Genomic DNA, 115343 nt, shown 5'->3' with positions numbered 1-115343 from the left:
GGATAGGCGGCACCACAGTATGGGCATTGATAATCTTCATATTCTACAATTACCAGTTTGGCTTTGTGGTTGCCCTGTAAATGGTCGGTATTGCTGACGGTTGGTTATAGTGACATGTTTAGGTGTTTAAATGTTTCTAATGCTAAACCTACAGCAGAATGAGGTCTTTAGGCGGTATAATTCGGTAAACGGCACAATATATGGTTAAGCTAATGAAAAGGATAGTTAAGGATAAATAGATCCCTTAGTAATTGCTATTGTTTATAAAGCCACGTTTTTATCAATTTGGTGTAACTGGGCATCACCACGTATACCATTAACAAAACTATACAGCCCGAACTGATTAAGGCATCTAAATAATGATAAAGCGGGATGTGCAGCCACCTTAAAATTGGAAAAACCAATAGCGGAATGAACAACGATAACGGATAAATTGCCGACCAGGTTACTAGATACTGTTTCCAGCGGACCGGCACCTTACCACTTTCATTTTGTGGGCTAAAAAGAAAATCCAATCCAGAGTTGATTTGGTACCGGTCATTTTTCCTCAAAAAGGAACTTGCCTGATCAATAAACCTTTTTCTGTGTGGAGATTCCATCCAGTTTTTTAGATTGTTGATCGTATCAAACCGGATAATAACGGTATAAACAAATGTTAGTTTAGGAATTGGCTTTACCATCTGCAGATCAATAAAGCCTTGCGCCTGTTTAGTTACCGGCACGATTTCATCGAGCCACTTTTCATATTCTTTTTGTTTACCCTCCTGTATATGATGTGTTATCACAACCGATGCTCCTTCATTTTCCATATGGCTTAAGTTTAAATGGGTTAAAAAACTGTTTGTATTGAGCTAAATGTCTGTAAGTATTTTCTATAAATCGCAATAATTTCGGTAAAATGGCAAAACTGGTCGTTGAATCGATTTTGATGCTTAGTGCTCCATCCCGGACCTATTTACAAATGATACGATAATAAATGTCTTGTTTGCTGAAGCAATATAAAAATACCACAAAACTTTAAGTAGAAAGCTGGACCATACATTTTACTGCAAACTGCACCATTATTCAATTATTTTATGTTTATATCTTTGCAGCGCAAAAACCATTAAAAGAAAGCGATACATGTTCATATCCGATCTCATTATTTCCGATAAACAACATATTTTATTGGATGATATCATTCTTGAGCCAGCTAACCGGTCAAAACTGGATCAGCTTATCCGTGAACACAGATTCGCGGAAGAACTGCTGCAGTATGGTCTTCCTTTAGATAATAAAATACTGCTACATGGAAGTTCGGGATGTGGAAAAACCACGGCAGCCAAAGCAATTGCCGCTGCACTGGGAAAAAAACTGCTGATCCTTAATTTAAGCAATGTAATTAGCGCACGTGTAGGAGAAACAGCACAAAATATTAAAACGGTGTTCGATAAGGCAGCCAAAGATAAATCAGTCCTTTTTTTGGATGAGTTTGATCAGATCGGAAAGGTGAGAAGCATTGATGACCGCGATGTTGGAGAGTTGCGCAGGCTCATCAACAGCATGATCCAGCTTATTGATTACTTCCCTCAAGATGCGTTGTTGATCTGTGCTACCAATCACCAGTCTTTCATTGATCCGGCATTGTTGCGCCGTTTCCAGCTTTCGCTTGGATTTTCATTGCCCTCAAACGAAATATTGGATGGGTATTATGACAAATTGCTCTCCGCTTTCCCGACAGAACTGACCTCGATTACACGCAGGTATGGAATTTCTTTTGCCGAGGCGCGCGATTATACTTTTACATCAGTGAAGGCAATATTGCTTGCGAAATTGGAGAAAGCGGAAAGCGCCCTAGTTTAATGCGGGTAGTTTAATTGGTTTGTGGATTTTTAAATAAGTATTCAAGTTGTTGATGACTAGTTATTTATTTTTTATGAGATTGGCGATCTGATTCTAGTGGAGTTCTGATTTTAGTGAAACCAGACCTAATATTACACTTTTAGTTGAGATAATTTGGCTGTATTTTGGACATATTAGCAATCTAATAATGAGGTAGTCCTTTCAAAAACATTACGTATTCTTTTGCGATCTTATTTTTTGTAGACGTAAATTTTACCATACTCATTAGAGCTGAAATTTTCTCCTGTAAAACCACGTTTGATAAGTTCTTTCCGGATCACCCTCATTACAAACCAATGGCTGATAACCAATATATCGCTTTCGCCGCTATTGATTAGCTTATCAATAAAACTAATGATCTCCCTTTGGAAATGTTCCGTATCCTTATTTAATGCAAACGACTTGAGGTGTAAAATAATCCCCCAAATGATAAAAGGAAGTTGAAGGTGAGAAGATAATCGATGCAATATATTCAATTCTTTTAAGGCATCTATTTCTGTGATTTTCCCTTTATGAATATATCTGGCAGTATTTATTGCTCTAATTGCATATTCCGGCAAAAGTAGCGTAGCGATTTCGGACCAAACTGGTCGCTATTATGGCTGCCGGAAATTTTATATTTCATTCCTTTCCCTCTGAAGAAATACACCTCCGAAACCAAATTCTATCCCCTCAATTTTATCCCTTTTAAAACACTCGATTTAAGTCCACTCAAAGAATGGCTCAAGCTAAAGAAACCCTATCCACAAAGATTAGGGAATAAAGCGCTAAATCAAGCTGTAAGGAAGTATGATGTCCCAAGTTTTAAGCAAGGCTAATCACACACTGAATTATCAGCAAACGAATAGTTGAAATTGGATATTGAAAAGATATTTGATCAAAGGATCAAAACGACCAGCTTGCTCCGAAATACTCCATCACTTTGAAGCGAAACAGCTTAACAGGTTAAATGCAGAATGGCCGCACACTTTTGCCGAAATACGCAACCTTACAACGCAGAGTAAATATAGTATAATGACATATAAAAGAAAAATTATTATTATTTGATTACTTATAGATGACCGTTATTATTTTAATTCTATTCGGACGTTTTTAAAGTTAATTCTATTTATTAGGTTTGATAATAAAATTAACATTCTATGCTTAAAATTTCACCAGCTGATTTTTATTTGAATACTCCGCTTTATACCAAATTGTTCTATGAAAAAAAGGGGGAGCTTAATGACTACATATATGCCTATAGAATTCCTGATATTGAAGGATACAATCCTGTAAACAAAATTGAAACAACATTTGAAACTACTTCAAACTATAAAGATGTAATAGTAGATAGTTATAAATATAGTGTGAATCCGGAAATATTATTAACCTGTAAAAGGACTCGTTCTGAATTCAACTTCTATTTATTTTGGAATCAAGAAGAAAGGTTTATAATGAAAATTGGGCAATATCCTTCTGTAGCAGATTTTCATATCTCTGATGTTAAGCAGTATAATAAACTATTAAATAAGGAAAGTTTAAAGGAATTTACGAAGGCAATAGGATTAGCTGCAAATGGTGTTGGGATTGGGAGTTTTGTTTATTTAAGAAGGATATTTGAGAACCTTATCTATGAAGCATTTTTGGAGTTTAAAAAAGAATTTTCGATAGAAGAAGGTGACTTCAATAAAAAACGGATGGCTGAAAAAATAGTCTTTTTAAAGGATTTTTTACCAGAATTTTTAGTTGAACATATTGAGTTATATGGCATTTTAAGTAAAGGAATTCATGAGCTTGAAGAAGAAGAATGTTTAGCTTACTTTGATACAGTTAAGGTTGGTATAGAGCTAATTTTGGATGAAAAACTTGAAAAATACAATAAAGAAAAAAAGAGGGCTGAAGCAAAAGCAAAAATTTTACTAGCCTCTAAGTCAATTAACACCAAAGGGGAATGATAAACATTTAAATTAATGCTCATGACAATAAATGAATTTAGGAAAGCAATAGCAGAAACTAAAAATCCAGAGTGGTTTAACAATAAAGCAATTGAATTATCATTTCCAAACGCGGGATTCACCAATACATTCGTCGGTTTACCAAGCTTTATTTTTTATCTGCATGACCAATTAAAAAAATATACTGACCTAAAATTGGAGAGTACTAGTAATTTAAAAAATTCACAACGCTTTTTTAAATCTGCTATAGATGTAACGGAGAAGTTTTTACAAGATAGGGCTAATATTGAAGATTCTGTATCGTTAGATTCATATTGGTCGTACATTGTCAGCAATACTATTGATAAAAATAGCTGTAAAATGATCTTTCCAGCAGATAGCTCCGAAGCAAAATTAATTTTTGATTTAGAGAAATATAATATAAACATTGCAATCGGTGCGTTTAGATATTTGATAAATGCAAGCGATAGTAATTTTACTTCCTTTGATGTTTTAAACGGTTATTTGCTTGCTTATGAATTAAGAATGCGAGATCATCGGACAATAAAAGATTTAGTTGCAAATGAGCGAAGAAGCATCAATACACTTAAGAATGATTTTGCAAAGGCAATACCGCAATCAGAGCATGATTTAAATGAGCATCTTATCAAAACAGAAACATCTGTTAAAGAGTACTTTGATGAAGTTGAACAATATAAAACCGATAAAGAAAAACTCTATTCTGATTGGTTTATAAGCACAAAAGGTGAATTTGAAGTATTTAATAACGAATCTGTAAGCAAAATCAAGGATTTAGAAGAAACTTATAATCAGAAGCTAAAACTGGAAGAACCAGCATTATACTGGAAAGAACGGGGAGATAATCTTAAAATACAGGGTCATTGGATGTTAGGAATCACATTGTTTTTAGTTGCGATAACAATATGGTCATTAGCTACTATTTTATTTAAAACTCCAACCGATATATACGCTAGTTTTTTTAGTAACGATAAGAGTGCAGCAATTAGATGGTCAATTATATATATAACAATATTATCGTTTATCGCTTTTCTAATAAAACAATTGTCAAAAGTAATGTTTAGCTCTTACCATCTCGCAAGAGATTGCCAAGAACGGTATACACTAACTTATTTCTACCTGTCGCTACTTAAAAATAGTGCAGTTGCACCAGAGCAGCAGCAGCTTATAATTCAATCTTTATTTAGTAGAGCTGAGTCAGGGTTATTAAAAGATGATGGTTCTCCGACAATGCCTACAGATATAGTGCAAAATCTTTATAAAGGGAAGTGATTTTTTAATTATGATAGAAAAAATATTTAAAGATATTATAGAAAACAAGGTTTTTAGCACTTTAATAGTTGCTGTTGTGACGTGGGTAGTAAAAACTCAGTATGACAGGTACATTAAAATTAGACCTAGATTATATTTAACAAGTGGAATCGTGTTATATAGTCAAATGGTTAGGGGGATGATGTTTTTTGATTTTACATGGAATATGGATATCTCAATTAAAAATAATTCTCAGCATACTGCGGAACAATTAAATTTTATCCAGATAGAAGGATATGAGTTTTCAGATAATCCAGATAAATTGTTAGATAAAAATAACCATTTGGAAAAGTATAATTTTTCAAATATCTCTTCTACTATGAAAAAAGAAATCCCCTATGAAGAATTAGCAAATGTGGTATATGAAGGAGATCAAAGGGTTATATATCCTGGGCTAAAGCAAAATGAACCAAGTGAGTTCTACAAGCCAAAAGGCCTCAAAGAATTGAGATTAATTTTGAAATATAAAAATGAAAAAGGTAAATCATTCTATACATATTACACTAAAATTAATGGAGAGGAAAGAAATATATTATTTAGTTTTAATCCATTAGTGTTAGGTAGGTTTCTAACTCTTTTTTACAGATAAATGGATATTAATAATTTCGGGGTTTTTAATTCAAATACTTGGGGAACTGTATCTGATTGGGCAATGGTAATAGTTACTATGCTTACTGCATTCTACTTGATTAGAACGTTTAATGCACAATATGAAATAAAGAAAATTGAACTTTGGAAATATCTAGAGACAATCAAGCCTATTTATACCGTTGAATTAATACATACTAATGTTATTAACTCAAAATCAAATTATGATTTGGATTTGTCATTTGTGATTAGCAATACTAATGGCGTAGCTAAGAATGTTACTTTGGATATTTTTTCAACTTTCGAAGGCTGGAAATTCTATATAGATAGTAAAATTCCTTTGGAATTGCCTATACGTGAATATAGCATTGTATCTACGATGATATCTGCAACGTATTCTAGTGAAAAATCAGGGGCAGCTTGTACTTTTAAATTTGAGTTTTCAGATAATGTTGGGAATCTTTATCGACAAATGTGCGTATTCTCGGCGATGAATTCTAATTTAGATGTAAAAACAAGTATACCGATAATGCAAAACAAACCTATCTTTAAGGTGTAAAAAAACACCCAACTACACTTTTGTGGGTGTAAAATTGGGTGTTAATTGTGTAACTATTTGATTTTTAAGTTACTTTGTGGAGCCGAAGGGAGTCGAACCCTTGTCCAGTTGTGAGATAAATTATACCCTCTACATGCTTATTTTTCAATTGATTTTAGGGAAATAAACGGGCTGAAAACCGACCTTATTTAAATCCTTAGATACTTTATCTCACTTTAAGTCGTATCTCCTTAAAGCCAGCTTTGTTGTTTCGATGCCCCAGGTTCTAACCCAACAATGCAGCAGTTAGAGGGACAAAAGCTAGTTAGTTCTAAACTAAGCAGCTAAGGCGTAAGTATTTTCGCCAACTAAAATGTGATCGTTCACTTTAAGTGCTCTCCGAACAACGCACTGCATGCTAACATAACCTTCGCCACCCTGTCAAATCCAAGAACGGCCCCGGGTTTTCAGTTTGCAATTATCAATTATCAATTATCAATTATCAATTATCAATTATCAATTGCAAAGTAGAAGTACAAATATACAAATTTATTGGTTAACTGGCTAATTGTTTAAATCGGTTAACTGGTGGGCTATTCTAACAATTAACCAATTTAAACAGTTTCAACAATTAACCTTGTTTACCAGGATATTGTTGCAAAGCGATTTCTAAACAGTCCATAGCTGCATTTAAATCGTCAGTATTTAATACATAGGCCATACGTACTTCATTTTTTCCTGATCCCGGTGTAGAATAAAAGCCTGTTGCAGGGGCCATCATTACCGTTTGGTTATCATGGCTAAATTCTTCTAAAATCCACTGACAGAATTTATCCGCATCATCGATCGGGAATTTTGCCACCACATAAAATGCACCACCCGGGTTAGGGCAAAAAACACCATCAATATTGTTTAAACGGCCAACTAAAGTATCGCGGCGCAAAGTATATTCGGTATTTACCTTTTCAAAATAGCTGTCTGGTGTATCCACTGCAGCTGCACCGGCAATCTGTTCAACCATACCCGGACTTAACCTGGCCTGAGCAAATTTTAATCCGGATGAGATAACTTCTTTATTTTTGGTGATTAAACAGCCCAAACGTGCACCACAGGCACTGTAACGTTTAGAAACCGTATCCATAATCACTACATTTTCATCTAAGCCGTCTAAATGCATCGGCGAAATAAATTCCCTGCCATCATAGCAGAACTCGCGGTAAGCCTCGTCCGAGAATAAAAACAGGTCGTATTTAACACATAGGGTTTTTAAAGCTTCAAGTTCTTCTCTCGAGTATAAATAACCTGTCGGGTTATTAGGGTTACAGATAATAATAGCCTTGGTTTTTTCCGTAATCAGCTTTTCAAATTCAGCAATTGGAGGTAAAGCGAAACCATTTTCGATATACGATAAAATAGGTTTAACCACCACGTTGCTCATACAGGCAAAGCCGTTGTAATTGGCATAAAAGGGCTCAGGAATGATAATTTCATCGCCTTCATTTACACAGGTTTGCATGGCAATGGTAATGGCTTCAGAGCCACCAACAGTTACCAATATATTTTCTGGCGTAATGTTATAACCCAGTTTATTGTAGTATTCAGTAAGTTTTAAGCGGTAGGCAAGGGTACCTTCTGACGGTGTGTAGGCCCAAACATCAAAATCAATGTTTTTAATGGCGTTCAGCATTCCTTCAGGCGTTTCAATATCAGGTTGGCCAATGTTTAAGTGGTAAACCTTTTTACCATCTTTTTTAGCTTGATCTGCAAATGGAGTTAATTTTCTGATTGGCGATGCAGGCATCTGCACACCTTTTTGTGAAATTTTTGGCATGGCACAAAAATAAAAAAGTCCCGATGAAAATCGGGACTTTTTAAAATAATATCGTTTAAAAATTACTTTGATGTTGCGGCAACAGTTTCACCTTTGATATAAAGTACTTTAATAGGCGTTTTAGCATTTGAAGTAATGGTTACTGCTTTAGAGAATGCAGATGGACCAGCAGCTGCGTTAAAAGTTACCGAAATTACACCTGTTTCGCCTTTTTTCAATGGAGTAGAAGTGTATTTTGGTACAGTACATCCACAGCTTGCTTCAGCTTTAGTGATAATTAGGGGCTCTTCGCCAATATTGGTGTATTTAAAATCGAAAGTTACTGGTTTGTTTAAAACAATTTTACCAAAATCGTGGGTTTCTGTTTCAAATTTAAATTCAGCAGGTTTAGTTTGTGCATTTGCAGCAATACCAAAACCTAAAACAAAAGCGAATAATACTAAGATCTTTTTCATGTTATGTGGTTGTAATTTACTTTTTAAATTTCTAAAACAAATTTAATGTTTTCAATTTAAAACAAAAACTATTCCAATTATATTTTCCAATTCCATATATAATTTTACAATAGAGGATAAAGGCAAACTTTTAATTTTGTATATATTTGCCGCAACCAATCTTTGATTACTATGCAGAATGAAAAATTGATTACCAATGCTATTGATGCTTCTGAATTAAGTTTTAATGATTTTAAATCGATTGTTATAAACGACTACAAAATAGCCTTTGAAAGCAGACAGGCCAGTGTTTTGGGTCGGAGGGAAGTATTAACGGGCAAGGCGAAATTTGGCATTTTTGGCGATGGTAAGGAAGTACCACAGGTGGCTATGGCGAAAGCTTTTAAGAACGGAGATTGGCGTTCTGGCTACTACCGCGATCAAACTTTTGCCTTCGCAACCGGTATTTCAACAATTAAAGAATTTTTTGCACAGTTGTATGCAAATCCCTCTGATGGAGCCGACCCATTTTCGGGCGGTAGGCAAATGAACTGCCATTTTGCAACCAAATCAGTTAATGAAGATGGCAGCTGGAACGATTTAACGCAGATTAAAAACTGCTCATCCGATATTTCTCCAACTGGTGGTCAAATGGCACGTTTGGTGGGTTTGGCTTATGCTTCTAAACTGTTTAGGCAAAATAGTGAACTCGATTATTTAAAGCATTTTTCTGTTAATGGAGATGAGGTGGCTTTTGGTACCATAGGCAACGCATCCACCTCAGAAGGAGTGTTTTTTGAAGCGATTAATGCTGCTGGTGTACTGCAGGTGCCCATGGCCATTTCTATTTGGGATGATGCCTATGGTATCTCCGTTCCTGCTAAATATCAAACCACTAAAGAAGATATCTCTGAAGTTTTAAAAGGCTTTCAGCGCGAACCGGAGAAACCCGGATATGAAATTTATAAAGTAAAAGGCTGGGATTATCCGGCTTTGTGCGAAGTATACGAAAAGGCAATTAATGTATGCCGTGAAGAGCATGTTCCAGTTCTGATCCATGTGATCGAACTTACGCAGCCACAGGGACATTCTACTTCTGGATCGCACGAAAGGTACAAAACCAAAGACCGCTTAACCTGGGAAACAGAACACGATTGTATCCTTAAAATGCGTACCTGGATGCTCGATTCGGCCATTGCTACCGAAGAAGAAATTCAGGAGATTGAAAAAGAAGCTAAAATTTTTGTCCGTGATGCCCAGAAGGAAGCGTGGAACGAGTTTTTAGATAGTATCAGACCAGAACAAAAACAGGTAGTTGATTTAATCGGTGGCTTGGCTAAACACCAGCCAGAACTTGCTAAAATTGCTGCGGTGCTGGCTTCTACGGCTGATGCACAAAGAAAAGATGTTTTTACGGCCGCACGTAAAGCTATCCGCCTTTCTGCAAATTATCATTCGGCCGAACGTGATGAACTGCTGGCATGGTATAAAAAACAGGATGCGCTTAACTACGATAGGTACAATTCCAAACTACATACCGACGGTAAGGAAAGTCCGGATATGATTCCTGTTGTAGATGCCACTTTTGATGACCTTTCGAAAATGGTTGATGGCAGGGAAGTATTAAATGCCTGTTTTAACGAAAACTTTGCCCGCGACCAACGCTTGGTAGCATTTGGGGAAGATTTAGGCAATATTGGCGATGTAAATCAAGGTTTTGCAGGTTTACAGGCCAAATATGGAGAGTTAAGGATTACCGATACCGGAATTAGGGAAATGACCATTATGGGACAGGGGATAGGCCTTGCCATGCGCGGTTTAAAACCTATTGCCGAAATACAATATTTAGATTATTTTATCTTCGCGCTTAACGTATTGAGCGATGACCTGGCATCACTTGCCTACCGCACCAAAGGCATCCAAAAAGCACCGGTTATTGTGCGCACACGCGGACACCGTTTGGAAGGAATTTGGCACTCAGGCTCCCCAATAAGCATGTTATTGGGCTCACTAAGAGGCATGCACCTTTGTGTACCCCGTAATATGACCCAGGCCGCCGGTATGTACAATACACTTTTTAGGGCCGATGAACCTGCAGTGGTAATTGAATGCCTTAACGGTTACCGTTTAAAAGAAAAACTGCCTAGTAACGTTGGTGAATTTACCATTCCCTTGGGAAAAGCAGAAATATTGGAAGAAGGAACCGATATTACCGTGGTATCTTACGGCTCATCATTGAGGATTGTGCAGGAAGCTGCTGAAGAACTAGCGCTTTTGGGCATTTCTGTTGAAATTATAGATCCACAAACCCTATTACCTTTCGATACCAATCATGTTTGTGTGGCTTCTCTTTCAAAAACCAGTAAATTATTGGTGGTAGATGAAGATGTTCCGGGCGGTGCTTCTGCTTACATCCTCCAAAAAGTACTGGAAGAGCAAAAAGGTTATTTCTATTTAGATGGACAGCCAAAAACCTTAACGGCTAAAGCACACCGTCCGCCATTTGGCTCGGATGGGGATTATTTTAGTAAACCTTCTGTAGATGATGTAATTGAAACCATTTATCAGATGATGCACGATGCAAATCCAGGTAAATATCCTGCAATCTTTTAAGGCCTAGGTACTTATCAATATTTCTGTTTAATTAAGCCATCTTATAATTAGATTGTTTTTGACTTAGGCTAATCCGCGGAAATATTTTTTAAAATAGGGTAAAAAATCGGTTACTTAATAATCGATTTTTTATATACTTTTATAAACCAAACCCTATTTTAGTATTTCTTATGTCTCATCCCAATTTAATTGTGCAGCATAGTGGCTCACAAAGTCTTTCGTGTATCTTTTTTAATAAAACCTGTAACTAGTTTTTATTAATATGATGCAGTACCTTGTTTATAATCAGCCATTAATTAAGCGTTTTTTCTTGATAAGGAGCGCTTTTTGCTTGCTGTTTATTTTGCTCTGTACAGTTGGTTTTGCGCAGGTTAGCACACCACAGAAAAAACTGGATAGCCTTTTAACCTTAAATCAAAAGAATTTAAAATCCGATTCTACCAAGATTAAAATATTGACGGAGGTATACCGACAGTACATGAGGATGAAAAATATTGATAAGGCTGAAGAATTTACGGATAAAGCCATTCAGCTTTCTCATGAGAAAAACCTGAAAAAATTCTCGGCCATGGCTTATTACCGGAGAGGGTTAATGTACCACGGAAAGTCAGAGTATCAAAAAGCCGAAGAAAACTATCTTACTGCCCTTTCAGAATTCGCTTCTGTGGGCAATTTAGATATGGTTGCAGGTACTTACCTTAACCTCGGTGCCCTCTACAACAGTATTCCCGATTACGTAAAATCTTTGGATGTAAACCAGAAAGCCATCACCATTTATGAAAAAATGGGCAACGAATCGGATATGGCCAGTTGCTATACCAATATTTCAAGCATTTATCAGAGCTTGGGCAACCAGAGCCAGGCATTGGTTTACCTAAATATGGCCCTTAAAGTTTTTGCTAAAGAAGGCGAAAATTCGCGGGGTGTTGCGGTTGTTTATAACCTAATCGGGTCGAATTATTTCGAAGCTTCTGATCTTGAGCTGAAACAGATGAATGTGTTGCCCGGGCAAAAAATAAAATTGGCTTTAGAGTTCTATAATAAATCGCTCAGGGTGGCCGAGGTTATTGAAGATACCGGACTGGTTGCCAGCGGTAAGCGCGATCTGGCTGAACTTTACAGCTCCATCGGACAAAAAGATGCCGCGCTAAAATCTTATCAAAAATCGGTAGAGCTGAGCAGGGATAAGGATAGTAAAGAAAATTATGCTTCGAGTTTATATGCGCTCGGTAATTTTTACCAAAAGGAAAACGATTTTGGAAATGCCATTGTACTCCTTAACCACAGTTTAAAAATAGCTGAAGAAAACAGGCTTCTGGATATAGAAAAACAGGCCAGTTTAGGTTTAAGTGCGGTTTATGAGAAACAAAAAGATTATAACAAATCATTGATTTACTACCGGCAGTATATTGCGGTAAGGGATAAGATCTTTAACGAGGAAAAGGAGAAAGAAATTACCAGAAGGCAGATGCAGCTCGATTTTGGGGTTAAGGAACGCGATTATTTGCTGAAGCAAAAAATTACGGAAGGCGAGCTAAAAAGGCAGCAACAGGAACTTGTTTTAAGAAAGCAGCAATTGGCCCTGAGCGATAAAGAAAAAGCATTAGACCTGTTGACTTTCCAAAAAGCAAAAGCCGATCTGGATATCCAGCGTTTGGCCCAGGAGAGCAAGTTTGCCAAAGCTAAATTTAACGCTCAAATTGCCGCAGAGATAAAGGATAAGCAGATCAGCAGGCAGGATCAGCAGATCAAATTTGATAAGCGCGTAAAATTATTTTTGACCATTGCCGCTACATTGATTTTAATTATCGCTGTAGTTATCTTTTTTAATCAGCGCAAAACCACCCGGCTGAATAAAATCATCAACAACCAAAAGCGCGAACTGGAGCAGTTAAGTAAGGTTAAAGACCGTATTTTTAGTGTAGTAAGTCATGATATGCGCACCCCGGTTAATTCGTTGATTTCTTTTATGCAGCTACTGGAGGGCGGTAATATAGAGCAGGAGAAACTAAACCGTTATGCGGCATCGTTAAAGAACAACCTTACCTACACCTCTACCATGATGGAGAACCTGTTGAACTGGGCCGCCAGCCAGATGCAGGGATTTAATCCGTATTTAGAATCTTTGGATATTCATGGGTTGGCCAACGAGGTGATCAATTCGCTGCAGGATCAGGCCGATCAAAAGAACCTAACCATTAGAAACCTGGTGGCCTTAGATGCCAACTGTAAAGCTGATGCAAATATGCTCAGCCTGGTGATCCGAAACTTAATCAGCAACGCCATTAAATTTACACCAAACAGCGGTGCAGTTGAAATTAGTTCTGCCAGTGTAGCCAGCTATTTAGAGATTAAAATTTCAGATACCGGTATTGGTTTAACCCCCGTTCAAATTGCCCATTTTAATAAACCAGGCTATCTGGGGGCAGGTGTAAGCACATTGGGTACCAATAAAGAAAAGGGAACAGGTTTAGGCTTATTGCTTTGCAGAACCTTTATCGGCTTAATGGATGGTAGAATAAGTGCCGATGTAAATGCTACAAGCGGTAGTTATTTTAAAATTATACTGAAGAAATAGTTATTTTAAAAAGCGGGATAGGATTTTCTTATCGATAGATTTCTCTAATAATTCCTGCCGGTTCGATGCACTTATGGGTACCACGAAATTATGGTCGAGGTGTACTTCGTGATTGGTTAAGGTGGCAATATGGCTCGTGTTGATGATATACTGTTTATGCACCCTGGCAAAAAATTTAGAAGGCAGTTGTTTTTCCAGGTTTTTTAAACTTACCAGGATAATGTGCTTATCCGTACTGGTAAACAGTTTCGAAAAATCGCCCATACTTTCAATGTAAATTACATCATCGTATCTCAATTTGGATATGCCCTTGGTTTCCCTGAAAAAGAAATGATCGGCACCCCCATCGCTCGTAGATTCTTCCTGCTGCTGTACATCTTTGCCCACCAGTTTCTTCAGTTCGAGGTATTCGATGGCTTTATTGGTTGCTTTTAAAATGCGTTCAAAGGTAGCTGGCTTTACAATAAAATCTAAAGCATCCAGGTTAAAACTTTCTGCAGCGTACTCACTAAATGAGGTGATGAAGATGAATAAAGGCTGTTTTTTTAAGCTTTTTAGCAGATCCATTCCTGAAAGTTCAGGCATGTCTATATCCGAATATACAATGTCAACAGGGGTGGTAGATAAGATCTGTGAAGCTTCTATACCATTGCTGCAAACCGCTAATATATTTAATGATGGAATTTTTCTAAGATGCATTTCAATAGCATCTCTCTCAATTTCGTTATCATCAACGATTAAGCAGTTGTATGTCATTTATTAGGATAGTTAAACTTTAGTTAGAACAAGGATTTGCACTTTTAGTTTCAAATTTAATCTAAAATGTGGATTATCATACAAATGGAATGCATTTTTTTAGACTAACGCATGTGCAACATTTATTTTTGATGCTTCTTCTCGCCGGTATATAATTTTTCTCCTACGGCGATACGCAGCTGTAAATCATTCTCTTCTGGAGGTACAGGACACCGATAACCATCACTGTATGCGCAGTAAGGATTGTACGCTTTATTGAAATCTATTGTGAGCTGGTTACTGTTGATTTCTTTTGTATTTAAATCGATATATCTACCACCGCCATAAGTTTCCTTTCCATTGGTTTCATCTGTAAAAGGAAGGAAAAGATGGTCTTTATAAAGTGGATTGGCCGATAATGCAACACTTTTGTACAGCGTCATTTGAATTTTTTTTCCCTGCAACGTAAAATTCAAATGTGCATACCGAAAATAATCGCTGCTGCTTCCATTATATGTAGGCATTTTAAAAACCTTTTCATTCTTTAATATTTCTACCTCTGCTAAAACTTTATAGGTGCTATCGGCCCCGTAGAAGTGCAGGTTCTGTAAATCATCTTTTTTTAAAGGAGAGCGGCTGTCTTTAACAAAATCTTGTTTATACTCCTCGCGGTGCTTTGCAAGCTGTTCAGAATAACTTTGTGCAAAGGCACTTGTGCTGATCAATAAAAATAAGAATGAAAGGATTTTCATGGTTTAATTAAATGGTACTTACTTTATTCCTTAAAAACTGATCGGCTAAAACCAGTGCGGCCATTGCCTCAACAATCACAACTGCCCTTGGTACCACACATGGATCGTGCCTGCCTTTTCCTTTAATTTCTGCCGCTTCACCTGCTGCATTAATGGTTTGTTGGTTGTGCATAATGGTGGCCACAGGTTTAAACGCAACTTTAAAAGTAATGTCCATTCCGTTCGAAATACCGCCTAAAATACCACCTGCATAGTTTGTTGTGGTTTTAAAAACTTTGTCGGTTGCAGCTTTAGGCTGGGGGATATCGTTGTGCTGCGAACCTCTTAATTCACTTCCAGCAAAACCAGATCCATATTCAAAACCATGTACCGCATTGATACTCAGCATGGCTTTGCCTAAATCGGCGTGTAGCTTATCAAAAACAGGTTCCCCCAAACCAGCTGGACAACCTTTAATTACGCAGCCAATTTTTCCGCCTACGGTATCGCCATCTTTGCGGATAGCATCGATAAACTCAACCATTTCATGTGCCGTTGCCGGGTCAGCACAACGCACAATATTTTCTTCCCGAATCTGAAGCAGTGCATTTAAATCATTACTTTCTAAATTGGGTGCTTCAATTGTACCTACTGAAGTTACATGGGCAAAGATTTCGATGCCCTGTTGTTTTAAAAATAATTTGGCAATAGCTCCGGCGGCTACACGTGCGGCAGTTTCGCGGGCCGATGAACGTCCACCGCCACGGTGATCGCGGATGCCGTATTTTGCATCGTAAACATAATCGGCATGGCTTGGACGGTACACGTCAACATTGTGGCCATAATCTTTAGATCGCTGATCTTCGTTTGGAATAAGTAACGCAATAGGGGTTCCGGTACTTTTTCCCTCAAAAATACCCGATAATACTTGAACAGTATCACTTTCCTTTCTTTGAGTCGTAATTTTCGATTGACCCGGTTTGCGTTTATCCAGTTCTGATTGGATAAAATCCATATCGATATCCAATTGCGCCGGACAGCCATCAATAATTACCCCAATGGCTACGCCATGAGATTCGCCAAAGGTGGTTATGCGAAAAAGTTGTCCAAATGAGTTACCTGCCATATTTTAATGTGTGAATGGTTTAATTTTGAATGAGTGAATGTTGCTATCCAATCTTGATACTATTATCTCGATACGCCTGTTCCAATACTTATCGCTCTTACTTGATACCGATCTCAAATCCAGCTTTCTTCAAATCCTCCCAATAAAAAGGATAAGATTTTTCTACTACCTGCATTTCTTCGATCTCCACTTCGTTAATCAGTAGTGCAAGAGGCGCAAAAGCCATGGCCATGCGGTGATCTTCGTAAGTAGCAATGGTAATTTTATCAGGGAAATGAAGGTTATCGGTATTTAAGGTATAAACCAGGTTATCTTCTGTTAAAGTAACACCAATTTTGGCCAGTTCATTTTGTAAAGCAGCAATACGGTCGGTTTCTTTGATTTTTAAAGTTTCTAAACCCGTAAAAGCCATGTTTTTACCCAAAGCAGCGGCAATAACCACAATAGTCTGTGCCAAATCAGGACAGGTTTTTAAGTCTAAAACTTCTTTTGTATCCAAAGAAAGGCCTAAATTGCTGATCGCGATCCCTTTTTCCGTTTTACTGGTGGCAATACCAAAAATTTTCATGATTTTCTGGATCTGACTATCGCCTTGTAAGCTTTTATCTTTTAACGCTGGTAAGCTGATTTCAGCCTCTTCAGCCAAAGCCGCAATGCTATACCAGTAAGAGGCAGCGCTCCAATCCGGTTCAACAACAAGTGTTCCCGGTTTAAAAGCCTGTGGTTTTATCGAAATGGAATTGCCGGTCCAAACATGTGTTATGCCAACTTCTGCCAACATATCCAAAGTCATATCTACATATGGTTTAGAGGTTAGCTCGCCTTCAATTTCTAAAGTTAAACCCTGGGGTAGGATAGGAGCAATCATCAACAATGCAGAAATATACTGACTACTGATATCACCTTTGATCTTTACTTCAGCTGTTTTTTGGTTTAACGGACCAATGATATTCAATGGAGGGAAACCTTCAGCTTCTGCATAAGAAATATCAGCGCCAATTGTTTTTAATGCTTCAGCCAAAATCCCGATCGGGCGTTGTTTCATACGCTCGGTTCCGGTTAGCAGGAAATTACCGTTTTTAGCCGAAAGATAGGCTGAAAGAAAACGCATTGCAGTTCCTGCAGGTCCCACATCTACTGTTTTCGATTCTTTAATTTCTACTTCTAATTCTTCTTCAAGATTATTCAGGATGCCATTTAAGGTTACCGTATCGGCTGCATTAGAAAGATTTTCGACTTTAACCAGTTTCTTGCTTAAAGCACTGATAATTAAAGCCCTGTTGCATTCGCTTTTTGAGCCTGTTAATTGGATTTCCGTGTTAATATTCTTGGTTCCTTTAAAAGAAACTAAGGCGTTCTTTGACATTTTATTCGGTTTTTATTCTCAAATGTAAGTGTCAGGTGTTTCCACCTGACACCACATCAATAATTTAATATTGTCATTTTGAATACCGAGCTATCGTTATAAGATTGCTTCGTACCTCACAATGACTTTGTGCGAGAGGGGTTCTATTTAAGATAGAAATTTTACCCTCAACCTTAAACCTTCCAACCCTCTACCTTTTTTAGGCTTTAACTTCGCTATGTTGCTCAGCAGCAATGCCTTGTTCAGCTTTGCCAGCATTCATAATTTCAGTTTGTTTACGGATAGATTCGCCGTGTACCAATTCTAAGAATTTCTCTGTAAAGTTGATGTCTAATTTTAAAGCTTTTGCAAAAGCATGACCTTTTTGGATAATGGCATCCCAACGGTTAACCTGTAAAATAGTTACCTGGTTATCGCGTTTAAACTCACCGATTTTTGCTACGATAGCCATACGCTCACCTAATTTTTGCAATAAGATATCATCAATTTTATCGATTGATTTACGCAGTTCAGCTAATTTATCGGCAGAAGCTTCGTTTGCTACTTCTGGTTCGCGAACAGTTAAGCGGTCAACCAATTCGGCTAAAGCCGCTGGCGTTACCTGTTGCTTAGCATCTGTCCAGGCAACTGATGGATCTACGTGCGATTCGATCATTAAGCCTTGCATATCTAAATCCAAAGCTTTTTGCGAGATGTAAGGGATTAACTCACGGTTACCGCAAATGTGGCTTGGATCGTTAATGATCGGTAAATCTGGGCAAAGTGTTTTCAATTGGATAGCCAGTTCCCACATTGGTTCGTTACGGAAAGAACTTTTCTCGAAAGAAGAGAAACCGCGGTGGATAGCACCGATTTTGGTAATTCCTGCACCGTTAATACGCTCAATGGCACCAATCCATAACTGTAAATCAGGGTTAACCGGGTTTTTAATCAATACAGGAACATCATGACCTTTTAAAGCATCAGCAATTTCCTGAACGGTGAAAGGGTTTACAGTAGAGCGGGCACCAATCCAAAGGATATCTACACCTGCAGCCAATGCTTCTTCAACGTGTTTTGCATTTGCAACCTCAACAGCTGTTGGTAAGCCTGTTTCTGCTTTAGCGCGTTTTAACCACTCTAAACCAATGCTGCCGATACCTTCAAATTCTCCCGGACGGGTACGTGGTTTCCAGATACCAGCTCTTAAAACCGATACTTTACCGGTAGCGGCCAATAAATGCGCTGTTGTTAATAATTGCTCTTCAGTTTCTGCACTACAAGGGCCCGAAATGATTAATGGCTCGTTGTTAACGTTTAACCAAGTGTTTAAAGGTTGGATGTTTAAATTAAGTTTCATGATGATGGGGTGTATAATAATATTTTGTAATTCGATTGTTTAATTGTTGTATTGTTTTTTGGTTAATCGGTTAATTGTTTAAATTGGTTAATCGACAATTAACCAGTTAATCAATTTATGCAGTTAACCTTGTTATACTTTATCGTTCTTCTGATATTCGCCAAGGATATTGAAGTTCGAAGTATATTTTAATGCTTTCCTAACTGCTTTATCATATTTATCGGTGCTTGGCCATTCTAAATCAACATAAAAGTAGTATTCGTTTCTTTTTCCCAGTACCGGCATAGATTGTATTTTTGTTAAGCTTACCTCTTGTTCGGCAAAGATGTTTAGTACGGTTGCCAGAGAGCCAGCTTTATGGCCAACCTGAAAACAGATAGAGGCCTTGTTTATTTTCTTTCCTTCATCTGTTTTATCTTTTTTCAGGATCAGGAAACGGGTATAATTTTTTTTGTTCGATTCTACGCGGCGTTCTAAAATGTTTAATCCGTAAAGCTCTGCTGCCAGGTTATTTGCAATGGCCATGGTATCCGTTAGTTTTTCTTCCTGGATACGTTTGGCGCAGGCAGCCGTATCGTTGCTTTCTACAATTTTAATGTGTGGATAATCGTAAAAGAAATCGATGCACTGACGGATAGCAATAGGGTGCGAGGTTACAATTTTGATGTCTTCGAATTTCACACCTGGCAATGCCATTAAGTGCAGTTGAATTGGTAAATAAACTTCGCCAACTACCGAAAAGCCGTAATCGCGGATGAGGGTATAATTTGGCAATAAACTGCCGGCGATAGAGTTTTCTATGGCCATCACCACGAAATCTGCATCGTTTTTCTCCAGTTTGTCGCAGGTTTCTTTAAATGAATTACATTCTACCGTTTCAATGTCTTTACCAAAGAATTTGTAGGCTGCCTCTTCATGAAAAGATGCTTTAATACCCTGAATTGCTACTCGTTTTGTCGTTTCCATTTTTGTGTTAAACAAAAAAGTCCCGGCTGTTGGCCGGGACTTTCTTATACATTTTAATATTGTTATATATCTTTTTGCATATTAGCCCCGGCTCTCACTAAAATAGTAAAAGTAACCAAAGTAATATGTGCTAAAATTTTTCATCTCTTTTTTGTTGAGCCAAATGTAGCAACAAAATTTAATTTGTCAATAGGAAAATGAAAATATTTTTAATAAAATTTAATTTTGTTTAGAGCGGAACCATTTTGCGATTGGTCTTTTTGCGGTTTAAAATTGTTTAAAAACAGATTTTTATGTGGTTGCTCAAACTAATAGTCTATTCTTGATCTGATACGATATTAATTTATTTACCAAGTTTTTTTGAGGCTTAAAACGCAAGATCTTTATAGAACTCGCCGAAATAACTGATGTAATCGCCTGTTTTTGAAATAACACTAAAGCTTCCACACTTCATCTCGGCTGTAGGATAGTCCCGACGGAATGGAGTAAATTACTTTGTCGTCACCCTGATCCGATAGCTATCGGATTCATTTCAGGGTCTATTTTGCGTGAAAGATGCTGAAATAAATTCAGCATGACGATCGGGTCGAAAAACCTGTCTTGAAATAGATCTCTCCACTCCGCGATGCTCCGGTCGAGATGATGGTAGCTTGTGAGCAGGTGTATCATTTGAACTATTTTTCTGAAATAATGAACCAAAGAATATTCGTTTTATCAAATAAAAAACATCATCCGTGTTAATCCGTGCATCCGTGGCTAAAAATTAAGCTGTGGCTAAAAAATAACTGACCAATAAAAATGGCCTGTGTTTGCACAAGCCATTCTTAATGTAAACGATTAATTTTTTATCCTGTTGAGCTTAATTCTCCACGATCATTAAGTCCTTTTACTTTATCCTGTTGTAAGGCATTAAATTTCTGCTGTTCTTCCTCACGTAGTTCCTGTTGCATAATTTTGGCAATTTTGGTGCTTCCATCATGGCTCCATCCCGGTGGGTTGAAAATATATTTTATTTTATCGATAAAGGTAGGTGCTTTTTTAACATCGGCCCTTAAAGCTACAAACTCATGGAAAATAATATTTACAGGTCCAGTATCTTTTGGCTGTGTAGTTAAACCGTATTTTACAACATCTTCTGGCAGTTCGGCCTGGAAAGTTCCAAACCACCTGTCCCAAAGGATTAAAACCATACCCATGTTTTTATCCAGGTAGCGTACATTGCTGGCGTGGTGTACCCGGTGGTGAGATGGAGTTACAAAGATATATTCATACCATTTCGGGAACTTAATGTTGTACTGGGTATGTACCAGGTTGCCATAAATTTGGGTAACCAGGTACGCAAAAAGAATATCGAGCGCTGTAAAGCCCATAAATGCCAAGGGCAGATAAAAGAAAACCCTGTACAAAGGCTCGAAAACTGTTGAGCGGAAACCAGTTGTTAAGTTAAAATGTTCTGATGAGTGGTGGGTAACATGCATGGCCCAGAAAAAGCGTACATAGTGGCCTACTGTGTGTAAAAACCAGTAAAGAAAATCCTGCGCTAAAATCAGTACGAGCCAGTACACCCAAACATTGGAGATTTGAAATAACCTGAACTGGTAACAGTAACTTAACAGGAAGAAGGTGCCGGTTTTGGTGGCCAGATTAATGACAACGGCTGCAAGCATCAGGTAAATATTGGTCCAGGTATCGCGTTTGGTATATAATTTTCTGTCGTGCGCATAGCTAAAATACATTTCAACCAAGGTTAAAACGATTACAAAGCTAAACAGCCCGATTACAGAAATATCACTTCCGGTAAAATTCATTTTATAAACTATTGTAATAATCCAAACTGCTTAAAATATCGCTTGAGCTTACACGGCAGTTAAACGTGCATTTGCCTACAGTTTCTAATAAAGAGAACAAAATATTGCCATCTTCATTCTTTTTGTCGCTTTGCATCAACGTTAAAAGTGTATCAAAGCTTTCTTTTTTAATGTGGTATTTAGGATATAACGAAAGGATGTATCCGCTAATATCGTTGAGTTCTTCTTTGGTAAGGGTGCTGTTTTTGATAGAAAGTGCAGCCTCGCATACAAAACCGATGGCAATGGCTTCACCGTGCGTTAAGGGGTTTTCATCATTTGCCAACGAGTAGCTTTCTACGGCATGCCCAATGGTGTGACCGAAATTTAAGATCTTGCGCAGGTTTTTCTCATGCGGATCGATGGTGACCACGTCATTCTTTATTTCTACCGAACGGTAAATATCTTCAGCCGTTGGGGTTAGATAATCGGTGGTTTTTAATTTATCGTAGTAAGCCTTGTCGTAAATTAAGCCATGTTTGATCATTTCTGCAAAGCCGGATAAAAGCTCGCGCTGAGGCAGGGTTTTTAAAAATCCGGTTTCGATAAAAACCATTTGTGGTAAGGTAAAAGTACCAACCATATTTTTAACGGTATCTACATCTATACCTGTTTTGCCACCCACCGAGGCATCAACCTGCGAAAGTAGGGTAGTAGGTACATTGATAAAATCGATTCCACGTTTATAAGTAGAAGCGATAAAACCGCCCATATCGGTAATTACACCACCGCCAAGATTAATCATTAAGCTTTTGCGGTCGGCTTCAAAATCCAATAGGGTTTTCCAGATGCCGATACAAAAATCGATGTTTTTGTTTTCTTCTCCTGCCGAAGTTTCGATGAGGTCGAATTCAGAAAAATCATCCAAGAGCGACTGAAAAAGAGGTAAACAGATTTCGCTGGTATGCTCATCTGCAAGAACAAAAACTTTGCTGTACGTATTGCTTGCTAAAAGCGTTTTTAGTGCTTCTAAATTACTTTCGAAATAAAGGGAATGGCCTGCGCTGGTTAAGGTTTTCATTAAATCACTTCTATTTTATTTTCCCCAAAAGTAATAATATCGCCAACTCTAACCTTATAACGTTTGCGATAATCTACTTCGCCGTTACATTTTACTAAGCCATCTTCTACAACGGTTTGGGCATCGCCGCCGCTTCCAACCAATCCGGTAGCTTTTAAAAGCTGGATGAGTGGAATAAATTCGCCCTCTAATTTGAATTGTATCATTTTGTGCAAAAATACGATTATTTCAAGGTTTTTAGTTTTAACAATCAATGCTTTTTATAATTTTGCACCAATCTGACTTAATTATAAACAAAAATGGATTTATCCCCCAACAAACAACCCAATTTCGATAACACTGAAGTAGCTTTCCGTCAAAAAAGCAATACAGAACTAAAAAAGGCCTACTGGCTTTTCAAAATAATTGCCAATAATTTTCTTACAAAAGTTGGCCCCGCCATTACCAATTTCTTTTTAAACATTGGCCTGCCTATCCAGGGCGCAATTAAGGCAACCATTTTTCAGCAATTTTGCGGTGGCGAAACCATTGCAGAATGTAACAAGGCGATAGATCAGTTAGATAAAGGTGGTGTGGGTACCATTTTGGATTATTCGGTTGAAGGTGAAGAAGAGGAACAGGTTTTTGATGAAACCTGCGCTGAAATTATACGTACCATTGTTCGTGCAGATGGAGATCATAAAATTCCCATCACAGTTTTTAAGATTACCGGTATAGGGCGTTTTGCTTTATTGCAAAAGTTAGATGCGAAAGAAACCCTATCTGAAGCAGAACAGGCTGAGTATGCAAAAGTAAAATTACGTTGCGAAATGATCTGTAAAACGGCTTACGAAAAAGGTGTGCCGATTATGATCGATGCAGAGGAAACCTGGATACAGGATACGATTGATGAGCTGGCTTTGGACATGATGCGCAAATTTAACCGCGAACGCATTATTGTTTATAACACTTACCAGATGTACCGCCACGATAAGCTGGCCGATATGAAAGCCGATCATTTAATTGCCAAGGCAGATGGTTTTATTTTGGGCGTTAAAATGGTTAGGGGTGCGTATATGGAGAAAGAACGCAAACGTGCTGCCGAAATGGGCTATCCTTCTCCAATCCAGCCAGATAAGGAAGCTTCGGACCGTGACTACAACGAATCGTTACGCTATTGTGTAGATCATATTGAAGAAATTGCGATAGTTGCCGGTACACACAATGAAGATAGCAGCCGCTTATTAACTTACCTGCTTGAAGAAAAAAATATCGCACATAACCACCCGCATGTATATTTTGCCCAATTGCTGGGGATGAGCGATAACTTAAGTTTTAACCTGGCCGATTCGAACTATAATGTAGCCAAATATGTGCCTTATGGACCAATTAAAGCGGTAATGCCTTATTTGTTTAGAAGAGCGCAGGAAAATACTTCGGTAGCTGGCCAAACAGGCAGAGAGCTTGGTTTAATTGAAAGAGAATTAAAAAGAAGAAAACTGTAGTTCGGTTAGCAGTCTTCAGTAAGCAGTTGGTAGTTTTCAGTTTTAGAGACTGCCAACTGAAAATTGCCAACTGAAATTATTTCTTTACCACAAAAGATTGCTTCTCGGTTAATAAATCGTAAAACAGGATAAAATCGCTCGCTAAGCTATAGCCAGGATACTGGAAAGTGGCAGGTTTGTTCTTTTCGAAAAAGAAGTGCCCCATCCAGGCAAACCCATAACCCACAACGGGCATGAGCAAAAAGAAGCGCCAGTTGTGAAAGAGAAAGCCGGTAAAAAAAGCCAGCACAACCAGTCCGGTGCCGATAAAATGGAGCACCCTCGAGGTCGTATTAACATGTTCTGAAAGGTAAAACGGATAAAACTCTTTGAGCAATTTAAACTTTTTTTCTGCCATACCCCAATTTACAGAATTCCATTCGCTTTTAAAAACGCTTCTAGCTGCGCTGGCTTTTCTGTCATCAGTAAAGTATTTAAGCCCACTTTTTTAGCCCCTTCAATATGTTGTGGACTATCATCAATAAATAATGTTTCTGCAGGATTTAAATTGTTCTCTTTTAGTACCTGTTCAAAAATATTGGTGTTGGGTTTACGTAATTTCATGTGCTGCGAGAAATAAGCTTTCTCGAAAAAATCGTCGTAATTATTGATTTTGAATGTGGTTTTAAGGTAATCGATAATCCAATTGTAATGGATTTCGTTGTTGTTGCTCAATAAAAAAGTGCGGTATTTTTCTTTAACCTGCAGCAATAAATCGTGGTTTTGCTGTATCGTTCCAATCAATAAGCTGTTCCAGGCATCATCAATCTGTTTATCGGTAAGCTCGGGTTTGTTGGCTGCTTTTCTAATGCCGGCTCTAAATTCGGCAGGAGAAATTGCACCCGTTTCAAAATCGTCAAACAATTGGTTATGGGCCTTGTGTGCAAAAAAGGTTTCAACATTGTTGATGCCCAGTTTTTGGAAAGAAGCCTGAGCTATTCTAAAATCTATATCGAATATTACGTTTCCGTAATCAAAAATAACGTTCTTTATGTGCTGCATATCTTTTTATGGATGAGCTGCAAAGATATTATTGCAGATGTAAAGAAATGGTATTAAAGGATATTTTTTATAATCAAAAGCCTGTAGTGCCTAATTGCCAAGTGATATTTTGTAGATGCGTCATTCCCAACTTGATTGGGAATCTTAATGCTTTAGTGGTATTTTTTATTTGCATTAAGATTCCCGCCTGCGCGGGAATGACGACAACACTACAATTACGTAAATTATTTAGGCTCTACAGTGATCGACTGAAGAATTGGTCGATTCTTTTTGTCACCAGTTTTTAGTTCTTTGAATACAAAATAAATGTTATGGGATTTTCCATCCGAAATCATATTGATTGGAATACTTTTTCTAAATGTTGATTTTCCGATCATGATACCTTTACTGTCATCTAATCTGATTTCGATTTCTCCATCTGATCCGGGATCAAGGTTTAAAAATGCATAAGAAAAGCCTGAAATGCCTGTTAAATCAATATTTTTAATGCCTATCCAGCCATTATCCTTAGTTAAAACCAATTTTTCTCCACCATAAATATCCTTGCGTTCAAAACCTTCAAAATTTTTAATGTCATCAGCATCAATTACATTGCTTTTTAGGTTAACCAGATTGGTTGTTGTTAAAGGTTTTAAGCCTTTTGCACCTGCATCCGTATAGCTGGCCTTCAAGGTCATTACGGATTTCTTTTTATCTACGGCGGCAGGCGGAATAATTTTACCTGCAGTAGGCAATGAGGCTACCGCTGCTTCTTTATTGCCAAGGGTCATAATCCACTCGGTTATTTTTTTCACATCAGACTCTTTCATTGCGCTATGGGCCGGCATAGGCACTTCTCCCCAAACCCCATGGCTGCCACCAATTACTTTCGAAGCAAGATAATCAACCGCCTTGCTGTCGTTCTTGTATTTTGCGGCAATTTTATCAAATGCAGGACCAATAGAAACAGCGGCTTCTTTGTGGCAGGTACTACAGTCTGATTTTAGCATTAAAGCCTTACCGATAACCGTTTGTGCGGCCTGCTGGTGACCCAACTGAGCGCCGGCCATGTCTGTTCCTTCAGTATAGGTATTAGAGATGTAAATGCGGTTATTATTTACTTTTGCCCCTCTATCGCTCACCAAAACCTTATAATCAACCACTTTATTCGGGAAATAGAAACTTTTATTTCCACTTAAAAGAATAGATACATTAGGATGCTCGTTACCTGCAAAAACAGGTACAACCTGGCTTTTGGCTGTGGCTTTGCTTTTATCCATGGCTGTAACACTTACCGGATATTCTCCTGCTTTGGTAAAAGTATATTGCAGGGTAGGCGAGGTGGTTGTTTTGGTAATGCCCTTGCCCAAATTCCAAACATAGGTTAAAGCACCTCCATCAGGATCTTTAGCTTTCACACTAGCGGTCATTTTATAAGGTAAAAGGCCGCTTGTTCTTGCAATCGTTAAGCTTTCTACTGTTGGTGGGCGGTTTCCTTTCAAATAATCGATACGGGTAATTGCAGCATCGGGGTTTTTACTGAACCAACCTTTACCATATTCAAGGATGTACAATTTGCCATCAGGACCCAGCTCCATATCAATTGGTGCAGCCAAAGGAACTTTAGATAAGAAAGGTTCCATGCTGATGTAATCGCCAGCAGCATTCATGGTTACAGCTTTTACCCATCCACGTACCCATTCGTAAATAATCAGTTTCCCGTTGTAATAAGCAGGATAAGGCGAGTTTGCTGTGGCATAATACACCGGACCGGCCATTGCTGTACGGCCACCGGCACCAACCTGCGGAAATTCTTTCGATTCGCCATATGGATACCATATATAAGCTGGCTGAGCGGGCGGCAGTTGACTAAGGCCGGTATTATTTGGCGAATTGTTAATTGGCACAGCGGGATCAAAAGCATTGCCGTTTTCACCGTTAGTAAAATCGTAAGCCCTGTAAGGATAGTTATTGCCGATAAATAATGGCCAGCCAAAATTTCCCGCTTTTCTGGCCTGGTTTACCTCATCATAACCCCTTGGCCCACGTAAAGCATCATCATTACTGGCATCGGGGCCAACTTCACCCCAGTATAAAAAATTGTTCTTCTGATCAACCGAGATACGGTAAGGGTTTCTGTTACCCATTACATAAATTTCGGGCCTTCCCTTTGGGTTGTTTTTGCCGAAAAGATTACCGTCAGGAATGCTGTAGGTTCCATCTTCGTTAACCTTTATCCTTAAAATTTTACCCCTTAAATCATTGGTATTTCCGGCCGATCTTCTGGCATCGTACTGCTCAAAACCCTTTCTGTTATCAAGCGGTGCATAACCTTTATTTACAAATTGCTGTTTTGGCGCATCAAATGGAGTAGAGTTATCGCCGGTAGAAACATACAATAAGTTATCCGATCCGAAAGCTATAGATCCGCCCGTGTGGCAGCAGATTTCGCGCTGCGAGTAAAACTCCAGGATTATTTTTTCGGATTCTTTTACCAGCTCATCGTTAACCAGCTTAAACCTGGATAAACGATTTACCGATTTATCAAAAGGACTATAAAAAAGATAAATATATTTGTTGACGGCAAATTTTGGGTCGGCTGCCATTCCCAACAAGCCTTCTTCGGCATTTACGTCCGGCGTGTTTGTTTTAAAATATACATCGAGTTTGCCGGCCTCTTTAATTTTTTTGGTCTGGTTTTTATAAATCAACAGTTCGCCGCGGCGCTGTGTAACGAGAATATCCAGATTAGGTAAAACGGCCATCTCGGTTGGTTCGGTAAACTCGCCCTGGGCCAGGGTAACTTTTACAAATCTATCTTGGTCTGGCGTGTCGATTTTATTGTAAGGAAACAGTTTTTTGTTGTTTTGCTGATAGTTGTTTTTTAATGTGGTTGCCGAAATCAATAGTAATGCAGCGGCAGATAGCATTAGCGTAAAGGTTGTTTTCATCTACTTGGTTAAATTGTGTATCCAATAAATATAGGACATAGTTTTGATGCAATGGGGATTGTATCAAAATTTATGCGAAAAAAGACAACAGGCTGTAGCTGTAATTATATTTATAATGATATTCTGATTTAAGCTTTTAGTTTAGTCTACTTCAATTGTCTGGCAACTCCTTATGCGTAAAGAAAACTGCTTTTTATAGTGAACATTGCTTTATAACCAAAATAGTACCATCGTTTTTGAGCTTGTAGTAATATTGTTTTTCACGCTTGCGGCGCAAAATTTCAATCCGCGAAACTTCTCCCTGTTTGCCTGTGTCATCTTGTATGTTATCGCCTTCTTTAACATTATCTAATTCTTTTTCCGAACTGTTTTTGGTTAGCTTTTTCATATTTGGAAGATATTGGTGTATATTAATGAACAGGTGGTAGCGATATAAGTTTTAATTTTAGGTAAATGCCTTAAAAACAGGTGCAATATGCTTAACATATGCACTGCATTCTGCCGCAAAATAAATTCATCAACCAATCTCAGCCGCTCATCTATTAATTTCTTGATCAGCTCTACTGTTGTGGTGGTATTGTATTGATAATGTTAGCTTTAAATCCGTTAAAATCGCTAAAATAAATTTTATGATTGGTGTAATTACAGCATATAATAAACAGAGGGGTTTTGGATTAATCTCTCAATATCTGGTAACCGAAAGCATCTATTTCGACATTGTAGATTGTAAGGCGAAGGGTTTGTATATTGGAAGTTCGGTTGAGTTTGATACTATAATTACCAAAAGGGGAGTAGTGGCGAAAAATATTATGATGGCACCTAAGCTTAAAATTAAAACCAGATCCTTGGTTTAAAATTCCGTACAGCAATTCTCACAATTTTTAGTTCCAAATGCCAGTTTTAATTAAATTTATCAAGGCCAACGATTTTTTTCTATCGGTTTTCAACTGATTTTAGCAGCTGTGCCAAATCAAATTGTGGCTTAAAATTGATCCAAAAACTGCAAACCTTAACACTTTTAAGAATATTTTAAAAATATTTTCTGTCAGACTATTGTCATTACAAAATTAATTTGTAGCTTACAGAATGGGCGATAAATTAAATTTGATTCTTGGAATAGTTTTCCTTTTGGGTGGTTTTAGTGTTTTCTTGGTAATTTTTAGTGGTAAAAATAGCTAGTTCGATAATCAGATTGATTTAAAGAGTTTACTCTTTTGTTTTTTGATGGGGTATTATTGTCCCAAATTCGATTGAAAAGAATTCATTTTTTCTTGTGCAGGCAACAATGATCATGCTTGTCTACATTATGTCGCCGTTTCTTCTTAGAGAGGGGTGCGTGGCTAATGGAGCTATAGAAGTTTAATAAGCATGTTGCTGCAAAATATAGTAACTTCTGTGTGGAGGCGGATGGTTTTTGCCTTCAGCTATCATTGCGTGCTCCAACCTCTGCAGGTTTATTGATTTTTTTTCTCTATCAAACCTGATGCACATATAGCGGTTTAATGCTGATGAAAATCTCCCTATCTCCATGCTTTTTTAATCTAAAGGCTTAGTGTTAAAAACGAATTGATGTTACTTCGCCCGTTGTTCGATATTTTTTTACTTTTCTAAACTTTTTCCCAACTGCGATGTTTTAATACCCACAGAAATATCGCTTTATCTATTAATTTTATATATAAATCGATTAGGTATTTTAAATTTTGCATTGTTATTGTATGTTTATACTCAAAATTCTAAATTAAATGCAGGGAAAGGTAAAATTTTATAATGACTCAAAAGGTTTTGGGTTTATTGTACTCGAAAGCGGAGAAGAGGTCTTCGTTCACGCATCAGGTTTAACAGATAAGATAAATCAGCACGATCTGGTTGAATTTGATATTGCGGAAGGTAAAAAAGGTGCCAATGCCATTAATGTAAAGTTAATTTAATACATGATGAGATTAGGTACTGTAAAATTTTACAATGATGAAGAGGGATTTGGCGCTATAACCCCTTCAAACGGTGGTAACGAAGTTAATGTTTTTGCGCATGGGTTAAGTAGCCAGATTAAACCCGAAAATATTGTTCAATTTAATATCGAATTTACTCCCAAAGGGGTAGAAGCAGTACAGGTAACTGTTTTATCTGCATAATAATAGCCGATTATGCTCAATGTTGGCCAATGTGTTACCCTTAGCTGTGCGGCTCATTTTATTTTGGCACAGTTTTAGAATTAAACCCACAAAGCATATGGAGTTAAGGCCAGGATGATAAAACAGATGGGAACAATAGGATATTATAATGAAGCAGAAGGTTTTGGTAAGATAGAAACTGATTTCGGAGAAGAAGTTTTGGTCTATCAAAAAGGCGCATTGAACGGAATTAATTTAAAAGCAGGTTTGAAAGTTTCTTTTGACATGCATCAAGCTTTATCAATAGCTGTAAATGTTCAAGTGATTGATTAATTAAATATATTTTTGCTTAACAATACCTTTTGAAATTCTTCAGAAGGTTTTTTTTGTGGCACATACCATGGTTTCTGATAAATAATTTTAACACTTTGTAACCAAATACTGTAATTTTGGTCTTACAAATGTTAATCCTTTTGATTTTATTATGATACAGCTAGAGCCAATTAGCGGAATTTTTAAAAGAGAGCGTGCGCTACAGGCCATATATCCTATGCGCATGTTGATTGTTAAAGAAGGCAAGGGCTTTCTGTGCATGAACTCTGGCGATTATAAGCTGTTGGATCATAGGATTTTCTTTATTCCAGAGGAAGGGCTGGTGAGGCTCGAGGGGCAAATTGTTTCTGGTTATTGGCTTAACTTCAGCAGTATGTTATATGCTGAGTTTTTACTCCAGCACTTAGATCCGCTCGCCAAAAATCTTTTCCTAAACCTGTCTTTCCGCGACCTGGAAGGGACAGAGTTTACCAAAACCTATAGTTTGCTGCACCAGCTGCAGAAAGAAATCAAGGCCAAAAAGGATATGCCTTTTTTGGCGCAATATTTATCACTTTTTTTAGGCTTTACCGCCGGCTTGGATGGCTATTTGGCCGCCTTAACTTTGGATGAACTCCAGTACGTGCTTCGCTTCAGGGCTATTTTAGAGCAGTTTTACAGGCAGGAACGCGCCATACAGTTTTACGCAGAGGGCATGGGCATGAGCCCAAGTAAACTGAACCGTTTCTTAGACCGTGTTTTAGGTAAAAGCCTTGCTGTACTTATTAAAGACCGGATTATGCGCGAAGCAGAAGAATTACTGAGAAACAGCGATTATACGGTTGATGAAATAGCGGGGATACTGGGATTCGAGCAAACGGTTAATTTTAGTACCACCTTTAGGCGCTATAAAGGCATGTCGGTTTCGCAGTTTAGCCGTTTAAGCCTGTAAAATTGAAAATTGGTGCGTCCGTATCAAAGAAGTGCGCATCAATTTGATTTCACCTCTTCCAGAAACAGGTATTCCATACCCTCACCACATTACTTGCCTGAGCGCCTAACGCGTAAGGCTTTGCTTACTGCCTCTATTTTATCAGCCGCACCAATTTTACAGGACTAAATTATAAAATCTTATCCTAAAGCAGAAAAAAATATTCCGTTTAGGGGTACAAAATATTAATCTTTCTTGTTTAGGATATTTGAGCAAAACAAAATGATATTAAACAAAATAAAAGTCTAGTAAATTTGTAGTCTATTTAAAAAAAATTATATTTGCCAAAAATATAATCATTATGAAACAAGCCTTTACCAAATCTATTGCCGCTCCAAAAGCGCTATCAGAAAGCAAAACTAGGATGAATTGTTGTTGATCTAATCTAAATATTTGACCCGGCCCATGAGAAGGTAGGGCAAAAAAAAAGGAAAATACAAGCTGTATTTTCCCTAGGCAAAATTAACAAAACAGGAATTCAATTGGCGTTGCGCCTGTTTTAAATCAATTCAAATCACCTATTTCAAAGTTATGCAAAATTTTGAGAAAGTCAATCCTGTGCAGCAGGCTTTGGCTTTACGAAGTATTACGTCCAGTTTTAAATTGGATTTCGGGCCAGCAGGCCGTTTTTTAACCTCAATTTTAGTTTTTTGTTTACCGCTGTTCGCTCTGGCACAAAATCCTACAGAGCCTACCATCAATGCCACTTTATCGGGTACGGTTATCGATTCTAGAACGAAGGAAACATTAATTGGGGCCTCCGTTAAAATCCAGGGCACAACCAATGGCGCTTCAACCGACCGCGAAGGTAAGTTCCGCTTAATTACCGGACAGAAGTACCCATTTACCTTATTGGTTAATTTTGTGGGCTACAAACAAACCGAATTGGTGGTTACCCAAAACCAGGTTACCGTTGAGCTGGTGGAAGATAACAACCCGCTTGATGATGTAGTGGTTGTGGGCTATGGCACGCAGAAAAAGATAAACCTTACCGGTTCTTTGGCTACTGTTGATGCCAAAACGCTGGCCAACCGGCCGATAACCAATTCGACACAGGCCCTTCAAAATGTGCCGGGTGTTTTTACCAACCAGACCAAGGGTAGGCCGGGGGCCGATGGAGCTACAATCCGTATCCGCGGTGCAGGGACTTTGAACAATAACAATCCGCTAGTTTTGGTAGATGGTATCGAATATCCATTGGGCGATGTTAACCCCAATGATATTGAAAGTGTAACGGTTTTAAAAGATGCGGCTTCGGCGGCCATTTATGGTAACCGTGCAGCCAATGGTGTAATTTTGGTTAAAACCAAAACAGGTAAAAAAGGAACCTTTTCTATCGATTACAGTTTTTATGCCGGCTCGCAAAAGGCTACCCAATTTCCGGATGTGGTAACCAATACGGTAGATTACATGATCGGCAAAAACAGGGCGCTTGCCAATGAGGGCAAACCGGCTGAAAGCAGCGATGCACTGATCAACGAATTCAGGACGGGTACCGATCCATTTATTTACCCTAACACCAATTGGTTTGATGTGATGTTCCGTAATGCGGCTATCCAGGAACATAATCTCCGCATTTCCGGGGGAACAGAAAAAACAGCTTTTTCCATCTCGCTGGGCTATTTGGATCAGGATGGAATTTTAATTGCCTCATCGGGCAAAAGATATTCTTTAAATACCAACATCAGTTCTGATGTAACCAAAAACCTAAAGGTTGGTGCCAGTTTAACGGCTAATTTTTGGAACAGCAGAGAAAGTGCATACAGCGCCGATGATGGAAATGGCGAGGGTGGTTTAATGGGTTTAACTTATCGTGGTTTGCCTTTTCAAACACCTTATGCACAGGATGGGACCTATGCCGATCAATGGATACGCGTGCCGGGGCATAACTTTTTCCGAAATACGGTAGCCTTGGCCAACGAAGGTTTTAACAAAAATAACCAGTACCGTACTTTGGCCAATGTGTTTTTAGAATATCAGTTGCCTTTTAATATCAAGTATAAAACTACTCTGGGCGCCAATCTACTTTACGGCATCAATAAATACTCGTATCCGGCTATTAATTTAACCAATCCCAAAACAGGGGTGGTAACACCTATCGGTAATACGCCCGCACGTGGGGTTAGGCAGATCAGCCAGAACAATATCAACATTACTAATTTCCATACATTGAATTGGGAAGGATCGTTAGATAAGCACCATTTTGGCGTGTTAGGAGGTTTTAGTTTGGAGCGTTTTGATGATGGGAATTTTTCGGCCTATAACGAAGGTTATCTGGGCAACGATTTAACCGAGCTGAATGCCGGAAGTACATCGCCACAGGTTAGCGGTACATCAGGTGCTTCGCGTTTGCAATCTTATTTTGGCCGTTTTAATTACAACTATAACGAAAAGTACCTGTTGGAGGCCAACTTTAGGTATGATGGTTCATCGCGCTTTGCGAAAGCCAACAGGTGGGGCTTTTTTCCTTCCTTTTCTGCCGGGTGGCGGGCCAGCGAAGAAGATTTTATCAAGGATTTAAATGTGTTCAGCAATTTAAAGCTGCGGGCTTCTTACGGTAAACTGGGCAACCAGAATGTTTCGCTGTTTAGTTATGTAGATGCGATAGCCCTCGGACAGAATTACAACTTTAACGGTTCGGTTGTAAGCGGTGCAGCCATTACACAGTTAAGCGACCCGAATATAACCTGGGAAACCACAACCATGAGCGATATTGGTTTAGAAGGCAGCTTCTTTAAAGGTAAACTCAGCTTTGAGGTCGATTTTTTTGATAAACAGACTTCAAAAATTTTAAGGCAGATCAGTGTTCCGGCACAGGTAGGCAACCTAACCGGTCCGGTTAAAAACATCGGTGCTGTAAACAACCGTGGATTCGAAGTTACCCTGGGCTTTAAAGATTCGGTAAAAGATTTTAGGTATAATATTGATGCCAACCTTACATATGTAAAAAACAAGGTAACCAATGTAAACGGCCAGAAATATTATAGCGGCAACACCATTATCCAGGAAGGATCGGCCATTGATAGCTTTTTTGGCTTACAGGCCGAAGGGATTTTCCAGACCGCAGATGAGGTTAAGGCACATGCCTTTCAAAATGCAGGCACAGTGCCGGGCGATCTGAAATACAAAGACGTGGATGGTAACGGCGTAATTGATAACAATGACCGTGTGGTGATCGGTAATAGTATTCCGAAATTTGTATTTGGGTTTTCGGGCGGCTTTGGTTATAAAAGATGGGATTTCAGCTTCATTTTTCAAGGCCTGCAGGATGTTGATACTTATTTAACGGGCAATTTGGCGCAACCTTTCAAAAACGGTGCGGGCGTAACCAAAGATTGGCTTACCGATTCGTGGACGCCTACCAATACCGGTGCCACTTTACCAAGATTAACCACTTCCAACGGGTATCCGCAAAACTTCCAAACTTCTAGTTTTTGGATTAGGGATGCTTCCTATTTAAGACTGAAAAATGTGCAGATCAGTTATTCTTTCCCCAACAGGTGGTTAAACAAAGCTGGGATAGATGTGCTGAAGGTATTTGTGAATGCACAGAACTACCTCACTTTTTCGAAGTTCAAATTTAGCGATCCGGAGCGGAATTTAACCCGCGCAGATCTGATCGAGTATCCCAATGCCAAAACGATCAGTGCCGGAATTAATGTATCATTTAAATAACAGGTCATGAAAAAATATATTTTATTAGTATTGATTCCGGTGTTCTTGTTCGGTTGTAAAGATTATCTGGATGTTACGCCAACCGACCGTTTTACGCAAGACACCTACTGGAATACCAAAGTGCAGGCAGAAGCTGCCCTAAACGGAACATATGCGGCAATTTACTATAATGTTTACGCGGCCAATTCGATTTACCTTGATGCTTTAAGCCCGAACACTTACCAGTATAACAACGATTATAATATTATTTCGCGGGGACTGCACAACGCAGCCACGGGTTATTTTAACGAAACCTGGAACGGTAGCTACAAGGGCATTGGCAGGGCAAACAATGTGCTGGCCAATATTGACAAGGTAAGCATGGATGCTACTTTAAAGGAAAGATATAAAGCCGAAGCAAAGTACCTGCGTGCGCTTTATTACCTGCCGCTGTGGAATTTATTTGGTGGCGCACCTTTAATTACTGAGGCTACCAACTATGAAACACAGGCAGCGCTGCCAAGGAATTCGGCAGATGAGCTGTTGGCCCAGATTTTAAAAGACTTAACTGAAGCATCAACTGGTACGTCATTACCGTTGAGCTATTCGGGAGCGGATAAAGGAAGGGTAACGCGTGGTGCCGCCCTGGCTTTAAAAGCGCGGGTGTTGCTTTACGCAAAACGTTGGAAAGAAGCTGCCGAAGCCGCAAAAGCGGTTATCGATTTGAAAGTATACAGCTTATTTCCAGATTACCGTGGTTTATTTTACCTGGAGAATGAAGGGAACGCCGAAGTAATTTTTGATGTACAGTACAAATACCCTGAGTTTACCCATTCGTTGGATATCAGCTTGGATCAGCAATTGGGATCAGCACCATTGCCCGACCTGGTAAACAGCTACTATGCTACTGATGGTAAACCCATTGCCAGCTCATCGGTTTACAATGCGGCTAAACCTTTCGAAAACCGCGACAGCAGGTTGCAGGCAACGGTAATTTTACCTGGAACCCAGTTTAAAGGTGCAACAGTAACAGCAATTCAGTACCCAAGTACAGGCTATGGATTAAAAAAATACACTATTTTTAAGGATAATGAAAAGCCTGTTGCAGCACCAACCAGCGGAACATCCGAATTAAATTTAATTTTACTGCGTTATGCCGATGTCCTTTTAATGTACGCAGAAGCTAAAAACGAAGATTCAGGACCTGATCAATCGGTTTTTGATGCCTTAAATTTAGTAAGGGCAAGGGCCAAGATGCCAAATATTCCTGCTACCTTGGGTAGGGATGAGCTCCGTGCCGAAATTAGGCACGAGCGCAGGATAGAGCTGGCAGGTGAAGGCCTGTACTATTACGATGTACGCCGATGGAGAATTGCAGAGCAGGTATTGAATGGAAATATAACAAACAGTGCAGGAGCCAGAATTGATAGCCGACTTTTTGATGCCAATAAAGATTATTTATGGCCGGTTCCTTCTATTGCCATTCAAAACAATCCATCATTAAAACAAAACCCTAACTACAATAAATAAATATGAAACTTATATTGAAATGTATAGCACTAGGCCTGCTGTTGAGCAGTTATACTGAAGTCCAGGCGCAGAGCAAACGCAAGCCGAATATTATTTTTATCCTGGCCGATGATTTGGGCTACGGCAATGTACAAAGCTTTAACCCTAATAGTAAGATACCAACCCCCAATTTAGATAAACTGGCTGGAGAAGGTATAAAATTTACCCGGTTTTATTCTGGAAATACCGTTTGCGCACCATCCAGATGTGCTTTAATGACGGGCTACAACATGGGGCATGCCTGGGTTAGGGGCAATGCAAAGGCTAAAGATGGCCTTGGTGCATTGCGTACGCAGGATATAACCTTGGCTGAACGTTTAAAAGGCAACGGGTATAAAACAGGTATGTTTGGCAAGTGGGGGCTGGGTGATGAAGACAGTAAAGGTGCACCGCACTTAAAAGGTTTCGATAGTTTTTATGGCTATCTCGATCAATCGCATGCACACGATTATTATACCAACCGCTTATACGAAATTGTTGGCGGTAAAACTGTTGAAGTTCCGGTTGATACTACGCAGTACACAGAAGATCTGATTGTAAATAAGGCTGTTGATTTTATCAATGCAAATAAAGATCAGCCTTTCTTTTTGTACCTGCCTTTAACCGTTCCGCATGCCGAACTAAAGGTACCGGCCGCATTGTTAAAGAAATTCCAAAATGAAGATGGCTCGAGCAAGTTCCCGCCAGAAACACCCTTTGAGAAAAAAGGAAATTACGATAGTCAGGCACAGCCGCATGCCACTTTTGCTGCAATGGTAAATAAACTGGATGCTGATGTGGGTACCATTGTAGAGCTGATTAAAAAACTTGGTTTGGATAATGATACCTATATTTTCTTTACCAGCGATAATGGTCCGCACAAAGAAGGTGGGGCCGATCCTGTGTATTTTAACAGTGGTGGCGAGTTTAGGGGTGTAAAAAGAGATTTATATGAGGGTGGAATCCGCGTACCTTTAATTGTAAGGGCTACGGGTAAAATAGCCGGTGGACAAGTAAATCCAAGTCCATGGGCATTTTGGGATATTTTGCCTACCCTAGGCGAATTAACCGGAACTCCTTCGCCTAAAAATATTGATGGTCTATCTTTTTCTCCACTATTGAGCGGTAAAAAAGCTGTTAAGGAGCACGATTATTTTTACTGGCAGTTTAACGAAGGCGGTTTAAAAGAAGCTTTAACCAAAGGTGATTGGAAACTGATCCGTTTTAAGGATAAAGGCACTGCCGAGAAACTGGAGTTATATAATTTAAAGGCCGATATTGGTGAGAAAAATGATATTGCTGCTAAAAATCCTGAAACGGTAAAGGCGCTATATGCTTTGATGAAACAGGCTAAAACACCGGCCGAAAACCCACGTTTTGATTGGTCAGAAATTGAAAAATAATGAAAGCTAAATTGAATCAAGCTGTTTTTATTTTATCCTGCGCTTTACTTGTAGCCTGCAAAAACGATAGGGCGAAAGAAACTGCAGAGGCTAAGGTAAAAAAGAAACCAGCAGCCTGTTGTTCGTCTAACTTGCCATCGAGGTTTGGTTTTAAAAAACTGACCGCAAATGTGCCTGTTTTGGGCAGCAAGCAGAGTGGGAGGTAATTGGGATTATAATCGTTAATATCACTCAGAGGCCGTCATTTCGAGCGGACCCGATAGCTATCGGGTGCAGCGTAGTCGAGAAATCTTTCTTAATAGATCTCTCCGTTACGCTGCGCTTCATCCGATAGCTATCGGATCGAGATGACGGATTTTTTCTATAGGTGTCTGTCAATGGCAGCGCAGTCGAAGGATCTCTCTTTACTGGCCTTAGCGTTTGGCTAAGACTTTTTTGTATTGTTTTTTGCCACGGAAGCACGGAAGACACGGAGCGAGGGTGCTTATTTAATCACAGATATGTACAGATCAACTCAGATAGCTTAGTGCAGATTACAAGTCGTTGTAATATTTTGCCATAACCTGTCATCCTGAGCACAGCGAAGGATCTTCTTGAAAGGGTTAAATTGAACCATTCCATTACACCAACCCGTCATTCTCGCGTAGGCGGGAATCTTAAAGCGTTCGCGCTGTTTTGCCCCTTGCTCGGGCTTGCCTCGGTTAGCCACCGAAGGGCTCTTACCTTTTTCTTGATAAAAAGGTAACCAAAAATCAAGGCTTGCATCTTTTCTTGTAAAAACCTACGGAAATCTTTATAGCGGCAGTTTCTAGGCACTTCCTTTCACTCATCCCTGCGCACGCACTTGATCCTGCCTTGGACAGTGCGGGATGAAAGGGAGAGTAAGGATTTCCGTGCTTTTTCCGGCGAAAATCTGCTAGGCCGGTAGCAGGGTGCAGATAGCAGGGTGCAGAAACTAACCTACCGTTATCTGTCATCCTGAGCGAAGTCGAAGGATCTTCTTCCATTATCTCATAAACCAGCAGTGGGCAGATTACGTGCCGCTGAAATACTTGGTAAAATCTGCACAAATCTGCGTTATTTATCCCTTTAAATCTGCGGGAAGATTGGCATTCTTTTCCCCGCAGATTTTCGCAGAAAAGGAACGCAGATTTTCGCTGATATGCTTTCCCTGCGAAACATCTTAGATAGACAAATTAGTTAAAATTAGCTACGGAAACACAGAAGACACAGCGCTTAGGCACCGTTTTAAAGATTCAGAATGACAGATGATTTTAGGTTCTGATTTGATGCTCTGATCAACCAAGGTGTATTAATGATCAACCACAATGCTTTAATTATAAACCATAACGCATTAATGATAAACCATAATGCAATAATGATAAACCATAGTGCGATAATGATCAACCATAATGCAATAATGATAAACCAAGGTGCATTAATGATAAACCGAGGTGCGTTAATGATCAACCATAATGCTACAATGATTAAATAATGTTCTACTTCTAGCCCTATAAGCCGGAATAAACTTACCTACCTGATATGGTTTTTAAGGCGCCACTAACAAAGATGCCTCGATAACCGAAACCTCCATGTTTAGTTGTAACGAACTTAATCTTCAAACAGATAGCCGCTATAAGCCAATCCCTTAGCTACACTTTTAAAGTTATCGCCAGAGTTTAGCGGGATATGTGGAAATTTGTTTTTAAATAGCTTTTGTACTGCCGCAACCATCGATGTTCCGCCTGTTAAAAACAAGCAATCAATATCCTGTGGCTTAATTTTATGGGTTTCCATAAACTGATCCAGGTAGGTATCAATTTTATTGATGTCTTTTTCGATGATGGCATTGTACTGTTCGAGCGAAATGTTTTCATCAATCACAATTTCCATATTGTTATAGGCAAATGTAGAAACAGGCTCGTCTGAAAGCTCGATTTTGGTTTTTTCGATCGATCGGAACAGCGAATAACCCAGGTTGTTTTCGATCAGGGTAATCAGGTTTTTAAACTTAGGGTCATTTCCAGAGTAATAATAGTACTCTTCTATTTCCTTTTGAATTTTTAAGCCGTTAAAGAAATTCATTTTATCCCAGGTACAGATGTTGGCAAAAAGCGATTTAGGCACGTTCAATACTTTGCCCGGTGTAGCCTCATACATGGTGTTTTTACCAAAATAAGGTGTGCCTTTCTCCCACATAAAAGCCGAATCCAAACTATCTCCACCGATATAAATACCGCCCGAAGCAATCATGTCGTTCTTCCTGTCTTTGCTGCCCACTTTATCCGGATCGAGGATGAGATAGGTAAAATCAGTTGTACCTCCACCCAAATCGGCAACCAAAACGCGCTCTTTTTGGGTAATTGTTTTTTCATAGGCAAAGGCTGCACCAATGGGTTCGAACTGAAAGCGTACTTCGTTAAAACCAGCACTTTCTGCCGCTTTTTTTAACCTGGTTTGCGCCAGCGTATCTTTCATGGTATTATCATCATCAAAAAAAACCGGACGGCCAATAACGGCTTTATCGCAATCTTCGCCGATAATTTTATCTGCTTTCTCCTTTAAATCCTTTAAGATCAACGTTACCAGATCGGCAGCAGTATACCTTTTATTATGGATGCGGGTTTCGGTAAAGGTAGTGCGCGATAGGATCTGCTTTATCGATTTGATAAACCTGCCTTTCATGCCATCGTTCAGGTAAGCCTCAATCGCGTTTTCGCCTACAATGTGACTTTCGCCATCTACCATGCTTTTGGTTTCGGTAAAATAGATTAATGAAGGGATCGAAATGGTATCGATGATTTCTCTTTTTTCTTCATCATAAATAGAAAGCGCCGAATTGGTTGTTCCAAAATCGATTCCGTATAAAAACTTACTCATGGCCGGGTGTTTATGGGCATTGCTGCCAAAATGGGGTTGCGAAAGTATTAAAAAAAAGCGAAGCCCGGAAAATTTTATTGGCTAAAATACATCAGCCAAAATATCTGCAGATTAGGCCCGGTTTTAAAAAAGCTCGCTCGTGCCTAAATGCGCATTGATAATTCTGGTAATCTGTTGCCCAAGTTCTTTGGCATTCCCAATACCCACACTTTTTAATGCCGCCAGCTGATCGGTAGTGCGTGGCAAGCGCTCGGCAATGGCGAGTAAGGCCAGGTCAGAAAGTACAGCATGATCTGCCGTGCCTCTTTGTACTGCAATTGTTTTGCGCCATTCTACCAGGTTTTTATACACCTGCGGATTTGAAATCTCTTTAGGTTTGATGCTCGATTTTACCTGCTTTTTTTCGGCGGGCTGCTTATTGCTGGCTGCATGCAAAGTATCGATATAACTTTTGACAGAAAATTGATCCCATGCAATTCCGAATAGTGCCAGTTTAATTTTTAAGGCGTCTTTTGCCTCTTTTAGCAGGCCTAACAGTTTATCGGAATGGCTGTCGTTGTAAAAGTTGATCGCCACAATCCTTTCCATAAGCGAAATAACCTGTTGCAGCCTGGGTACAAAATAATCGGCTGCTTTTTGTAGGCGCTCCATAAAGGCCTGTTCGCTGGCTGGAGGGGCAGCAGGCGATATTTTTGAAAATTCTTTGGCAATAAAACTCCTTGCTACTTTAAATACCTCCTGTTGCAGCAGCTGGTTGCCCTGTTCGTACAAGGCTAAAAATGCATTTTTCTCGTCTTTATCTATCAGTTTGGCGCGGCCAAGTTTTTCCCAATCTTTGGCCATCAAAGAGAAATCCAAAAGCTCATGGATGAGTCCCCAGGCATATTGCTGGCTATACTGTTCCAATTGCGCACGATCGGGCTGTTGCTGGTGACTGGTTTTGGTAAAAGCGATTACTTTGGCGTCGGTAATGATATTTTCGGCCACTACAGGCGATTTCAGGATCAATCCTTCCAGGCTTCGGCAACGGCTCAGCGCTACATAGGCCTGTCCGTGCGTAAATGCCGTACTTACATCCAGTATGGCTTTATCGAAAGTTAAGCCCTGGCTTTTATGAACGGTTATGGCCCAGGCCAGTTTAAAGGGGTATTGCGAAAAGGAACCTGTGCTGTTTTCGTTTATCTTGTTATCGTCTTCGCTTAGGCTATACTTAACATTTTGCCATATTTCTCTTTCTACCTCAATTTCGCGGCCATCGGCAGTAAAGCTAACCTTAATGCTGTTTGCATTAATTGCCGTTATTTTGGCCGCTTTTCCGTTGTAAAACTGTTTTTTGCCTGATGAGTCGTTTTTGATAAAGATTACCTGTGCACCTAATTTTAACTGTAGTTTCTCGTCGGTAGGGTAGGCATCTTTCGGGAAATCGCCACTTATTTCTGCATCAAAATCGAAAGTTTCGCCATCCAGTTTTTCTAAACAGCCTTTATTTATTTCGTTTACGAGCTGGTTGTGCGTAGTTAGGGTGATGTAATCGTCTTTCCATTCCTGGTTTAAAGAGGGATCGTAACGTTCGTTGAGCTTTTCGAGCAGCGCTGCATCAATATTGTTTTCCCTGATCCCGTTCAGGATATTTAAGAATACCGGGTCTGATTGGCGGTAAACCTTTTTTAAAGCAAAGGTGAGCATTGGGGTAGACCTAAAAATCAGGCTGTCAAAAAAATACGGACTCTGATAATAAGCACCCAGAATGTGCCAGGCATCATGGAAAATTGGCGAAAGCTGGTAAAGATCGCCGATCATTAAAAGCTGTACGCCACCAAAGGGACGGTTTGAGCCTTTAACGGTTTTTAAGGTGCGGTCGATAAAATCGATGATATCCACCCGCACCATACTGATCTCGTCGATAATTAAAAGATCGAGGCAACGGAGCAATCTTGTTTTCTCGTCAGAATACTTTAGCTGCGGCTCGGCGTTTTCGTCCACTACGGGAACCAGGGGCCCAAAAGGGATCTGGAAAAAGGAGTGGAGCGTAACACCGCCGGCATTGATGGCCGCAACCGCTGTAGGCGCAACAACAGCATAGTTTTTCTTGGTGCTTTCTCTAATTTTGCGTAGCAGCGTGGTTTTTCCAGTACCGGCCTTTCCTGTTAAAAATACAGGTTGGTTGGTTGTAGCTAAAAAATCTAAAAGGAGTTGGTTGTCCGGATCGGGCGTATTCATATCAATTACAAAAATAACCTATTCGTTAATAATCAGGAGGAGTTTTAAAGGTCTTTTATCCACAATCTAAGCAGTCCGCTTTCTTCGTTAACCAAATTGTTATAAAATTATCCGATATAAAAAATTACTTTTAAAGCTTTATATTGGATTCCTAAATCGTTTAATGAATACACAAATGATCAAAAGAAATAGCTTTAAGTTTTGCTTATCGTTGATAATTAGCTTCAGTACTTTTCAGCTTTCGGCCCAAGATTATGCCGGCGCCGGTAACCTGAAATATGTTGATCCCAAAATTGGTAACGTAGGGCAGTTGTTAGAACCTACCAGGCCAACTGTTCAGCTTCCAAACCAGATGATCAGGATGTTCCCGATGCGGAACGATTACATGGACGATCAGGTTTCAAATTTCCCATTAAATGTGGTTTCGCACCGTTTGGGCGAAGTTTTCTCTATTATGCCAGTAAACCAGTTGGATATCAGCAGTTGGAAAAAACGGGCCACATACGATCATGAACTGGAAATTACCCGCCCTTGGTATTATGAAACTTTTTTAATTGATGAGGGTATTAATGTGGCCTTTGTACCGGGTAAAAAAGTTGGTTACTATCAGTTCGGTTTTGAAAATGATCAGCCAAAATCAATTTTATTGGGTGTTTATAATGGAGGCGATAGCGAATATCGATTTATTTCTGATACCGAAATTACGGGCATGGAAACTTACCACGATAAGGTAAAGGTTTACCTGTATGGTGTTTTTAATGCGGCTGCAAGTGTGGGTGTGGTTAAGGATAACCAATTGGTAAATGAGCGCGCCGTAACAGGTAAAGGGGTAAAAGCCTATATTACCTTTGCGAAAAACACCAAGCACGTTGATTTTAAATATGCCATTTCTTATGTAAGTGCGGCACAGGCCAAAAAGAATTTCGAAAATGAATTTAAAGCCCAAACTTTTGCTACACTGCTTAAAAGTGGGGAAGAAGCCTGGAGCAAGGTAATTAACCAGATTAAAACCGTTGGTGGAACGGAAGCGCAGAAAAGATCGTTTTACACCGCACTTTACCGCACTTACGAGCGCATGGTTGATATTACCGAAGATGGGCAATATTACAGCGGTTACGATAACCAGATCCATAAAACCGTCCGCCCTTTTTATGTGGATGATTGGACCTGGGATACTTACCTGGCGCACCATCCTTTACGCACCATTTTAAACCCGAAGCAGGAAGAAGATATGCTGAATGCTTATGTGGCCATGTACCAACAGAGCGGCTGGGTGCCTACATTCCCGGTTCTGTTTGGCGATAACCCCTGCATGAACGGTTTCCATTCGACCATTGTTTTCTTAGATGCCTATAACAAGGGCTTGAAGAATTATGATGTGCAAAAGGCCTACGAAGGCATGAAAAAGAATGCCGACGAAGCCACCATGATGCCTTGGAAAAATGGCAAGAAAGGTGCGTTAGAGGATTTTTATTATGCGAAAGGTTACATTCCAGCCTTAAAGCCCGGCGAAAAGGAAACTGATACCGCTGTGCATGGTTGGGAGAAAAGACAGGCCGTGGCCGTTACCTTGGGCAACAGTTTTGATGATTGGGCCTTGGGAGCGTTTGCCCAAAAACTGGGTAAAACCGACGATTATAAGCGCTTTAATGCCCGAGGACAGAATTACCGCAACCTGTGGGATGCAAAAACTGGAATGTTTATGCCGAAAGATAAGGATGGAAACTGGATTAACATTGATCCGGTTTTTGACGGTGGAATGGGCGCGCGCGACTATTACGACGAAAATAACGGTTGGACCTATCTGTGGCAGGTACAGCACGATGTTAAGGGGTTACAGGGTTTAATGGGCGGCAAACAGAACTTTGAAAATAAGCTCGACCAGCTTTTCCGCGAACCTTTAGGAAGATCGAGATATGCTTTCTGGGCCAAAATGCCCGATGCAACCGGTTTGGTAGGGCAGTACTCGATGGGTAACGAACCGAGTTTCCATATCCCTTACCTGTATAATTTCACCGCTTCACCCTGGAAAACACAAAAACGCATTCGTTTCTTGCTCGATACCTGGTTTAAAGATAATGTATTCGGCATTCCGGGCGATGAAGATGGTGGCGGTATGACGGCTTTTGTGGTATTCTCTGCCATGGGTTTTTATCCGGTTACGCCTGGGGTTCCGATGTATACCATTGGTAGTCCGGTTTTCGAAAATACCACCATCGATCTGCCCAATGGCAAGAAATTCCAGGTGATTGCCAACAAATGTTCGGTGCTGAATAAATATATCCAAAGTGCCAAATTAGACGGAAAAGTATTGAATACCCCATGGTTTTCGCACCAACAGTTAATGGATGGTGGCAAACTGGAGCTGGAAATGGGACCAAAGCCAAATAAAATGTGGGGTTTAAGTAATTGAAAATGAGTTTATCTAAAAAATAATTAAATTTTTAATGAAAAACATTTTCGAAAATTGAATGCAAATTTGTAACATTGCACTCGCAAAAAAGGCAATAGCTTTTTTTCCGGGCCTATAGCTCAGCTGGTTAGAGTAGAAGACTCATAATCTTTTGGTCCCTGGTTCGAGCCCAGGTGGGCCCACTGCTTTAAACCCCTTTAAGATAATCTTGAAGGGGTTTTTTGTTGGATTTTTTTAAAAAAAATGCTTGTTTAATATTTGTCTAATTTTCTAATAGGTTAGATGATCTTTCATCCATACAATATAAACGGCTTAGATGTATTAATACGTATTTAAGATGTAAACATAGCAGGGTGGCAAAATACAGCATATACAGTTTGTAACGAAAAACGATCCACACTTTTTAGCGAAATTTCCTCTGCCCATTACTAAAAACTGTAAGTTTAAAAGTAAACGCAGTGCCTTATCAAAAAATTAAGCAGAATCAAGCCTCACAGAATAAAGGCTGTATCTTACCTAAACAGTTAAGAGGAAAGGGTAAGATTAAGGGATGCTAATTTCAAACCTGTAGCTATCAACTCATCAATAGTATCCTTGCCGACACGTGTTTTCTGTAAATGCTTAACGCATGATGGGATTCCTGTAAACTTTCGTTGTATTGGATTCAATCCAAGCCTCGAATTGCTCTTCCCTTTGAGGGTTATCCGAATAAGGTCTTTGGTTTGTAAGTTAAAATTAAAACTGGTAAATAGTTTGTACAATTCAACATCAACATGCTTATCGATTTCTAGAATTTGCTTTTCGATATCAATGAAGTAATATGCAGCAATCCAACCATCAAGTAGGTTTTTGATCTTTACTAAGCATTGTAATAAATATAATTCTGCCTTGGGGTCTCCCTTTCGTTCTTCCATAGAAGACAAGCGCTTTATCTTACTAATTAGGCTTTCAACCTTTGATTCGTTTACCCAGCACCTGACTCCATCGAAACGAACTGACAGAAAACTAAAAGATACTCCTCTAGGATCTAGTATTCTACTTACTTTTTCAAGTTCATGCGTCTTTTCTTTGATGGGATATAGGTGTAAGCCTAGTTTTGTTGTGAGTTCTTCTTGTGCAATGTTGTATGCTCGCTGTGCTTCCCCCTTGTTTTTGCACATTACAATGAAGTCATCGGCGTAGCGAACCATTTTTACGTCCTCCTGAATCATACGCTCGTCGAAATCAGAAAGACAGATGTTTGCAAATAACGGAGAAAGCGAGTTGCCTTGTGGTATACCGGACTCTGAATTTTTAAAATGCTCCTCGTAAACCTTCTTGTTTTCTAGTTCTTTAATGTTTCCTAATTCTTGTAAAACTGCTTTTCTGAAGAGTGTGTTTACAGAATTGTCAGGCAGAGCATCTTCGATTTTTAGAAATAGCTTATCAGAGTTTACGGAAGGAAAGAACTTTTTAATATCGGCTTCAAGAATAACAGTGTATCCTTGTTGATAATAGATATTCATTTGGACAATTGCCTGCACAATACCTTTTCCCTTTTGATAAGCAAAACTACATTGGTTCTTTAAATTAAACTTTGACGTTAGTAGTTCTTCAAACTCTAATGCTAAGACTTTATGGACTAGCCTATCCTTAATTTCCGGAACTCTAAGTGGCCTAGGGCTTCCATCTTTCTTATCAATGGTAACGCCTTTCACCTTTCCGAACTCGTATAGACCTGCTTTTAGTTGTTCAGAAATTTCACTTATGTGTTTGTGTAGATTGCTTTCAAACTCCTTGACAGAAACATTAGATAAGCCGCGAGATGTTTTGTTGGTTTTGTTCAGTTTCTTCCAAGCGGAATAAAGAGATTCTTTGCTAGAAATCCTTTCGAGTATCGTTGTTTTTTTAGACATCATGTATTGACTGTGGGTTCCAAGTTCGAATAACTTGTGCAGATCACACTCCTAAAGCTGTGGCTTAGATAATCAACCAAACTAATAGGATTGTTCGTCCTACCATCCGCTTGAAACACTCTATTGCGTTTGCCATCTGCTTGTACATTGCACATGCTCTGGCGAACCTATCTGTGAATGCAGCTATCGCTGATTCCAGATGCCTTGTTTTTTAGCTTTCATACTCATTTTCATTGTATTACAGTCGTTTGTTAAAGTTACCTTTTTTCGCGACATATGCAAGTTTTTTGAAATTAGTTTCAGCCCGCCCGACCCCTCTCCTTGAAAATACCAATTCCACTGAAACGGTTACCTTAAATCTGCAAGTAACTGTGGTATTGGTAGAGATGTGAGGTGAGATAATCAACCAAACTAATAGGATTGTTCGTCCTACCATCCGCTTGAAACACTCTATTGCGTTTGCCATCTGCTTGTACATTGCACATGCTCTGGCATAATTCAAAGATATACATTGAGATCAATTCAAAAGTCAATAGTTTTCAACATTTATTCTGAACTAAACTAAACAATCAATATAAAACGTGGACAAAAAGTACTGATGTTCATTTCCCCCTCCAAACATTTGATACCTAATTTTGGCAGTAAGGATCGCCGGTGGTGCAGTTTTCACGGGTGGCATAAATTTCTAAGTTATCGGCTTTGCCATCCCCATCATAATCCATAGTCACTAGCACATCGAAGTTGTTTTGCGTAAGCCTGAGTATTTTGTAGGTGAACTGCTGCGCGCCAAAATTCAGGATCAGGTTTTCTCCTTTGAGTTTCCAGTCCATATTGGTTGTAGATAGGGCGCAGTTGGCGTTGAGGTGTGTTAGCTCTACATAGTCGTGATCTTGACTGGGCCTGTTCATAAAATAAAAACAATCTTTTCCGCAACCGCTTCTGTGGGGGTAAGGGTAGGCTGTGCCGTTTACTTTCAGGCTTTGGTACACCCATTTCCCAATTACCTGTTGGTCGGTGTAGCGGTCTACTTCAGGTGGCTGTGTTTCGCTGGAGTTTTGTTTTTTACAGCTCAGATAAAGTAAAGGGCATAAGAGGAGGAGCGTTAAGTATTTTTTCATGTTTCTTTAAGCTTGGTAGCCATTACACAAATATAAAGATCGAGTTTAAAAATCTTTAAGCTTATTTTTCCGGTTCGAGCGGGTAATTCAGGTTCCGTTTTACTTCATTTACCACAAAGCTGCTGTGCGATTTTAGCACGTTTTCCAGTGTCATCAGGTCTTTGGTAATGAAGCTTGTGTATTCCTGCATGCTCCTTACCACAATTTTCAACAGGAAATCGTAATCTCCGGTGGTGTGGTAACATTCCAGTACCTGTGGAAGCAGGGCAACCTGTTGCTGAAAATTCTGTAGGGCAGAACTGCTGTGGTCTCTAAGGGTAACGTGCGAGTAGGAAACCATCAGTTCCTTAAATTTATCCCGGTTAATGATGGCAATAGTCGCTTCGATGAAACCGCGCTCCCGCATGCGCGTAATCCGCTCAAATATGGTACTGGGCGATTTGCGGAGCTTGTAAGCCAGCTCCTTATAATGTAAATCTCCTTGGATCTGAAGCAGGGCTAATATTTCATAGTCGAGCTTATCCAAAATATCGTCTTGCATTGTGCAGGTCTTTTAGATAATGGGATATTGCAATAAATGATAGGTAAATGATTACCGGCTGCGTGTTTCAGCGGATGGTGCAAACATAATAAGTTTATCACCAACTCGCAATTAACTGAACATTATTTGGAGTGCCTATCGGAAATAAGTGCAGTTCAGAATTAAGTTTGGTCTTTTGGATTATTTCTCGGATAATTTTCGCTGAAGGCACAAGAGTGAGGATTTCTCTACAATTCGCTGCAGATTTGCCTTTCTTAAAGAACCATTAAAATACATTCGGCAGATTGGTACCAGTTGATCAGCCTGCCATCAAAAATACTTATGAACAACACAAAAATATTGGTTATTGGCGCTTGTGGGCAGATCGGCACCGAACTGCTTGTTGCATTGAGAAAGAAAAACGGACAGGAAAATGTAATTGCGGCTGATATTCGCCCCCAGGAAAGTGTCGCAGCGGATGTTGCGCCTTATTTCACCCTTGATGTGATGGATACGGATGCGCTTGAGTCGTTAATCGTTGACCTCAAAATCACACAGATTTATCACCTTGCTGCAGTTTTATCGGCTAAAGGGGAAAACAATCCTACTTTAGCCTGGGACTTGAACATGAACAGCTTGCTCAGCGTATTGGAACTATCGGTAAAACATAAAATCGAAAAGGTATTCTGGCCGAGCAGTATTGCGGTGTTTGGGCCTGATTCACAGAAAAACAATTGCCCTCAGCAGGGTGTAATGGAGCCCTCTACGGTTTATGGGATCAGTAAAGCGGCTGGCGAGCAGTGGTGTAAATATTATTTCGAAAAATACGGTCTGGATGTACGCAGCTTGCGTTATCCTGGATTGATCAGCTATACCGGAGCACCAGGCGGTGGCACTACAGATTATGCGGTGGATATTTTCCATCACGCGGTAAAAGATGAGCCTTATACCTGTTTTTTAAGCGAAAAAACTGCTTTGCCAATGATGTTTATGCCCGATGCCATTGATGCTACCTTACAGCTGATGGATGCGCCGCAAGAAAGTATCAAGGTGAGAACCGCTTATAACCTGAATGCGCTCAGCTTTACACCCGAAGAACTGGAAGAGGAAATTAAAAATCTTATCCCACAATTTTCGGTGTCCTATGCGCCCGATTTCCGTCAGGCTATTGCCGATAGCTGGCCTGCAAGTATAGATGACCAAGCAGCGCGGACAGATTGGGGCTGGAAACCTGGCTACGATTTAAAGACCATGGTTAAAGAAATGCTGGATAACCTTAGGGTTTTACAGGCAGAACCTGAGGCGCAATAATAATCAGCCTAAAGGTTTGAAATAGGGGATTGATGCCCAAAGATTTTTTGTAGAAGCCGGATTTTTTACGGCACTATTTTAGGTTTTAGTTAATGAGCGGTTCCTTCTGGATGGAGGGAACCGCCTTTTTTTTGTTTTATTTTAGAGAACACCCTATAAGTTAAACTTTAGGTGAAAGGCCCTGAAATCTTTCTGAACCTTATTTTTGAAGGATAAAAGTGGCCTTATTGGTAGCTTTCAGTCCACTGATACCACTTGAATTATAAACTATCGTGTATTTTTTTCCGGCTTCAAGCTGGTAAGCTTTTAGCAGATCTACATCAGCCAATAGGGTATCCTTTGGCTTCACGGCCAGATAACTATCAGCAGGAGGCGGCATAATCCTTTTTGCCATTGGTCCTTTGTAAGACACCTCATTTCCATTTTCATCCGTAATATCAAGGTATTTACTCATGAGCGGTTCAAACGGTGTATGCCATTTACAAAAAGACTTGCTGGTTGATTGATCATTGTGCACCACAAATTGTAAGTTGATCTTTTCGCCAGCTTTGATCACATTTTTTATCTTCAGCACAACATAAAGGGAATCACCTTGATTTTTGGTGGTGCTACCTGTGTCCGGGTTGCGTACTTGTTGGCTACAGCCCGCAAGTACGATAAGCACCATTGGGATCATAATTTTTAGTTTCAGCATGTATTTGTTTTTTAATAGAAACGTTGGGCAGGAGGTTAATGCTACACTAGATCGTTAACCTGTAGATTTACAGCGTGATATTTTTATTTTATGCGAATAATATGGGCTTATCGTTATTTTTCTATGTTGTTAATAAACCGAATGATAGAAATTATCTTCCCATAGCGAAATATACCAAAAAAGTAGATCGTATTTTTTATAATAGCAGTTAATTGTTTCCCTACTGAAAATGTTAATCATTAATTTTTATTAAATCTTGCCTGCAATGATTAATTTAGTAAACCCTATCAATTTGTATTAACCATAAAACAAACCATGAGAGCAATTAATCCCTGGATCAACTTTAATGGCAATGCTGAGGAAGCATTCACTTTTTACCAATCAGTTTTTGGCGGCGAGTTTACGAAAATTATCCGTTTTAAAGATTTAGCTAGCGATGAGTTTCAGGTGCCGGATGAGGAGGCCAATAAAATCATGTATATCGCCTTGCCGCTTGGCAAAAACAATCTGTTAATTGCTAACGATGTTCCTGCATTTATGGGGCGGGTAAGCGAAAATGAAAACCGCTCTAAAATATACGTGGGTGCCGAAAGCCGTGAAGAAGCCGATCAATTATTTAATGGATTATCAGCAGGTGGGGAAGTAGAAGGACCAATTGGCGACAGCCCTTGGGGCACCTATGCCGCCATGTTCAGGGATAAATATGGTATTGAATGGATTGTAGAGTTCGACCCAAATTACACTGGCTAGCTTTACTAGGCAAAAGGAGCGCAATTTTTTTCATGTCTGGAAGGATTGAAGATATAGGAGATTTTTACTGTGAACTCAAATCGCTGGTGGCGAAGCCTAACTAAACCATAGCATAAAATCAACTATCTAGCAGTAAGTATATAAAAAAAAAATCGATCATTAAATCTGAAAAAGCTATCCTGAAAAAGTTAAGTTATAAATAGTTCAGTAACTAAACTGCTATTTAGAATGTTTTGAATTTAATAAATCGATTTAGTTTTTGGAAAATACTATCTTAGTGCTAAGAACCAGAATATACTAACCTTATCCTGATATGAGAAACAAAGTTGTACAGATGATCTGCTTAACAGGCTTTTTACTGGCTGGCTATTTAGGAAATACTGCTGCACAGACACCAAAATTACCCACCAAATGGACAGCAGAGGCAAGCGCTTCTTTAAATCCATTTCCAGAATATCCACGCCCGCAGCTTGTGCGCGAAGAATGGAAATCGCTTAATGGCAAATGGGATTATTTAGGTGGAAAAGAAAGAACAAGTGCTTTAAATCCTCAAAAACCCATCACTTTTTCTGCAAAACCTGAAAAAATCCTGGTGCCGTACTGTCCTGAATCGGTGATTTCCGGGATCGAACGCAAACAGGAAATCAACATGTGGTACCGCAGGTATTTCGAAATCCCCAAAAACTGGAACGGCAAAAATGTCCGCATCAATTTTGAAGCGGTCGACCATGATGCAACGGTATTTGTAAATGGTAAAAAAGCAGGATCTCATGCTGGCGGATACGATGCTTTTTCTCTTGATATTACCACACTTTTAAAAGCTGGAAGCAATGAAATCATCGTTGCGGCATACGATCTTAACGACGGAAGGATGCCCTCAGGCAAGAACGGTCCCCGCGGAGATTACACTTTCAGTTCGGGTATATGGCAGAGCGTATGGCTAGAGCCGGTAAACCCTAACCACATCAAAAATATCAGACTTCTACCTGATCTGGAAAATAACAGGCTTAAAGTAACTGTAGATGCAAACGCACTTAGTGTATCCGCAATAGCGCTGGATGGCAAAAAGATAGTTTCGCAGGCAGAAGGAAGCGCAGGAAAGATTTTTTATCTGCCCATCAGCAATCCAAAACTGTGGTCGCCTGAAGAACCTTTTCTTTACGACCTGAAGATTAGCCTTAAAGATGGCAGCGGAAAAATTACCGACGAGGTAACCAGTTATTTCGGAATGAGGGATGTTAAACTGGGCAAAGTGGCCGGTGTTGTGCGCCCTTTGCTAAACGGTAAATTTATTATGCAGGTGGGGTTGTTGGATCAGGGTTATTGGCCTGATGGTATTTTGACTGCCCCAACAGACGAAGCCCTGAAATCTGATATCGATTTTAGTAAAAAAGCAGGCTTTAACCTGATCAGGAAGCACATGAAAACTGAACCAAAACGTTTTTACTATTGGGCTGATAAGATGGGGATGCTGCTTTGGCAGGATATGCCGGCAATCTGGTACCAGAACGAGGATACAGCTAAGGTACGTCCGGTTTTCCGTAAAGAGCTTAAAGCAGTTATGGATGAACATTATAATTCTCCATCTATTATTGCCTGGGTGCCATTTAACGAAAATTGGGGCGCTTTTGATGTGCCTGAGATTACGGATTGGGTTAAAAAGTACGATCCCTCAAGGTTGGTTAACGGCAATTCGGGCTTTAACAATAATCCTGGTTATCAAAAGGCTGCCGGCGATCCGGGTAATGGAGATTTTGTAGATACCCATATTTACATCGGTCCGTATGATGCTTCTAAGCCCGATAATAAACGGGCGGCTTCGCTGGGCGAGTTTGGAGGGGTGGGCCTGTTTGTAAGAGACCACATGTGGCCGGTAGAAAACAATGCTTATGCCTACGAACCCACTGTTGCAGCGCTTACCGATAGATATGTGTTATTGATGAGCCAAGTAGAACAGCTGATGAAATACCAGGGACTTAGTGTAGCGGTGTATACCCAAACCACCGATGTGGAGCACGAGGTTAACGGGCTGCTCACTTACGACCGCGCTGTTGAAAAAATGGATATTAAACGCGTTAGTGAAATTAACCGCATACTAATTGCAGAGGGAAAAAAAATGAACGAGAAATAGTTAGATCTAAAAAGATTTTTGATTTTAGTTGTAAAGGGTGAATGTTCTGTATCATAGGTAGATAATTGTCGCTTTCACAGGCGGAATTTCGACTGATGATACAGGCTTATTTTACGGCTAGTTTTAGCATTACTTTCTAGGCTTCAGCTTAAGCCCCAATTTCAAGCTTATATCCTTTTCCGCGGATAACCACAATTTTCAGATTGGGATCAAATTCCAATTTTTTTCTGAGTTTGGAGATAAACATATCCAAACTGCGGCCCACAATCACACCTTCATCTTCCCATATTTCTTTTTGCAGCCGGCTTCTGGCTATGGTTTCGTTGGGTGAAAGTGCGAAGATGAGCAATACGCGGGTTTCTGTTGCGGTCAGGTCTATTGTATTTTCGTTTAGACTGAGTTTGCGGTTCTTCGCATCAAATAGTACCGAACCTAAATTGAATATATTGGCAGCTTGATTATTGGTCGAAACTTTGTGTGGCTTAACGGATTTTAGAAAAATAAAACCAACAAATGCTAAAAATGGTAAGCTGGCCAGCAAATATCCTTTATTGGTGGCAATTCCTGTTGTTTTAAATTTAATATTGATCATGTAACAGGCTTTGGGCTGTATTCTTCCTTTACAGGTTACAATATCATCCTTTTTATTTTTGGATATCGCGAAACCATAAACAACACCAGCCTTGCCACAGTTGATCACATTAACCACATAATCGGGCGTAAGCGGGTCTTTGGCCAACAAGCGCTGGGTGGTATTTACCAGTAAACCCGGACGAAAGGCGAAATTGTTGGCAAACATGATCCGGTATTCATTTTCAGCTATCTTTTTTACTGGAAGCACTAGTGACGTACTATCGCCCGATTGCAAAAGTATTTCATGCCCAATCTGCCGGAGCAGAACTTCTCTTCTGGCGATATCAAAATCGTTATTGCCTGTGGCATTAAAAGCCGCACAGATAATGAGCGTAACCGAGAGTGCCATCAAGCCGAACAGGTACTTGCGTTTTCCGGAGAGCAGATTTTGCCTAAAGTCCATAGTGCCAGGTTTTTATTTGCAAAGGTTACATTTTTATTTAATATCCAGGTTTCCTGTTTTAAAAGAGATCAAAATAATTCCGTTGAAATCAATTTTAATGAAATATAAAAAACATTTTTCTTACTATGAGCTGATTGTGTGTGGCTGATCTTTATCGATTAAAAATTTGTATAACGGGTTTATAAAGCTATCTGCTCTGATTGTTATAGCGCTGTAATGTGAAAAAGGCTGTCATTTTTGACAGCCTTTTTCTACTACAACTTATGGTATCGATCCGAAACAGTATTTTGGGCCTTACTTTCTTTATTAAAAAAAGTAATTTTCAGTTTCTTGTTTTAACTGTTGTGATCAATGGTTTTCTACACCCACATCAATCGTTCCAGATAAAGTTGTTCCAAAGAAATCTAAACCGCCATTATTGGCTATTGTTAATCCCTTATCAATACATGGTGAAGAATTGGAAAGCTTGAAAGCGGATGCAGTACTTCTGCCTATTCCATATCCCGATGGATTGCTTAAAAACGGATTACTGAAAATGTTTCCACTGTGCGTAGAACCATCCCAAAGGGTGCCAGGTGCAGGAGAGAAACAGTTGTTTTTAAATACAGCACTTGCCGTAAGGGGCACTTCCGAAAATTTGGTATATGTACCTTTGCTGTAAAAAATGTTATTGCTGAATTCACCTACAAATGCTTTATTTTTAAAGATTTGAGTTATGTTATTGGTTAGGTAAAAAACATTATTATACAGTTTATTGGTGTTGTTGGAAGGTTTCCATTCAATTAACCTTAAGCCACCGATGACATCATTGGCACTTACATTGTACCTAACGATGATATTTTTAGCGCTCGGCATAAATAACATAAAGCCTCTACTGTTGTCGTGCGAATAATTGTATTCAAAAATATCGCCATCGGTTGATTCATCCGCATCAAATGCCTCCCCATCACCACCTCCTCCTGTGAGGCCGTAAACTTCATTATAGGATACCACTGTGCCCTTGCTTAAATAGGTCCAAATACCAGCATAAACAACACTTGGGCTCTTGCAAACATTGTGTACCAAATTATTGGAAATCTGACCATTTAATACTCCATGAAACACAATGCCATCGCCATAAACATCTTCTACCTCATTGTTATCAAATATAACCCCCGTAGCCATGGTATTAGCGTTGGTGCGAATGCCTTCAATATCGCATTTGGCCACATGGTTGTTCTGTACCAGTACGTCATTTATCAATCCATTATAAATGATGCCTCCAGATCCTTTAGAATAGTTCGTAGTGCCAGGTAAAGTAGAGTTCACGTCGTGCACATAACACGACTTTACATAAATATGTGTCATGGCGCTGGACGATGTATTGTTGGCATAGATACCAATAAGGGCGTATTTATTGATAGATGTATTGGTGATTTCAAGATTATTGACCTCCCAATAAGAAACGTTTTGCAATAAAATAGTTGCCGAACCGTTTGCCGGACCGCCACCATTGATAACCGGTTTGTTACCTGTATCATATTTATCGATAACAATAGGCGATGCGGCTGTACCCGAGCCAAGCAAGGTTAAGGTTCCATTCCAGATACCGCCCGATTTAAAATAAAGGTGGTCGCCTTCTGCAAAAGTTTGCCCGTTTACTTTGGCAAGTGTTTTCCAGGGCGATGATGTACTGGTTCCGTTGTTGTTATCATCACCGTTCGGATCAACATAATAATTCGTTCCGGTGGTGGTTGTTAGAAGTTGTGCTTCTTTCGCCATTTGTAGCTTGATGGATGCAGTTTGAAGGGTTGTGTCTTTTCTACATGCTGTTAAACAGGCAAGTAGCATTAAAGGCATGGCGTTAAAAAATCTTTTCATTTGATTAAAGATTAATAGTTAATATTTGGTTAATAATAAGGTTATTGATTGCCTTTAAAATTAACGTAGCCTTTAATAAGGATAGGGGGGGAATCTTAAAAGAAAAGGGTGGTTTCCTTAAAAATTTACCCTTTCTTGGGGGGGTATAACTGCTTGATATTGCAGTTGAAGCCAGATAAGATGCTAAGCAAACTGTGGTTGTCAATTCATAAACTATGACATAATGTGAACCGCTGGCATCATTAAATCTGATGATAGCGTTTGATGATAATATCCTTTAAAACATTTATACTAGGTATGTGGTCAGATAATTTTAATCAGATTAATGTCAACGATCAGCAAAATATTAAATAGCAGTATATAATTTACATATTTTAGCAAAGAAAACTATAGAGTTTAAATAACTTTGTTATTCAATAAAAAGAATCGGGAAATCGATTTAGTTTGTTTTAAAACCAAATAATTTAAAATGCCTTTAATTATTCTTAACATTATTTTTTGCATCTCGTTTTTAGGCTTTGCTTATGTAAATTTAAATGATAACGATGCTTTTCTCTGGGTATCTATCTATTTGAGCGCAGCCATTTCGTGTGGATTGGCAGCTGCAGGCAAGTATTATCCTTTTGCTTACCTCTTTTTAATTGTCTTTTATCTAATTTATGCTGCTATCCTTTTCTTTGCAAAAGATGGCGTGCGCGACTGGATTACGAAGTATAGACGGGAGAGTTTGGTGCAGAGTATGCAGGCCACTAAGCCTTATATTGAGCAAACTAGAGAATTCTTTGGCTTATTAATTATTGCAGGTGCCCTTTTGATCAATTATTTTGTTTCGGCAGGCATGACCAGCTAAAATAGCCGTTTATTTAGCAGATATTTTTTGATAATGACAGATTATGATATTTCAGCTTATGGCGCAGCCTTATCAAACGTTGTAAAAAGCAATGTAAATGCCGATTGCCTGAGCTGGCTGGAAGGGGTGCTGCAATCAGCCGAACCAACCGCTAAAATTAGTCAGGCTTTTGTGATGGTGCCACGTAAAACTGGTAAATTGCCTATTCAGCTTAACGATGAACAAAAAGATCTACTGGCTGAAGCGGGCATTGCTTACATCGGCAATTGGACGGTGGATAGGTTTTGCCGGGTTTGGTTGTTAAGCAGCTTAAACGCTGTAGCGCAGGATAAATTATATGCAGTTATCGATAATTTGTTCCTATCAGCAGAAATGAACGAAGCTGTAGCCTTATATTCGGCACTGCCATTTTTAAGCCATCCCGAAATTTGGGTGAAACGCTGTGCCGAAGGAATCAGGAGTAACATTGGTTCTGTATTGGAGGCGATTATGGAAAACAATCCTTATCCTGCACAATATCTGGATGAAGCCGCATGGAACCAATTGGTGCTAAAAGCTTTTTTTACCGAAAAAAATATCAAGCTGATTGTTGGATTGGACGAGCGGGCCAATCTTCAACTGGCCTTAACGCTTACCGATTATGCCAAAGAACGTTGGGCAGCTGGGCGACAGGTAAATCCACAGCTTTGGCGTTTGGTGGGCAGATTTATCAATGCAGAAATTTTTGAAGCCTTAAAAACCGGTCTGCAGCATTACGATCAGACCGAACAGCGGGCCATTGCACTGGCGGTTTCACAATCTGCTTATCAGCCCGCAAAAGATTATATTCATACCTTTCCAGAACTTAAATCGGCCTTGGCCGATGGAAGCCTAAACTGGAATTTATTTTAACCATTAAACATTCAAAAGAAACGATATATGTGTTGCAGCAGTTCAATTGAAAGAGATAAAGCATTGATGGGTGAACCTGAAGCTTTTGATATCAGTGCGGTAAAGGGAATGAAATTCTTCGATCCACATGTGCATATGACTTCCAGAACCACAGACGATTACCAGGCCATGGCCGATGCAGGCGTTGTTGCGCTGATAGAACCAGCATTTTGGTTAGGACAGCCACGTACCGGACTGGACAGTTTCCGGGATTATTACAGTAGCTTAATCGGTTGGGAGCGCTTCCGTTCTTCGCAGTTTGGTATTAAACATTACTGCACCATTGGCCTTAACTCCAGAGAAGCCAATAACGAAAGTTTAGCCGAGCAGGTAATGGAAATCCTTCCACTATTTATCTATAAAGAAGGTGTGGTGGGCATAGGTGAGATCGGCTTCGATGACCAAACGGCCGCCGAAGAGAAATATTACAGGTTACAGCTCGAACTGGCCAAAGAAGCGGGTTTACCCGTGCAGGTGCATACGCCACACCGCGATAAGAAAAAAGGTACACAGCGGAGCATGGATATTGCTTTGGAGCATGGCCTTGATCCTTACCAGATCATTATAGACCACAACAACGAAGAAACCGTAAAAGAAGTGCTGGATAGAGGCTTTTGGGCAGCTTTTACCATTTATCCGTTTACCAAAATGGGTAATGAGCGCATGGTTGATATCGTAAAACAATATGGTTCTGAGCGTATTATGATCAATTCTGCAGCCGATTGGGGAATAAGTGATCCATTGGCGGTGCCTAAAACTGCTGCTTTAATGAAAATGCGTGGTTTGAGCGATCAGGATATCGAGCTTGTTACTTACCGAAATGCAATTACTGCATTTGCCCAGAGTGGGCAGATTGATGAAGCCGATTTTAACGCGCAGGTAGATCTTACCCAAAAGTTTGAGGGAAATACCATTTTAAGGGGCGGGCAACAGCCTCGACCAGATAAATCTTCTATCATTATTAGCTAAAAAATATTGAAAAGAATAATTGTGTATCTGCGCATGATGCGCCCGGCCAATATCGTTACTTCAATAGCCGATATTTTAGCCGGTATTGCCATTTCTGGTGTTTTAAGCAATGGATTTTCCACGCCATGGCTTTCTATTGTATTGCTGGCAGCCTCTACAGCTTGTTTATATGGCGGAGGCATTGTTTTTAATGATGTTTTTGACGCCGAACTGGATAAAGTTGAACGTCCTGAACGGGCTATTCCAAGTGGACAGATCAGTTTACAAAACGCGGCCACTTTAGGTACGCTTTTGCTCTCTGGCGGAATTATACTGGCAGCCTTAAATAGTTTCACTTCGGGCATATTCGCCCTTTTGGTTACCGTTTTTGCTTTGCTCTATAATAAATTTGGCAAACACCATGCTTTTTTTGGTCCGTTGAATATGGGCTTATGCCGTGGTTTTAATTTATTATTGGGCTTAAGTATTGTACCCGAAATGCTTTACAGTCACTATTATCTGGCGGTAATTCCAGTAGTTTATATTTTTTCTATTACCATGACGAGCAGGGGTGAAGTGCATGGCGGCCATGCTAAAAACCTGTATATTGCTGCGTTTTTGTATGCCCTCGTAATCTGTGCTATTGCCGGCTTTGCGCTGGTTAACGATAGACTGCTTTGGTCGCTGCTGTTTTTGGTTCCTTTTACCTTTATGATTTTTAGACCGCTGTTAAAGGCAATAAAACAGCCTATCGGCAAAAATATTGGTGCTGCGGTTAAAGCAGGCGTAATATCGTTAATTTTAATGGATGCCGCTTGGGCAGTAACTTTCGATGCGCTGATCCTTGCTTTTGTAATTGCCGCATTATTGCCTTTGTCGTTAGGCCTCTCTAAATTATTCGCCGTTACCTAAACAACACACACATTATCCAATCATATGGAACATTTACATCAATCTTTCACCGTACAATATAACTATAACGTTTTCTTCACCTCAGCGCTGTTTTCACCTCAAAACGAATTGCTGAATAATTTTTTGATCAACTTAAACCCGGCCGTTACTGTAAAGAAAATTTTATTTGTAATTGATGAAGGTGTAGCCAGTGCACACCAAGGGCTTATTGATGAAATTAAGGCATATTTCTCCAAATATGATAAAACTCAACTGGTTCAGGAGGTTCTGATTATTCCGGGCGGAGAACAAGTGAAGAACGATACCCGTTATTTTGATCAGGTTTTGGAAGCCATCAATGTTCATGGTATTGATAGGCACTCTTTTGTTGCGGCAATTGGCGGTGGTGCCGTACTGGATATGGTAGGCTATGCCGCTACTGTGGCGCACAGGGGCATTAAGCACATCAGGATACCAAGTACCGTACTTTCGCAGAACGACTCGGGTGTTGGGGTAAAAAATGGCATCAATTACTTCAATAAAAAGAATTTTTTGGGCACTTTTTCGCCACCGGTTGCGGTATTTAATGATGAACTGTTTTTAAAAACCTTATCCGACCGCGATTGGCGTTCGGGTATTGCTGAAGCCATTAAAGTAGCATTGATTAAAGATGCTGAATTTTTTGAGTGGCTCGAAGCCAATGCAAGGGCACTTGCGGCGCGCAATACCGAAGCCATGAATTACCAGATCTGGAAATGTGCCAAACTGCACATGGAGCATATCCGCAGTGCCGATCCTTTCGAAAATGGTTCGGCCAGGCCGCTTGATTTCGGACACTGGAGCGCCCACAAACTCGAATACCTAACCAATTTCGAAATCAGGCATGGCGAAGCAGTGGCCATGGGGATTGCCCTGGATGCCGTATATTCAAATTTATCGGGCAGGATCAGTACAGCTGATGCACAACGGGTAATTGCCATCATCCAGGAACTTGGTTTCGAATTAACGCATCCTTTGTTGCAGGTTAAAGCAGGCAACAGCCCCATTTTAGATGGTTTAGAAGAGTTTAGGGAACACCTTGGCGGCCAGTTGACCATTACTTTGCTAACCGGCATTGGCAGTGGCGAAGAAGTTCATGAAATAGATGCTGAAATTTTGAAACAGGCGGCCGAAATGTTAAATAACCAAACCGCTATTATTCAACATTAACCCTATGAAATTAAATTCAGGACATTTAACTTTCTGTACCAATATTTATGCTGGCGAAAGCTGGGATGCTCATTTTGCAGTGTTAAAAGAGAGTTTTCCGGTTTTAAAGGCACAATTATCGCCAAATTCGGCAATGGGTATCGGTTTGCGCCTTTCCAACCTGGCCAGTATCGAACTATTGGAACACAATCATTCAACCGTTTTTAAACAATGGCTTGAAAATGAAGGTGGCTATGTTTTTACCATGAATGGATTTCCTTATGGCGGTTTTCACAATACGAGGGTTAAAGATCAGGTACATGCACCCGATTGGACAACTAAAGATAGGGTAGATTACACCTTGCGTTTGGCCGAAATCCTTTCGCAATTACTTCCTGACGGTATGGATGGTGGTATTTCTACTTCTCCATTAAGTTACAAACCTTGGTTCAGCGATGCTGTGGCAAGAGAAAAGGCCACCACTAGCGCAACTGCCAATATTATAAAAGTGGCCGAAGGTTTAGATCAGATTTATAACCAAACCAGCAAAATTATCCATCTGGATATTGAACCTGAACCTGATGGTTTTTTGGAATCAGGGCCTGAATTCATAAACTGGTATGAAAATAATCTCTTGCCTGCCGCAAATGCAGAAAAACTGATCAAAACACATATCCGCCTATGTTACGATGTTTGTCATTTTGCCATTGGTTATGAGCCACATATAGCCATTATCCATGAGCTGCGGCAAAAAGGCATCCTGATCGGGAAAATACAGATCAGCGCTGCGCTAAAAGCCAAGTTACCGGCCTCAGTATCCGAAAGGACAGCAGTATTGGCTGAACTGGGCCGTTTTGATGAGCCTACCTACCTGCACCAGGTAATTGCCAGAAAGAAGGATGGAAGCTTGCTACGCTATCCTGATCTTTCAGCAGCATTGGTAGAAGGCCAAGAGCCCGCAGTAGAGGAGTGGAGGGCACATTTTCACGTACCGATTTTTGTTGAAGATATGGGACTGATCCAATCTACCCAAAGCGATATAACCGAAGTATTGAACCTGCAAAAACAGCAGGCTTTTACCACCCACCTAGAAGTAGAAACCTATACCTGGGAAGTGTTACCAACAGCTTTAAAGGCTCCATTAAACGATTCGATTGTAAGGGAACTGGCTTGGGTAAAAACATTATTAGAACAGTAAGATTATGCATAAAACCGTTGTTATTGATATAGTGGGTTTATCTGCATCCGTAATTGGAGTGCATACACCCTTTATCCAAAAATATATTTCAGCAAACCATTTAACCACAATTGAACCCTTACTGCCTGCGGTTACTACGTCTGTACAGTCGAGTTACCTCACGGGCAAATTCCCTAACGAAACCGGGATTGTGGGCAATGGATGGTATGATCATGCCGATTCGGAAATCAAATTCTGGAAACAATCAAATAAACTGGTTAATGCCGATAAAATATGGGATCAGGCCAAAAAAGAAGATCCAAATTTTACCTGTGCCAATATGTTCTGGTGGTACAACATGTATTCAACGGCTGATTATTCGGTAACACCTCGTCCTAATTATTTGGCCGATGGCCGTAAATTGCCCGATTGTTATTCGCAACCAGCCGAACTGCGCGATTATTTACAGGATAAATTAGGACAGTTTCCGTTGTTCCAGTTTTGGGGGCCAGGGGCCAATATTAAATCAACCCGTTGGATTGCCGATGCAGCTATGGAAACCGAGCAGCTGCACAACCCAACGCTTACCCTTATTTATCTGCCCCACCTGGATTATTGCTTGCAAAAGTTTGGCCCAGATCTAGATAAAATCAGTCCAGAATTGAAAGAAATCGATCAGGTGGTTGAAGATCTTGTCCGTTTTTATGAGGCTAAAGGCGCGCGCATTATTTTACTTTCCGAATATGGCATTGCACCTGTAAATAACCCAATCCACCTTAACCGTTTGTTCAGGGAAAATGGCTTGATCCAGATCCGTGAAGAAAGAGGGTTGGAGCTTTTGGATCCGGGAGCATCTAAAGCCTTTGTAGTAGCCGATCATCAGGTTGCACATGTGTACATCAACGATAAAAGTGTGACCGAACAGGTGAAAGCATTATTGAAAAATGCTGCCGGTATTGAATTGGTGCTTGATAAGGAAGAACAGAAAGCGCATCACATCAACCACGAACGCTCTGGCGATCTGGTTTTGGTGGCAAAAGAAAATAGCTGGTTTACCTATTATTTTTGGCTGGACGATGCCAAAGCCCCTGATTATGCACGGGTAGTTGATATCCACAAAAAACCAGGTTACGATCCTGTAGAAATGTTTATGACTTCTAAACTGCGTGCAGCCTATAAATTGTTGAGAAAAAAAGCAGGGTTCCGTTATGTCATGGATGTTATTCCGCTTGATGCCACGCTGGTAAAAGGATCGCATGGGCGCGTAAATGTTGCCGATGCATTTAAACCTGTTTTGGTTACCCCGGAAGCAATTGATAAGACTTTACACGCGCCAGATGTTTACCAGGTTATTTGGGATAGTTTAACCGCAGGATAGTTTGATCTGCAAGAGGGCATACGATCTTTTAAGCATAACAGACAGGATCAGTTCCATTTCGGTACTGATCCTGTTTCCGTTTTATAGCATATTAGCAGGTTAATTTAATGAGCCGTGCCTTTACCTGAACTGGCAAGGATGAAGTCTGCAATTTCACTGATATCTGCATCGTTTATAGCGCCGTTCCAAGCGGGCATTCCCTTTTCAATAATGCCAAATTTGATGCTCTTGATGATCGATTTTTGATCTGATCCATAAAGGAAACTGCCTTTAAGAAAACCTTTAGCTGTTGCGGTTCCCTGCAGCTTATCTCCATGGCAGGAGGCGCAAAGTGAACCGAATATTTCCTTCGCTGTTTTTTTACTGCTGTTTAAAGGCACTTTTGTGGCAAACACCTGTTGATCGGCCATTCCAGTAGTAGCAGAAGGGCTGATGCAGAGGATCATATCGTCATGCTTATCACGTGGATGCCCTTCTCCCGGATCGTGCATGGAGGTAGAGAAATAAATTAAGCCATCTGGCCCTTCTACCAACGACCTGATTCTGCCGTACCGGTTTTTAAACATCACCATTTGATCGGTAATCTGATTATTTTTCAGGCTAATGTTCATGATGGATTCTCCGCGCAAACAGGCCATTAATAACCTGCCTTTTAACTGGGGCAAGCGATTCCCCTTGTAAAACATAATCTCAGCAGGGCCGATAGATGGCGAATATTGTTGAAGCGGCGGCTCCATTCCCTCGTGCCTATCATCGTGATGGATTAAGGGCCAGCCATAATTGGCTCCCTTTTTTATCAGGTTAATTTCATCGCCGCCGGTTGGTCCATGCTCAGAGGCGAACATTTGCCCTGTGCCAGGCTCAAAAGCAATGCCCTGGGGGTTGCGGTGGCCATACGACCAGATTTCTTTAAGGGCGGTATCATTTTTTACAAAGGGGTTATCCGATGGGATACTGCCATCGCTGTTAAGCCTAAGTATTTTACCGTTGTAGGCCTTTAAATCCTGCGCCAGCATGGGTTGGTCGGCGTCGCCAGTGGTAATATAGAGCTTTTTATCCGGACCAAATATCAGCCTGCAACCGGTATGGTTCTGATTGGCCGGGAGGTTTTGGAGTATAACCTTTGCATTTATCAGGGTATCGCCAATTAAATGATACCTTACTATCCTGAGTTTCATGCGTCCATCCAATAAATAATTACTGGCCAGATATACCTGTTGGTTCTTTTCAAAATCAGGATGCAGGCAAATCCCCAGTGCCCCAGATTTGTTTCTCAGCACAATATCATCCAGATTGAGTAGGCTTTTAGGAAGCAGTTTATGCTTTCTGATAATCCTTACCCGGCCTTCGCGTTCGGTAAACAGGATACTTTTATCGGGCAGGAATACTATTTGCCACGGAACCCTCAGGTTATCGGCTATAGTATCTATCCTGAACCCTTCGGCTGCTGGTGTGTATGTTTTTCGATAAGTGTTGAAAGCTGTAGCAAATAAGCCAAAAAGGATAAAAGACAGGATGATAATGCTTTTTTTATTCATCAGGATTTTGAATAGTTGGATGTTCTAATCTACTGATTTTTAACTTATTCTGAAAACGTGTTCGATAGTAAAGAACTGTAACTTAACGAAACAAAAAAGCGTAAAACAAATTAGCCGGATCATTTTTTGACGCCGGCTAATTTGTTGATATGGGTAAGCAGAAGCTGATTGATCTATGATTTTATAAATGCTAAAATATCCCTGTTAATTGTATCGGCTTCTGTTGTTGGCATGCCGTGCGGAAAGCCTGGATAAGAAATCAATTTTCCATTCGGTAATAATTTTGCTGCCCTTGGTGCCTGGTTAAAAGGAACAATCTGGTCGTCTTCGCCATGCAGTACCAATACCGGAATCTCAACACTTTTTAAATCTTCGGTAAAATCCGATTCTGAAAATGCTTTAATGCCATCATGATGTGCCAATACAGAGCCCATCATGCCCTGGCGCCACCAGTTGTGTTTAATGCCTTCGGCAATTTCTTTACCCTCACGGTTCCAGCCATAAAAGGCCACCGGAAAATCGTAAAAATATTGTGCCCTTGTAAAAGCGGTACCTTGACGGATTTCGTCAAATATAGCTAAAGGTACACCCTCAGGGTTACTTTCATTTTGAATCATAATCGGTGTTACAGCGCTAATTAATACTGCTTTTGCAACACGGCCTTTACCATATTTGGCAACGTAACGGATCGCTTCACCACCACCGGTTGAGTGGCCAATGTGAATGGCATCCTTCAAATCAAGTGCAGCTGTAAGTTCTGCAATGTCGGCTACGTAAGTATCCATATCATTACCGGTACCACTTTGACCTGAACGGCCATGTCCGCGGCGGTCGTGCGCAATTACACGGTATCCCTGTTTTAAGAAAAACATCATTTGGTTATCCCAGTCATCTCCAGATAGTGGCCATCCATGATGAAATACGATCGGTTGACCTGTTCCCCAATCTTTGTAGTAAATTTCAGTTCCGTCTTTTACTTTAATAGTACTCATAGCTTTTTTATTAGATTAAAATTTTAATGAATTAATCGGTTTTTTATGATTTAACAAATTAGTATAATGATGAACACTAAACTGTTGGTCATTGTTATGCTTTTTAGTTTACAATTTGCGATCCATTGGGTTAATCAATTGATTATAAGTTATTTGTAATTTATTTTGAGATAACTTCTTCGCGTTATTTCGTTAATTTACGTTGGTTTATCAACAAAAAACTAGAGGAGAGCTGCTTAGCCTTTATGTTTTTTATCATTAGAGGATGATGAAGCGTATTGCCGGGATTTTTGTTTCATCATCCAGTGAGTCTGATCACTACAGATTGATTTTATCCATCCACCGATTAATCTGCCCATCTCAACGATTGAAAAAGCCAAAATTTAAAGTGCTGCGCTAGATTTATATCAAATCTAAAAATCAGATATCATGCATTTGATAAGCTGCCTAAACACAAGTTATTTATCAGGCCAGCCTCAAGGCAATAGTGCCTTTAAATGCGTAAGGATAGTAAAATTACGTTATATCGTGAATTTGTAGGGATGAAATTGGTGTGATTTTACGCTCAAATAACTGACTATTTGTTGATTATATTTGTGGTTTATTCTTTGCCGGAAAAACGCTATGCATTACACCCTTCTTCAGTTTTTAATTTTACTTTCTGTGGCTTTCCTTTTGGTTATGCTGGCGCAAAAAGTTAAAATTTCCTATCCTATATTTTTAGTGGTTGCAGGTTTAGGGATCAGTTATATTCCGGGTATTCCGGCCATGTCTATCGATCCCGAAGTGATATTCCTGATTTTTCTGCCACCCTTGCTTTACGAAGCGGCCTGGTATACCTCATGGAACGATTTTTGGCGCTGGCGCAGGCCCATTAGTCTGCTCGCTTTTGGCCTGGTAATTATCACTTCTTTGGCTGTAGCCTTTTTAACTTCTTCTATGATTCCAGGCTTTACCCTGGCCATGGGCTTTTTACTGGGCGGAATAGTTTCTCCTCCCGATGCCATTGCGGCAACATCGGTATTAAAGAATATCAAGGTTCCGAAGCGGATTACCACCATTTTGGAAGGCGAAAGTTTGGTTAATGATGCTTCCAGTTTAATTGTGCTCCGTTTTGCTTTGGCTGCAGTAATCACAGGGCAATTTTCACTTTCGGATGCAACAGGCGATTTTTTACTGAGCACAGGCATGGGGATAGTAATCGGTTTGGCAGTGGCGCATGTATTGTACCTTATCCACCGGTTTTTACCTACTACACCGAGCATCGATGCGGCCATTACCTTAATTTCTCCTTATTTTATGTATCTGGCGGCAGAACAATTCCATTTTTCGGGCGTAATGGCCGTGGTAAGTGGAGGCTTGTTTTTATCTTACCGCTCGCACGAAATTTTTGTAGATGGACAAAGCCGTTTACAGGCCGTTAACGTGTGGGCAACCTTAACCATCATACTTAACGCACTGGTTTTTATTTTAATCGGATTGGAGCTGCCTATCATTATGGCCGGTTTAGAAGGCTATTCGCTTTGGGAAGCCTGTAGCTACGGGCTGATCATCAGTGCGCTTGTTATTGTGCTGCGTATTGCCTGGATTTATCCTGTAGCTTTCATCCCGCGATGGCTTTCGGCCAAGGTAAGAAAAAGCGAAGCCCACCCCGGCTGGAAAGGACCTTTAATTATCGGCTGGGCTGGGATGAGGGGAGTGGTTTCGTTGGCGGCTGCACTTTCCTTGCCCATTACTACGGCTGCAAACATTAATTTCCCGCACCGCAACTTAATCATCTTTATCACTTTTGTGGTTATTTTGGTTACGCTGGTTTTTCAGGGGCTTACTTTGCCGTACATCATCAAGGCCATTAACATTTATGAAATCGATCCGCTGGTACCCGATGAGCAGCAGGAGGCGAACATTAAGCTCAGATTGTTAAATGTTTCGTTAACTACGCTGAAAGAAAAATATGCTGATGAGATGGAGGGAATAGAATTGGTAAACGGGCTTAAAAATGAGTTGGAAAACAGTTTAAACCATGCCTCCAGAAGATTGGAATCGATGGAGTGCGAAGCCATAGAAAATGCGGAGATGGAAGTTTATAACCACATTTTGAAAGATATTTACCAGGTTCAGCGGCAAGAACTGCATAAAATCCGCAAGGAAAAGCAGTTTAGCGATGAGGTAATCCGGAAACAGGAAATGCAGATTGATTTATCGGATACCAAAATTCCGCACAAAAAGGCTTAATCAATTGGAGCATTAAGCCTGCCGGATAACCTTAAACGTTTATCCGGCTATAATTAAGAAATGACTGGGCAAGCTAAACTATTTTACAAATTCGAATTTTATACCTAGTTTTTTAATTTTTGAGTTTAACGTGGTGGATGGAATATTCAGGATTTCGGCTGCGCCACCTGGTCCGAATATTTTGCCTTTGCATAGGGTTAAGATGCTCAATATGTGCTCGCGTTCCATTTCTTCCATGGTTTTAACTTTGAAGTGTTCGCTACCGGCAAAATCGCTAGCAGCAACTGCGTTCGGAAGATCAATCTGCGTAATGGTTTCCCCTTCGGTTAACAACATGGTTCTTTCAACCAGGTGCTCCAGTTCTCTGATATTTCCGGGCCAATCGTAATCCTGTAACACATTCAGCGCTTCATTGCTGATTGAATTAACGGTAGATGATCCTTTTTTGCCGTATTTGTCCAAAAAATAATCAACCAATAGCGGTATATCTTCTTTCCGGTTTCTTAAGGCAGGCAGCGCTATCGGGAAAACATTTAAGCGGTAATATAAATCTAAACGGAAGCGGCCTTCGGCTACTTCTTTTTCCAGATTTCTGTTTGTAGCGGTAATAATCCTAACGTTTATCTTTTTGGTATGGTTTCCGCCTAGGCGCTCAATTTCTTTTTCTTGAAGCACCCTTAACAGTTTTACCTGCGCTTCTAAAGGAAGTTCGCCAATCTCATCCAAAAAGATAGAGCCTCCATCAGCCTGCTCAAATTTACCGATGCGTTTATCGTTTGCGCCTGTAAAAGAGCCTTTCTCATGGCCAAAAAGTTCCGATTCAATCAGCGTTAGCGGTAAAGCAGCACAATTTACGGTAACCAAGGGCTTGTTTTTACGGGGAGAGAGTTGATGGATGGTTTGGGCAATTTTCTCTTTCCCGGTACCACTTTCGCCCAGTATCAGTACCGAAGTATCGTCTGGCGCCACCAGCTCTAGCTTTTTAAAAGCGGCATGCAATAAAGGGCTGTTACCAACAATACCGTTAAAATCTTTGGGTATTTCGGTAGGTTGTTCCCGCTTAACAATCGGTTTTTCGGCAATGCTTAAAGCAGGAGCGGGGCTTTGGGCAGCAACATCTTTGCTGTAAATTACTTTGTCTAAAATCAGCTCCAGGCTTTTTTTAAACTGATTGATAATCCCTGTATGAACTTTGGTGTATAAATCTGAAGCCTGGTTAAAAAAAACAAACTGGAGCAGCTCGCCAGCTCTTTCCACTTCAACAATTAATGCCGATTCGAGTTTGTAATGATTGGAAAGTGCTTGTATCCATAAACTTTCCATTCTTAGTTTCCTGAAATCGTAGCCGTTAAAAACCGATTTTCCATTAAGCGCAATAGCACTGGTATTCCAGGCTTTAAAATCGCGGCTGGAAACGTTAATCTCTTTTAATAGGGTTTCGTTACTGAGCGTGTCGAATTTTCCGTTGGTTAAATGGATCAGGTTAACATCTTTTATGCTTGTTCGTGGCTGCATTTTGGTAATCCATAAAAAATCAAAAGGTATTACGGGGTGTAACACAGCGCTGATCTGTTTCAGCCGCTCGGCAATCGGTTCTTGCTTATCTGCAAGGTGTTCAATCTGTTTTTGTAGCGAGGGTTCAGTATGGTGGTTGTATTTTAAGTTCTGCTCGTGCCTGTAACGGGCAATATCCAGCATTACCATCAGGTCTTTTTCGCGGAATGGCTTTACTAAAAAACCATAGGGCAGGGTGGCTTTTGCGGCTTCTAAAATACCCTGATTGGTATTTGCCGAAATGTAAATAAACGGAATTCCCATTTCAGTGAGCTGTCCAGCCAGGTCAATACCCGTTTTATCGCCCTGTAAAAAAATATCCAGTAATATCCATTCGGGTTGCTTTGTAGCAATCAACTCCAAAGCTTTTACCACCGATGGCGCAATTCCACACACTTTATAGCCAGCTTTTTCGAGCATGATCCGCAGATCGTTGGCTACAATAAATTCATCTTCTACAATTAAGATTTTCTGTTTCATTTTTCAATTTCGGGCGAGCGTAACATACAAACCGGCAACAGCCTGATTTTGGATTTTGAATAGGAATTCCCTTTGAGGAAAGCATTTTTAAAATTTCGGTCAAAAACTGTCTGCGCAAATTAACACAGTGCTAATAAGTCAAGAAAAATACCAATGTATAAGTTTTTGTTTATCAGTGTTTTGTTTGGTTTTTGCGTTTTGAAAATTTATGATATATCGTCGATTTACTAAATGTCATTAGCGCTGAATATCCAGTTTTTTTATTTTCGAATTCAATGTGGTTGCCGGTATGCCCAACAATTCGGCTGCACCGCCACTGCCCGCTACTTTACCTTTGCATAGCTCCAAAACCCTGATAATGTGGTCTCTTTCGTTGTCTGTAATAGATTTTATGCCATTCTGCGGGATAGGTTCATCGTTTTTAGCTCCCAATTCTAAACAATTTATATCGAGTGTACCATTAGATGATAAAAGAATTGCCCTTAATATAATGTGTTCTAGCTCCCTGATGTTGCCCGGCCAATCGTACTGCAGTAAACGGTCTATAAATTCTTTAGGTATTTCTGGAATGTGTTTGCCAATTGATTTTGCATGCTTTTGAACAAAATATTCGGTCAATACCGGTATATCGGTTTTGCGTTGGCGGAGCGGCGGAATGTGGATTGGAAAAACATTGAGTCGGTAAAACAGATCGAGCCTAAACCTGCCTTTTGCAATCTCTTTTTCTAAATGGAGATTGGTGGCTGCAATGATTCTTAAATCAACAGCAATGGGCTTTGTGCCGCCAATGCGTTCAATTTCCTTTTCCTGAAGTACCCGAAGCAGTTTAGCCTGAAGATCGAAAGGCATTTCGCCAATCTCATCCAAAAAAATGGTGCCCCCGTTGGCTTCTTCAAATTTTCCGACCCTGGTATTGATGGCTCCTGTAAAGGCACCTTTTTCATGACCGAATAAAATAGATTCAATTAAGTCGGCAGGCAGGGCAGCACAATTTACCGCTACAATGGATTTGCTATTGCGGTGCGATAAACGGTGAAGGCTCTTGGCAATTTCCTCTTTTCCAGTTCCGCTTTCTCCGGTAATCAGTACCGAGGTATCGGTTGGTGCCACAATTTTGAGTTTATCTAAAACAGCCAGTAGTGCCGTGCTCTTGCCAATAATATTTTCGAAATTGTTTTTGGCCAAGGCATAGGTGTCTTTTTGCAGACTGGATTCTTTTCCTGCTTTTTCGAGTTCGATAATATGGACCAGTTTTTTCTCTAAAGTGCCCGCTAAGAAATTAAGCAGTTCCATATGGGCCGGCTGATAAATATTTTCGGTTCTGCTGTAAAACGAAATACTGATCTGGTCGCCATTTTCCAAATAGAATGTTTTTACCAGATTGGAATGGAGATGATAGGTATTGGCAATTAAATTTTTCATTGGTGCAGCCTTTTTTACCTTTTCAAAATCATCGCCAATGTAAATGGCATCGGCCGTAGTTTCGGGCACCAATTGGTTAATGGTATTGTATTCGTTGCGGCTTAAGCCTGTATATTTCAAGAATTCGCTAACGGTAAATAAATCGTACTGATCGAAGTTTTTTCGGGTGATACCAATTTCGCTGTATCTTTTTTTATCCTTTCCGATGCCCGAAAGCGCAATAAAATCAAAAGGCACATAAGGTTGGAATGCACTTGCAATAGAGAGGATTTTTTTTTGCCAGGTTAACGATTTCATTGAAATATCGACAATAAAATCGCGCATAAAACGCTCGCTGCTCATTTTCATGTTATGGTTGTTGTTCTTACGGTACCGGGCAATATCAATGCTGAGCAGAACATCGCGGTCGCGGTAAGGTTTAACAATAAAACCATAGGGGAAGGTAGATTTTGCGGCCTCGAGCACCTTTTCGTTCGAGTTTGCCGAGATGTAAATGAATGGGATCTGGTTTTTCATCAACTGGTGCGCCAGATCAATTCCGGTGTGCCTGCCTTTAAGGTAAATATCCAGCAGTACCAGATCAACGGCCTGTTTTTCGAGTATGGCCAGTGCACTTTTAACCGAATCGGCAATGCCGGCAACCTGATAGCCTGCACGCTGCAAAATCATCTGCAGATCGTGGGCTACAATAAACTCATCTTCAACAATTAGGATCTTTTCGGTCATCATTTTAATTTAATCATTCAGCAGCAATAAATCATCATGTGTATTGGCAAATAGGAGGCTAATCAAAACCCCATCCCTGTTTTCCATGGTAAAAACACCGTCTATCTGTGCGCTTAGCCCTTTCATCAGGGTTAGGCCCAAGGTGCGGCTTTGTTCGAAATCAAAATCAGCAGGTAGGCCAATGCCGTTATCTTTAATCATTAACTTGTAGCGGTTGGGTTCCTGCTCCTTTAAACTGATGTCGATTTTTCCTGTGGTTACCTGTGGAAAAGCATATTTGAATATATTGGTAATGGCCTCGTTAATAATTAATCCCAGGGGAACTGCTTTCGCAATATCGAGTTCGAGGTTTAAAATATCCAGTTCGAATTTTATCCGTTTACCGTCGGTTAGGCTCTCATTTAAATAGGCCACCAGTTCTATAATGTAGGGTTGGATATTGATGGTAGCCACATGATCGGTTTGGTAAAGCTTTTGATGGATCAGGGCAATGCTTTTTAACCGGTGCTGACTTTCCCTTATCGCCTCAATTGCCGATAAATCTTCGAGGTAATAACTCTGGCTGTTCAATAAGCTCATGGTAAGCTGCAGGTTGTTCTTAACCCGGTGGTGTACTTCTTTAATTAAGCTTTCTTTTTCTTCAATCAGTTTGTTTTTTTGCTGCACGTTCACTTCTAGTTTAGCGTAAGCAAGGTCTATATCTGCTTTCTTTTTTACCAGTGTATCATGAAGTTTCTTTTTCAGCCGGAACCTGCCGTAAATTAAAACAAGAACGATGGTTAAAAAAGCGGAACCGGTTATGGTTGCATTTTTGATCAGTTGAATGCGGTTTAGCTCCTGGCTCTGCAGCTGCGATTTCTTTCTGAGGATTTCATTTTCATTCTCCTTTTGCGAAGCCTGAAATTCGATTTTCAGCCGCTCAATCGTATTCAGATTTTCTTGACTCAGCATCGAATCCCTTAGCTTATGGAAATTTTGAAGGTGGAGAATGGCTTCTGCAGGGCGTTGTGTGGATTGATCTATTTTGTAAAGGATTTCGTTTAGCCGGATCTGCCTGGGCAGGGTCATGCTGATCTGGTTTTCTTTCGCCTTTTCTGCAAATTGTAAGGCCATCCCGTATTTGTTCTGGGCAAAATAAAATTCGCTTACCGAGAAAAAAACAGAGGTTTGAAAAGGATTTGAAAGTGTTTTTAGGGTAGTCTCTTCCAGCAGAAGATTGAAGTATTTTTTAGCCAGATCGTACTTTTTTAAAGCAGAATAGCATTCGCCAAAAGCTAGAAAAATAAAATACTCATGCCCGCTCGATGGATTGTTTACTTCGCTCCATGTTTTTTTAAGTATGGCCAGCGCCTTTTCCTGTTCGCCCAATTTAATCATCTGGCTGGTAATGGCATATGCCGTAATGAAACGGTACGGGTCTTTCTTGTCTTCACTATTAAGGGTTTTGCTGTACCATGATATACTTTCTCTGGCTTTGCCCATAGCCTCGTAGGCAGAGCCAACCCGGTTTAAAAAAGTATTTAGTACTTCCTCCTTATTGTTTTGAGCGGTTTTTACGCTCAGTAATGCACAATTTAATGCCTTGCTCAATTCTCCTTTCCTTTCGTAAACTGCCGAGAGTAAATCGTATGCCATTGGAAGATTGGGGAGCTTAAATTTTTTGTCCAGTGCAATCACCTCAAAAAGCTCGCTGATGGCCAGATCAAACTTTTCTTCTTCCAAATGGAAATCGGCCATGGCTTTTAGAAGCCTTGCTTCCCTATATTTTTCGTCGAAAGAAGTGCCAATTTCTTTGTAAAGTGCATGCGCATTGGCAGCCCTGTTGTAGAAGGTTTTGTTCCTGTAATCCGAAACCGTATCAGGGATATTAACATAATAGGCATGCCAGGCACTGGCTTCCAAGCGCTTATTGCCCATTTTTTTTGCGATTGAAATTGCGCTTTCATAGGTAGATGCCTGCTGTACCTTTAATTTTTTACGGTGCAAGAGGCGCGCATACATCATCAGTGATCGGAACTCCCAATATGGCGATTGAAGCTGATGGCTCAGGTTGCGTGCTTTGACCAGATAGGGCAGTGCTTTGGCCAAATGTTCCTGCTGCTTTTCCTCCTGGTTAATGTAGTGGTTGGCAATTTTTATCAGGTATTTAATGCGGCTGGTATCAGGCTTTGATTGAGCAAGGAGGATGGTTAATTGCTGTAGCGAATCGGCATGGTTTAAGTTGCTTAGCTGTTTTTGGACCGAACTGCCGCTTACTTTGATGAAAATGAGGTTAAAAACCCAAAGAATGGCAATAACAGCTACCATTTTACAGATAGGTTTGAATATTGTAACGCTTTTAAACAACCTGTTTAATTGTACCATTAAATTTTACTTGTTGAGGATGTGCTCCCGTTTAATTTTGAATTTTTTAATTTTTGAGTTAAGCGTTGTTGCTGGGATGTTTAATATTTCGGCTGCCCCGCCTACACCAGATATTTTGCCATTACAGCGTTTTAATATGGATAAAATATGGTCGCGCTCATTTTCATAAATGCTCTTTATTTTTTGTTCTTCTCCATTGCTGATCGCCTCATTCCTATCTATTTTAGGCAGGTGGATTTCTTTAATGATGCTGCTGGGAGCCAATAAAATGCTTCTTTCAATCAAGTGCTCGAGTTCCCTAACATTTCCGGGCCAGGGGTAGAGCATTAATTTATTCAGTGCGCTTTTGGAAATGGCGTTTACCTGCCTGCCGGTTTTTTTTGCTATATGCCCAATAAAGTACGCAACCAGATAAGGGATATCTTCGAGCCTATCTCTCAACGGTGGAAGCGCAATCGGAAATACATTTAACCTGTAATAGAGGTCGTTCCTAAAGTTTCCTTTTTCTACCTCCTTTAATAAATTCCTGTTGGTGGCCGCAACAATCCTAACATTTGTTTTAATTACGTCCTTTCCGCCAATGCGTTCAATTTCTTTTTCCTGCAATGCCCTGAGTAGCTTAACCTGAAGTTCGAGGGAGAGTTCGCCAATTTCATCTAAAAACAACGTGCCATTGTGGGCCAGTTCAAACTTGCCTATGCGCCTTTCCGTAGCCCCGGTAAAGCTTCCCTTTTCATGACCAAAAAGTTCGCTTTCGGCCAGGCTGGCGGGTATTGCAGCGCAGTTAATTTTTACCATCAGCTCGTTTCGGCGCAGAGAAGCGTTATGTATAGCTCGGGCAATAAGCTCTTTTCCTGTTCCGGTTTCGCCAACAATAAGCACGGTGCTGTCTGTGGTGGCTACATGGTCAATTAAATGGAAAATACCGTTTAACGATTTGCTTTGGCCAATAATTTCAGCGTGATTGTATTTGTGCAGGATCTCTTCTTGAAGGTAACTTTTTTCGTCTTCTAACTTTTGTTTATACTCATTAATCTCTAAAAGCTGCTGTTCTATTTTGCTGTTTGCCAATATGTTCGATATGGCAATCGAAATCTGCAGCGAAATACCCTGGAGTAGATCAAAATAAATGTTCGATAATGAATTTGCGTTTTTAGCGTAAAGGTAAAAGAAACCGATACAGGCCGATCGGTCGACCATTTTCAGGCCTATCATTTCTTTAATGCCTTTGTTGTGCCAAAACTCCAGCCATGCAGGCGCATCAGGCCATGTGAGCACTTCTTCAACATTAAAAACGATAGGTTTTTCAGCGGCAATCATGGCGTTGCACATGCCATCATCAAGTGTATATTTTTCTGATGATTTAGGCGGAATACCAGCTGTTTTAAGGAAATCTTCTTTTTGATTGTAGATAAAGGCACTGTGTGTTAACCCATCATCATTTATCAAACAGATAACGAAATCATCAAAGTCGAACAGTTTTTTCAGCTTTTGATCAATCACATCAAACAGATCGAGCTTGTTGCGTATGGAGGCTATGGCATTACTTAAAGATAATAGTACTGCGTTTTCTTTTTCTTTCTGTTCCAGCTTTTTAAGCAGTAGGGCATTTTCTTTTTCAATGGCAAAGGCTCCGCTTGCGTTTGGGGGATTGTGCTGTTTGTTTTTAATTCCAGTTCGATTACCCTTGCTTTCCATAATGCTAAAGTAGGGTTTATTAATTTAAATAACGTTTTTTATTCATGTAAATATGTAACGAAATTTCGTTATTTAGTTTTGTAACTTATTGAATATTAATTTATTAAAATGTATTTTTAATGTGTATATTTTTTGTATTATTTCGCTATACACACCGGCTTTATTTTTCATTTCTGTATGCTGATTTGAGCTTATATGTCTTAAATGGTAAAAAAATATGAGCTGCACCAATAAAAAATTTGCGTTTCTTTTCTGCGCAATCGCTGAGATCAGCGGGAAATCACTTCAGCTATTTATTCCCCGCGGATAAAAAGGATAAAAGCCGCAGATTTAGGGAAACCATATAAGAGGCATAAGACATTTGCTTATATGTTCATTAAAATGCTTATATGGTAAAAAAAGGGTGTAGGTACCATATTTTGCCTCCGGTTTTAACCGCAGGCATTTTGTTCTGTGCCTCTGTGGCAAAAACTGCAAAAAGCTTTTCATGGGGGCACTACGACCAGTATGCTACAGGTAAACCATATAAGGAATGTAAGGTTATTTAAGCTTATAGGTGTACTTACTTGCCTTATGGTAAAAAAATGGATATGTTAAATTCGCGAAATTCGTAAATCAACGATATATGGTTAATCTTAAATTAATGAATTATGTGTAATTAACTGATTATTAGTTTTTTGCGTGGTGGTATGTTTCTTGGAACAGTGAGGGAAACAAAAAATACTTAATTATGAAACCATCACCAGATTTATTATCCCCAGAAAATCACGCATTAGTATTAATCGATTTTGAAGGACAAATGGCTTTTGCCACAAAAAGTATCTCTATTACAGAACTTCGCACCAATGTGGCTATTGTTTGTGGTGCATCTAAAATCTTCAATATCCCAACTATTGTAACAACAGTTGCAGAAGAATCGTTTTCTGGACCTGTTTTCCCTGAGCTGGAAGAGTTTTATCCACAGGCAACATCAAACTACATCGATAGAACTTCGATGAATACCTGGGAAGACGGACCAGCCTACAATGCAATTGTAGCACTTGGAAAAAAGAAAATTGTTTTGGCAGGCCTTTGGACCGGTGTATGTATTGTTGGTCCGGCTTTATCGGCCTTAACCGAAGGTTTTGATGTTTTTGTAATTACCGATGCCTGTGGTGATGTAAGCGATGAGGCACACGAGCGTGCAGTGCAGAGAATGGTACATGCCGGTGTAAAACCAATAACTTCTGTACAGTATCTGCTCGAACTACAGAGAGATTGGGCCAGAACAGCAACTTACGAGCCTGTAACCACCTTAATGAAAAAATATGGCGCGGGTTATGGCCTTGGTATCCAATATGCACACAAAATGATAAAACACTAATTGCTGTTTAGCATCAAAATGAGCATTCATTATCCCCATTTGGCAATTAAATTGGCTATTTGCATTTGCTGCTTTTCAATAGCAACTGCCTTTGGTCAGGGCATTAAATTAATGCGCTACGATGAGGATTATAGTAATTTGAAAGATTCGGTCAGGAACTTTTACAACACCTTAAAGTTCCTGCCACTTTCTGCCGATAAAAAAGTATACCTCAGTTTTGGTGGCGAAATTAGGGAAGAGTTTGGCGGGAAAATAAATGAGGATTGGATCAAAGATCAGGGTTTCAATTCTTCTTTTTTACAGCGCTACTCAATTTATGCTGATTTAAATGTTGGCGAGCGGTTAAGGTTTTTTGCTCAGGTAAACAGCGCCCTCGAAAACGGAAGTAAGTATGGGCCATCTCCGGTTGATGAAGACCAGCTTGCCGTTGAAAATCTTTTTGCCGAATACCGGATACTGAAAAGTTCCTCGGATAAAATGGCTTTGCGTATAGGCAGGCAGGAAATCAATTACGGATCGGGCAGGTTAATTTCCGTGAGGGAAGGTACCACTGTGCGGCAGTATTTTACTGGCGCCAAATTGATGTATGCGAGTAAACGGTTTTCGCTCGATGCATTTGTTTTAGAGGCAGATGAAGTTAATTTCGGGGTATTCGACAACCGTCCAAGCCATCAGGCCAACCTTTGGGGCGCTTATTCAAACCTCAATATCCAACAAGGTGGAAACTTCGATTTCTATTATTTAGGGATTAGGCGCGATCATGCAGAATTTGAGGAGGGCATAGCCAAAGAAATGAGGCATACCCTGGCTACCCGCTATTGGAAAAGCGGCGGTGGTTTTATCTACAACTTAGAAGCCGCCTATCAGTTTGGTAAATTCGGAAATGGCCATATCGATGCCTGGACAATGGCCATCGAATTTGGATATACTTTTGAGCAAAGCAGATTTAAACCATCAATAAACCTGCGCAACGATTACATTTCGGGCGATCAGAAAGCAGGAGATGGAAAACTGCAGACTTTTAACCCATTATATCCAAAAGGAGGTTATTTTGGGTTTAACCCACTCATCGGACCAGCCAATTTTATCGATCTACATCCATACCTAACACTAAACTTAACAGATAAATTAAGTGCCCAGGCTGATGTTGTTTTCAACTGGAGATACGCTACCCAAGATGGGATTTATCGCCCGAGCGGAAATTTTAACACCGCAGGCTCACTTTCCAGTCACCGTTTTATCGGTACAACTTATCTGCTCAGTGCAGATTATAAATTCAATAATAACCTTTCATTCAGTTGTGGAGGGCAGTATTTCAAGGTTGGCGGTTTCATAAAAGATATTGTAGCCCTTTCTGATAATTCAAAGTTTTTTAATGCCCAGGTATCATACAAATTTTAAACAATAAAAAAATGAAAAAAAACTTCACTAAACGGTCAGCACCCGCAAGCCTAATCATTAGGACAGCGATAATTATATTTTCTGTATGCTTTGCAGGAACAGCATTTGCCCAAACAACCACAGCATTAGGAACGGCTAAAGTTTGGGGTACGGTTGATGGAATTGCCATTGAAGGCATTGTTCAAGGTCCGTCGGCGCAGCTTAGCGATTTGCAGATTGCCTGTGTTTTCGAATATACCGAGGGCGATATTTATAATTCACCGCCTGCACTTCCACCGGCCTTAAATGGATTGGTACACTTGGATCAGGATATGAAAGGCCTGATAACCGAAATCCGCAAAAGCGGTAAATTTATTGGCCATGCTTACGAAACCCTTTTAATTTCTCCACCAAAAGGTACAATAGGGGGCAAGCAGCTGCTTTTAATCGGCCTTGGCGACCGGAACAAGTTTACCCCCGAACTGATGACCAATGTAGGCACCATAGCCATGAGAGAAGCACTCAAACTAGGTGTAAGCAATTTTTCTTTCGCAAGCGACCTTAAAGATGCGGGCATCGATTCGCCAACAGCCCTGGTTGCTGGCAATGTTGTAAAGGGCATTTTCGGTGCTTACAGAACCCAAAGCTGGTTGAAAGAAAAAAACATGGCCACATTTAAACCCGTGTCAAAAGTTATCTTTTTGGCTGGTCCGGCATTTTTTACCACCGCTGGGCAGGGAATCCAGGAAGCCATTACAGCCATTAAAAATTAATATCAACAACAGATCGATACCTAAAAAGAAAATACAATGACTGCAGATATCATTTTATTCAATGGTAAAATACATACCATTGCCAAACACAAACAGGAAATAACAGCCGTGGCCATTAAAGATGGGAAATTCATCGCTGTGGGTAGTGATCAGGAGGTGATGAACTTCTCTGGCTCAACCACCCGGTTGGTAGATTTAGGCAAAAAAAGGGTAGTTCCGGGAATTAACGATTCGCATATCCATCTCATCCGTGGTGGATTAAATTATAACCTCGAGCTACGTTGGGATGGAGTGCCATCACTTGCCGATGCCCTGCGGATGCTTAAAGAGCAGGTAGCTATTACCCCTTCGCCGCAATGGGTACGCGTTGTAGGTGGCTGGTCGGAATTTCAGTTTGCGGAAAGAAGAATGCCCACACTCGAAGAAATAAATGCCATTGCACCCGAAACGCCTGTTTTTATCCTGCACCTGTACGACCGCGCTTTTATGAACCGGGCGGCACTTAAAGCGGTTGGTTATACCAAAGACACACCAGCGCCTCCAGGTGGCGAAATTCAGCGGGATGCAAAGGGAGAACCTACCGGATTGATCATTGCCAGTCCGAATGCCATGATTTTATATTCCACTTTGGCTAAGGGACCAAAACTTTCTTATGAACACCAGGTAAATTCTACCCGCCATTTTATGACAGAACTTAACCGTTTCGGTATTACCAGTGTAATCGATGCCGGTGGAGGTTTTCAGAATTTCCCTGATGATTATAAAGTGGTAAACGAACTGAACGAGCAAAAACAGCTCACTGTGCGTATTGCCTATAACCTGTTTACCCAGCGCCCAAAGCAGGAGTTTGAAGATTTTGACAATTGGACAAACACCGTAAAACTTTATCAGGGAGATGATATGTACCGCCACAATGGTGCAGGCGAAATGCTGGTTTTTTCGGCTGCAGATTTTGAGGATTTTCTTCAACCAAGGCCTGATCTTAATGAAAACATGGAACCGGAATTGGAACGCGTGGTGCGCTTACTGGTCGAAAAAAGATGGCCCTTCAGGCTGCATGCCACCTATAACGAAAGCATTGGCCGGTTTTTAAATGTTTTCGAAAAGGTAAACCAGGATATTCCCTTTGCAGGCCTGCCCTGGATATTCGACCATGCCGAAACCATTGATGAAAGAAATATAGAACGCGTAAAAGCTTTGGGCGGTGGTATTGCGGTACAGAGCAGAATGGCCTACCAAGGCGAATACTTTACCGAACGTTACGGCGCAAAAGCTGCGCTACAAACTCCACCGGTAAAAAAGATGCTCGAAATCGGAGTTCCTGTTGGCGGTGGTTCTGATGCCACGCGTGTAAGCAGTTATAATCCATGGGTTTCTATGTTCTGGTTAACCGCCGGTAAAACAGTTGGTGGCTTAAAAATATACAGTGAAGAAACCGTACTATCCAGAGAAACTGCTTTAGAGCTGTATACCAGGGGCAGTGCCTGGTTTTCTAACGAACAGCAGAAGAAGGGCGATATTGCCGTAGGCATGCTGGCCGATTTGGCGGTTTTAAATCACGATTACTTCGAAGTTGCTGATGAGCAGATTAAAAGTATCGAAGCCGATTTAACCCTCGTTGATGGTAAAATTGTGTATGCCAAAGGCGATTTTTCTTCCTTTTCGCCACCAAAAATCCCAATCCTGCCCGATTGGTCGCCTACCAATAGCTATAACGGATACTATTCGCCAGCTACACATAAAACCAATCAGCAGGGAAAAACAAAAGGAGCTACCGGAACCGGCTCTGTACTGGCTGCGGTGCATGCCTGTACGGGCAGTTGCAATGTACACCAGCACAATCACGATGCGGTAAGGACCAGTAACCTGCCGGTAAACAATTACACCGCATTTTGGGGCGCATTGGGCTGCTCATGCTTTGCATTTTAATTATGGAAAATATCATCAAATACCTGCTTTATTCTGATTTAGGATCAGAGATAAATAACTGGGCAGTACTCATTTTCAGGGTGCTGCTCATGCTCGAACTCTTTAGGGTTCATGGAATGAAAAAGTTCAGGGTTCAGAATGGAGAAAGAGAGCATGTGCCCAATCCCCTTGGTTTGCCCGATAAACTAAATGGTTTGGTGGCTACATTTTCTGATACCGTTGTACCCCTGCTCGTAACTATAGGATTTGGCACAAGGCTTTTTCTGCTGCCATCAATTGGCGTAACAGCCATTGGCTACTTCGTGGTGCACAGAAAAGATTCGGTCGAGGTTAGGGATGTACCCTACATGTACACCTTGGCCATGCTATTTCTATGTGTAATCGGCTCAGGAACTTATTCAATAGATCATTATCTACTCAATACATTTTTTAACTAATACATAAACAACAACATCATGGAAGCTAAAATTGGAATCAGCGCAGATCACCTTGCCGAGGTGGCACATTCACTAAGTAAAATTCTTGCCGATGAATATGTGTTATACACCAAAACACGTAAGGCCCACTGGAATGTAGAAGGACCGGATTTTTACAACAAACACAAGTTTTTTGAAGAGCAGTATACCCAGTTGGAAGATATTGTGGATGAAGTAGCAGAACGGATCCGCAAACTGGGTCATTTTGCACCCGCATCACTTAAACAGTTTTTAGAATTAACCCACTTAACCGAAGATGATCGCGGTAAAAATGATGCCTTAAGCTATATCAAGGTACTGCTGGCAGATCACGAAAGCATTTTAATCCATTTAAGGGAAAACATTGATAACTACGCCAGTGCGCTAAAAGATGCTGGAACCAGCGATTACATTACTGGCTTAATGGAAACACACGAAACCATGGCCTGGATGTTAAGGGCACACTTATCCTAAAATTTAATCACAATGGAAGAAAAACAGAGCAATATCTGGTTTGTTACCCTGGTATTAACCATCATAGCGGGTTATTGCGATACAATTACCTTCGTTGCAGCCGATAAAATTTTCTCGGCGCATGTTACCGGAAACTTTATTGTATTCGCGTATCAGATGATCAAAGGTTCTGATGGCGATGCATGGATCAAGCTGTTAACCTTCCCGGTATTTATGCTCTCGGTTATGGCCGGAGGCTGGATAACAGCAAGGTTTTCGAACAGGCATTTTCTGCTTTTATGCGAAGGCATTGTCCTGCTGGCTGGTGGCGCAATTGCCTATTCGCTTGGTTATATCGATCATAGCGAAATTACCTGGCCGATGTATCTGGTTACCATGATCGTGGTTTTTGCCATGGGTTTGCAAAATGCCTTCGGGAAACTGTACGCAAAAGAAACCTACGGACCAACAACCATGATGACCGGTAATGTAACCCAGTTTGCGCTCGATATCAGGGCTTTCTGCAATTCAGGTTTTAAAAATGCCGATTTCCTTTCGGGCGTAAACAAGGGCTTAATTACCCTTGGTGGCTTTTTAATAGGCTGCATTTTAGGTGCCTGGGTTGGGCAGCTTTTTGGCCTGGCAGGTATTGTGCTACCTGGTATTGGAATGATTGTTTGCTATTACAGCACAAAATCAGAGAAAACGGTTTAAGCTTTAAATATGCCGATCAGAAATAATACCACCGGTTTGTGCAGTATCAAAATCAGAATTTTGAGCCTCATTTTCTTGCTAATTATCCCTGTCTTTGCAAAAGGACAGGGCATTAGAACCCAAGCTGAGGCAGAAGCAGGAAGCAAAAACCTGCGCAGACTGGGACAAACAGAAAAGAAAGTCGATTTGCTGATTGATATGGGAACCTATTACCTCAACCTGCCCGGAGAAATTAAAGCCGATTTATCACTTGCCTCTAATCTCGAGCAACAGGCTTATGGTTTAGCAAGCAAAATCGAATATCCCAAAGGAATGGCCAGGAGCATGGTACTCAAAGGAAATATCCTTCGCGAATCCGGGAATAAAGCTGCTGCTACCAGCACGTACCAGCAGGCCATTGCATATGCCGGCAAACTGAATTTAAAAGATGAACTGGCAGAGGCTTATGCCGCTACGGGCAACCTATTTGGTAATGAAGGAAAAGATCTCGAAAAAAAGATCAGCTACAATGAAAAATCGTTGGCTTTGTACCGCCAAACCGGTAATAAGCTCGAAGAAGGTAATTCGCTCAAAAATCTGGGCGATTATTACAACATAAAGGGTCAGCCCGCCTATGCCATTAAACTGATGGATTCATCACTCGCGGTTTACAAAGCTATTGGTTTTAAAGAACTGCAAGGCGTTTACAATAATATGTGTATTACCAATACCAGTCTCGGTAATTTTTCTGAAGCTTTGAAATACGGTCTGTTGGCTGAAAAAACTGCAGATCAACTGGCCGATACCAGCTTGCAGCGAAGTTCGATCAACAACCATTTAGGGCTTACCTATTACTATCTGCGCAATGATCAGAAAGCGCTCGGTTACTGGTTAAAGGCCAGGAAAATTGCTGAGCGGTATAAAGATGCCGGTTATATGCAAACCATCATCGCCAATATAGCCACCATACTCGTTAGAATGAAAAAGTTTGAAGAGGGGATAGCCGCACTGAAAGAGCTGATCAGGAAATATCCACCTACCGATACACAGATGAAACTGCGCATCCCCTATATTTTGTTCAATACCTATTATGATATAGAGCAATATGCAAAGGCCGAACCTTACTTTAAAGTGCTGCTCCAGTTTCATCACGATTTACCCAAAGATGATCCGAACCAGATTTATTTATACCGGAGCATTATCCGGAACCTGATCCATAACAAACAATTTTTAGCGGCCGATGGCTATTTAAAAGAACACGAAAAGCAGAGTATACAGCAAAAAAACTTACTGGCGCTTTCCCAGCTGCACCGGCTTTGGTTCGATGTAGATTCTGCGCTGAACAAACCCTGGTCGGCAGTTGCGCATTATAAAACCTATAAAAGATTAACAGATTCCATTTGGAACAACGAAAAGAACAAACAGATTTCGGGCTTGGAAATTGAGTTTCAAACAGAACAAAAGGATAAGGATATTGCCCTGCTCAGCCAGAAAAACCAGTTGCAGCAGGTGCGCATCGGAAATGAAGAACGCGTACGCTACATCTTTATTGCCGGTTTATTGGTGGCAGTACTGTTTGTTGGGTTGATTTATAACCGCTACCGCTTAAAAAAGCGCAGCAACCACATCCTCGAACAAAAGCAGGGCGAAATCAATATGCAGAATGCACTGCTCAGAAAAATACTCGATGAAAAAGAATGGCTGCTCCGCGAGATACACCACCGGGTAAAAAACAACCTGCAGATTGTAATCAGCCTGCTCAATACGCAGTCGGCTTACTTAGATAACGAAGATGCACTCGTAGCTATCCGGAACAGCCAGAACCGGATGCATGCCATGTCGCTCATCCACCAAAAGCTTTATCAATCCGATAACCTGGCCGAAATTGACATGAAATGGTACATCAAAGAGCTGGTCGATTATATGATCGAATGTTTTGGTACCGATAAGAAAATCCAGTTTACGCTGGAAACAGAAGCCATTAAACTGGATGTTGCCCAGGCAGTTCCGCTGGGTTTAATCCTGAACGAGGCCATTAGCAATGTAATCAAATATGCTTTTCCAAACAATGAAAAAGGCAAGGTGCACATCTCTTTCCTGTTTATCGGAGAAGAGCTTTGCGAACTGAAAATTGCCGATAACGGAGTTGGTCTGCCGAAGGGGTTTGATCCCGAAAATACCGAATCGCTAGGCATGAGCTTAATGACCGGCCTTACCGAACAGCTTAACGGCGATATTAAAATGTGGAACGATAAAGGCCTGGTGCTCGATGTTATTTTCAAAAGGCACAATGAATTAATTACAGAAAACGCAGAAATATTAATAAATAAAAATTAAACGATATGAACAATATTTTAGGTTTGCACCACATTACCGCTATTGCAGGTAATGCGCAACAGAATTTCAACTTTTATACCAGGACATTGGGTTTAAGGTTGGTTAAAAAAACGGTCAACTTTGACGATCCAGGTACCTATCACCTGTATTATGGGGATGAAACAGGATCAGCAGGCACCATTCTTACCTTTTTTCCATGGGATGGAATAGGTCAGGGTACCGAAGGTGTAGGTATGGCCACAGAAATTGGTTATTCCGTACCCGAAGGCAGCCATGCGTTCTGGTTAGAAAGGTTTGGAGCCGCAAATGTTAAAACAAAAGAAATTACAGAACGGTTTGGCGAGCAGGTACTTGATTTTAAAGATCCTGATGGCCTCTCGCTAAGCTTAATTGTGCCAAAAACTACCGATATAAGAACAGCATGGGAAACCAGCGACATTAAAAAAGATACTGCAACCAAGGGCTTTCACAGTACCACCTTAACCTTGCAAAGTATTGATGAAACCGCAAAGGTACTTACCGATCTGTTTGGTTACCGTTTATTGGCCCAAGAAGAAAACCGCTACCGTTTTATCACCGATACCGTAGATAATGCAGCAATTGTCGATCTGTTGGAAGTTCCATCAGGGCATAGGGGCCGTAATGCTGCCGGTACAAACCATCATGTTGCCTTCCGCGTTAAAAACGAAGACATTCAGATGGAGCTGAGAGAAAAGATTTTAAGTAAAAACCTGCAGATCACCCCAAAAATAGACCGCGATTATTTCTACTCATTATATTTCCGCGAACCGGGAGGCGTACTGTTCGAAATTGCTACCGAAAACCCAGGTTTTACTGTTGATGAACCTTTAAACGAGCTGGGCACACACTTAAAGCTACCGCACCAGCACGAGCATTTACGCGAAGATTTAGAAAAATTACTTCCAGAATTAAAATAGAAAAAATGGCTCAGGTAAAATTAAATATACAGCAGGGCGAACCAAGTTCGTTCGATGTTTACGATGAAGACGGAAAAGTTGGCGAAATGATTTTCGATATCAGCGGTTCCGATTTAACCGTTTATCATACCGAAGTAGACCCCGATAAAGAAGGTTTGGGATATGCAAAAATGTTGCTCGAAGCAATGGTTGCCTATGTGCGCGAGAATAAACTGATGGTGATTCCGATGTGTCCTTACGTGCATATGCAGTTTGCAAGGCACGAAGAACTTTACAAAGACATCTGGAACAAAGTAAAAGAGGAGTAAAAACATGAAAGAAATAATCAAATCAGGGAAAAGTTTTGATCAGGCAGAAAAAGTACTGATCATGATCCATGGCCGTGGCGGAACGGCAGAGGATATTTTATCCATATCAGCACATTTAAATGTGGCCAATTTTGCACTTGTTGCACCCCAGGCGGTAGGAAATACATGGTATCCGCAATCATTTTTAGCGCCCCGTACAGCCAACGAACCCTCGCTTTCAAACGCCTTAAAAACGATAAAAGACACTGTTCTTTATTTGGAAGAATCAGGTTTTTCAAAAGAACAGATCTACTTTTTAGGCTTTTCGCAGGGAGCCTGCCTAACATTGGATTTTGTTGCTGCAAATGCTGCCCGTTATGGTGGTGTTGTGGCTTTTACCGGTGGCCTTATTGGCGAACAGGTAGACCACCGCAACTATCATGGCAATTTTGATGGCACGCCGATCTTCATTGGCAGCAGCGATCCTGATATGCATGTTCCGGTATCCAGGGTGAAAGAATCGACCGTTTTACTCGAAGAAATGGGCGCACTGGTAACCGAAATTATTTACGAAAACATGGGGCATACCATTAGTCATGCAGAAATTGCACAGGTTAACAAGTTGATTTTTAACGATTAATTTAAAATGGAAAAAGAAACGGGTAGGATAGAAGCTTTTAGCGATGGTGTTTTTGCCATCGCTGTTACGCTTTTGGTGCTCGAACTGCATATTCCTGATGCCAGCGAGGGCGCTAACCCCACACGTTTGCTCGAAGCACTGAAAATTCAGTGGCCGGGTTATATTGCTTTTATCATTTCATTTTTCAGCATTTTTGTGATCTGGGTTAACCACCACAAAATTTTTAAGCAGATTTACAGGCGAAACACAGGGCTCATGTTTGCCAACGGACTTATTTTGTTTCTGGTTTCGCTTGTTTCCTATCCAAGTGCCCTGTTGGCTAAGTTTTTCCTTACCGAATCCAAGCAGCTTTCCGTAACCATTTACACCGGCCTGTTTGTTTTGATTAACCTTGCCTTCAATTTACTTTGGCAACAGGCCACCAGGGATAAAAAATTGTTACGCCCAGGAATAAGCGATGCCGCCATCAGCCAGCTCAGGTACAATTATCTTTACGGTTTTCCAACTTACCTGGCTGCCTTTGCTGTTTCGTTTTTCTACCCGGATTTAGCCTTGGTGATCTGTATTTTGCTCTGGATTTTCTGGGCAGCTTCATCAAAGAAAATTAACTTTACCGAAACACCTGCTTCGTAATCCAAAGAACCTAAAACCAAAAAAAAATGTCAAAATATAAAATTGCCATACTCGATGATTATCAGGATGTAGCTAAATCATTTGTCGATTGGACAGCAGTTACACCTTATGCAGCTATTGAAGTGTTTACCGATCACCTGCATGGAGAAGATGAAATTGTAGCACGCTTAAAGCATTTTGATATCATTTGCGTGATGCGCGAACGCACGCCTTTAACGCCAGGTTTACTGATGCGCTTGCCCAACCTAAAATTAATCGTTTCTACAGGTGCCCGAAACCGTTCAATAGATGTAGCTGCTGCAGAAAAGCTAGGTATTGAAGTGCAGAATACCGGTTACTTAGGTCATGGCGCATTAGAACTAACCTGGGCTTTATTAATGGCTATCGCAAAGCATATTCCGCAAGAAAATGCTAATCTCCGCAGGGGTGGCTGGCAACATTTGGTAGGCAACGATTTAAAAGGGAAAACGCTCGGTATTTTGGGACTTGGAAATTTGGGTGCACAGGTGGCGGCAGTAGCAAATGTTTTTGATATGGATGTAATTGCCTGGAGCGAAAATTTAACGCCCGAAAAAGCCACTGCAGGCGGCGCCAGGTATGTTGATAAGCAAACACTTTTTCAGGAATCTGATTATTTAACCGTTCATATGGTGTTGAGTGAAAGGAGCAGGGGGATTGTTGGTGCAACAGATTTGGCTTTAATGAAACCCACAGCTTACCTCATCAATACCTCAAGAGGCCCATTGGTTGATGAAAACGCATTGATTAAAAGCATTGAAGAAAATAAAATTGCCGGTGCAGCTTTAGATGTGTTTGATCAAGAACCACTTGATACCGATCATCCTTTCAGAAAATTGAAGAATGTGCTGGCTACTCCGCATATAGGCTTTGTTACACAAGATACCTACCAGCTTTTTTATAATGATATTGTTAAAGTTTTACTGGCTTGGTTTGCCAAGAAACCCTAAAGACTAGGTAGAAAGCCGTTGTGGTAAAATCGCAATTGCGAGAAGGCTTTTTCAGCCGATAGCCTGCCCCGATTTTCGGGGAAGCAATCTAACCTGTAAAGATTGCTAGCATAAAAGAATGCTTCCTCGCAATGACGAACATTCTACTGGATATTTATATTCAAGAACTGACAATTGAAATGGTAGAACCATTATTGTTGTTTTAATTTTTTCGATTGTAGATTGTATTTCTTTCAATTGTAACTGTATAACTGTAGCCCTTATTTTAATTTCTGCCTACCCTAAGGTTAAGCACTTCGCATCATTCACTCCCACATTATTTCTATCAATCAATCATTCCCTCATTCAATCCTTCACTAACCTTACTACATTTCGTCTTCAAAATCGCCTTTTGGCGAAATATCGTGAAGCATTTATGCCTACAACAGCTAGCCCGCAACAATGGGGCAATATTATGGTGTTTGGCATGTTCTTTGACTTCGCGGCTTTGAACAAAAGCACAGTCACATCCCTACTCAATCAATGCTCAACCGATTCGAAATGATTAATAATCAGTTTAGGCTTGATCGTTTTGGCGATTGCTGTAAAGTTCAGTCACCTTAATATCCGAATTAATGTTTTGGGAGAAGATCAATTTTAGAAAGCATGAGAAACCAGGAAACAGATTATAGCGCAACTATTGTTGATGGCAGCAACACCAATGCCTATTTCGAAAGTCGGGCAGAAACAATAGCCGAACAAGAAAGGAATTTTAGCTTAAAAGAACTGTTTCAAGGTGTATTTGCTAAACTTTATCCCTTGTTTGCTATCGATTGTGGCGCATTGATCCTGTACAACCAACAACGGAACCACATTACCAGGGCCTATCTTGCCGAAGCTCCATCAGGCAATATATCCTGTATCGAAACCATTTCAGATCCCGTTAGCCTTTCGCTCATCACCAAAGAAATATCCGGTTTTGATTTTCCTGTACTAAAATCGAGAAAGGAGTGGATTGCCGATTTTGGCGAAAACCATTGCCTAGCCAATCATCCCACTGAATATCATTTTCATTGCTATATCCCTTTGGAGCATAACGGGCAGATTTTAGGTACTTTCGAACTGCATAACCAAAGCCGCGAATTGAGCGCAGAAGGCATAACTTTTTGTTGCAACATTGCCGATTTTATGGCAGGATTGCTGGCCGTAATCAACGAAAGAAATGTAGAAGCACCAGCAGCTACTGCAAGGCTAACCGAAACCAAATCAATAATTACTGATCAAAAAATTGTGCAGTTAAAAAATGAGATCGATCAATTGAATGCGAAATTGGCCGAGTACCTTATTTTTAAACCTGAAGCACCTACAGAATTGCTTACACACCCGCAAATTGTGGGCAGTAGTTCGGAGATGCAGGAAGTTTATAAACTGCTAAACCGCATTTCCACTTCAGAAACTACCGTGTTAATTTTGGGCGAAACCGGCACTGGAAAAGAGTTAATCGCTAAAGCCATTCATGATGCATCGCCAAGGAGCCAACAAACAATGGTTAAAGTAAATTGTGCCGCCATTCCACCTAATTTAATTGAATCTGAGCTATTTGGCCATGAAAGAGGGAGTTTTACAGGGGCCACCGAGCGGCGCATAGGCAAGTTTGAACAAGCGCACAAAGGCACAATTTTTTTAGATGAGATAGGCGAGTTACCGCTCGATTTACAGGTTAAATTACTGCGCGTTTTACAGGAAAGGGAAATAGAACGTGTTGGTGGGAAAACAACTATCGCAACCGATGTGCGCATTATTTCGGCAACCAATAGAAACCTGTTGGAAGAAGTGGAGGCGGGGCGGTTTAGGCGCGATTTATTTTACAGATTGAACGTATTTCCGGTTTCATTGCCACCGCTGCGGAACCGAAAATCGGATATTGGCTTGCTGGCCACTTTTTTTCTGGAGAAATTTGCCAAAAAATCCAACAGAACTTTAACGGGCTTTTCAAAAAAAGCCATCTCTACAATGATGGCCTATAGTTGGCCCGGAAATGTGAGGGAACTGGAGCATCTTATCGAAAGGCAGGTGGTAATGGCTGTGGGTAAAATCATTAAAGATGTGGAAATTCCGGGCGGCACTGCGTCGCCGTCATTGGCAGTAGCGCCCGTTAAAACCATTTTCGAAAACGAACGCGATCATATTTTCTCGGTTTTAGCACTATGCAACGGAAGGATTTCGGGTAAAAACGGAGCTGCTAAACTCTTGGGCGTTCCGGCAACCACACTGAATTCGAAAATTAAAAAACTGGGCTTAGCTAAAAAACATGTTTTTTAATTCAAGTCCCATCAAAGGTGCTTAAACACGAGCATTTTTAAACGGTAACTCACCAGCAATAAAATGGAGAAAGCATTATAAAAGCTTTCTCCATTTTAATTTCAATAATCAATTATTTAAGCATCTAACTCGAAAGAGGAGCGTGAAGCTTTATCCGCCTGATCTAGCAGGTCAGCATCATGCTCAGCGGCGGTTTCGCCGCTAACAACTGTACTTTGGTTTAAGGCATCTTCCTCACTGGTTAATGCATCTTCCTTATCATCAGAAAGTTCTTCTTTATTTGGGTCTATCACCATAGTCTTTTTGTTTAAAGATAACCAATATAATACACTTAATGCCTGTTTTTTGGCCAAAAAAATGTAGCAGAAGAATAATTTTATGCTCAATTTTTAGCACATCAAAAAAGCGTAACGAAATATCATCACCGGTTCACTTTATATCGTCAGTTTTATATCGAACTGCTATAGTTAACATTATTGCTGTTGGGCTTTTTTCAGTTTTTCCTTCAGTAATTCAATATCTTTTTCCAACTTATCGATATACTGTTTTTGCGGTTCCAAAAGTTCCTTAACCTCTTCAATATTGTATTTGGGATTAATATGCTGCGTGCAGTTCCAGTCGTAAGCCTTGATATGAAAAATTATCAGCCTTTCAGGTTTAAACTTATAATCTTTCGGGCGCAAAAAATCATACAGTCCGGGATCTTCAGTGAGATCTACTATTTCTGCCTCGGCGTAAATTTTTAACCTGGTACGAAGGGGGTATGAAAGCAAAATGAGCGAAACCTTGGCGTTTTTAGAAATATTGCCAGCAGAAATATACTGCCGGTTTCCAATAAAATCTACTATCCCAATTGTTGATGGATCAATTACCCGTATGAAACCTTTTGGGCCGCCCCGGTGCTGAATGTAAGGATAGCCGTTCTCGCCAAAAGAAGCCAGATAAAAACTATCGATCTGCGCAATAAACGCTGTTTCATAATCAGTTAATCCATCAACGTAGCTCCCTCGCTCCATTCTTTCATAGCTGAGCCGGCTCCCCAGCCGTTCCTGCAGTTTTTTTACGGCATCAGTAAATGCCAGTTCAGCATAATTCATCTTCTTAAATATTAGTTGTATGCAGTAGTTAGCCGTTTAAAATAGAGGCAATATTTGCACTTAAACTTACAGCATTGGCATACGGATGGCTACCCAATCAAATATAACGGTGTTTAAATTGATAAACAATAATTTGCATCATCCCTATATCAAGTATTACATTTTGTGAAAAATATTTTTCCTCATTCTCAGCTCCTTATATTTCTTGACTTGATAATGTGCTTTATCCGTATATTTTTGCCATATGACCGTAACCGTACTGGCGATTTTAGAGACAGATTTCAAGCCTGAAAAGGCCTTAGCCAAAGTAATGAACGACCGATTGTTGCGCACTGCCAAAGAACTGCAGGATGTGCATTTTAAGCCACTATCTGGCAAAGGGTTTTCTTCTGATGATCTTGTGGTGTACATCAGCTACAATCCAAAGTATAAAATCAGATTCCGTATTGTTAATGATGTACCTGCCGATATCGAATATTTTGTTGCAGAATGCTGTGGTAGGCTCGGTTTTATCCTCTGGAGAGCAAATGCGATTGGGGTATCGAGCGATATCGGAGGTTAAATAATCTATCCGTTGTGGTGTCAGAAGTTATCATCCGATATGTTTACAGCGTTAATTTTAACAAAAATAATATACCCATTTTTGGGATAGCAGCCATTGAACTTCTTCAGTGGCTTTTTTATTTGCCGCTTTGCCTAGGGCGTAATAATTTCAGAGTTGCCAACTTTCCAGCAAACGGGCTATTAAAGTTGGCAACTCTTATAAATTAAGATTTTTTAGCTATCCCAACAGAGGCATAATTCCCTTATCTTGTAACCAAAATTGATTATCGGAAAACGTGCTGGTTGATCGTCCAAAATGTTATTAAAGCTTATTGTAAACCTATGATGATTAAAAGATTACTACAGTTAGTATTGCTACTGGTTTCTGGCCATGCGTTTTCGCAGGGAACCGTTATAACCTACTTATCCGGTACAGATAAAGACCACACCAAACAATGGGATTTTTATTGTACAGCAGGGCGTAAAAGCGGCGTGTGGACTAAAATCCCTGTACCCTCCAATTGGGAACTGCAAGGTTTTGGGAGCTATAATTACGGGCACGATAAAGTTAAGGCAAACGAACAGGGCATTTACAGGCACGAATTTTTATCGGGGAACATAGCTGGTAAAAAAGTGTTTTTGGTGTTTGAAGGAGCCATGACCGATACCAAGGTAACTGTTAACGGACAACTGGCAGGCGATGTGCATCAAGGAGGTTTTTACCGCTTTAAGTACGACATTACCAAGCTCTTAAAGCCCACGGGAAAGAACCTTTTAGAAGTTACTGTAGATAAAACATCCGCCAATGCGTCCATCAACAATGCCGAAAGGAAAAGTGATTTCTGGATTTTCGGCGGAATCTTTAGGCCCGTTTATCTGGAAACGGTTCCAGGTAAATTTATCGAAAGGCTTGCTGTAGATGCCAAAGCCAATGGTGCTTTTCAGCTCGATGTGTACAGCCAGAATTTAACGGCTGGCGACGTTATTGAAGCACAGGTTAAAAAAATAAACGGAGAAAACGTAGGTAAACCATTTTCCGTTAAAGCCGATCCCACAAATGGCTTTCAGGTGTTAAAGGCCAACTTTAAGCAGCCTTTATTGTGGAGTTCAGAATTTCCAAATCTGTATCAGGTTGTGGTACGGGTAATGAACAGGCAAAAAATCATTCATCAGGTTAAGCAGAAATTTGGTTTCCGTACCCTCGAACTACGTACCGCTGACGGTTTTTATGTGAACGGAGCTAAAATGATACTGAAAGGTGTTAACCGACATAGTTTTTGGCCGGAAACCGGGCGTACGCTGAGCCGAGATGTACATTTAATGGATGTAAAGCTGATGAAAGAGATGAACATGAATGCTGTTCGGATGTCGCATTATCCACCCGATGCCGAGTTTTTGGATGTGTGCGATTCTTTAGGCTTATATGTAATTAACGAGCTTACGGGCTGGCAGGCAAAATACGATAACGAAATGGGGCACAGGCTGGTGAAAGAGCTTGTAATAAGAGATGTGAACCATCCCTCCATCATTTTTTGGGCCAATGGCAACGAAGGTGGCTTTAACACCGATCTGGATAATGATTATGCCCTGTACGATCCTCAAAAACGGACTGTAATCCATCCATGGGAAAAGTTTAACGGTACCGATACCAAACATTATCCTGATTACAATTACATGGTTAAGGCCGCTGCCAATGGCAAAGAAGTTTTTTTTCCGACTGAATTTATGCACGCCCTTTATGATGGCGGAGCCGGCGCTGCTTTAGATGATTTCTGGAACCAGATGCTTATCCACCCACATGGGGCAGGTGGTTTTATTTGGGCCTTGGTGGATGAAAATGTAATCAGAACGGATAAAAATGGTATATATGATGGTGATGGAAACCACGCCCCAGATGGAATTGTTGGGCCACACCGCGAAAAAGAAGGCAGTTTTTACACCATAAAAGAAATATGGTCGCCGGTATTTGTTGATTTGCAAAAAATAGCGCCCAATTTTAATGGCAAAATACCTGTTGAAAATAGATTTGCTTTTACAGGCTTTAATCAATGTACCTTTAAGTGGCAACTGGTTAATTTCCCTGATGCCAATGCCAGCAAAACACAAGCCGTAATAGCTGCAAGTGGTGTAACGGGTTCAAATCTTAAACCCGGCGCCAAAGGTAATCTTGATCTGGCCCTTCCGATATCTTGGGCACAGCACGATGCGTTGTATTTAACCGCTTACGGCCCCGATAAAAAAGAAATATTTACCTGGAGCTGGCCGATAAAAGCTGCCCAAAGCATTGCTCAAAAACACGAAAACACATCATCAAATTCGGCCATTAGTACCGAAGAAATAGGGCAAAACCTTTTGGTTAAGCAGGATGGTATCGTTTTCCATTTTAATAAAGAAACGGGCTATTTAGCGCAAGTGGTTAAGAACGGTGCCACCATTTCATTGGCAAAAGGACCGTTGTTGGCTGGTGTCAATACATCATTAAAAACTTTTACCTATAAAAAAGAAGGGCAAAAGTACATTGTTGAATCGGCCTACCAAGGCGATGGCAGTTTAAATGCAAAATGGACTTTTGAAACCGGTAAACTGGTTAAACTGGACTATCAGTTTAGTCAACAGGGCGATGCAGATTTTATGGGCATTACCTTTAATTATCCAGAAGAGAAAATTACCGGAATAAAATACCTCGGCAGGGGCCCTTACCGTGTTTGGAAAAACAGGTTAAAAGGTCAGCAATTTGGAGTATGGCATAAAAATTACAACAATGCCATTACTGGCGAAACCTGGACTTACCCAGAGTTTAAGGGTTACCATGCAGCGGTAAACTGGGTGGTAATAGAAAATAAAGAAGCGCCCTTTACAGTATTTATTCCCGATCAGGATACCTATTTGCAAATGTTGCAACCCGCCCGCGAAGCTGCTGCACTGAGCAATAACAATGTAGAACCCGCTTTTCCAGAGGGCAGCATCGGTTTCTTAAAAGGCATTGCACCCATCGGCACCAAATTTCAATCTCCGCGTTTGATGGGACCGCAGAGCCAAAAAAATAAAGTTGACGGCCAGGTTTTTAGCGGAAGCTTACTTTTTGATTTTACACAAAAGCTGTGAAAGGTTTAATTATAAAATTCTGTGGCTAAAATGTTTAATTCCTAGCCACAGATTTTTATTTCTGTTGATCTTGAATAGCTTATAAAATACTCTGCACAATACCGCCTTCGGCACGGATGGCCGCACCATTGGTAGCTGCAGCCAGCGGGCTTGAAAAATATACAATCGTATTGGCTATTTCTTCAGTCTGTGCAAAGCGTTGTATCAGTGATGATGGACGTCCGGTTACAAAAAAATCGCGTTCTACATCTTCTTCGCTTACATTGTTGCTGGTAGATAGATCTTTTATAAACTGGCCTACACCTTTTGATTTGGTTGGGCCGGGCAGTACTGCATTTACCGTTACACCAGTACCTTTGGTAAGCTCGGCCATTCCTCTGGATACAGCTATCTGAGCAGTTTTGGTTACGCCATAATGGATCATTTCTGTAGGGATAATGGCGCCCGATTCGCTGGAAATGAATATGATACGGCCCCAGTTTTTTTGCAGCATTTTAGGGAAAAAGTGTCTGGCCAGTCTAATGCCGCTCATTACATTAACATTAAAAAAGTGGAACCATTCCTCATCCGTTATTTCTTCGAAGGGCTTGGGTTCAAAAATACCCGCATTATTGATCAGGATATCGAGTTCGGGCAATTTATCAATGAGTTGGTTAACCTCATCGGTATTCGAAAAATCGGCAGCAATTCCACTTACCTTTTGGCTACCCGTTTCTGTTTTTAACTCGCCAACGGCTTTATCTACACTTTCCTGTGTTCTGCCATTAATAATAACGGTAGCTCCCTCGGTTAAAAATCTTTTGGCCGTAGCGTAACCGATACCGGCAGTAGAGCCACTTACAAATGCTGTTTTTTCTTGAAGTTTTAAATCCATGTTTTTAGTTTTTAAATGTTGTTTGGGTTTCGGCCGCGTAATACAAAAACAGTGCCTTAGTTTGTAAAATCGTATACCACAACTTTCTCCCAAAGCAGATGGAAATCGGCTATTAATTTGGTGTGGATGGGATCGGTTTCATATTGGTCGCGGTGTACCTCAGCGTTAAAGCCGATCAGCAATGCCACTTGGTAGCTGTTATCAACCATTTCGAATTTATGGCTGTTGTTGGCCGGTTTTCCAATTAAAAAAGTATTAATGCCCTGTATTGCTTTCAGGCTTTCAAGCCCTTTTATCAGTGCTACGGTATCCGCTTCGTTTTTTGTCCAGAATAATACCTGGTGGATAAATTGTTTTTTCATTCTCTTGTGTTTTGTTGAGGCGTATAGCTGTGTGTTAATTATTTTTATTTGCTATAGCAAAATTATACAGTATTTTGATTGCTTATTTGTATATGGTTGCTATAATAGTGTATATATTTGCTTTATGTTAAAACATCAATTGTACGAGCCTTATAGCATTCATTTTGAGACCTTGGATGTATTTCCAGAGGGAGGGGGCAAGAAAAACTTTTTCGAACTGGTATTTATTTTATCTGGCACCGGCACACAGTGCATTAATACTTCTACATTCAATTATGGCGAGAACCATATGTTTTTGCTCACCCCACAAGATTGCAGTAAGATTAGTATTACCAGCACCACTCATTTTTTCTTCCTGCGTTTTAATAATATCTATTTGGAAAAAAATGGGTTGACCAACGAAAATATCAAACGGTTGGAATTTATCCTGCAAAATGCCAACCATAAACCAGGCTGCATTTTAAAGAACCAGAGCGATAAAAAACTGGTCCGCCCCATGATTGAAGGTTTGATAAGGGAAGCAGTAAACCGCGATGTGTATAACCGTGAAATTACGGAGCAATTGGTAAATACCCTGATTGTAATTGTAGCACGTAATATTGCCAAATATCTCCCTCAAGATCTGGAAGCGACATCCGAAGAAAAAATTGTAGACATCATCAATTATATCCAGGCCAATATTTACGAACCCGAAAAAATAAGGGCCGAGGCTATATCCAAACATTTTGGTATTTCGGATAACTATTTGGGGAAATATTTTAAAAAGCACTGTGGCGAAACCATGCAATCGTACGTTAACCATTACAAAGCTTCGCTGGTTGAGCACAGGTTAAAACATAGCGACAAACGGATCAATGAAATTGTAACGGAGCTGGGCTTTACCGATGAAAGCCACTTAAACAAGTTTTTTAAAACCCAGCGCGGAGTGAGCCCTAAAGCGTTCAGGATGGCGCTGGCACAGTAAGGTTTCGAGGAAATGTTTTTTAACTAAAGGAAGCTCATGCTTTTAAATGGTTAACCAAAACACAGGATTAATTACTCAGCGCATCATTAGGCGTCATTCCCGCGTACGGGAATCTTAAAGCATTATGCTTATTGGTTTTAGCATTCCGCCAATACCTTTTTTTATAGGGAGAAGCTTTTTTTTCATAAATAAGAACTTGGTTAAAGCTAATTACCCGACTTTATGGCTTATTTTATATGTTTGTAAATAGAGGTATTTGGTTTTAAGTTATTTAAAAACTGTGCCTATTGCTGTTAATTGCCTTATTGTTGAAAATACCTGAATGGATACCCTTGATTTACCACCTCATAATCAGCCAGCTTTTGATGCACTGGATAGCTGTTGTCAGAAAATAATAGAGAAGATGGGGAATAAGGCCATTGAAGATTGGCGGTTGGCTGATTACAATACTTTGAGCAGTATGCTGGGTAAACAAACTAAAGTATACCTGAGCGTAAATACGCTTAAAAGGCTTTTTGGGCAATTGAAAACCCCAGAGCGCTATTTCCCACAAAAAGCAACCAGGGATGCCCTTGCACAATTTATAGGTTATCGCGATTGGCAGGAATTTGAACTCGTTAGTACATCTGCAAAAATGGTTAAGGTAAATCCACAAGGCAAAATCACTGCGCCAATTGCACAGCCGAAATTTAACAAAAGCATTTTTTACTGGATGGGTTTGGCCGTTCTCTTATCGGTTTTAACCGCTTCGGTTCTGTTGTGGCAAAATTCTGGCGATGTAGCAAGACAAACGGAACTGGTCTGCGAAAACCCTTTTGGCAGCGTTCCGCACACTGCGGTGTTTAAACTTAAATCTAAAAAACCGTTGGATGACGCCGCATTTCAGATCGATTTTATGGATGAGGCATTAAAAACACCCATTAGTGGTACAAAAGAAGTGGCCAAATTTTTTAGAAATCCTGGTGTGGTGTATGCCACGCTGCTGTATAAAAATATCCCTATCGATACCGTTGCCGTGTACATGCAAACAAAAGGATGGGTAGCCAATTCGGGCAACGATACCTCAAGGGCATTTCCCATTGCGGGCCTCAAACCCTTAAACCCGAAAAATATTTATGTTTCCGAAACGCAGCTAGATTCGGCGGGCCTTGCTATACATAAACCCTTTTTAGTCGGTTTTAGCAACATTAAACCCTCATATATCAGTGGCGATAATTTTTCTTTCAGCTGTAGGGTATTTGCCGAACAGAGTAGGCCTGGCACACAATGTGTAGAAACAACTATCATTATTTTAGGCGAAAAACACCGCCATTTATTAACCCTAAACAGAAGCAGCTGTGTAGCTTTTTCGCAGTATAAATTTTCGGAGAAAAGAGTGGTAGGGGCCGACCAGTTTTTAGGCAACCTGGCCTTCGATCCTGTTAATGGTGGAGACATTAAAATTAATGTGGCCAACAAAAAAGCTACAGTTATCCTTAACGGTAAAAGTGTTTTATCTACCAGCTACAAGCAATCTATTGGCAGGATAATGGGCATTAAAATTTTGTTCAGCGGCATAGGTAAAGCTGTTTCGCCAAAGCTGTACGATCTAGCTACCAACGAAACTTTTTAATACCGGTCACAATAATTTTAATGCCACCTTGATTAGCAGTTAAAGGGCTGTAATTTTTAATACCACGCTGGTTCTGTAGGCATTGGCCTCAGGGTTAAATCCCACCTTCATTAAAAAATCGCCTGAGTAAATTTTTGTACTGTCAACCGGCGATTTTGTACCCGGATACAGGTTAATCTCTTCTATTTTGTATTTTTTCTCAGCAGCTAATCCTTTCAGTTTAATGGGCAGTATTACGCCATTGGTAAAAAGGGTTGCTACATAATAATTAAATACAACGGCCTCCGTTTTTGCATCGTTTACGTAGGCAATAGCTGCTATTTTGTTCTCGTATGGGTCTTGTAAGCGGTATTGCTGACCATGCCAAACAATATCTTTAAAGCTGTTATAGGTTTTAACCGCATTCTGGCTAAAAAGCAGGTCGTTTTTGCTCAGTTCATTTACACGCACATCATAACCCAATTTTCCCATCATGGCTACGTCTGTTTTAAACTTAATGGGTTGCTTGCCCATATCGGTAATGTGGTTATCTACCGCAACAGAAGGGAAGTAGTAAGAATATTCCCACTGGATAAAAATCCGGTCGTAAGGATTGGTGTTATCACTTGGCCAAAACTCGGTAAAATATTTTAGGGCAGCATAATCTACCCTCGATCCGCCACCGGCGCAGAGCATCATCGGTATTTTAGGATATTTTTTTCTAATGCGTTCCAGTACACTGTTTAAACCCCTGATGTATTCGATATAAAAATGATCCTGATTTTTTAAAGTGGGCGAATTGGCATTGTATATTAACGAGTTGCAGTCCCACTTAATAAAGGCCACTTCCGGTACTTCTTTAAAAATATCATCAACGGTTTTGTAAATAAAATCCTGAACCTTTGGGTTGGTTAAATCCAGCACCAATTGGTTGCGCATGTAATATTCTTTTCTTTCTGGCTGCCTGATAATCCAATCGGGATGGTTTTCGTAAAGCTCGCTTTTGGGGTTAACCATTTCTGGCTCTATCCAGATGCCAAATTTAACACCGTTGGCTGTGGCTTCTTTGCCTAATGCGCTAATTCCATTTTTGAGCTTTTGTTTGTTAAACTGCCAGTCGCCTAAACCCGATGTTGATCCATTTCGCGGGTATTTATTGCCAAACCAGCCATCATCCAGTAAAAATACATCAACGCCAAGTTTTTTGGTGTCTTTGGTCAGTTCGTTTAGTTTCTCATCATTAAAATCAAAATAAGTAGTTTCCCAGTTGTTTAAAATGGTTAGTCTTTCTCCTTTTCCATCTAGCAGCTGATAGTTTCTGGCCCAGTTTTGTAGGTTTCTACTCGCTAAACCCTTACCTTCGCTTGAATAGGTGTACACAAAACGTGGGGTAACAAAATTTTCTCCAGCCTTTAAGGTATAGTTTGAAGAAAAGTTATTGATACCTGCCGTTATCCTAAGGTAATATTCGTCAAAAGTTTCAAAGTCCAGTTTAAAGTTTCCGGTCCAGGCTAAGGAACCTGCAATTACTTCGCCCGCATCTTCAGTGGCAGGTTGATCTATCGATACCATAAATGATGAAGAATGCAAAAGGTTTGTTCTCGTTCCAAGCTTCGAATCGATGGTTCTTATGCCATGCAGCAACTGCTGCTCTTCTGATCTCATTTCGCGTGTAGCACCACTGTACTGGTTTTTAAGGAAGAATTTTTTGCCGCTCAACGTAAGGTTGGCAGAGGCATATTTGTTTAATACAACCGCACCTTTTTCCTGATGTACAACTTCGGCCCATTGTTCAATTACATTTTCATTAAAGTAGGCTAGGTATTTAAGCGTAACCTGGAAATTATATTTCAAATCTTTTAAGATCACACTGGTAAGTTTCCGGTTTTGATCAAGCTGCTCCGTTTTTACATCGCTAAAGGTTAAAACAGTCGATTTGTTTCCATCGGCATGCGTAACGGTTAATGCAGGCTCTAATAGGTTAAGGGAGCCAGAAGCAATATAGGCCTCTCTTTTGTTCAATAAATCGTCCGATCCCGGTTTGTATTTATCCAAGGCCTGTATACTCGGATATTCATTGTTGTTTGCCAGCTTTTTACCAATATAAGTAGATAGTAATGTGTTATCGCGATCTGTTTCTAAAATCAATACATTGTTTTTAGTGACAATTTCTATTGTTTTTTGAGCCAGTACATTTAGGCTGGCAGTTAAGCTAAGCAGAAGCAGGGCGGTAGATTTTCTTTTCATTTAGTCAATTCTGGTCGTAAGGTTTACGGTATTTCGGGGTCAATAGCAAAACCTCAATTTATTTTAAGGTCGCTTCATCAATTTTCCAATCGAAAATACAATTTTTATCAACCGTAAAATTATCCCAAAACATTTAAAATCACTTTTAGCCAAAGTACAAAAACAGTACAAAACTTTGTACGCGTAAAATGTTGATTGCTATTAAGTTATTGATGTAGGTACGGTGGTTTTGTATGGCGGCAGGCAAGGGTAAGTTCGCTAATAAAATGCAGGTTTGCTTAACTAAAAAATTATGGAAGATGAACCAATAGGCTAACTGAGTAAAATCTCTTTGTAAAAAATAAAACAGGCATTATTATTGTTTAAGGCCTTGCGACATTGTTTTTGTTAAAATTAGCGTAATTTTATAATCATAAAAAAAGCGAAACAATTTTAGTTTTAAAAGATTTAAAGAAAATGCATTTCCGTCAAAACCATAAGTTACCCCAGGCCATATACGCTCATGAATTATAAACAATTGCAGGAAGATGCAGCAAAACATGTTGACCATTACTTCCACACCCATAACGACCCCAGGTTGGTATACCATAACCTAGAGCATACGCAAGAAGTTGTTAATGCCGCACAGCAGATTGCCAACCACTATCAGTTAAACGAGCAGGATTTTTTTACCGTAACGGTTGCCGCTTATTTCCACGATACGGGTTATTTTGAAGATGCGCTGAACCATGAGGCAAAAGGAGCTGAAATGGCCGATCATTTTCTGGAGAAACACCAGGTTAGCCAAGAAGTACGCGATGGGGTTAAAAGTGCAATACTGGCCACTAAAATTCCACAACAGCCCAAAAATGAAATCGATAAGATTTTATGCGATGCAGATCTTTTTCACCTGGGATTGCCAGATTTCCGGAAAAAGGGCAAACTGATGCACAAGGAAGTAGAGCTTATCTACAAAAAGGACATTGGCAAAACCGAATGGCGCCAAAAAGATATCCAGTTTATGGAATCGCACCATTACCTTACCGATTATGCCAATCTGCTGTTAAGCGATCAGAAACAGAAAAATATCGAAAAGCTTAAAAGCAAGCTCACCGCCCAGGAAGAAATCAGTGCCGAACTTGCCCAGCCTAAAAACTTTGCCCCTCAGATTATTCAGGATAAAAAGAAAAAAGATAAAGACGACCGGCCAGATAAAGGGATCGAAACAATGTTCCGCATTACCTCGGCAAATAACCAGCGTTTGAGTGATATGGCCGATAACAAGGCACACATTCTGATTACGGTAAATTCGATTATGCTTTCTTTGATTGTGAGTTTATTGCTAAGAAGGCTCGAAGATCATGGCAACCTGATTATTCCAACCTTTATTTTGCTATTGGTAAGTTTAACCTGTGTGGTGGTTTCTATCTTATCTACCCGTCCATCCATCCCCAAAGGAGAATTTACACAGGAAGACATGGACAAAAAGAAAGTAAACCTGCTGTTTTTTGGTAATTTTTATAAAATGAGCCTTCCAAGTTATACCGATGGTATGATTAAGGTGATGAACGATAAAGACTTTTTGTACGGAACATTAATTACCGATGTATACTCGCAGGGTGTTGTGCTGGGCCGTAAATATAAACTTATCCGCCTGGCCTATAACATATTTATGTGGGGTTTAATTGCCGCAGTATTTGCTTTTGTTATTGCTTACGCAGCTTACGGGAAACTTTAATGGAGAAAATGATTGAAACATCTTTTTTCAACAGAGATTTAAGCTGGTTAAAATTTAACGAGCGTATTTTAATGGAGGCCGAGCGAAATACCGTTCCATTGCTAGAGCGCATTAAGTTTTTATCCATATTTTCTTCTAATCTGGACGAATTTTACCGCGTAAGAATGCCTGTACTGCTGGCTTTACAGAAATTGAGCAATAAAGAAGACAACGATATCCAGTTCGATGAAAATTTACTGAGTACCGCCAATCAGCTCATTTCCGACCAGCAACAGCGGTATGGCAAAGTGCTAAAAGAAAGCCTGATACCACAGTTGAAAGAAAATAAGATCAATTTGATTTATGGGCAGCCATTTCCCGGTGAAATAAAAAAAAGCCTAAGCCGTTATTTTTTAAGTCAGGTAATGGCTTTTCTGCAGCCGGTTTATATCAATACTGATACCGATTTTTTTCCTTCCAACAACGAACTCTACTTTCTGGTAACATTCCGGAAAGATGGGGAAGATGAAACGGTGGTTTTAAATATTCCATCAAACCAGTTGCCCCGTTTTTATAAGGTAGAAACAGATCAGGAAACCTTTATAGTTTTTCTGGATGATATTGTCCGTTTCCACTTGGATAAGATTTTTCCGGGTGCAGAAATTACGGGTTGTTTTAGCTTTAAGGTAACCCGCGATGCTGAAATTGATCTGAAAGACGAATATTCAGGCAGTTTATCCGAGCAGCTGGAAAAACAGCTTTTAAAGCGCGATCTAGGTTTCGCCACCCGTTTTCTTCATCAGCCCGGTATCCCGGCAAATGTTTTCGAGCTGTTAAAAAAAGTATTCAACTTAAAAAAAGCCAATCGGATAGCAGGCGGGCAATACCACAACCTAAAAGATTTTATGGCTTTTCCAGTTAACATACCCAAATTATCCAACCAGAACTGGCCCAAATTGTGCAATACCGATGTAATTGAGGGTTCTTTAACCGAAGCCATCTATAAGAACGATATTATTGTACATACTCCATATCAAAGTTACGATAGCATCCTGCGTTTTTTTAACGAAGCCGCGATAGATGCCGATGTCAGGGAAATCTACATTACCCTGTACCGCGTAGCCAGCGATTCGAAAATTGTAAACGCCCTGATCAGTGCCGCTAAAAACGGTAAAAAAGTAACGGTTCTGGTTGAACTTAAAGCCCGTTTCGACGAAGCCAACAACATCAAATGGGCCAAAAAAATGAAAGAAGTTGGCATCGATATTATTTATAGCGTAACAGCTTTAAAAGTACATGCCAAAGTGGCCCTGGTTAAACGCCAGGTAGGAGACCGGATGCGTTATTCGGGCCTGTTCTCTACCGGTAACTTTAACGAAAGTACAGCAGCGTTTTATACCGATCATATTTTAATGACGGCCAATAAGGAAATGCTGCGTGAGGTAGAATTGCTTTTTATCTTTTTGGCCAAGAGGGTGAAGCCAAGTTCGTCTGATCTGATTAAGTTTGAGCATTTACTTGTTGCACAGTTCAATTTGCAGCAGGTTTTTCTTAACTTGATAGATCGGGAAATTGAACACGCCAAACAGGGTAAGCCGGCTTCGATTACGATTAAAATGAACAACCTTGAAGAAAAGGTGCTCATCAATAAACTTTACGAGGCTTCGGTGGCCGGCGTTAAAATCGATTTGATTGTGCGCAGCATCTGCCGCTTGGTTCCGGGTGTAGAAGGCATGAGCGACAATATTAAAATTACACGGATTGTAGACCGTTATTTAGAGCATGGCCGTATTTTTATCTTCCATAATTTAGGCAAAAACGACGTTTACCTGGGCTCGGCAGACTGGATGAACCGCAATATTTACCGTCGGATTGAAGTATGCTTCCCGATCTATAATGAGGAAATTAAGCAGGAAATACTCGATATTATTGCCATCCAAAAACAAGATAATGTGCAGGCTGTTTGTATTGATGAGCATATGGATAATGTACCCGTCGAAATTACAGGGCCTCCAATTGCTTCTCAAGAGGGTATTTATCAATTATTAAAAAACAAAAAATAAAATAATCACCATGAAATATAAGAGAACTTTTTTCGCCTCAGGCTTATTGGCTGCAGTTGCTTTTTTAGGTATATCGTGTGTAAATGGCTCGCGCAATGATAAACAGGCTGCCAGTACAGAAACCACTCCAGCAGGCGAAGAGAAAAAAATAGATCTTCCTTACGATTTAGCCAATCCGGTAAAATACAATATGCCTCAAAACCTTTTTGAAATTTCGGGGATCGTATTTCATAACGGAGATCCTAAAGAAGTGTTTGCCATTCAGGATGAAGATGGAGATTTGTTTCATTTGGGACTAACCGATAAACAATCAAAGTTTACCAAATTTGGCGGTAAGGGTGATTATGAAGATGTAGCCATCCTGAACAATGATGTAATTGTTTTAAAAAGTAATGGAGAACTGCACAGTTTCCCAATTGCTGAAATTGCCAAGCCTGAAGTAGCAAATGTGGTAAAAACGAAAGACCTGGTTCCAAAAGCCGAATACGAAGGACTTGCTGCTGATGAAAAAAGTGGTTTGGTATATGTTTTAACCAAAGAAATCAAGAAAAACAAAAGCGGACAGACGCCTATTTATGCATTTAAATATGCTGGTGGTAAATTTACCCCAAGTGGCGAATTTAACCTTGCAGACAAAGAAATTGCAGCTTTATCTGGAGAATCTAAAATGAAGTTCCGCCCATCAGCATTGGCAAAAAATCCGGCTACCAACGAGTGGTATGTGCTTTCATCGGTAAATAAACTTTTGGTTATAACCGACGCTAATTTTAAACCTAAGGCTACTTACCCATTAAAAGGATCATTTTTTAATCAGCCAGAGGGTATCGCATTCGACCGCGATCAAAACCTGTACATTTCTAACGAAGGCGGTACGCTATCCGCAGGAAATATATTAATGTTTAAACTGAAAAAATAATTAAACAATTAAGATAGTAAAGGTTGTTAATGCATAACAATTAAAGTTAGCAACTTAATGCCCCCAATTTCTTAATGTTAAATAAGTAATAATGGTGGGCAAACGTAACCATTCAGGCATTAATATAGTTAAGGTTTTTGATGCTTAACGATTAAAGTTAGCTGCTTAAGGCCTTAATTTCTTAATGTTAAATAAGTAATAATGGTTGGCAAATGTTACCTTAAGGCATTAAGATAGTTAATGTTTTTAGTGTTTAATGATTAAAGTTAGCAACTTAATAACCTTAATTTCTTAATGTTAAATAAGCAATAATGAAGGTCAAACTTTGCCATTAAGGCACTAACATACTAAAAGCTGTTGATGCTTAACGATTAAAGTTAGCAACTTAATAACCTTAATTTCTTGATGTTAAATAAGTAATAATGAAGGTCAAACGTTACCATTAAGGCACTAACATACTAAAAGCTGTTGATGCTTAACGATTAAAGTTAGCAACTTAATAACCTTAATTTCTTAATGTTAAATAAGTAATAATGAAGGTCAAACGTTACCATTAAGGCATTAACATAGTAAAAGCTGTTGATGCTTAACGATTAAAGTTAGCAACTTAATAACCTTAATTTCTTAATGTTGAGGATAATATTTATGCTTTAACTCATAGCAATATCAAAATTAAATTACATCTTAAAATAACTATCTTTATACAAACGCAGGGCTATGATTAAAAGATTTACCCTTTTTTCAATCTTATTTTTAATTAATTTCATTGCCCTGGCACAGGATGATGTAAAATACCGGGTAATCCTTTTTGGCGATGCCGGGGAAATGAATCCCGCCCAGATGCAGGATTTAAAAAATGCCGCCAAACAGATCCTTCCCAAAAAAACTACAGTGGTTTACCTTGGCGATAATATTTATCCAACAGGTATGGGCCTCCCAGGCAGCGCTGAGGAAGAAGAAACCAAAAAGATTTTACGCTCGCAATTTGAGCCGATGCGCAAAATGGGGGCTTCTGTTTACTTTGTTCCCGGCAACCACGATTGGGATAAATCAGGGCCCAAAGGCTTGGCCAAAATCAAAGCTCAGGATGACTACCTTAAAGCACAAAACGATCCTCTGTTAAAGTTGGTGCCAGAAAACGGATGTCCTGATCCAGTGGCCATTAAACTTACCGATAAACTTACCATCATTGCCTACGATAGCGAATGGTGGCTTTTTCCATATAATAAATCCAATCCGAATGGCGAGTGCGAGTGCCGCACAAAAGATGAGGTTTTAGTTAAAATGGAGCAACTGCTCGAAGAAAATAAGGATAAAATGATCCTTTTGGCTTCACATCATCCATTTCAAAGTTATGGTCCGCATGGTGGGTATTTCAATTTGCGCAACCATATTTTTCCATTAACATCGCTAGATAAAAACCTATATATCCCTTTGCCGGTGCTGGGCTCTGTTTACCCCTTATTGCGTTCAACACTGTTAAGTCCCGAAGATTTAAATCATCCCGCATATAAGGACATGATCAAATCGATAACAGGTGTGTTTGGCGATTATCCCAATGTAACTTATGTGGCGGGCCACGAGCATGGCCTACAGTTAATTAAAGGAAAGCAGTTACAGATTATCAGTGGCTCAGGTTCAAAAGTATCCCCAAATAAAGAAGGTAAAACCTCGCTGTTTCACGAAATGCAGCAAGGTTATGTAGTAGCCGATCAGCTTAAAAATAACGATATGCGCTACGAATACTATATTTATTCGGATACCAGCGTGAAGCGGGTTTATAGTTACACCAAAAAGTTCGAAACCATACCCCAAAAAGTTAGAAACAGGGATAAACCCATTACTGCCGACAGTATTTTTGTGCGGATAAAACCAGAGTACGACAGTGTTGGCCGTTTTCACCGTTACGTTTTTGGCGAAAACTACCGTAAAGAATATGCCGAAAGAACAAAAGTTCCGGTGCTGCGGGTTTCTAAAATGATGGGTGGCCTAAAAGCTACGCAACGTGGAGGCGGGAATCAATCGCGCTCATTGCGTTTAGAAGATAAAAACGGTAAAGAATACGTACTGCGCAGTGTAGAAAAATATCCTGAAGTACTTTTGCCACCGGCCCTTCGCGAAACTTTCGCCAAAGATGTAATTAAAGATAACATGTCGGCACAGCACCCATTCTCGGCGCTGGTTGTGCCTGATCTGGCCAAGGCTTCCGGAATTCCGCACAGTACACCAATTATTGGATGGGTTTCGCCAGATGATAATTTAGGCGAATTTGAGCCTGCTTTTGCCAATACCTTATGTCTTTTCGAAGAACGTGAACCTGTTGGAGAATCGGATAGTTCGCCAAAAATGGATAAAAAACTAACCGACGATAACGACAATAGGTTAGATGGGCCAGCCTGGGTTAAAGCCAGGGCCTTCGATGTGCTGCTGGGCGATTGGGATAGGCATGAGGACCAATGGCGTTGGAAAGAAACCAAAACCAAAGAGGGATCGCTTTACTCGCCCGTTCCGCGCGACCGTGATCAGGTGTTCTTCAGGTCGGATGGTTTCCTGCAGCGTTACACACAATCTTCTTCTTTGCTGCCGATGATGCAGGGCTATGAACGTGGAATAAAGAACATTAACTGGTTTTTGTGGGAGGGAAGAGAGATCAGCAGCCGTTGGACAGCCGATATCAGCGAAGCAGAGTTTGATAAAATTGTAAAAGATTTTTGTGCCAACTATAACGATGCCGTTTTTGAAAAAGCACTCAAAAAACTTCCTGAGCCCAGTTATTCGCTTCACCACGATGCTTTTTTAGCACAGTTGCGCAACAGGATTGCTACGCTGCCTAAATTAATGAACCAATATTACCATTTCTTTAACCGGATTGTGGATATAGAGGTGACGAATAAAAACGAACTGATCCAGATTACCGATGCACCCGAAAAGGGATTGGCCGTTAAAATCAATAAAATATCGAAAGAAGGTAATATTAAAGATGAACTCTTTAACCGGGTTTTTGATCCGAAGGTAACCAAAGAAATCCGCGTGTACATGCACAACGGTAACGACAGTTTGATTTTGAACAACAAAAATTCCAATATCAAATTAAGGATTATTGGCGGTAAGGGAAACAAAGTATACGATTTTGCCAATAGCAACGGTTCAGTAAAATTATATGGCAGAACCGATAAAGCCACTTACAATGGTGAAGATGCAGATAAAATCAGGAAAATAATTTCGAACGATACCGCTAATTTTAGCTATATCCCTAAAGATATGTACCGCAGAAATAGCTGGTTGTTAAATGCCGGTTTTAATAATGATGATGGTATTTTGTTGGGGCTTATTTACAAGCAAACAAATCCGGGTTTTAGGAAACAGCCATATGGCAATGCCCAAACTGTTTCGTTTTTACATTCTTTTTCTACAAAAGCTTTTAGGTTTAACTATAAAGGCGAATGGTTAAAAGCACTGGGCAAAGGCGATTTTATTTTAAAAGCCGATGCTTTTGCACCAAATAATACACAGAATTTCTTTGGCTTGGGTAACGATACCCATTTTGATGAGCATGGAGATGACATTAGTTATTACAGGGCACGCTTTAACCTTTACCAGATTGATGCCGCTATACGCTGGCGCCGCCCTAAATCTACATTCAGTGTTGGTCCATCTTATCAATATTACAAACTTAACCAAGAAGATAACGATGGGCGGTTTATCGAAAACCCATCCCAATTGCATTCTTCAGATAGTTTAACCGTACGCAACGAAAAGATGTTTGCTGGGGCATTTGTAAACTTTACCAACAATACCCGCGATAACGATCTGTTGCCAACATTGGGCAGTTATGTAGATTTTAAGCTTTTGGGTTATAAGGGAGTTAACAAATATTCCAATTCGTACGCACAGTTTACAGCAAGCATTGCTTTATACAAAAACCTCGATGGCAGAAAGAACTTTATTCTGGCCGACCGTTTTGGTGGTGGTGTTACAGTTGGTAAACCAGCTTTTTATCAGGCCTTATACCTTGGCGGACAGGGAAATTTACTCGGATACCGCCAGTTTAGGTTTGCAGGTGAGCACATGTTTTACAATAACTTAGAACTGAGGGCCAAATTAGGCGACCTGGTTAGCTATGTTTTACCCGGACAGGTTGGCTTACTTGGTTTTTATGATGTAGGTAGGGTTTGGAAAAGAGACGAAGCCTCTACAACATGGCACCACGGTGTTGGAGGAGGGGTTTATTTTGCTCCCGCATCACTTACAGTTGTACGATTTGTTATGGGACACTCCTCAGATGGCTGGTATCCGTACGTGTCATTAAATTTTAGGTACTAAATTTGTGTAACATAATGATAGATGTTTGATCGAAGTATTACGTTCAGCAGACTAACTTGCTTTGAGCAGTGCTTATCTTTGCAATGAATTAGTAACGAATTAGATAACTATAATTTTTACACTATAGCAAATTTATACAATGAACACCAATGTAATACAGATACATAAAAATGAATGTATTCATTGCCAGGTAGAATCAAGTCTGTCTTTTCGCCCCCTTGTGGAGTATTTAAAAGGCCGTTTGAAAACAGAGAAATCTGTAAAATCAGAGTTTTACAGGTTTTTGCTCCAAAAAATTGAAAAAGACGATGTGCTTCTAGGCGGTATCAGCGCCGAAGACCTGTCGAAATATAAAGATACGTTAGAATTGATTTTTACAATTTTAACCCCTTTAATGGATAATGAAGATGATTTGTTTTGGGCTTTAAGTACCCCGATCCCAGATCAGATTTTTTTCAGCACCAACGCCTTTTATCAGTTCTTTAAGGATCATGATCCAAAAAATAAAGTAACAAAGGATAATGAGCCTGTGGAGAAAAAACAGCTGAAATTTATCTACAATATTATTTTGGCCCGTTTTTACAATTTTACCTCGGTTCTTAAAAATGAAATCATTTATGCTCATGTAAACAATGAGACAAAACTTACGCAGTACTACAACATCCAAACGGATACCAAATTTGTAGAAATCATGCATAAGGGCGATTTGCCTGAGTTAAATTTCGAGGCGCTTGGAAAACATTTTCAGGAAGAAACCGAACTCGAATACCTGGTAGAACATTTGCCTTTAAAAGATTTCCATTTTGAGGGGTTTAGCATTATTTCGATCACCGATGTAACCTTGCAGCATGCCATTGATGGTATCCGCGATGCGTTGGTAGATCATAATTATCAAACTGAAGCTTATGCGCATGTAATCCATGCCTTAAAAACGCTAAGTGGTAATGGAAAGATAGAATTTGGCTTAATGCCTTTTTTAACCGTTAACAATAAACTTGTTTTCGATAACCAGGAGTTTTCTCAAAGTATGCTCATCAACTCGGCAAAGGCTTCCAATTTAGAAGAAGAGGTTTTTTACTCGCTGGTTGATAAGTATAAAGAAAACCCGAGGGCTATTTTTGTTAGCGCCATAAATGACGATCAAATTCAAAAAGATCCATTTTTACGGGTATTAAAAGCCGCTGGGGTTTGCTCATATTCGGTTTTGCCTATTTATTACAACAACCAGCTTGCGGGTATTTTAGAAGTTTACTCTAACGATGAAGTAAAGGTAGATGATAAACTGTTATCAAGGCTGCGTCCGGCAATGCCTTTAATCGGGCAGCTTTTTCAATATAGCATTGAAGAGTTTGATGCCCGTATGGATGAAATTTTGATGGATAAATTTACTGCCCTGCAACCTTCGGTTCAATGGAAATTTAACGAGGCCGTTTGGCATTTTATCCAACAGAACAAGGGTTACCATAAACTAAAAGAAATCGAAACGATTACTTTTAAGCACATGTACCCACTATTTGGCGCCATTGATATCCGTAACTCAACTATTGAGCGTAACAAGGCTTTAAAAGATGATATGACCGTTCAGTTGAATACTTTAATTGATACATTAAAACTCATCCGCAAGCATGTTTCTTTAGAGCTGATTGATAAACTGGTTTTTAACTGTAAAGACTGGATCAAAAGAATTGGCGATTTCGCTTCTTCGAATGAAGAAAACAAGCTGAATGAATTTTTGGAAATGGAAGTTTATCCTTTCTTATCCATTATCAAAGGAAATTATCCTAAAACAGCTGAGTTTGTAGACCGTTATTTCGAAGTAATTGTTCCTGCAACCGGCGCTGCTTTCGACAACCGTAGGCAGTTAGAGGTTTCTATGCAGTTAATTAATACCGAAGTAAGCCAGTATTTAGAAAAATCGCAGGCCAACCTCCAGGCATCATATCCATGCTATTTTGCTAAGTTTAGAACAGATGGTGTGGAGTACGATATTTACATCGGACAGGAAATTGCACCAGATAGGCCTTTCGATTTACTGTACTTAAAAAATATCCGTTTGTGGCAGTTAACTTCAATGGTTGATATTGCACGCTTATCAAAAGGTTTAATTGCAGAAATGCCGCGTGCATTGGAAACCACCCAGTTGATTTTTATCCACTCAAATGCGATAGATATTAGCTTTAGGAACGATGAACGCCGTTTTGATGTAGAAGGAGCATATAATATCCGTTACGAGGTAGTTAAAAAACGTATTGATAAGGTGCTGATTAAAGGTACTACCGAACGTTTAACACAGCCGCATAAAATTTCGATGGTGTATTTCAACCCCGAAGAAGCCAAAGAATATATGGAGTATATCCAATATATGCAGGTGCAGGGGTATTTGAATGATGATTTAGAACAATTGGAACTGGATGAATTGCAGGGCGTTTCGGGCTTAAAAGCTTTAAGGGTAGGGGTTAAATATCCTGAAGCGAAAAAAGCTAAAACCGATGTTGCGAAAAAACTCAAACCAAAGGAGATTAAATCCATTGAAAAGGAAATAGCTAAGGTGCTGCAGCGATAAAGGTGAATAATGTGATCTGGATAGAACATTTCCTCGCAAATTGTCAATCCTGAGGGGTGATTTATTTCATAATAATCAATATGAATGATAGTCCTCTGAGATCGTCATTTCGAGCGAACCCGATAGCTATCGGGTGCAACGTAGTCTAGAAATCTTTTCTAATAGATCTCTCCATTCCACTGCGTTTCATCCGATAGCTATCGGATCGAGATGATTGTTATGATAAAAACAAATTTTAAGCAGCTATATTATAATTGTTTTTATAGCTCTCCTGGTTTTTTATAACTGCTGCAACTCTGAGCGCTATTTTGTTTCTGAC

The 115343-nt window shown here is 40.1% G+C and carries 89 protein-coding genes, 1 tRNA gene, 1 other RNA gene and 1 pseudogene (1 of these 92 running past the window's edge); 54 read left to right on the top strand and 38 right to left on the bottom strand.

The window, feature by feature from the left end:
* Window positions 1-80, bottom strand: a pseudogene (locus ACS5PU_RS21130) (DsbA family protein) (its annotated part extends 250 nt beyond the left edge of the window); the annotation flags it as partial.
* Between the two features lie 174 nt (window positions 81-254).
* Window positions 255-809 (bottom strand): antibiotic biosynthesis monooxygenase, encoded by a 555-nt coding sequence (locus ACS5PU_RS21125; protein ID WP_439461155.1) that lies wholly within the window; start codon window positions 807-809, stop codon window positions 255-257.
* Between the two features lie 313 nt (window positions 810-1122).
* Here ACS5PU_RS21125 and ACS5PU_RS21120 point away from each other — a divergent pair, with 313 nt between their 5' ends.
* Complete coding sequence (locus ACS5PU_RS21120; RefSeq protein ID WP_439461154.1) at window positions 1123-1842, top strand: AAA family ATPase; 720 nt, start codon at window positions 1123-1125, stop codon at window positions 1840-1842.
* Between the two features lie 230 nt (window positions 1843-2072).
* Here the strand turns inward: ACS5PU_RS21120 and ACS5PU_RS21115 are convergent, their stop codons facing one another.
* Window positions 2073-2441 (bottom strand): hypothetical protein, encoded by a 369-nt coding sequence (locus tag ACS5PU_RS21115; RefSeq protein WP_439461153.1) that lies wholly within the window; start codon window positions 2439-2441, stop codon window positions 2073-2075.
* Between the two features lie 579 nt (window positions 2442-3020).
* Between ACS5PU_RS21115 and ACS5PU_RS21110 the strand changes: the two genes are divergently transcribed.
* Genes ACS5PU_RS21110 through ACS5PU_RS21095 form a run of 4 tightly spaced genes read left to right on the top strand, consistent with a single transcriptional unit; the run spans window position 3021 to window position 6291 of the window.
* On the top strand, window positions 3021-3815 hold the full coding sequence (locus ACS5PU_RS21110; RefSeq protein WP_439461152.1) for a hypothetical protein: 795 nt from the start codon (window positions 3021-3023) through the stop codon (window positions 3813-3815).
* A 21-nt stretch (window positions 3816-3836) separates the two neighbouring features.
* Window positions 3837-5105 (top strand): DUF6161 domain-containing protein, encoded by a 1269-nt coding sequence (locus tag ACS5PU_RS21105; RefSeq protein WP_439461151.1) that lies wholly within the window; start codon window positions 3837-3839, stop codon window positions 5103-5105.
* Between the two features lie 10 nt (window positions 5106-5115).
* On the top strand, window positions 5116-5733 hold the full coding sequence (locus tag ACS5PU_RS21100; RefSeq protein ID WP_439461150.1) for a hypothetical protein: 618 nt from the start codon (window positions 5116-5118) through the stop codon (window positions 5731-5733).
* Window positions 5734-6291: a hypothetical protein gene (locus ACS5PU_RS21095; RefSeq protein ID WP_439461149.1), complete on the top strand. Its 558-nt coding sequence runs from the start codon at window positions 5734-5736 to the stop codon at window positions 6289-6291. It begins immediately after the preceding gene.
* A gap of 74 nt (window positions 6292-6365) precedes the next feature.
* On the opposite strand, the gene ssrA is transcribed toward ACS5PU_RS21095, so the two are convergent.
* The 3 genes from ssrA to ACS5PU_RS21080 form a co-directional block, all read right to left on the bottom strand.
* Window positions 6366-6731, bottom strand: a transfer-messenger RNA (tmRNA) gene (gene ssrA / locus ACS5PU_RS21090).
* Between the two features lie 170 nt (window positions 6732-6901).
* On the bottom strand, window positions 6902-8101 hold the full coding sequence (locus tag ACS5PU_RS21085; RefSeq protein ID WP_439461148.1) for a pyridoxal phosphate-dependent aminotransferase: 1200 nt from the start codon (window positions 8099-8101) through the stop codon (window positions 6902-6904).
* 62 nt (window positions 8102-8163) lie between these two features.
* A complete protein-coding gene (locus ACS5PU_RS21080; protein ID WP_439461147.1) occupies window positions 8164-8556 on the bottom strand; it encodes a DUF1573 domain-containing protein in 393 nt (130 codons plus the stop codon).
* A gap of 171 nt (window positions 8557-8727) precedes the next feature.
* Between ACS5PU_RS21080 and ACS5PU_RS21075 the strand changes: the two genes are divergently transcribed.
* Both ACS5PU_RS21075 and ACS5PU_RS21070 read left to right on the top strand, forming a co-directional pair.
* Window positions 8728-11148 carry an alpha-ketoacid dehydrogenase subunit alpha/beta gene (locus ACS5PU_RS21075; RefSeq protein WP_439461146.1) on the top strand — a complete coding sequence of 807 codons (2421 nt, stop codon included), beginning with the start codon at window positions 8728-8730 and terminating at the stop codon, window positions 11146-11148.
* A gap of 262 nt (window positions 11149-11410) precedes the next feature.
* Complete coding sequence (locus ACS5PU_RS21070) at window positions 11411-13726, top strand: tetratricopeptide repeat-containing sensor histidine kinase (RefSeq protein WP_439461145.1); 2316 nt, start codon at window positions 11411-11413, stop codon at window positions 13724-13726.
* On the opposite strand, the gene ACS5PU_RS21065 is transcribed toward ACS5PU_RS21070, so the two are convergent.
* The 9 genes from ACS5PU_RS21065 to ACS5PU_RS21025 all read right to left on the bottom strand — a co-directional run bounded on the left by ACS5PU_RS21065 (window position 13727) and on the right by ACS5PU_RS21025 (window position 23063).
* Window positions 13727-14482 (bottom strand): LytR/AlgR family response regulator transcription factor, encoded by a 756-nt coding sequence (locus ACS5PU_RS21065; RefSeq protein WP_439461144.1) that lies wholly within the window; start codon window positions 14480-14482, stop codon window positions 13727-13729.
* Between the two features lie 122 nt (window positions 14483-14604).
* Window positions 14605-15213, bottom strand: coding sequence for a DUF1684 domain-containing protein (locus ACS5PU_RS21060; RefSeq protein WP_439461143.1), 609 nt, complete (start codon window positions 15211-15213; stop codon window positions 14605-14607).
* Window positions 15214-15220: 7 nt separating this feature from the next.
* On the bottom strand, window positions 15221-16318 hold the full coding sequence (aroC, locus tag ACS5PU_RS21055) for a chorismate synthase (protein WP_439461142.1): 1098 nt from the start codon (window positions 16316-16318) through the stop codon (window positions 15221-15223).
* 97 nt (window positions 16319-16415) lie between these two features.
* Window positions 16416-17684, bottom strand: a complete 1269-nt coding sequence (gene aroA, locus ACS5PU_RS21050) for a 3-phosphoshikimate 1-carboxyvinyltransferase (RefSeq protein WP_439461141.1) — start codon at window positions 17682-17684, stop codon at window positions 16416-16418.
* A 199-nt stretch (window positions 17685-17883) separates the two neighbouring features.
* Complete coding sequence (locus ACS5PU_RS21045; RefSeq protein WP_439461140.1) at window positions 17884-19023, bottom strand: chorismate mutase; 1140 nt, start codon at window positions 19021-19023, stop codon at window positions 17884-17886.
* 132 nt (window positions 19024-19155) lie between these two features.
* Window positions 19156-19989, bottom strand: a complete 834-nt coding sequence (locus ACS5PU_RS21040) for a prephenate dehydratase (RefSeq protein WP_439461139.1) — start codon at window positions 19987-19989, stop codon at window positions 19156-19158.
* A gap of 845 nt (window positions 19990-20834) precedes the next feature.
* Window positions 20835-21797, bottom strand: a complete 963-nt coding sequence (locus ACS5PU_RS21035) for a sterol desaturase family protein (RefSeq protein WP_439461138.1) — start codon at window positions 21795-21797, stop codon at window positions 20835-20837.
* A 1-nt stretch (window position 21798) separates the two neighbouring features.
* Window positions 21799-22857 carry a 3-dehydroquinate synthase gene (gene aroB / locus ACS5PU_RS21030; RefSeq protein ID WP_439461137.1) on the bottom strand — a complete coding sequence of 353 codons (1059 nt, stop codon included), beginning with the start codon at window positions 22855-22857 and terminating at the stop codon, window positions 21799-21801.
* On the bottom strand, window positions 22857-23063 hold the full coding sequence (locus ACS5PU_RS21025) for an RNA-binding S4 domain-containing protein (protein WP_439461136.1): 207 nt from the start codon (window positions 23061-23063) through the stop codon (window positions 22857-22859). The genes aroB and ACS5PU_RS21025 overlap by 1 nt, the downstream gene beginning before the upstream one ends.
* A gap of 93 nt (window positions 23064-23156) precedes the next feature.
* On the opposite strand from ACS5PU_RS21025, the gene ACS5PU_RS21020 reads away from it, so the two are divergent.
* Window positions 23157-24341, top strand: a complete 1185-nt coding sequence (locus ACS5PU_RS21020; RefSeq protein WP_439461135.1) for a proline dehydrogenase family protein — start codon at window positions 23157-23159, stop codon at window positions 24339-24341.
* 76 nt (window positions 24342-24417) lie between these two features.
* Here ACS5PU_RS21020 and ACS5PU_RS21015 read toward each other — a convergent pair whose 3' ends face one another.
* From ACS5PU_RS21015 to ACS5PU_RS21000, 4 genes are all read right to left on the bottom strand, one after another.
* Entirely contained in the window at window positions 24418-24738 is a 321-nt protein-coding gene (locus tag ACS5PU_RS21015) for an Mpo1-like protein (protein WP_439461134.1), read from the bottom strand.
* An 8-nt stretch (window positions 24739-24746) separates the two neighbouring features.
* Window positions 24747-25382, bottom strand: coding sequence for an HAD family hydrolase (locus ACS5PU_RS21010; protein ID WP_439461133.1), 636 nt, complete (start codon window positions 25380-25382; stop codon window positions 24747-24749).
* Window positions 25383-25606: 224 nt separating this feature from the next.
* Complete coding sequence (locus ACS5PU_RS21005) at window positions 25607-28312, bottom strand: PQQ-dependent sugar dehydrogenase (protein WP_439461132.1); 2706 nt, start codon at window positions 28310-28312, stop codon at window positions 25607-25609.
* A 193-nt stretch (window positions 28313-28505) separates the two neighbouring features.
* Window positions 28506-28700, bottom strand: a complete 195-nt coding sequence (locus ACS5PU_RS21000; RefSeq protein WP_439461131.1) for a hypothetical protein — start codon at window positions 28698-28700, stop codon at window positions 28506-28508.
* A gap of 241 nt (window positions 28701-28941) precedes the next feature.
* On the opposite strand from ACS5PU_RS21000, the gene ACS5PU_RS20995 reads away from it, so the two are divergent.
* From ACS5PU_RS20995 to ACS5PU_RS20955, 9 genes are all read left to right on the top strand, one after another.
* The gene (locus ACS5PU_RS20995; protein WP_439461130.1) at window positions 28942-29166 is read left to right on the top strand and encodes a cold shock domain-containing protein; all 225 of its coding nucleotides are present in this window, start codon (window positions 28942-28944) and stop codon (window positions 29164-29166) included.
* Window positions 29167-30054: 888 nt separating this feature from the next.
* Window positions 30055-30240, top strand: coding sequence for a cold-shock protein (locus ACS5PU_RS20990; RefSeq protein ID WP_439461129.1), 186 nt, complete (start codon window positions 30055-30057; stop codon window positions 30238-30240).
* A 3-nt stretch (window positions 30241-30243) separates the two neighbouring features.
* On the top strand, window positions 30244-30444 hold the full coding sequence (locus tag ACS5PU_RS20985; RefSeq protein WP_439461128.1) for a cold-shock protein: 201 nt from the start codon (window positions 30244-30246) through the stop codon (window positions 30442-30444).
* 126 nt (window positions 30445-30570) lie between these two features.
* On the top strand, window positions 30571-30756 hold the full coding sequence (locus tag ACS5PU_RS20980) for a hypothetical protein (RefSeq protein ID WP_439461127.1): 186 nt from the start codon (window positions 30571-30573) through the stop codon (window positions 30754-30756).
* Between the two features lie 151 nt (window positions 30757-30907).
* Complete coding sequence (locus ACS5PU_RS20975; protein ID WP_439461126.1) at window positions 30908-31687, top strand: helix-turn-helix domain-containing protein; 780 nt, start codon at window positions 30908-30910, stop codon at window positions 31685-31687.
* A gap of 570 nt (window positions 31688-32257) precedes the next feature.
* The gene (locus tag ACS5PU_RS20970; RefSeq protein ID WP_439461125.1) at window positions 32258-35401 is read left to right on the top strand and encodes a SusC/RagA family TonB-linked outer membrane protein; all 3144 of its coding nucleotides are present in this window, start codon (window positions 32258-32260) and stop codon (window positions 35399-35401) included.
* 6 nt (window positions 35402-35407) lie between these two features.
* Window positions 35408-36910, top strand: coding sequence for a RagB/SusD family nutrient uptake outer membrane protein (locus tag ACS5PU_RS20965; RefSeq protein ID WP_439461124.1), 1503 nt, complete (start codon window positions 35408-35410; stop codon window positions 36908-36910).
* A gap of 2 nt (window positions 36911-36912) precedes the next feature.
* Window positions 36913-38331, top strand: a complete 1419-nt coding sequence (locus tag ACS5PU_RS20960) for an arylsulfatase (protein ID WP_439461123.1) — start codon at window positions 36913-36915, stop codon at window positions 38329-38331.
* A complete protein-coding gene (locus ACS5PU_RS20955; protein WP_439461122.1) occupies window positions 38331-38537 on the top strand; it encodes a hypothetical protein in 207 nt (68 codons plus the stop codon). Before ACS5PU_RS20960 ends, ACS5PU_RS20955 begins: the two co-directional genes overlap by 1 nt.
* 1405 nt (window positions 38538-39942) lie before the next feature.
* Here the strand turns inward: ACS5PU_RS20955 and ACS5PU_RS20950 are convergent.
* The gene (locus ACS5PU_RS20950; RefSeq protein ID WP_439461121.1) at window positions 39943-41211 is read right to left on the bottom strand and encodes an Hsp70 family protein; all 1269 of its coding nucleotides are present in this window, start codon (window positions 41209-41211) and stop codon (window positions 39943-39945) included.
* 123 nt (window positions 41212-41334) lie between these two features.
* Window positions 41335-43431: an HRDC domain-containing protein gene (locus tag ACS5PU_RS20945; RefSeq protein ID WP_439461120.1), complete on the bottom strand. Its 2097-nt coding sequence runs from the start codon at window positions 43429-43431 to the stop codon at window positions 41335-41337.
* 175 nt (window positions 43432-43606) lie between these two features.
* Between ACS5PU_RS20945 and ACS5PU_RS20940 the strand changes: the two genes are divergently transcribed.
* Together ACS5PU_RS20940 and ACS5PU_RS20935 are read left to right on the top strand one after the other, a co-directional pair.
* The gene (locus ACS5PU_RS20940) at window positions 43607-45844 is read left to right on the top strand and encodes a GH92 family glycosyl hydrolase (protein WP_439461119.1); all 2238 of its coding nucleotides are present in this window, start codon (window positions 43607-43609) and stop codon (window positions 45842-45844) included.
* Window positions 45845-45952: 108 nt separating this feature from the next.
* Window positions 45953-46026, top strand: a tRNA-Ile gene (locus ACS5PU_RS20935).
* A gap of 342 nt (window positions 46027-46368) precedes the next feature.
* Here the strand turns inward: ACS5PU_RS20935 and ACS5PU_RS20930 are convergent.
* The 3 genes from ACS5PU_RS20930 to ACS5PU_RS20920 all read right to left on the bottom strand — a co-directional run bounded on the left by ACS5PU_RS20930 (window position 46369) and on the right by ACS5PU_RS20920 (window position 49398).
* Entirely contained in the window at window positions 46369-47742 is a 1374-nt protein-coding gene (locus ACS5PU_RS20930; protein ID WP_439461118.1) for a reverse transcriptase domain-containing protein, read from the bottom strand.
* Between the two features lie 626 nt (window positions 47743-48368).
* Entirely contained in the window at window positions 48369-48857 is a 489-nt protein-coding gene (locus ACS5PU_RS20925; RefSeq protein ID WP_439461117.1) for a lipocalin family protein, read from the bottom strand.
* A 61-nt stretch (window positions 48858-48918) separates the two neighbouring features.
* Window positions 48919-49398, bottom strand: coding sequence for an Lrp/AsnC family transcriptional regulator (locus ACS5PU_RS20920; RefSeq protein WP_439461116.1), 480 nt, complete (start codon window positions 49396-49398; stop codon window positions 48919-48921).
* Between the two features lie 321 nt (window positions 49399-49719).
* On the opposite strand from ACS5PU_RS20920, the gene ACS5PU_RS20915 reads away from it, so the two are divergent.
* On the top strand, window positions 49720-50688 hold the full coding sequence (locus ACS5PU_RS20915) for an NAD-dependent epimerase/dehydratase family protein (RefSeq protein ID WP_439461115.1): 969 nt from the start codon (window positions 49720-49722) through the stop codon (window positions 50686-50688).
* Window positions 50689-50887: 199 nt separating this feature from the next.
* Here the strand turns inward: ACS5PU_RS20915 and ACS5PU_RS20910 are convergent, their stop codons facing one another.
* Complete coding sequence (locus tag ACS5PU_RS20910) at window positions 50888-51382, bottom strand: protease (RefSeq protein WP_439461114.1); 495 nt, start codon at window positions 51380-51382, stop codon at window positions 50888-50890.
* Between the two features lie 315 nt (window positions 51383-51697).
* Between ACS5PU_RS20910 and ACS5PU_RS20905 the strand changes: the two genes are divergently transcribed.
* A complete protein-coding gene (locus tag ACS5PU_RS20905) occupies window positions 51698-52132 on the top strand; it encodes a VOC family protein (protein WP_439461113.1) in 435 nt (144 codons plus the stop codon).
* Between the two features lie 313 nt (window positions 52133-52445).
* Window positions 52446-54263: a glycoside hydrolase family 2 protein gene (locus ACS5PU_RS20900; RefSeq protein ID WP_439461112.1), complete on the top strand. Its 1818-nt coding sequence runs from the start codon at window positions 52446-52448 to the stop codon at window positions 54261-54263.
* Window positions 54264-54411: 148 nt separating this feature from the next.
* On the opposite strand, the gene ACS5PU_RS20895 is transcribed toward ACS5PU_RS20900, so the two are convergent.
* Both ACS5PU_RS20895 and ACS5PU_RS20890 read right to left on the bottom strand, forming a co-directional pair.
* Complete coding sequence (locus ACS5PU_RS20895) at window positions 54412-55299, bottom strand: winged helix-turn-helix domain-containing protein (protein WP_439461111.1); 888 nt, start codon at window positions 55297-55299, stop codon at window positions 54412-54414.
* 348 nt (window positions 55300-55647) lie between these two features.
* Window positions 55648-57159 carry a right-handed parallel beta-helix repeat-containing protein gene (locus ACS5PU_RS20890; RefSeq protein WP_439461110.1) on the bottom strand — a complete coding sequence of 504 codons (1512 nt, stop codon included), beginning with the start codon at window positions 57157-57159 and terminating at the stop codon, window positions 55648-55650.
* Between the two features lie 469 nt (window positions 57160-57628).
* Here ACS5PU_RS20890 and ACS5PU_RS20885 point away from each other — a divergent pair, with 469 nt between their 5' ends.
* The 7 genes from ACS5PU_RS20885 to ACS5PU_RS20855 are packed head-to-tail and all read left to right on the top strand — an operon-like array spanning window position 57629 to window position 64521.
* Window positions 57629-58009, top strand: coding sequence for a transmembrane 220 family protein (locus tag ACS5PU_RS20885; RefSeq protein ID WP_439461109.1), 381 nt, complete (start codon window positions 57629-57631; stop codon window positions 58007-58009).
* A gap of 33 nt (window positions 58010-58042) precedes the next feature.
* Entirely contained in the window at window positions 58043-58900 is an 858-nt protein-coding gene (locus ACS5PU_RS20880; protein WP_439461108.1) for an EboA domain-containing protein, read from the top strand.
* Between the two features lie 27 nt (window positions 58901-58927).
* Window positions 58928-59908: a TatD family hydrolase gene (locus ACS5PU_RS20875; RefSeq protein WP_439461107.1), complete on the top strand. Its 981-nt coding sequence runs from the start codon at window positions 58928-58930 to the stop codon at window positions 59906-59908.
* 6 nt (window positions 59909-59914) lie between these two features.
* A complete protein-coding gene (gene eboC, locus ACS5PU_RS20870; protein WP_439461106.1) occupies window positions 59915-60799 on the top strand; it encodes a UbiA-like protein EboC in 885 nt (294 codons plus the stop codon).
* 24 nt (window positions 60800-60823) lie between these two features.
* Window positions 60824-61987: a 3-dehydroquinate synthase gene (locus ACS5PU_RS20865; RefSeq protein ID WP_439461105.1), complete on the top strand. Its 1164-nt coding sequence runs from the start codon at window positions 60824-60826 to the stop codon at window positions 61985-61987.
* Window positions 61988-61991: 4 nt separating this feature from the next.
* Complete coding sequence (gene eboE / locus ACS5PU_RS20860; protein ID WP_439461104.1) at window positions 61992-63164, top strand: metabolite traffic protein EboE; 1173 nt, start codon at window positions 61992-61994, stop codon at window positions 63162-63164.
* Between the two features lie 4 nt (window positions 63165-63168).
* A complete protein-coding gene (locus ACS5PU_RS20855) occupies window positions 63169-64521 on the top strand; it encodes an alkaline phosphatase family protein (RefSeq protein ID WP_439461103.1) in 1353 nt (450 codons plus the stop codon).
* A 104-nt stretch (window positions 64522-64625) separates the two neighbouring features.
* Here the strand turns inward: ACS5PU_RS20855 and ACS5PU_RS20850 are convergent, their stop codons facing one another.
* On the bottom strand, window positions 64626-66059 hold the full coding sequence (locus ACS5PU_RS20850; RefSeq protein ID WP_439461102.1) for a PQQ-dependent sugar dehydrogenase: 1434 nt from the start codon (window positions 66057-66059) through the stop codon (window positions 64626-64628).
* A gap of 173 nt (window positions 66060-66232) precedes the next feature.
* Window positions 66233-67051 (bottom strand): alpha/beta fold hydrolase, encoded by an 819-nt coding sequence (locus tag ACS5PU_RS20845; protein ID WP_439461101.1) that lies wholly within the window; start codon window positions 67049-67051, stop codon window positions 66233-66235.
* Between the two features lie 624 nt (window positions 67052-67675).
* Here ACS5PU_RS20845 and ACS5PU_RS20840 point away from each other — a divergent pair.
* On the top strand, window positions 67676-69286 hold the full coding sequence (locus ACS5PU_RS20840; RefSeq protein ID WP_439461100.1) for a Na+/H+ antiporter: 1611 nt from the start codon (window positions 67676-67678) through the stop codon (window positions 69284-69286).
* 78 nt (window positions 69287-69364) lie between these two features.
* On the opposite strand, the gene ACS5PU_RS20835 is transcribed toward ACS5PU_RS20840, so the two are convergent.
* The 4 genes from ACS5PU_RS20835 to ACS5PU_RS20820 form a co-directional block, all read right to left on the bottom strand.
* Complete coding sequence (locus tag ACS5PU_RS20835; RefSeq protein WP_439461099.1) at window positions 69365-71320, bottom strand: sigma 54-interacting transcriptional regulator; 1956 nt, start codon at window positions 71318-71320, stop codon at window positions 69365-69367.
* A 237-nt stretch (window positions 71321-71557) separates the two neighbouring features.
* Window positions 71558-73471 carry a sigma 54-interacting transcriptional regulator gene (locus tag ACS5PU_RS20830; protein WP_439461098.1) on the bottom strand — a complete coding sequence of 638 codons (1914 nt, stop codon included), beginning with the start codon at window positions 73469-73471 and terminating at the stop codon, window positions 71558-71560.
* 6 nt (window positions 73472-73477) lie between these two features.
* Entirely contained in the window at window positions 73478-75775 is a 2298-nt protein-coding gene (locus ACS5PU_RS20825; protein ID WP_439461097.1) for a tetratricopeptide repeat-containing sensor histidine kinase, read from the bottom strand.
* 63 nt (window positions 75776-75838) lie between these two features.
* Window positions 75839-77530, bottom strand: a complete 1692-nt coding sequence (locus tag ACS5PU_RS20820; protein ID WP_439461096.1) for a sigma-54 interaction domain-containing protein — start codon at window positions 77528-77530, stop codon at window positions 75839-75841.
* Window positions 77531-77919: 389 nt separating this feature from the next.
* On the opposite strand from ACS5PU_RS20820, the gene ACS5PU_RS20815 reads away from it, so the two are divergent.
* The 15 genes from ACS5PU_RS20815 to ACS5PU_RS20745 all read left to right on the top strand — a co-directional run bounded on the left by ACS5PU_RS20815 (window position 77920) and on the right by ACS5PU_RS20745 (window position 92680).
* On the top strand, window positions 77920-78078 hold the full coding sequence (locus tag ACS5PU_RS20815; RefSeq protein ID WP_439461095.1) for a hypothetical protein: 159 nt from the start codon (window positions 77920-77922) through the stop codon (window positions 78076-78078).
* 182 nt (window positions 78079-78260) lie between these two features.
* On the top strand, window positions 78261-78893 hold the full coding sequence (locus tag ACS5PU_RS20810) for a hydrolase (protein ID WP_439461094.1): 633 nt from the start codon (window positions 78261-78263) through the stop codon (window positions 78891-78893).
* Between the two features lie 18 nt (window positions 78894-78911).
* Complete coding sequence (locus ACS5PU_RS20805; protein WP_439461093.1) at window positions 78912-80294, top strand: alginate export family protein; 1383 nt, start codon at window positions 78912-78914, stop codon at window positions 80292-80294.
* An 11-nt stretch (window positions 80295-80305) separates the two neighbouring features.
* The gene (locus ACS5PU_RS20800) at window positions 80306-81046 is read left to right on the top strand and encodes a M17 family peptidase N-terminal domain-containing protein (RefSeq protein WP_439461092.1); all 741 of its coding nucleotides are present in this window, start codon (window positions 80306-80308) and stop codon (window positions 81044-81046) included.
* Between the two features lie 36 nt (window positions 81047-81082).
* Window positions 81083-82975, top strand: coding sequence for an amidohydrolase (locus ACS5PU_RS20795; RefSeq protein WP_439461091.1), 1893 nt, complete (start codon window positions 81083-81085; stop codon window positions 82973-82975).
* Between the two features lie 2 nt (window positions 82976-82977).
* Complete coding sequence (locus ACS5PU_RS20790) at window positions 82978-83412, top strand: DoxX family protein (protein WP_439461090.1); 435 nt, start codon at window positions 82978-82980, stop codon at window positions 83410-83412.
* An 18-nt stretch (window positions 83413-83430) separates the two neighbouring features.
* Window positions 83431-83904 (top strand): Dps family protein, encoded by a 474-nt coding sequence (locus ACS5PU_RS20785; RefSeq protein WP_439461089.1) that lies wholly within the window; start codon window positions 83431-83433, stop codon window positions 83902-83904.
* A gap of 12 nt (window positions 83905-83916) precedes the next feature.
* Window positions 83917-84597, top strand: a complete 681-nt coding sequence (locus ACS5PU_RS20780) for a YoaK family protein (RefSeq protein WP_439461088.1) — start codon at window positions 83917-83919, stop codon at window positions 84595-84597.
* Between the two features lie 9 nt (window positions 84598-84606).
* Window positions 84607-86913, top strand: coding sequence for a tetratricopeptide repeat-containing sensor histidine kinase (locus ACS5PU_RS20775; protein ID WP_439461087.1), 2307 nt, complete (start codon window positions 84607-84609; stop codon window positions 86911-86913).
* Between the two features lie 5 nt (window positions 86914-86918).
* Window positions 86919-87851, top strand: coding sequence for a ring-cleaving dioxygenase (locus ACS5PU_RS20770; RefSeq protein ID WP_439461086.1), 933 nt, complete (start codon window positions 86919-86921; stop codon window positions 87849-87851).
* Between the two features lie 5 nt (window positions 87852-87856).
* Window positions 87857-88159 carry a GNAT family N-acetyltransferase gene (locus ACS5PU_RS20765; protein ID WP_439461085.1) on the top strand — a complete coding sequence of 101 codons (303 nt, stop codon included), beginning with the start codon at window positions 87857-87859 and terminating at the stop codon, window positions 88157-88159.
* A 4-nt stretch (window positions 88160-88163) separates the two neighbouring features.
* On the top strand, window positions 88164-88778 hold the full coding sequence (locus tag ACS5PU_RS20760; RefSeq protein WP_439461084.1) for an alpha/beta hydrolase: 615 nt from the start codon (window positions 88164-88166) through the stop codon (window positions 88776-88778).
* A gap of 6 nt (window positions 88779-88784) precedes the next feature.
* Window positions 88785-89411 carry a TMEM175 family protein gene (locus ACS5PU_RS20755; protein WP_439461083.1) on the top strand — a complete coding sequence of 209 codons (627 nt, stop codon included), beginning with the start codon at window positions 88785-88787 and terminating at the stop codon, window positions 89409-89411.
* A gap of 26 nt (window positions 89412-89437) precedes the next feature.
* Window positions 89438-90379: a D-2-hydroxyacid dehydrogenase family protein gene (locus ACS5PU_RS20750; protein ID WP_439461082.1), complete on the top strand. Its 942-nt coding sequence runs from the start codon at window positions 89438-89440 to the stop codon at window positions 90377-90379.
* 645 nt (window positions 90380-91024) lie between these two features.
* Window positions 91025-92680, top strand: a complete 1656-nt coding sequence (locus ACS5PU_RS20745; protein ID WP_439461081.1) for a sigma-54 interaction domain-containing protein — start codon at window positions 91025-91027, stop codon at window positions 92678-92680.
* A gap of 116 nt (window positions 92681-92796) precedes the next feature.
* On the opposite strand, the gene ACS5PU_RS20740 is transcribed toward ACS5PU_RS20745, so the two are convergent.
* Together ACS5PU_RS20740 and ACS5PU_RS20735 are read right to left on the bottom strand one after the other, a co-directional pair.
* Window positions 92797-92976 (bottom strand): hypothetical protein, encoded by a 180-nt coding sequence (locus tag ACS5PU_RS20740; RefSeq protein WP_439461080.1) that lies wholly within the window; start codon window positions 92974-92976, stop codon window positions 92797-92799.
* A 177-nt stretch (window positions 92977-93153) separates the two neighbouring features.
* On the bottom strand, window positions 93154-93777 hold the full coding sequence (locus ACS5PU_RS20735; RefSeq protein WP_439461079.1) for a pyridoxamine 5'-phosphate oxidase family protein: 624 nt from the start codon (window positions 93775-93777) through the stop codon (window positions 93154-93156).
* A 244-nt stretch (window positions 93778-94021) separates the two neighbouring features.
* On the opposite strand from ACS5PU_RS20735, the gene ACS5PU_RS20730 reads away from it, so the two are divergent.
* Both ACS5PU_RS20730 and ACS5PU_RS20725 read left to right on the top strand, forming a co-directional pair.
* Window positions 94022-94339: a hypothetical protein gene (locus ACS5PU_RS20730; protein WP_439461078.1), complete on the top strand. Its 318-nt coding sequence runs from the start codon at window positions 94022-94024 to the stop codon at window positions 94337-94339.
* A 323-nt stretch (window positions 94340-94662) separates the two neighbouring features.
* The gene (locus tag ACS5PU_RS20725) at window positions 94663-97425 is read left to right on the top strand and encodes a glycoside hydrolase family 2 protein (protein WP_439461077.1); all 2763 of its coding nucleotides are present in this window, start codon (window positions 94663-94665) and stop codon (window positions 97423-97425) included.
* A 79-nt stretch (window positions 97426-97504) separates the two neighbouring features.
* Here the strand turns inward: ACS5PU_RS20725 and ACS5PU_RS20720 are convergent, their stop codons facing one another.
* Together ACS5PU_RS20720 and ACS5PU_RS20715 are read right to left on the bottom strand one after the other, a co-directional pair.
* Window positions 97505-98299, bottom strand: a complete 795-nt coding sequence (locus ACS5PU_RS20720; protein ID WP_439461076.1) for an SDR family NAD(P)-dependent oxidoreductase — start codon at window positions 98297-98299, stop codon at window positions 97505-97507.
* Between the two features lie 56 nt (window positions 98300-98355).
* Window positions 98356-98661 (bottom strand): Dabb family protein, encoded by a 306-nt coding sequence (locus tag ACS5PU_RS20715; protein ID WP_439461075.1) that lies wholly within the window; start codon window positions 98659-98661, stop codon window positions 98356-98358.
* A 124-nt stretch (window positions 98662-98785) separates the two neighbouring features.
* Between ACS5PU_RS20715 and ACS5PU_RS20710 the strand changes: the two genes are divergently transcribed.
* Together ACS5PU_RS20710 and ACS5PU_RS20705 are read left to right on the top strand one after the other, a co-directional pair.
* Window positions 98786-99625: an AraC family transcriptional regulator gene (locus ACS5PU_RS20710; protein WP_439461074.1), complete on the top strand. Its 840-nt coding sequence runs from the start codon at window positions 98786-98788 to the stop codon at window positions 99623-99625.
* A gap of 322 nt (window positions 99626-99947) precedes the next feature.
* A complete protein-coding gene (locus ACS5PU_RS20705) occupies window positions 99948-101237 on the top strand; it encodes a hypothetical protein (RefSeq protein ID WP_439461073.1) in 1290 nt (429 codons plus the stop codon).
* 39 nt (window positions 101238-101276) lie between these two features.
* On the opposite strand, the gene ACS5PU_RS20700 is transcribed toward ACS5PU_RS20705, so the two are convergent.
* Entirely contained in the window at window positions 101277-103463 is a 2187-nt protein-coding gene (locus ACS5PU_RS20700; RefSeq protein WP_439461072.1) for an alpha-galactosidase, read from the bottom strand.
* 502 nt (window positions 103464-103965) lie between these two features.
* Between ACS5PU_RS20700 and ACS5PU_RS20695 the strand changes: the two genes are divergently transcribed.
* The 5 genes from ACS5PU_RS20695 to ACS5PU_RS20675 all read left to right on the top strand — a co-directional run bounded on the left by ACS5PU_RS20695 (window position 103966) and on the right by ACS5PU_RS20675 (window position 115024).
* Window positions 103966-105180: a Pycsar system effector family protein gene (locus tag ACS5PU_RS20695; protein WP_439461071.1), complete on the top strand. Its 1215-nt coding sequence runs from the start codon at window positions 103966-103968 to the stop codon at window positions 105178-105180.
* Between the two features lie 8 nt (window positions 105181-105188).
* Window positions 105189-107222 carry a polyphosphate kinase 1 gene (ppk1, locus tag ACS5PU_RS20690; RefSeq protein WP_439461070.1) on the top strand — a complete coding sequence of 678 codons (2034 nt, stop codon included), beginning with the start codon at window positions 105189-105191 and terminating at the stop codon, window positions 107220-107222.
* A gap of 10 nt (window positions 107223-107232) precedes the next feature.
* A complete protein-coding gene (locus ACS5PU_RS20685; protein WP_439461069.1) occupies window positions 107233-108138 on the top strand; it encodes an SdiA-regulated domain-containing protein in 906 nt (301 codons plus the stop codon).
* Between the two features lie 717 nt (window positions 108139-108855).
* Window positions 108856-112461, top strand: a complete 3606-nt coding sequence (locus ACS5PU_RS20680; RefSeq protein WP_439461068.1) for a BamA/TamA family outer membrane protein — start codon at window positions 108856-108858, stop codon at window positions 112459-112461.
* A gap of 241 nt (window positions 112462-112702) precedes the next feature.
* A complete protein-coding gene (locus ACS5PU_RS20675; protein WP_439461067.1) occupies window positions 112703-115024 on the top strand; it encodes a GAF domain-containing protein in 2322 nt (773 codons plus the stop codon).
* Window positions 115025-115343: the final 319 nt, after the last annotated feature.

The organism is Pedobacter sp. GSP4 (assembly GCF_051857575.1).
GTDB lineage: Bacteria > Bacteroidota > Bacteroidia > Sphingobacteriales > Sphingobacteriaceae > Pedobacter.
The sequence above is the reverse complement of the archived record's forward strand: the minus strand, read 5'-3'. Positions and strand labels throughout refer to the sequence as shown.

Excerpts from the sequence above, each read along its gene's own strand:
- ACS5PU_RS21125 (WP_439461155.1), bottom strand. The coding sequence starts at position 809 with ATGGAAAATGAAGGAGCATCGGTTGTGATAACACATCATATACAGGAG.
- ACS5PU_RS21120 (WP_439461154.1), top strand. The coding sequence starts at position 1,123 with ATGTTCATATCCGATCTCATTATTTCCGATAAACAACATATTTTATTG.
- ACS5PU_RS21110 (WP_439461152.1), top strand. The coding sequence starts at position 3,021 with ATGCTTAAAATTTCACCAGCTGATTTTTATTTGAATACTCCGCTTTAT.
- ACS5PU_RS21105 (WP_439461151.1), top strand. The coding sequence starts at position 3,837 with ATGACAATAAATGAATTTAGGAAAGCAATAGCAGAAACTAAAAATCCA.
- ACS5PU_RS21100 (WP_439461150.1), top strand. The coding sequence starts at position 5,116 with ATGATAGAAAAAATATTTAAAGATATTATAGAAAACAAGGTTTTTAGC.
- ACS5PU_RS21095 (WP_439461149.1), top strand. The coding sequence starts at position 5,734 with ATGGATATTAATAATTTCGGGGTTTTTAATTCAAATACTTGGGGAACT.
- ACS5PU_RS21085 (WP_439461148.1), bottom strand. The coding sequence starts at position 8,101 with ATGCCAAAAATTTCACAAAAAGGTGTGCAGATGCCTGCATCGCCAATC.
- ACS5PU_RS21080 (WP_439461147.1), bottom strand. The coding sequence starts at position 8,556 with ATGAAAAAGATCTTAGTATTATTCGCTTTTGTTTTAGGTTTTGGTATT.
- ACS5PU_RS21075 (WP_439461146.1), top strand. The coding sequence starts at position 8,728 with ATGCAGAATGAAAAATTGATTACCAATGCTATTGATGCTTCTGAATTA.
- ACS5PU_RS21070 (WP_439461145.1), top strand. The coding sequence starts at position 11,411 with ATGATGCAGTACCTTGTTTATAATCAGCCATTAATTAAGCGTTTTTTC.
- ACS5PU_RS21065 (WP_439461144.1), bottom strand. The coding sequence starts at position 14,482 with ATGACATACAACTGCTTAATCGTTGATGATAACGAAATTGAGAGAGAT.
- ACS5PU_RS21060 (WP_439461143.1), bottom strand. The coding sequence starts at position 15,213 with ATGAAAATCCTTTCATTCTTATTTTTATTGATCAGCACAAGTGCCTTT.
- aroC (WP_439461142.1), bottom strand. The coding sequence starts at position 16,318 with ATGGCAGGTAACTCATTTGGACAACTTTTTCGCATAACCACCTTTGGC.
- aroA (WP_439461141.1), bottom strand. The coding sequence starts at position 17,684 with ATGTCAAAGAACGCCTTAGTTTCTTTTAAAGGAACCAAGAATATTAAC.
- ACS5PU_RS21045 (WP_439461140.1), bottom strand. The coding sequence starts at position 19,023 with ATGAAACTTAATTTAAACATCCAACCTTTAAACACTTGGTTAAACGTT.
- ACS5PU_RS21040 (WP_439461139.1), bottom strand. The coding sequence starts at position 19,989 with ATGGAAACGACAAAACGAGTAGCAATTCAGGGTATTAAAGCATCTTTT.
- ACS5PU_RS21035 (WP_439461138.1), bottom strand. The coding sequence starts at position 21,797 with ATGAATTTTACCGGAAGTGATATTTCTGTAATCGGGCTGTTTAGCTTT.
- aroB (WP_439461137.1), bottom strand. The coding sequence starts at position 22,857 with ATGAAAACCTTAACCAGCGCAGGCCATTCCCTTTATTTCGAAAGTAAT.
- ACS5PU_RS21025 (WP_439461136.1), bottom strand. The coding sequence starts at position 23,063 with ATGATACAATTCAAATTAGAGGGCGAATTTATTCCACTCATCCAGCTT.
- ACS5PU_RS21020 (WP_439461135.1), top strand. The coding sequence starts at position 23,157 with ATGGATTTATCCCCCAACAAACAACCCAATTTCGATAACACTGAAGTA.
- ACS5PU_RS21015 (WP_439461134.1), bottom strand. The coding sequence starts at position 24,738 with ATGGCAGAAAAAAAGTTTAAATTGCTCAAAGAGTTTTATCCGTTTTAC.
- ACS5PU_RS21010 (WP_439461133.1), bottom strand. The coding sequence starts at position 25,382 with ATGCAGCACATAAAGAACGTTATTTTTGATTACGGAAACGTAATATTC.
- ACS5PU_RS21005 (WP_439461132.1), bottom strand. The coding sequence starts at position 28,312 with ATGAAAACAACCTTTACGCTAATGCTATCTGCCGCTGCATTACTATTG.
- ACS5PU_RS21000 (WP_439461131.1), bottom strand. The coding sequence starts at position 28,700 with ATGAAAAAGCTAACCAAAAACAGTTCGGAAAAAGAATTAGATAATGTT.
- ACS5PU_RS20995 (WP_439461130.1), top strand. The coding sequence starts at position 28,942 with ATGATTGGTGTAATTACAGCATATAATAAACAGAGGGGTTTTGGATTA.
- ACS5PU_RS20990 (WP_439461129.1), top strand. The coding sequence starts at position 30,055 with ATGCAGGGAAAGGTAAAATTTTATAATGACTCAAAAGGTTTTGGGTTT.
- ACS5PU_RS20985 (WP_439461128.1), top strand. The coding sequence starts at position 30,244 with ATGATGAGATTAGGTACTGTAAAATTTTACAATGATGAAGAGGGATTT.
- ACS5PU_RS20980 (WP_439461127.1), top strand. The coding sequence starts at position 30,571 with ATGGGAACAATAGGATATTATAATGAAGCAGAAGGTTTTGGTAAGATA.
- ACS5PU_RS20975 (WP_439461126.1), top strand. The coding sequence starts at position 30,908 with ATGATACAGCTAGAGCCAATTAGCGGAATTTTTAAAAGAGAGCGTGCG.
- ACS5PU_RS20970 (WP_439461125.1), top strand. The coding sequence starts at position 32,258 with ATGCAAAATTTTGAGAAAGTCAATCCTGTGCAGCAGGCTTTGGCTTTA.
- ACS5PU_RS20965 (WP_439461124.1), top strand. The coding sequence starts at position 35,408 with ATGAAAAAATATATTTTATTAGTATTGATTCCGGTGTTCTTGTTCGGT.
- ACS5PU_RS20960 (WP_439461123.1), top strand. The coding sequence starts at position 36,913 with ATGAAACTTATATTGAAATGTATAGCACTAGGCCTGCTGTTGAGCAGT.
- ACS5PU_RS20955 (WP_439461122.1), top strand. The coding sequence starts at position 38,331 with ATGAAAGCTAAATTGAATCAAGCTGTTTTTATTTTATCCTGCGCTTTA.
- ACS5PU_RS20950 (WP_439461121.1), bottom strand. The coding sequence starts at position 41,211 with ATGAGTAAGTTTTTATACGGAATCGATTTTGGAACAACCAATTCGGCG.
- ACS5PU_RS20945 (WP_439461120.1), bottom strand. The coding sequence starts at position 43,431 with ATGAATACGCCCGATCCGGACAACCAACTCCTTTTAGATTTTTTAGCT.
- ACS5PU_RS20940 (WP_439461119.1), top strand. The coding sequence starts at position 43,607 with ATGATCAAAAGAAATAGCTTTAAGTTTTGCTTATCGTTGATAATTAGC.
- ACS5PU_RS20930 (WP_439461118.1), bottom strand. The coding sequence starts at position 47,742 with ATGATGTCTAAAAAAACAACGATACTCGAAAGGATTTCTAGCAAAGAA.
- ACS5PU_RS20925 (WP_439461117.1), bottom strand. The coding sequence starts at position 48,857 with ATGAAAAAATACTTAACGCTCCTCCTCTTATGCCCTTTACTTTATCTG.
- ACS5PU_RS20920 (WP_439461116.1), bottom strand. The coding sequence starts at position 49,398 with ATGCAAGACGATATTTTGGATAAGCTCGACTATGAAATATTAGCCCTG.
- ACS5PU_RS20915 (WP_439461115.1), top strand. The coding sequence starts at position 49,720 with ATGAACAACACAAAAATATTGGTTATTGGCGCTTGTGGGCAGATCGGC.
- ACS5PU_RS20910 (WP_439461114.1), bottom strand. The coding sequence starts at position 51,382 with ATGCTGAAACTAAAAATTATGATCCCAATGGTGCTTATCGTACTTGCG.
- ACS5PU_RS20905 (WP_439461113.1), top strand. The coding sequence starts at position 51,698 with ATGAGAGCAATTAATCCCTGGATCAACTTTAATGGCAATGCTGAGGAA.
- ACS5PU_RS20900 (WP_439461112.1), top strand. The coding sequence starts at position 52,446 with ATGAGAAACAAAGTTGTACAGATGATCTGCTTAACAGGCTTTTTACTG.
- ACS5PU_RS20895 (WP_439461111.1), bottom strand. The coding sequence starts at position 55,299 with ATGGACTTTAGGCAAAATCTGCTCTCCGGAAAACGCAAGTACCTGTTC.
- ACS5PU_RS20890 (WP_439461110.1), bottom strand. The coding sequence starts at position 57,159 with ATGAAAAGATTTTTTAACGCCATGCCTTTAATGCTACTTGCCTGTTTA.
- ACS5PU_RS20885 (WP_439461109.1), top strand. The coding sequence starts at position 57,629 with ATGCCTTTAATTATTCTTAACATTATTTTTTGCATCTCGTTTTTAGGC.
- ACS5PU_RS20880 (WP_439461108.1), top strand. The coding sequence starts at position 58,043 with ATGACAGATTATGATATTTCAGCTTATGGCGCAGCCTTATCAAACGTT.
- ACS5PU_RS20875 (WP_439461107.1), top strand. The coding sequence starts at position 58,928 with ATGTGTTGCAGCAGTTCAATTGAAAGAGATAAAGCATTGATGGGTGAA.
- ACS5PU_RS20865 (WP_439461105.1), top strand. The coding sequence starts at position 60,824 with ATGGAACATTTACATCAATCTTTCACCGTACAATATAACTATAACGTT.
- eboE (WP_439461104.1), top strand. The coding sequence starts at position 61,992 with ATGAAATTAAATTCAGGACATTTAACTTTCTGTACCAATATTTATGCT.
- ACS5PU_RS20855 (WP_439461103.1), top strand. The coding sequence starts at position 63,169 with ATGCATAAAACCGTTGTTATTGATATAGTGGGTTTATCTGCATCCGTA.
- ACS5PU_RS20850 (WP_439461102.1), bottom strand. The coding sequence starts at position 66,059 with ATGAATAAAAAAAGCATTATCATCCTGTCTTTTATCCTTTTTGGCTTA.
- ACS5PU_RS20845 (WP_439461101.1), bottom strand. The coding sequence starts at position 67,051 with ATGAGTACTATTAAAGTAAAAGACGGAACTGAAATTTACTACAAAGAT.
- ACS5PU_RS20840 (WP_439461100.1), top strand. The coding sequence starts at position 67,676 with ATGCATTACACCCTTCTTCAGTTTTTAATTTTACTTTCTGTGGCTTTC.
- ACS5PU_RS20835 (WP_439461099.1), bottom strand. The coding sequence starts at position 71,320 with ATGAAACAGAAAATCTTAATTGTAGAAGATGAATTTATTGTAGCCAAC.
- ACS5PU_RS20830 (WP_439461098.1), bottom strand. The coding sequence starts at position 73,471 with ATGATGACCGAAAAGATCCTAATTGTTGAAGATGAGTTTATTGTAGCC.
- ACS5PU_RS20825 (WP_439461097.1), bottom strand. The coding sequence starts at position 75,775 with ATGGTAGCTGTTATTGCCATTCTTTGGGTTTTTAACCTCATTTTCATC.
- ACS5PU_RS20820 (WP_439461096.1), bottom strand. The coding sequence starts at position 77,530 with ATGGAAAGCAAGGGTAATCGAACTGGAATTAAAAACAAACAGCACAAT.
- ACS5PU_RS20815 (WP_439461095.1), top strand. The coding sequence starts at position 77,920 with ATGGTAAAAAAAGGGTGTAGGTACCATATTTTGCCTCCGGTTTTAACC.
- ACS5PU_RS20810 (WP_439461094.1), top strand. The coding sequence starts at position 78,261 with ATGAAACCATCACCAGATTTATTATCCCCAGAAAATCACGCATTAGTA.
- ACS5PU_RS20805 (WP_439461093.1), top strand. The coding sequence starts at position 78,912 with ATGAGCATTCATTATCCCCATTTGGCAATTAAATTGGCTATTTGCATT.
- ACS5PU_RS20800 (WP_439461092.1), top strand. The coding sequence starts at position 80,306 with ATGAAAAAAAACTTCACTAAACGGTCAGCACCCGCAAGCCTAATCATT.
- ACS5PU_RS20795 (WP_439461091.1), top strand. The coding sequence starts at position 81,083 with ATGACTGCAGATATCATTTTATTCAATGGTAAAATACATACCATTGCC.
- ACS5PU_RS20790 (WP_439461090.1), top strand. The coding sequence starts at position 82,978 with ATGGAAAATATCATCAAATACCTGCTTTATTCTGATTTAGGATCAGAG.
- ACS5PU_RS20785 (WP_439461089.1), top strand. The coding sequence starts at position 83,431 with ATGGAAGCTAAAATTGGAATCAGCGCAGATCACCTTGCCGAGGTGGCA.
- ACS5PU_RS20780 (WP_439461088.1), top strand. The coding sequence starts at position 83,917 with ATGGAAGAAAAACAGAGCAATATCTGGTTTGTTACCCTGGTATTAACC.
- ACS5PU_RS20775 (WP_439461087.1), top strand. The coding sequence starts at position 84,607 with ATGCCGATCAGAAATAATACCACCGGTTTGTGCAGTATCAAAATCAGA.
- ACS5PU_RS20770 (WP_439461086.1), top strand. The coding sequence starts at position 86,919 with ATGAACAATATTTTAGGTTTGCACCACATTACCGCTATTGCAGGTAAT.
- ACS5PU_RS20765 (WP_439461085.1), top strand. The coding sequence starts at position 87,857 with ATGGCTCAGGTAAAATTAAATATACAGCAGGGCGAACCAAGTTCGTTC.
- ACS5PU_RS20760 (WP_439461084.1), top strand. The coding sequence starts at position 88,164 with ATGAAAGAAATAATCAAATCAGGGAAAAGTTTTGATCAGGCAGAAAAA.
- ACS5PU_RS20755 (WP_439461083.1), top strand. The coding sequence starts at position 88,785 with ATGGAAAAAGAAACGGGTAGGATAGAAGCTTTTAGCGATGGTGTTTTT.
- ACS5PU_RS20750 (WP_439461082.1), top strand. The coding sequence starts at position 89,438 with ATGTCAAAATATAAAATTGCCATACTCGATGATTATCAGGATGTAGCT.
- ACS5PU_RS20745 (WP_439461081.1), top strand. The coding sequence starts at position 91,025 with ATGAGAAACCAGGAAACAGATTATAGCGCAACTATTGTTGATGGCAGC.
- ACS5PU_RS20740 (WP_439461080.1), bottom strand. The coding sequence starts at position 92,976 with ATGGTGATAGACCCAAATAAAGAAGAACTTTCTGATGATAAGGAAGAT.
- ACS5PU_RS20735 (WP_439461079.1), bottom strand. The coding sequence starts at position 93,777 with ATGAATTATGCTGAACTGGCATTTACTGATGCCGTAAAAAAACTGCAG.
- ACS5PU_RS20730 (WP_439461078.1), top strand. The coding sequence starts at position 94,022 with ATGACCGTAACCGTACTGGCGATTTTAGAGACAGATTTCAAGCCTGAA.
- ACS5PU_RS20725 (WP_439461077.1), top strand. The coding sequence starts at position 94,663 with ATGATGATTAAAAGATTACTACAGTTAGTATTGCTACTGGTTTCTGGC.
- ACS5PU_RS20720 (WP_439461076.1), bottom strand. The coding sequence starts at position 98,299 with ATGGATTTAAAACTTCAAGAAAAAACAGCATTTGTAAGTGGCTCTACT.
- ACS5PU_RS20715 (WP_439461075.1), bottom strand. The coding sequence starts at position 98,661 with ATGAAAAAACAATTTATCCACCAGGTATTATTCTGGACAAAAAACGAA.
- ACS5PU_RS20710 (WP_439461074.1), top strand. The coding sequence starts at position 98,786 with ATGTTAAAACATCAATTGTACGAGCCTTATAGCATTCATTTTGAGACC.
- ACS5PU_RS20705 (WP_439461073.1), top strand. The coding sequence starts at position 99,948 with ATGGATACCCTTGATTTACCACCTCATAATCAGCCAGCTTTTGATGCA.
- ACS5PU_RS20700 (WP_439461072.1), bottom strand. The coding sequence starts at position 103,463 with ATGAAAAGAAAATCTACCGCCCTGCTTCTGCTTAGCTTAACTGCCAGC.
- ACS5PU_RS20695 (WP_439461071.1), top strand. The coding sequence starts at position 103,966 with ATGAATTATAAACAATTGCAGGAAGATGCAGCAAAACATGTTGACCAT.
- ppk1 (WP_439461070.1), top strand. The coding sequence starts at position 105,189 with ATGATTGAAACATCTTTTTTCAACAGAGATTTAAGCTGGTTAAAATTT.
- ACS5PU_RS20685 (WP_439461069.1), top strand. The coding sequence starts at position 107,233 with ATGAAATATAAGAGAACTTTTTTCGCCTCAGGCTTATTGGCTGCAGTT.
- ACS5PU_RS20680 (WP_439461068.1), top strand. The coding sequence starts at position 108,856 with ATGATTAAAAGATTTACCCTTTTTTCAATCTTATTTTTAATTAATTTC.